Raw genomic sequence first — 106429 nt, 5'->3', positions numbered from 1 at the left:
TCGAGGGTGCGGCTCTGGCGCACCAGAAGCGCGATCACCTCGTTGAGGCTTGCCACGCTCTGATGATCGCGGGCCGCACTGCGGCGCTGCCTCTGGACGGTCAGGTCACTCGTGACCTGGGACAGCCAGCCGCTTGGTTTCGGCATAATGGGCGATCATCGCCGCATCGATGCGGTCGGTCTTTTCCAGAAAGCCCATGGCTTCGGCAAACCGGCGCACATGGCGCGGATTAGCCAAGGCGCAGGCGATCCCCATCTCCCACAACAACAGGAAGGCCGTCCGCTCGTAACCGCCGGAAGCCTCCATGACGACGAGCTCGACATTCTCGGCCCGGCAAAGATCGGCCAGCGCGCCGATGCCGGTGGCGTCATTGCTGAAACGCTCAAACGTCCCGGACGGGCGGATAGACGCATCCAGCCAGTCCTTCGAAACATCCACTCCACATATAACTCTGTTCACGGTAACCTGCCTTGTGCGTGCGATTGGAACCAAGCGACTATTCGGTCGTACGTGACGATGACGAAGATCCCAGGCTCATCCACGGTTGTAACCAGAGGGGGAACGGGCGACTTCGTCACGCCTCTGGCCGGGTGGCCACCCGGCCAGAGGCTCAATCGCTTCCATCGCACAAAATCTCTAACGTGCAGATACAAGGGGGCTTCACAGCACGCCGCTCATTATTGCCCTTCGCTCGCGCTCAGTGCATTCGCTCCTAGCGTCGCTCACCCCCTCATCTGTCCTTCGGACATCTTCTCCCCGCTGGGGAGAAGGGGGAAACCTCAGCAGATTTCCGTCTTGCTGATCTTGATGCCGAAACCTTCCAGGCCGACATAGTGGCGCTCGCGGCTGGTCAGCAGCTTGATCGAGCTGACGCCAAGGTCCTTGAGGATCTGGGCGCCGAGGCCGATTTCCAGCCATTCGCTGTCGCGCGTCTGGGCTTCGGCATGGGCCTCGCGGCCCTGGTTGCGGGCCTTGCGGCCATTGTCGTGGTGGCCGACGCCGACCGAGCCTTCGCGCAGATAGACGATGACGCCGCGGCCTTCCTCGGAAATCTTCTGCATGTAGAAATCGACCGGGCTGTTCTTGCCGAACAGATCCTCGGCGACATTTTCCGGATGCAGGCGCACCGGGATATCGACGCCGTCGCGAATATCGCCGAAGACGACGGCGAGATGCTGCATCGGGTCCCAGGGCAGGGAATAGGTATGGGCCTTGGCCTTGCCGAACGGCGTGTCGACATCGAAACTGGTGCCGAGTTCGATCAGCGTTTCCTTGCGCTGGCGATAGGCGATGAGATCGGCGACGGAGACGAGCTTCAGCCCGTGCTGCTCGGCGAAATCGACCACCTGCGGGCCGCGCGTGACGGTGCCGTCATCGTTGACGAGTTCGGAGATGACGCCGATCGGCGGCAGGCCGGCGAGCTTGCAGAGGTCGACGGCAGCTTCCGTATGGCCGGAGCGCATCAGCACGCCGCCCTCGCGGGAAACCAGCGGGAAGATGTGGCCTGGACGGACGAAATCGGCAGCGCCGACATTCGGGTTGGCAAGGTTGCGCACCGTCAGCGTCCGGTCGTCGGCGGAGATGCCGGTCGTCGTGCCATGCTTGAAATCGACCGAGACGGTGAAGGCCGTCGTATGGGCCGAATCGTTTTCCGCCACCATGGCGTTGAGGTTGAGGCGCCTGGCCTCCTCCTTCGGCATCGGCGCGCAGACGATGCCTGAAGTGTGTCGCACGATGAAGGCCATCTTCTCCGGCGTGGTATGGACGGCGGCAACGATCAGGTCACCTTCGTTCTCGCGGTCATTGTCGTCCATGACGACGACGATCTCGCCGGCCTCGAAGGCCCTGATGGCGTCGACGACGCGCTTCTGGTCATAAGACATGAGCGAGCACTCCTATTTCAGGCGGCCGGTCTGGCCGCGGTCGCGAAGATAATGGTCGGCGACGGCGCAGGCGACCATCGCCTCGCCGATCGGCACGGCCCGGATGCCGACGCAGGGGTCGTGCCGGCCCTTGGTGCGGATATCGACATTGTTGCCGCTGGCATCGATCGACTGGCGTTCTGTCAGGATCGAGGAGGTCGGCTTGACGGCGAAACGCGCCACCACCGGCTGTCCGGTCGAGATGCCGCCCAGAATACCGCCGGCATTGTTGGAAAGAAAGATCGGCACACCGTCATTGCCCATGCGCATTTCGTCGGCATTGTCTTCGCCGCTGGTCTCGGCAGCGGCAAAACCATTGCCGATCTCGACGCCCTTGACGGCGTTGATCGACATCAGCAGCGAAGCGATATCCTGGTCGAGCTTGGCGTAGATCGGCGCGCCGAGACCGGCCGGCACACCTTCGGCGATCACTTCGACGACTGCGCCGATCGACGAGCCGTTCTTGCGGATGCCGTCGAGATATTCCTCCCAGACCGGCACGATGGCCGCATCGGGGGAGAAGAACGGGTTCTGCCCGACCTGGTCCCAATCCCAGTTGCGGCGGTCGATCTTGTGTTTGCCGATCTGCACCAGCGCGCCGCGCACGGTGACGCCAGGCACGACGAGACGGGCGATGCCGCCGGCCGCAACCCGCGCCGCGGTCTCGCGCGCCGAGGAACGGCCGCCGCCGCGATAATCGCGAATGCCGTATTTGAGGTCATAGGTATAATCGGCATGGCCGGGGCGGTATTGCCTGGCGATCTCGCCGTAATCCTTGGAGCGCTGGTCGGTGTTTTCGATCAGCATCGAGATCGGCGTGCCGGTTGATGTCATCGTCTCGCCATCGGCATCGAGCATGACGCCGGACAGTACCTTCACCAGATCGTCCTCGCGCCGCTGCGTGACGAAGCGGGATTGCCCGGGCTTGCGCTTGTCGAGCCAGACCTGCAGATCCGCGAGCGTGAAGCGCAGCCCCGGAGGGCAGCCGTCGACGACGCAGCCGAGCGCCGGACCATGGCTTTCGCCCCAGGTGGTTACGCGGAAGAGGTGACCGAATGTATTGTGCGACATGTGTTCCCACGGTGGCGCGCCAAAGCCGGTCGCGCCATTGCTTGAAAAGGCGCGACACTCATAGGCCAAAAATCCGTCGAGGCAAAAGCCTTTCTTTGCGCCAAACCGGCAGTCGCGGAAATGCTGTTCCGGATGGACGGCCCATCGTTAAGCCACCTCCACTCCGCCAGCCGAAAGAGCCGAGGACGAGGGCGATCAGCGGACGTCGATCACGACGCCAGCCGCCATCCCGTTCCTGTCGCCTCGTTGGTGAAATCGTCGAATGAAAGCGGCCGGGAAAAGGCAAATCCCTGCAGGATATCGCAGCCGAGATCGCGCAGCAGTTCGGCATGCGCCGCCGTCTCCACCCCTTCGGCCACTGTCTCGACGCCGAGCGAGCGGGCGATCTCGATGATCGAGCGGACCAGCGCCCGCTCCTGCGAGGCATTGACGATCGGCTGCACCAGCTGGCGGTCGATCTTCAGCCGCTTCGGCTTCAGCTTCAACAGGCTGACGATCGAGGTATGGCCGGTGCCGAAATCGTCGATCTCGATATCGATGCCGAGCGCCTTGATGCGCTCGAGGTTGTGCGAGACCACATCCTCGCTCTCGTCGAGGAAGATCGATTCCACCAGTTCGAAGGAGATCTCGCCGGGGCGGATCTGCAGATCTGTAAGCGATTCCAGCAGGCTGCCGTCATGCAGCCGCCGCGCCGAGACATTGACCGAGACCTTGGGCACGGCAATCCCCAGCGCCGTCCAGCGCATCTTGTCGCGCAACGCTGTTTCGAGCACGATCCGGTCGAGCATCTGCACCACATTGATCTCGTCGGCGATGCGCAGGAACTTGTCGGGCGCGAGCAGACCTTTGGCCGGATGGTTCCAGCGCACCAGCGCCTCCACACCCGTCAGCTCCATCGTCCGGGCGCAGAATTGCGGCTGATACCAGGCGGTGAATTCGCCATTGTCGATGCCGGCGAGGATCTCGTCGGCGGTGCGCTTGGTATTGATGATATCGGCCTGGAGATTGTGGTTGAAGAATTCGAAGCGGTTGCGGCCCATGCTCTTGGCGCGGTAGAGCGCGATATCGGCATTGATCAGCACCTTGCGCGCGTCGACATGAATGCCGTTGGCGAGCGCCACGCCGATCGACACGCCGCAGCGGCAGGAAAAACCCTGGAAATCGATCGGTTGGCGCATCTCCTCGATGATCCTGGTCGAAAGTTGCGCCATCTCCTTGTCGCCGACCTCAAGCGCGAGGATGACGAATTCGTCGCCGCCGATGCGCGCCACGATGTCGCTGCCGCGGACATTTTTGGCGAGCACCTTCGAGGCGTGCACCAGCATGGCATCGCCGGCGGCATGGCCAAGCGTGTCGTTGATGTCCTTGAAGCGGTCGAGGTCGATGTGCAGGATCGAGAATTTCTGCCGTTGCCGGCGGCCGTCATTGGTCAGTTCTTCAAGCGCGATGTCGAGCTTGCGGCGATTGGCGAGTGCGGTCAGCGGGTCGTGCAGCGAATTGTGCTCGATCCTGTTCTTGGCAAGCTCGAGCTCGATATTCTTGGCGACCGCCTCGTCCTTGGCCGCCTTCAACCGGATGGTCATCAGCACGTCTTCGGTGGCGTCGAAGGCGATGCCCATGATCTTCATCTCGCCGGTCCCCGTCTGGTGGACCTTGCCGACCGAGCGCACGTAGCGCACTGAGCCGTCGTCGACGATCACCCGGCAGACGAGGGTGTGCGTATCGCCGTTCTGCTTGAAGTGGCGTGCGCTTTCGAGCGCCAGAACCCGATCCTCGGGATGGATGCGCGAAAGCCAGGTCTCCTCGGTCATGAAGCCGTTGCGCGGCCCAAGCCCATAGAGTTCGTGCATCCGCTCGTTCCAGATCGAGCCGCCTCGGTGGGGCCGCGCTTCCCATATGCCGCATTGATAGGAATTGAGCGCCAGGTCGAGCCGGCTCGACAGCTCGGCGAGCTGCCCCTCGCGGCTGGAAAGCTCTTCAAGCGCCAGCTCCAGCTCGGCATTCTTGACCTCGCTTGTATCCTTGGCCTTGCGCAGCATGTCGGTGGTCACCGCATCGGCGGTCACGTCCCAGACGATGCCGATCGTCTTGCTGACGCCGCCGGCATCCGTATAGAAGGCCCCGACCGAGCGCAGGTGCCGGATGCCGCCATCGGCAAGCAGGATGCGGTACTGCGCCGTGCAGGCAGTACCGGCGATGCTGCAGCTGAAGAAATGCACTTCGGCGATGTCTCGGTCCTCCGGCAGGATCGCCGCCAGCCATTCGTCGAGCGCCCGGCTTCCTTCCTGCGCCGGCTTGCCGTGCAGTGCTGCGGCGCGCGCATCCCAGAGCAGGCTGCTCGTATGATCCTGCAGCTCCCAGATGCCGATATTCGAGGATTTCAGCGCCAGATTCAGCCGCTGCGACAGTTCCTTGAGTTTCGCCTCGCGCGTCTCCAGCTCGGTGATGTTGCGATTGCGCTCGCCGAGCAGGAGTGTGGCGAAGAAGATCGGGATGATGATAATGCAGCCGGCGGCAGCGACGATCAGGCGCAACTCGGTTCGGTTTTCCGGTATCGCGTCCCAGCCGCTGTTCGGGACGACGGAGAGTTCCCACTTGCCGCCGGCAAAGCCGATCTTCTGGCGCATCGGATCCCTGCTGTCGATATCGGACGACCCGAAGAAGGGCGCGGCTGTCACGGCCCTCGCCGGCGAGCCAATATCCCGGATGGCGATCGAAAGATGGTCGAGATGCGGATAACGTTCCCGGTTCTCGCGGTCGCGCGCCGGCATCAGCCCGGTCGCCTCGTAGAACATCTGCTGGTCGATGATGAGTTCAACCGCTCCCCAGATCCGCCGCTGGCCGTTCTCCTTGATGAAAACCGGGAAGAATATGGCAAAGGCGTCGCGGCCCTCGGCGCTGATCGGGCCATAGAAGCGGGCCGACTGATCGCCGGCTGCAGGCGTCATCGCCTGGCGTGAAAAAAGCGCTTCGCGCACGTCGCGGCCGATTCGCGGATTGCCCGATTGCGGTGGATAGACGTTGCTGACGATGAAATCGGGGGCGACGGCGATATGAATGAAGGATGGGTTCTGAATCAGCAGCCAATTGATCTGCCGCTCCATCTCCTCTCCGTTTGCTGCGCTGACGGAGATCAGATTGGTCAGGTCGCGGACGATGCTGAGGTCCATGTGGATCTCCGCCATGACCCGGGCGCGGATGAGGTTAGCCTCGCTTTCGGTGCGGATATGAAGTTCGCGCTCATAAGATGCCGTATTCGCGCGGTCGAGGCCGAAGCCGACCATGATGACGACAAGGGCGGCAAACGATGAAACCAGGAACGAGACGCGGGTATTCCTCAACACGCGCCGCAACTGCTTGTTGTCGCTCAGCCTGGATAGCAAAATGAAACCCCCATCGTCCGGGCAACTGTAGGGGGCGGGGGTTAATTTACGATTGCCCGCAGGCGATGCCAAAAATCATGGGAAGGGAAAACCGCGGTTAACGCGGCACCTTGATTATATTTAAAATCCTATTCATCAATTAGGCGGGAAAAGACATTCTTACGGGCAATTTTCGCCATATTCAGGAGGCTATGTGTGGCCAGTCATGTTCTCGTGCAGCGTTTGAAAAGGATTGTCGCCATGCGTTTCGTCGTCGCCACGCTTTTGGCAACAGCAAGTTTCCTGTCGCCGATGAGCGGTTTTGCCGAGAGCGCCGATGTCGAGGCGACGATCAAGAAGGTCGACACCGCCAATCTCGTGCTGACGCTCGATGACGGCAAAACCTATCAGGCGCCCGAGGAATTCAATTTCGATGGCCTGGAAGCCGGCGTGAAGGTGATCGTCTTCTATACCGAAGTCGACGGCAAGCGCGTCATCAACGATCTCGATATCGTCAAGTAGGAAGCCTAAACGTCGAGAGCGGCTATAAATTCCTCTTCATTCAGCTACTACATACACTATGACACGCCGGCCAATCCGACCTACTGAGCGCATGGCCGGCTATCTACGTGAACTCAAACAGCTACTGTTGAAAGCCGGCTGCGAATATGTGCGACCGGGAAAGGGTGATCACGAAATCTGGTAAAGCCCGATTTCCAACCGCCATTTCACGGTCGATCATGGGGTAAAATCACGCCATACAGCCAATGAAATGCTGAAACAGGCAGGACCTCCGAAAACATTTTGATTCAGATGCAATGCCTACAGCCAGACGATCGTCCGCTCGGCGGTGTCGATCCTGGCGATCTGGTCCTGCGGGATTGCGCCTTCGGCAGCGCTGCTCTTCGGCAGGTTGGAAATCGCCTGGAACAGCGTGCGGATGACGCCGCCGTGGGTGACGCAGACCGTCGGGCGATCGACGGATTGCAGCCATGAGCCGGTGCGCCAGGAGAGGATCTCGTAGCTCTCCGCGTCATTGCCGGGCGGGATGAAATCCCATTTCGAGGCGTTGCGTTCGGCCACCCGCTCGCGCTGCGTCGCCTTCAGTTCCTTAATCGTCGAGCCCTCCCAGTCGCCGAAGGAAATCTCCACAAGCCTCGGATCGGTGCGATAGGCAAGCGGCGGCAGGCCCATGGCGGTGCGCATGATTTCCATCGTCGCGCGGGTGCGACCGAGCGGGCTCGCGACGAAATCGAAATCATCGACCGTGTCGCCGAGAATCCCGGCAAGCGCGATGCCGTTCTGCCGGGCCTGTTCCAGGCCCGTGGCATTCATCGGAACGTCCTTCTGACCCTGCAGGCGGCGCTCGGCATTCCAGGCAGTCTGGCCGTGTCTGATCACGTAGATAAGCACGGTCTCGGCTCCGGAAATGCTTTAGTCCTTGATGACGGAAATGTCGGGCGCGTCGACCGCCTTCATGCCGATGACATGATAGCCGCTGTCGGCATGGTGCACTTCGCCGGTGACGGAGCGCGACAGGTCCGACAGGAGATAGAGGCCGACATCGCCGACTTCCTCGATGGTGACGGTCCGGCGCAGCGGCGCGTTGTATTCGTTCCACTTCAGAATGTAGCGGAAATCGCCGATGCCGGAGGCGGCAAGCGTCTTGATCGGCCCGGCCGAGACGGCGTTGACGCGAATGTTCTGCGGCCCGAGGTCGACGGCCAGATATTTGACGCTCGCTTCGAGCGCGGCCTTGGCGACGCCCATGACGTTATAATTCGGCATCACCTTTTCGGCGCCGTAATAGGTCAGCGTCAGCATGGCGCCGCCATCCGTCATCAGCTTCTCGGCGCGGCGTGCGACCGAGGTGAAGGAATAGACGGAGATCTGCATCGTCTTGGCGAAATTGTCGGCCGAGGTGTCGACGTAACGGCCGGTCAGCTCGTCCTTGTCGGAGAAGCCGATCGCATGCACGAGGAAATCGATCTTGCCCCAGAGCTTTTCGACGTTTTCGAAAACGGCGTCGATCGTGGCTTCGTCGGCAACGTCACAGTGGCCGACCAGCGTCGCGCCGATTTCGGCGGCGAGCGGCTCGACGCGCTTCTTCAGCGCATCGCCCTGGTAGGTCAGCGCGACTTCTCCGCCCTGCGCATGAATGGCCTTGGCAATACCCCACGCAATCGAACGATTGTTGGCGACACCCATGATGACGCCGCGTTTGCCTGCCATGAGGCCGGATGCTTGAGCCATATTTCGCTCCCTAGGAATTCTGATTGATCCTGCCTATGGCATAGGCCGCTAATCGGTTCAAGCTTGGCCTGGATCATCAACTGTTAGGTATCGTAACAAAGGGTGCGAAAGTCATAAATATTTCACAGGAACAGGCCTTCGCGCATGCTCCGCATCAGATCGGTGACTTTGTCGTCGGGTTTTTCCCACAGGATAATGCGCAATTCGACGACTAGATCGCCTCTGCCGCCCTCTTCGCGGGGCAATCCCTGGCCGGGGATGCTGATCGTCTTGTCCGAGCCCGACCACGCGGGGACCGTGATGTTGAGCGGCCCGCTCGGTCCCTCGATGCGCGCCTCGGTGCCGAGAACGGCATTTTCGATGCTGAGCGGCAGCACGGCGTGCAGGTCGAAGCCGTCGACCGTGAAGCGCGGATCGGGCGCAATGCGGATATTGATGACGGCATCGCCGCGTTGCATGCCCGGCAGCTTGAAGCCCTGTCCCTTGAGCCGCAGTTCGTGGCCATCCCTCGTGCCGGCCGGCAATGCGAAGCCGATCTCGCGACCCTCCGGCAGTGACGCGGTGATCCAGCCGCTCTTCAACACGTCGTCGATCGTCACCGTTGCCGTCGCCACCTCATCCGGTGCTTTTTCCAGGCCGGTATCCTTGGCGCCGGTGAAACGGCGCACCAGGGAGGTCAGGATGCTGAGCGGCAGCGGCAGGTTGGCGCCGGCATTTGGCCCAGCCTCGCCGGCCTCCTCGTCGACCTTGGTGTCGGCCTCCGCGGCGTCGCCGTCCACGCGCCTGCTGGCCTCGCCCGCCTGCTGATTCTGGGCCTGCTGGTTTTGGGCCTGCTGGTATTGCGCCTGTTGCGCGCGGCCCTGCGCCTGGCCGCCGCCGGCAGCGCGTGCCTGGGCGCCGAAAATGCGCTCGACCATCTCGTCGGCGGGCTCAGCCGATCCTGCCTGTTGTCTGGGGCCTTCGGCAGCCGCCTTCTGGGCGGCGCGCGCAAGCTCTTCCATCACCCGCTCGGCATTGGCCTGCGCCGCCTTGGCGCGCACGGCAGCCTCGCGCGCGGCGTGCCGCTGCTGCATGATCGTCTGTTCGTTTTTCTTGGCTTCCGCCATCCGCACGGCATTGTCGAACAGACTGCGTTTGCGCGGGTCCTTCAGCGTTTCATAGGCGCGACCGATCTCGGCGAACCGGGCCGTCGCCGTCGGGTCGCTCTGATTGTGGTCGGGGTGGGCAGATTTGGCCATATTGCGCCAAGCCGCCTTAATCTCGTCTGCCGCCGCGTCGCGCCTGACGCCCAGAATTTTATAAGGATCGCGCATGTCAAACCGCCGGTGTTGCGATGCGGGAGGCCACGTCCTTGCCCGGCATCCCCAAATTTCAATAGTAAAAGCTCAATATCAACTCGGAACGCGCCATCCCGCCGCAAAGGCAGGGACAACCCCTCTCAACGCTGATCGTGCGTCGGAGTTGCTAATCACTTCTTATTTCTGTGGGGAGATGTGCGATGTTTTGCGTCGAATGGTTAGCTTTTTGCTAAGCATGCGGCGGAAAGCCCGCAGGCGTTAACCTGTCGGCGATGCCGGATCAGCTCGTTTGCCCGAATTAACTTTCCGGCTGAAAGCTCAAAAGCTGCCAGTTGCCGCCACCGACGAGGCAGGTCTTGCCGTAAAATTTGGCGATACCGACATAGGAATGCCGCGTGGTGCGGAACTGGCGGCAGATCTGGCCTGATTCGTTGTTCTCGACGATCGTATCGATGACGCCGGCGCTGCCCGTCGATGCATTCGCCCAGGGAAGCGGCTGGCCCTCGAGCCTTTGCACATCGGCCGAGGTTACGGCATTGCGCACGGTCATCTCGTCGGAAAGCGTATCGGTGCTCGGCGGCGTCTGCGGCACGGTGCCGGTTGCCACCGACCGGTCGACCTTGGCTTCACTGAGAAAATCCATGCCGCCTGCAAGGCAGCCGGAAAGCGAAAGCATTGCAACGCCGATGACGAAGAACACGCTGCTGCGTCGCCGCAGGCCCTTTGTATGGCGATATGACTTTGCTATGACTTCCACCCTGCATCCTGTCCAGTTATCGAAAGCTGGGCGAGTTTTGAATAATCCGGGGCATTTGAACCAATATGTCGGCAAACGAGTTAACAAGCGGTGACTTTACCGAAAGTGGCGAACCCTTCAAGCTCTTTGCCGAATGGCTTGGAGAAGCGGAGGCTTCCGAACCCAACGACCCGAACGCCGTGGCACTGGCAACGGTCGATGAGGATGGTCTTCCCAATGTCCGCATGGTTCTCCTGAAGGGATTCGACGAAGACGGTTTCGTCTTCTACACCAATTTCGAGAGCCATAAAGGCCTTGAAATTCTGGGCCAGAAAAAGGCCGCCATGTGCTTTCACTGGAAAAGCCTGCGCCGCCAGGTAAGGCTGCGCGGCCCGGTCGAGATCGTCACCGATGCCGAAGCCGATGCCTATTTCAAGACGCGGGCGCGCGGCAGCCGCATCGGCGCCTGGGCTTCGAAACAATCCCGCCCGCTCGAAAGCCGTTTCGCACTTGAAAAGGCCGTGGCCGAATATACCGCGCGATATGCCATCGGCGATATTCCACGCCCCGCCCACTGGTCGGGCTTCCGCATCCGGCCGACCTCGATCGAATTCTGGAAAGATCAGAAATTCCGCCTGCATGACCGGGTCGAATTCCGCCGGCCCTCGCCGGAAGGCGCATGGGACAAGGTCAGGATGTATCCATAAGCCGCGCTATTTGCCCATCAGCTTCAGCGGAATGCCGGAGGCAAGGGCGGAGACGTAGCGTCGCTTCTGGTAGAAGCCGTTCAGCGAAATGCGTGAGAGATAGGCGGTTTGCTTCGCCGCCGGCAGGCCCGGCTGGGTGGTGACGGCAGCCTGAAAGCCGAGATTGCGGGCAATCGCCGCCTCGCGCGCGGTCACAGCCTCCGGTGTGCCGTAGGGGTAGGCGATCGTCACGGGGCGGATGCCGGTCAGGGCCTCGACGTAATCGGCCGAAACCTGCATCTCGATCCGCGCTTCGGCTTCCGGCAGGCGGGCCAGCGCCCGATGGCTGATCGTATGGGCGCCGAGGGTTGCAAGCGGATGGGTCGCCAGCCATTGCAACTGGCCGGGCTGCATCACCAGTTCGCGGGTGATATCGGTCGGCTCGATGCCGTTTTCCCGGGCCAGCATGTCGATTGCGGCGACCGCCCGCGCCTCGTCGGAGCGGTGGATATAGGCGGCGAAGCGGTCGAAGGCACCCCATTGCTGCTGCGGATTGTTGAGCATCAGTCGTTCGCTGCCGCGGCCGAAATCGAAGCGGAGTTCGCTTTGCCGGCGCAACAGGACGGCGAGCGTCTCCCACCAGATGCTGTGCGAGCCCTCGGCAAAACCCTTGGCGACGAACACCGTGAACGGCGCCCGATGCTGTTCGAACAGCGGCAGCGCATGCTCCAGATTGTTGATGTAGCCGTCGTCGAGCGTGAAGGCCGCGAAAGGCTTTCCGCCCTCGGGCTCGGCCAGCAGCGCCGGCACCTGATCGAGCGGCACGAAGCGATAGCCCTCCCGCCGCAGCCGCCGCAGCGCGGTATCGAGAAAACGCGGGGTGATTTCGAGATGCGCGTTCGGCTCGAAAGCCTCCGGCACGTGCGGGCGGACATGATGCAGCGTGAAGATGACGCCGCGCCCACGGGCTTCGCGCATCAGCCCGGCGGCGGCGAGAAGCCAGGAGAGCTCGAGCCCGGCGCCGATCGCTGCGCGTTTTGCCAGTCGCTTCAAATGTCCCGTCATCAGGCGCCTGTCCCCAACATTTGCGGGAAAATAGCAAGCGCGACTTAAGGCTTGCTGAATCCCGATTTTGCACAGGCCTCTCATTTCCTGTTAACCAAGACGATGAAAAGACTAGAAAAATGATAGGCGTTGCCTCAAAGTCGCGCCAAACTTACGGCTTCTGTCACATTACGGCACAAAGGCCGATCCATTCGAGAGCCGACGCATCAAGGGGAACTGCATGAGAACGCTTTTGGCGGCTGTTTTGACCGTAACGCTTGCCGTTTCGGCGCCTCTTGCAGCCCTTGCCGGCAGCGCCTCGCTGGTCCTCGATGCCCGCACCGGCAAGGTTCTCGTCGCCGAAAACGCCGATACGCTGAACCATCCGGCCTCGCTGACGAAGATGATGACGCTCTATCTCACCTTCGAAGCTCTGAAGCGCGGCAAGATCGCCTGGGATACGCCGATCAAGATGTCGAAATACGCCGCTTCCCGGCCGCCGACCAAGCTTGGCGTCAAGGCTGGTGGTACGATCACCGTGCGCGAGGCGGTCTATGGCATGATCATCAAATCCGCCAATGATGCAGCCTCCGCCATGGGCGAAAAGCTCGGCGGCTCGGAAAGCGGTTTTGCCGGGATGATGACCGCCAAAGCCCGCCAGCTGGGTATGAGCCGCACCGTTTTCGTCAACGCCTCAGGCCTGCCGGACGGTCGTCAGGTCACCACGGCGCGTGACATGTCGACGCTCGCCATCGCGCTGATGAAGAATTATCCGAACGAATACCGGCTGTTTTCGACGGCGAGCTTCAATTTCCGCGGCCGGACCGTGCGCGGCCACAATAATCTCATGTATCGCTACCAGGGCATGGACGGCATCAAGACCGGGTATACCAACGCCTCCGGCTTCAATCTCGTCAGCGCCGTCAGGGACGGCAACCGCCGGGTCGTCGGCGTCGTGCTCGGCGGCCGTACCGCCCGCAGCCGCGACGACAAGATGGCCGGTCTGCTCGATCGTTATCTCGGCCGTGCCTCGTCTTCCGGCGGTGCAAAGCTGGTGGCGAGCGTCGGCGCCAGCGAGCCTGTCGAAGTCGCGTCGGCCGCCGACGATTCCGATGTTCCGGTGCCGCTCAGCGCACCACGCCAGGCCGACGATCTCGCAGCCAAGAGCCTGGCCTATGCCGATGACACCGTCGTGCCGCTGGAGCGTCCGGTCGCGATGGACGAAATCCTGAACGCCGGCAAGGCGCCGAAGATGTCGGCAGAGAAGAGCGATGGCGACTGGCAGATCCAGATCTCGGCCGCTCCGAGCGCCGATGCGGCCCGGGCGCTTCTCGCCCAGGCGAAGTCTGAGGGCGGCGCGCCGCTCGTTTCCGCCTCGCCCTATACCGAGGCGGTCGGGAAGGGCGCCAACAAGATCTACCGCGCCCGCTTCGTCGGCTTCGCCAGCAAGGACGCCGCGGTCTCCGCCTGCGCTGCGCTGAAGCAGCGCTCTTATGACTGCATGCTGCTGCCAGAGCACGGCTGATCGTCAAATCACCCACTCGGGCAATCCCCTCTGGACACACATCGGGAATCAGCGTCTCTTCCATAAACAAAAGGAGAACGCCGATGTTGCGTCGTCTTGCCGACCAGTTCGAAATCTCTTCCTCGGCGCATGTCGCCGCCAACGGCATCGAACGCGACGCCGACTGGTTCCTGCTGAAACTGCAGGAGGAAATGGGCGAGCTGACCCAGGCATGGAACCGGCTGACCGGCCGCGGCCGTGCGAAAGGCCGCTCGCCTGAAGACATGCGGCGCGATCTGGCCGACGAGACGGCCGACCTTCTCGGCCACCTTCTGCTGTTTGCCCGCCGCAACGATATCGACCTTGCCGCGGCGATTGAACGGAAGTGGCTGTTTCAGCCGGCGGAGGTGCTGAAGAGCTGAGGCATGCCGGCCGCTGGAGTCAGTCGACCTTATGTCGATAAAACTTACTGTCCACCGCCATCAACGGAAACGAGCGGGGCAGGGCGCTCTTGGCGATCTCGGTAAAGCCGTTCTTCTCGTAGAAGCGGTGGGCGGCGACGAATTTGTCAGTCGTGCCGAGGAAGATTTCGGTGAGGCGGGCATCCCTGGCGTGGGAAAACATCCGGTCGAGGAGCCGCGCCGCCACCCCGTGTTCGCCACCGCGAACCGCGGCGGCGACGAACATCTTGCGCAGCGCCGCCTGATGATTGCCGATATCCTTGAGCCCGAGCGTGCCGACGATCGCGCCATCCTCGACCGCGACCCAGAACTGCCCCTTGCCGGACTGATAGAAATCCGGGATCACCCGCAGATCCGGCTGCGCATCGGCTGATATATCGATGCCGAACTCCTGGCGCTGGATCGTCAGGATCACCGACAGCACGGCATCGGCGTCGTCTTCCGTGAAACGCCTGATCTCGACCTCCACCATCACAGGCTCCTTTCGCCTCAGGTCTGGGTGCCGCCGACCGTCACCTGATCCATGCGCAGATGCGGCTGGCCGACGCCGACGGGAACCCATTGGCCGCCCTTGCCGCAATTGCCGATGCCGGTATCGAGTTTCATGTCGTTGCCGATCATCGATACCCGCTTCATCGCATCCGGGCCGTTGCCGATCAGCATCGCGCCCTTGATCGGCGCGCCGACCTTGCCGTTTTCGATCAGATAGGCCTCGGTGCAGCCGAAGACGAACTTGCCGGAGGTGATATCCACCTGGCCGCCGCCGAAGGAGACGGCATAGATGCCCTTCTTCACCGAGGCGATGATTTCCTCAGGCGGCTTGTCGCCGCCAAGCATATAGGTGTTGGTCATGCGCGGCATCGGCACATGGGCATAACCCTGGCGGCGGCCGTTGCCGGTCGGCGCCATACCCATCAGCCGAGCATTTTGGCGATCCTGCATATAGCCGACCAGCTTGCCGTTCTCGATCAGCACATTATAGCCGGAGGGAGTGCCCTCATCGTCGATGGTGATCGAGCCGCGGCGGTTGTCGATCGTGCCGTCGTCGACGACGGTGACACCGGGGGCGGCGACCATCTGGCCGAGCAGGCCGGCAAAGGCCGACGTCTTCTTGCGGTTGAAATCGCCTTCTAGCCCGTGACCGACGGCCTCGTGCAGCATCACGCCCGGCCAGCCGGAGCCGAGTACGACATCCATCGTACCCGCCGGCGCATCGATCGCCTCGAGGTTGACGAGCGCCTGGCGCAGCGCCTCGTCGGCGCCATATTGCCAGCTGCCCTCGGCGATGAAGTCGCCGAAGCCGACGCGCCCGCCGCTGCCGTAGGAGCCGCTTTCCTGCCGATCGCCTTCGCCGACCATCACCGAAATGTTGATGCGCGTCATCGGCCGGATGTCGCGCACGCGGTGCCCGTCGGCGCGCAGGATGTCGACCACCTGCCAACTCGCCGCAACCGAGGCCGTCACCTGCCGCACCTTGTCGTTCTTGCCCCTGAGATAGGCGTCGATGTCCTGCAGGACCTTGACCTTTTCCTCGAAGCTCGGCTGGCCGATCGGGTTCTGGTCGCCGTAGAATTTCTTGTTGGTGCGTTGGGGGGCGGCGGCGTAAGTGCCGGAGTAGCCGCGTGTCACTGCGCCGACCGCATCCGCCGCCCGCTTCAGCGCCGCCACCGAGAGATCGCCGGCATGCGCGAAACCGACCGCTTCGCCGGCAACGGCGCGTAGGCCGAACCCCTGCTCGGTGTTGAAGCTGCCGCCCTTCAGCCGGCCATTGTCGAAGGTCAGCGCTTCGGCCTGCGCATGCTCGATAAACAGCTCGCCATCATCGGCGCCGGCGAGCGCCTCGGCGACCAGACCACGCATCGTGGCTTCGTCGGCATCGAATAGCGTCAGGAGATCGGTGGTCATGGTCTGGCTCCAATGGGCATGCGTTCAGAAATGCGCTTACGCACTTAGATAGGGCTCCAATTGATAAGGAGTGAAGCCCTGCCGTCGAATTTTCTTTGTTGAGCAAGTTCATCTCAGGAGTTGGGAGTGCGCGCGAAGGAGATATAAGTGTTTTGTCGCATTGCCCTGCAGGGGCGTTCCCGCCGGATGGCTTTCCCCGCGCCAGCGTCAAGTTTGGCTGGAACGTCACCCTATCCTCCGTCATCCTCGGCCTTGAGCCGAGGATCCATCCCCGCCACCGAGGGTGCCGCGTGGATGCTCGGGTCAAGCCCGAGCATGACGGAGGGTGGGATAAGCCTATGGAGCAAGTACAGCGACGGGGGAGGGGGCGAGCGTAGTTGCGCTACGCTCGCATAGCCCTCAAGGCAGGGCGTCGAAGCCTTCGGCGAAGCCCTTGAGGTCGACCGGGATGCCGATGCCTTCTTCGGGTGTCTGGAAGACGATGAAGGTTGCCTGGGCGCCGCTGCGGAAGGTTTTCAGCAGTTCGTCCTCGAGCACGACCTCGGCATAACAGCCATCGGCGAAGCAGCGGACGAAATAGGCACGGCCGATATCCTTGCCGTCGACATTGAGGCCGAGGCCGTTCGGCAGCAGCACGCCGAGCGGCGCCAGCACGCGGAGAATCTTCGACTTGCGGTCGGCCGTCTTCAGCACGACGACGGAAAGCCCGACCTCCGGCCGATCCTCGGCGATGACGTTCTGCATCAGCGCGCATTGTTCGGTCGAGGCGCCTGCCGGCTTGTCGCAGACGACGGACCATGCGCCGTGATTGGATTTCACCGTGCCCGGCGCCTGCGGCTGGGTCTGGCCGGGTGTCACCTGGATATTCGGACTGGCCGCACTCGGCTGCTGCGGCGTCGTAGCGGGAGCCGGGGCAGGGGCGGCAGCCGGCGGTTTGGCCTGGGCCGGCGTGGGTTGCTGTTGTGCGAAAACGGGCGTCGTCGCTGCGGCCGCGATGCTGGCGGTCACGAGAAGCGACTGCGCGAGGGAACGGAAACCCATGGAAACCTCTGGATATCGAATCATTTGCGGCTATTGTTGAAGCTGCCCACCAAAAATGAAAAGCCCCACCCCGTGAAAACCGGGGGACTGCGGCGGAAATTGGACCTTTCGGAAATAATGTGTGGCGCGCGGGTTGGCCGGAAAGCCGATTTTTCATATGCTGATGAAAAACTTGGGATGTTTTGCCGTTCTGGCCTGCCTGTGCTTTCAGCAAAAATGCCGCATAGACAATTGCTCTGACCTGTTGCGGCAAATGCCAAACTGTGGTTTGAAGCGCTGAAGATGGCAAGGATTCTGCGTCCTATTTTGCAGGTCAAGCGCTCGAGGGAGATAATAAGGTGATGAAGAAGGCTTATGCAGCTCTGACCGCGCTGGTCTGTCTGCTTTTTGCTTCCGGCACATATGCCGACCAGCCAATGCCGTGGCAGGCGACGCTGCAGCCGGCGGCAACGCCGATCATGCGGGAGATCCACTGGTTCGAACAATATACCCTGTGGTTTATCGTTCCGATCACGCTCTTCGTTCTGGTCCTGCTCATCGTCGTCTGCTTCAAGTTCCGCGCCAGCGCGAACCCGGTTCCCTCGAGGACGAGCCACAACACGCTGATCGAGATTGCCTGGACCGTGGGGCCGGTCCTGGTGCTGCTTCTTCTTGCGATTCCCTCGTTCAACCTGCTGACGGCGCAGCTGACGCTGCCCGAAAACCCCGATGTGACGATCAAGGCAACCGCCACCCAGTGGCAGTGGAACTACGAATATGAAGGTTCGGGCGACAGCCCGCTCGCTTTCGACAGCTACCTGCTGAAGGATCAGGACCGCGCCGCGGCCGGCAAGGAAGACAAGTCGGTTTATCCCAGGCTTCTCGCCGTCGATAACGAGTTGGTCCTGCCGGTTAACAAGACGGTCCGCGTTCTCGTGACCTCTGCCCCGACCGACGTCATCCACGCTTTCGCCATGCCGTCCTTCGGCGTCAAGATCGATGCCGTGCCGGGCCGCCTGAACGAGACCTGGTTCAAGGCCGAGCGCGAAGGCCTGTTCTATGGCCAGTGTTCCGAGCTCTGCGGCAAGGACCATGCGTTCATGCCGATCGCCATCCGCGTCGTCTCCGAGGACAAGTACAAGCAGTGGCTGACCGCAGCCGCCAGCGACCTGCCCGGCGCCTACAAGACACTCATGGCCGCAACCGATGGTCCCGCAAAGACCCTCGACGTCGCCGAAGCACAGTAATTAAGGGGACCGGGACAATGGCTGGACCTTCCGCTCACGACGATCATTCTCATGATCACGACCACGCGCATGATGATCACGATCATGGGCACGGTGATCACCATGCGCACAAGCCGAGCTTTGCCAATCGCTGGCTGTTCTCGACGAACCACAAGGACATCGGCACGCTTTATCTGATCTTCGCGATCATTGCCGGCATCATCGGCGGCGCGCTTTCCGTCGCCATGCGCATGGAGCTGCAGGAGCCGGGCATCCAGATCTTCCATGGCCTGGCCTCGATGGTCTACGGCTATGAGGGCGATGCCGCCATCGACGGCGCCAAGCAGATGTTCAACATGTTCACCACGGCCCACGCGCTGATCATGATCTTCTTCATGGTCATGCCGGCGATGATCGGCGGTTTCGCCAATTGGATGGTGCCGATCATGATCGGCGCGCCCGACATGGCCTTCCCGCGTCTGAACAACATCTCCTTCTGGCTGATCGTTCCGGCCTTCGCGCTGCTCTTGCTGTCGATGTTCGTCGAGGGCCCGGCAGGCGCTTACGGTACCGGCGGCGGCTGGACGATGTATCCGCCACTGGCAACAACCGGTACGCCCGGTCCGGCGGTCGACCTTGCGATCTTCGCGCTCCATATTGCCGGCGCCTCGTCGATCCTCGGTGCGATCAACTTCATCACCACGATCCTCAACATGCGCGCTCCCGGCATGACGCTGCACAAGATGCCGCTGTTTGCCTGGTCGGTGCTGATCACCGCCTTCCTGCTGTTGCTGTCGCTGCCGGTCCTGGCAGGCGGTATCACCATGCTGCTCACCGACCGTAACTTCGGCACCTCCTTCTTCTCTCCGGAAGGCGGCGGCGACCCGATCCTCTACCAGCACCTGTTCTGGTTCTTCGGTCACCCCGAGGTCTACATCCTCATCCTGCCGGGCTTCGGCATGGTCAGCCACATCATCTCGACCTTCTCGAAGAAGCCGATCTTCGGCTACCTCGGCATGGCCTACGCCATGGTCGCGATCGGCGCCGTCGGCTTCGTCGTCTGGGCCCACCACATGTATACGGTCGGCCTGTCGCTCGACGCGCAGCGCTACTTCGTCTTCGCGACGATGGTCATCGCCGTTCCCACCGGTGTGAAGATCTTCTCCTGGATCGCGACGATGTGGGGCGGCTCGATCTCGTTCCGCACGCCGATGCTCTGGGCGATCGGCTTCATCTTCCTGTTCACGGTCGGCGGCGTTACCGGCGTCCAGCTCGCCAATGCCGGTCTCGACCGCTCGCTGCATGACACTTATTACGTCGTGGCCCACTTCCACTACGTTCTGTCGCTCGGCGCCGTCTTCGCGATCTTCGCCGGCTGGTACTACTGGTTCCCGAAGATGACCGGCTACATGTACAACGAGTTGGTCGGCAAGCTGCACTTCTGGGTCATGTTCATCGGCGTCAACCTGGTGTTCTTCCCGCAGCATTTCCTCGGCCTTGCCGGCATGCCGCGCCGCTACATCGATTATCCGGATGCCTTTGCCGGCTGGAACTATGTGTCCTCCATCGGCTCCTACATCTCGGCCTTCGGCGTGCTGATCTTCCTCTTCGGCGTCTTCGAAGCCTTCGCCAAGAAGCGCGTCGCCGGCGACAATCCGTGGGGCGAGGGTGCGACGACGCTCGAATGGCAGCTGCCTTCGCCGCCGCCCTATCACCAGTGGGAACAGCTTCCGCGCATCAAGTAATTGCGCGGGTGTCAGGACGCCGCATTCGATACGGCGTCCTGATATTCTGACATTCAGGACGGAATGATGACGGTCATCGACAATCACGGGACGCTTGCAAAGGACGGCGAATTGTCGGAAGCGAGTGCACGCGATTATTTCGAATTGCTGAAGCCGCGGGTGATGTCGCTCGTGGTGTTCACCGCCCTTGCCGGCCTGGTGCTGGCGCCGGGCCACATCCATCCCGTCCTCGGCCTGATCGCCATTCTCTGTATCGCCGTCGGCGCCGGCGCCTCCGGCGCTCTGAACATGTGGTACGATGCCGACATCGATGCCATCATGAGCCGCACCGCCAATCGTCCGATCCCGGCCGGCCGCATCGCCCCCTCGGAAGCGCTGGCCTTCGGCCTGGTGCTTTCGGGCTTTTCGGTGGTGATCCTCGGCCTTGCCGTCAACTGGCTCTCGGCCGGCATCCTTGCCTTCACCATCTTCTTCTACGCCGTCGTCTACACCATGTGGCTGAAGCGCTCGACGCCGCAGAACATCGTCATCGGCGGTGCTGCCGGCGCCTTTCCGCCGATGATAGGCTGGGCCTGCGTGACCGATAGTGTGACGATCGAGAGCACCGTGCTTTTCCTGATCATCTTCCTGTGGACGCCGGCGCATTTCTGGGCGCTGGCGCTGTTCAAGATGCGCGATTACGAGGCCGTCGGCGTGCCGATGCTGCCGAACGTCGCCGGCGAGCGGGTGACCAAACATCAGATCGTCGCCTATGCAGTGCTGACCGCCGTCTGCGCGGTGTTGCCAACCTTCCTCGGCTTCGCCAGCCTCGGCTATGGCCTGGTGGCCGCCGCCCTCGGCGCGATCTTCATCTACTGTTCCATCGCCGTCTGGCGGATGCCCGACGGCGATCTGAAGATGATCCCGGCAAAGAAGCTCTTCGGCTTCTCGATCTTTTATCTTTTCGCTGTGTTCTCCGCCTTGATGATCGACCGGCTGGCGTCGGTGCTGGTCTCGCATACGGGAGGTTGGTTCTGATGGAATTGGTCAAGCTCACGGAAAAGCAACTCAGGTCGCGCCGCAACCGCAACATCGCCCTGGGGCTGGTGCTTGCCGGCCTCGTCGTTCTCTTCTACGTGATGGCAATCGTGAAGATCGGCGGGGGAACGGCGGGATGAGCGACAACGCCGCCGCACCGAAAAAGCCGGGCCGCAACAACGGCGCCGTGGTGATGATGTGCCTGAGCTTCGTTTTCGGCATGGGCGCGATGAGCTACGCTGCCGTGCCGCTCTACCGGATCTTCTGCCAGGTCACCGGTTATAACGGTACGACCCAGCGCGTCGACCAGGTGTCGAGCGTCGTGCTCGACCGCACGATGCGCGTCACCTTCGACGCCAATGTCGCACCCGGCCTGCAATGGGACTTCAAGCCGGTCGAGCGCGAGGTCAATCCGAAGATTGGCGAAACGATAAAGGTCCATTTCACCGCCGAGAATCGTTCGAACGAAACCCAGCGCGGCCAGGCGGTTTTCAACGTCACGCCGGGCGAGGCGGGCGTCTATTTCAACAAGGTGCAATGTTTCTGTTTTACGGAAACGGACCTGAAGCCGGGCGAGAAGCTCGACATGCCGGTGGTGTTCTACATCGATCCGGAAATCGTCAAGGCCGTGGAATCGAAGAACATCCGTACGGTCACGCTGTCATATACGTTCTACCCGAAAGAGGGTCCGAAGCCGCTGGCTTCGAATGAGGGTGGAGCGGTAAAGATTGAAAAGAAACTTTGATCAAGGCTCGTTTCCGGCTAAGCCGGGAGCCGAGTGAAGGAAGACATCCGGGGATAATACATGGCCGATGCTCATCAGAAAAATCACGACTATCACATCATTGATCCGAGCCCGTGGCCGATTATCGCCTCGCTCGGCGCCTTCCTCATGGCGATCGGCGGCGTCTGCTACATGCGTTACCTGAACGGCGGCTCGTTCAAGGTCGCCGGCTTCGAACTCGCCAATCCTTGGCTCTTCTACATCGGCTTCGCGCTGGTTCTCTACGTCATGTACGGCTGGTGGGCCGATACGGTGAAGGAAGCCCATGAGGGCGCCCACACCCGCGTCGTCTCGCTGCACCTGCGCTATGGCATGATCATGTTCATCGCTTCCGAAGTGATGTTCTTCGTTGCCTGGTTCTGGGCCTATTTCGACGCCAGCCTCTATCCGAACGAAGCGATTCAGGCCGCGCGCCTGCTCTATACCGGCGGCACCTGGCCGCCGAAGGGCATCGAGGTCCTCGATCCCTGGCACCTGCCGATCTACAACACCGTCATCCTGCTGCTTTCCGGCACGACGGTCACCTGGGCGCACCATGCGCTGTTGCACAACGACCGCAAGGGCCTGATCCAGGGCCTGACGCTGACGGTGCTGCTCGGCGTGCTGTTCTCCTGCGTGCAGGCCTATGAATATGCCCACGCGCCCTTCGCCTTCAAGAATTCGATCTACGGCGCGACCTTCTTCATGGCGACCGGCTTCCACGGTTTCCACGTCCTCGTCGGCACGATCTTCCTGGCTGTCTGCCTGATCCGCGCGATGCGCGGCGACTTCACCCCGAAACAGCATTTCGGCTTCGAGGCGGCCGCCTGGTACTGGCACTTCGTCGACGTCGTCTGGCTGTTCCTGTTCTTCTGCATCTACGTCTGGGGCGGCTGGGGCGCACCGGTCGCAGCCGGCTGATTGCAGCGATATTCAAATAGAAGGCGGGCCTCGTGCCCGCCTTTTTTATGGCTTGATGCGTGTCGCCCGAAAACGACGAAATGATGATTGCCTGACATTCGAGCGGCGAGGTGCCTCCATGGTTTTCTGGATAACTGGCGTGGTTGGTTTGGCGATCGCTTATCTCATCAGTTCCATGCCGACAGGTTATCTCGCGGGGAGACTGCTCAGGGGCATCGATATCAGGGAGCACGGGTCTCGGTCGATTGGCGCAACCAACGTATTGCGAACGCTGGGGAAGTGGCCTGCGTCGGCCGTTCTCCTGGTGGATGTGCTGAAAGGCGTGGGGGCAATCCTCTTTGCCTGCTGGTTTTATCCCTGGTTCCACAGATTGCTGTACGGCACGCCGCCAGGGCTTGATCTGGAAACCTGGCTGGCCTGGACTGTTTGCCTGGCCGGATTGGCCGTGTTGCTGGGCCATAGCCGGTCGATCTGGCTGAATTTCAAAGGTGGAAAATCCGTTGCGACCGGGCTCGGCGTATTGCTCGCAATATCCTGGCCGGTGGGTTTGGGCGCCGTGGCGGTTTTTGGCGGCGTCCTCGCCGTCTTCAGGATTGTGTCCCTTGCTTCGATGCTGGCGGCTTTGACCGCGATCGCCCTCATCTGCAGTCTGGAGCAGCCGGTGCCCTATCGCTTGCTGGTGATTGCAGGCGGCGTTTATGTGATTGCGCGCCATCGCGCCAACACCCAGCGACTGCTGGCGGGGACGGAGCCGCGCCTGGGGCAAAGCAGCCCGGAATCGAAAACGTCTGCGTGAATTCAGAGCCGCGACCTGGACTGTTGCCCGATCAGGTGCCTCGAACGGATTGAATGTCCTTCACCATGAGCGGACTGCTTCTGTCGGTGTCGACCATGACCCAGCCGAGCTTTTCGTAGAAAGGCACGGCATCCGGCGCGGCATGGACCTCCAGGCGGCAGAGGCCGTGCTTGGCCGATAGTTTCTCGACTTCGGACATCAAAATCCGCCCGAACCCTTGTCTCTGGTGTTCCGGCAGGATGGCGACAAGCCGCACGACACCGGTCACACCATCCGACAGATCGAGGCGGACTGTGCCGAGAGCAACGCCGTCCTTCCTCAGCAGGAGCGGTATATGGCGCGCCTCATGCTCATCCGGATGCTGGTCATCGTAACCGTCGAGGCCGCGCAGTTCGAACAATACATGCCGCCGAATGGCATGATAGGCTTGCCAGCCCGCGGCCTCTTTCACCTGCTGAAGTTCTATAGCCATCAGCGCGCGCCAGCAATCCGCTCGAAAGCCGAAGGCACTGGAATGCCGAGATCCAGCCGCAAGCGGATCGCCTCGGCGCATTCGAGCGCGGTGAGCACCGACGTATCGACCTCCATGTCATAGATGCCCGGCCGGTGCACTTCATCCTGCCAGCGCTGCACCGGCTCGGGGACCGGCACCGCTTCGCTGGCGCGGAGATAGAGTGTCTCGCGGCCTTCCTGCTTGAACTCCCGCCGCTGCATGATCGTCTCGATCGGACAGTGCACGCCGACGAACAGCACGGAAAAGCCTTCCAGGCGCCGGGCGCTGTCGCCGAGAATGCCGAGCGGCTGCGAGTAGCTGTCATGATGGCCGAGATCGGCCACTACGTTGAGCCCCAATCCGGCGTGGATGGCGATCGACTCATAAAGGGCCGCATAGAGGAACGGCACCAGTTCTTCGAGTTCCGGCCGCTCACCGCCGGGCCTCAGGCCGATGCCGGGCAGGAAACGCTTCGGCGTCATGGTATTGTAGCTGTCGACGCCGAGGTTGATCCACGGCCCCTCGAATTCCTCCTGGATTGCGCGCGCAATGCTGGATTTGCCGCTTCTCGGCGCACCGTTCAGGATAATGATCTGTCCGGCATGGTTATCGCTCGTCATCAGTTTTCTTCTTCTGTTTGGCGCGAATCACCAACAGGTGGCCGCGCAGGCATTTCCATTCGGGATGCGAATACTTTATGGGAGAGTTAAGGCAGCATGGACTGCCGAGAAGGAATGGCATGAGCGAAGATAGCGCCCATTATCCCCCCGTCGACCCGGTCAAGACAGGCATCAAGGGCTGCTGCCCGCGCTGCGGCCAGGGCAAGCTGTTCGATGGTCTGCTCGGGCTCAAGCCGCGCTGCGCGTCCTGCGGCCTCGATTATTCCTTCGCCGATTCCGGTGACGGCCCGGCCGTTTTCGTCATCCTCATCGTCGGCTTCATCGTCATAGGCATGGTATTGTGGCTGCAGGTGAATTACGGGCCGCCGATCTGGGTGCACATCCTGCTCTTCGGGCCGCTGACGATTATCCTGTCGCTGCTGACGCTGCGCTGGTTCAAGGGCATCCTGATCGCCATGCAATACCGCCATAATGCCCGCGAAGGACGCCTGAGTGACTGATATAGAGCACGTAATGCCGCGCCGCCGGCTGCCTGTCATCACCGGCATCCTGGTACTGATCGCCCTTGCCATCCTGATTTCGCTCGGCACCTGGCAGGTGGAACGCCTCCACTGGAAGGAAGGCCTGCTTGCCGATATCGCCGCGCGCCAGCTGGCTGCCCCCGTTCCGCTTGCCGATATCGAGGCGATGGCAGCAAGCGGCGGCGACATCGAATATCGCAGGGTCACCGCCACCGGCCGCTATATCAACAACAAGGAGCGGCACTTCTTCGCCACCTGGCGCGGCCAGACCGGCTTCTACGTCTATACGCCCCTCGAGCTTGCCGACGGGCGCACGCTCTTGGTCAATCGCGGCTTCGTTCCCTATGAGAACAAGGAGCCGGAAATGCGCATGCAGGGCCAGCTGACCGACCAGCAGACCGTCACCGGCCTGGCCCGCGAAAAACTTCCCGGCAAACCCTCCTGGGTGGTGCCGGACAACGACGTCGCCAAGAACATCTTCTACTGGAAAGATCTCGACGTCATGGCCGAAAGCGTCGGGCTGGACAAGGCGCGCGTCATTCCGTTTTTCGTCGATGCAGATTCCACCCCCAATCCGGCCGGCCTGCCGATCGGCGGCGTCACCCAAGTGGCTCTGCCGAACGACCACCTGCAATATGCCTTCACCTGGTACGGGCTTGCCGCCGTGCTCGTCACCGTGGTCGGGATCTCCTGGTTCCGCAAACCCGGCAAGCAGCCTGCGCAATAGTATCGCTTCAATTCTCGCTTATATTGGGCTAGAGGTCCCTAAATCTCTCAACCCGGAACAGACATGAATATTGCGGCGAAACCTCCTTTGACGATCAGGCTCTGCGGCCCGCGCGGCTTCTGCGCCGGCGTCGACCGCGCCATCCAGATCGTCGTGCTGGCGCTGAAATCCTATGGCGCGCCGGTCTATGTACGTCATGAGATCGTCCACAATCGTTATGTCGTCGAGGGGCTGGAGGCCAAGGGCGCCGTCTTCGTCGAGGAGTTGGACGAGATCCCGGCCGAGCATCGCGCCCAGCCGGTGGTCTTTTCAGCCCATGGCGTGCCGAAATCCGTGCCGGAGGATGCGGCGAGCCGCAACCTGTTCTATCTCGACGCCACCTGCCCGCTGGTCTCCAAGGTCCACAAGCAGGCGATGCGCCACAATCGCCTCGGCCGCCATGTCGTCCTCATCGGCCATGCCGGCCACCCCGAGGTGATCGGCACGATGGGGCAGCTGCCGGAGGGTTCGGTTTCGCTGATCGAGACGATCGAGGATGCCGACGCCTATGTTCCCGTTGACGCCGACAATCTTGGCTATGTCACCCAGACGACGCTGTCGGTCGACGATACCGCCGGCGTCATCACCCGCCTGCACGAGCGCTTCCCGAATCTGACGGCGCCGGCAGCGGACTCGATCTGTTATGCGACGACCAACCGCCAGGAAGTGGTGAAGCAGGCAGCTCCCGGCTGCGATCTCTTCATCATCGTCGGCGCGCCGAATTCCTCCAATTCCAGGCGCCTCGTCGAAGTGGCGCTGAGGGCAGGGGCGAAGAAATCGATCCTGGTGCAGCGCGCCGCCGAACTCGACTGGAACGAGATCGGCACGATTTCGACGCTCGGCCTTTCCGCCGGCGCCTCCGCTCCCGAGGTCATCGTCAATGAGATCATCGAGGCGTTCCGCGCCCGCTTCGACGCCCGCGTCGAGCTGGCCGAAACGGTGCGGGAGACCGAAAATTTCCTCGTCAATCGCGAATTGCGCAGCATCGAGCTGACGGCGGCCGACATGGCCTTCGTCAACGGCTGATCATTTTAAAACCCTATCGCGACCCCGGATCGTCAGTCCGGTGGATCCAATAACAGCAATGCATGAAGGCGAGACCTCACTTGGCAGTCTATACCGATATCGCCGAAGACGATCTGAAATGGTTCCTGACGGAATATGACGCGGGCACGCTGCTCTCCTACAAGGGGATCGCCGAAGGCGTCGAAAACTCCAATTTCCTGCTGCACACCTCCAAGGACCCGCTGATCCTGACGCTCTATGAGAAGCGGGTGGAAAAGACCGATCTGCCGTTTTTTCTCGGCCTGATGCAGCATCTTGCCGCCCGCGGCTTGTCCTGCCCGCTGCCGCTGCCGCGCCGCGATGGCGCGCTGCTCGGTTCGCTTTCCGGCCGCCCGGCGGCGCTGATTTCCTTCCTCGAAGGCATGTGGCTCAGAAAGCCGGAAGCCAAGCATTGCCGCGAGGTCGGCCGGGCGCTGGCCGAAATGCATGTCGCCGGCGAAGGTTTCGCGCTGAAGCGCCCGAACGCGCTTTCGATCGACGGCTGGCAATCGCTCTGGGAGAAGTCCGAGGCACGCGCCGGCGAGGTCGAGCCCGGCCTGCAGAACGAGATCCGCAGCGAACTCGATTTCCTCTCCGCCGCCTGGCCGAAGGGCCTGCCGGCTGGCGTCATCCACGCCGACCTCTTCCCCGACAATGTCTTCTTCCTCGGCGATCGGCTCTCCGGCCTGATCGATTTCTATTTCGCCTGCAACGACCTGCTCGCCTATGACGTCTCGATCTGCCTGAATGCCTGGTGTTTCGAAAAGGACGGCGCTTACAACATCACCAAGGGCACGGCGATGCTCGAGGGTTACCAGAGCGTGCGCCCGTTGAGCGAAGCCGAAATCGCCGCCTTGCCGGTGCTGTCGCGCGGTTCGGCGCTGCGGTTCTTCCTGACGCGGCTCTATGACTGGCTGACGACGCCTGAGGGCGCCATGGTCACCAAGAAGGACCCGCTTGAATATCTCCGCAAACTGCGCTTCCACCGGCAGATCAAATCGCCGGCCGAATATGGATTGAGCCTATGAAACACGTCGATATCTTCACCGACGGCGCATGCTCCGGCAATCCCGGCCCCGGCGGCTGGGGCGCGGTGCTGCGTTATGGCGACACCGAAAAAGAGCTGTGCGGCGGCGAGGCGGATACCACCAACAACCGCATGGAACTGCTGGCGGCAATCTCGGCGTTGCAGGCATTGAAGAGCCCGTGCGAGGTCGATCTCTATACCGACAGCGCCTATGTCAAGGACGGCATCTCCAAGTGGATTTTCGGCTGGAAGAAAAACGGCTGGAAGACCGCCGACAAGAAGCCGGTGAAGAATGCCGAGCTCTGGCAGGCGCTGGAAGAAGCCCGCAACCGCCACACGGTGACGCTGCACTGGGTCAAGGGCCACGCCGGCCACCCGGAAAACGAACGCGCCGATGAACTTGCACGCAGGGGCATGGAGCCGTTCAAGAAGGGCAAGGCGGTTTCGTTCTAAGTAAGCCGGATAATGGGCAGGATTGTTTCTCCTGCTGCTCGAGGCGCTGCCACGATTCCCCTTCTCCCCAGCGGGGAGAAGATGCCGGCAGGCAGATGAGGGGGTGAGCGGCGAGCGCGAATGCGCTGAGCGCGAGCGAAGGGCAATGATGAAGGGCACGCCGTGCGTGCACCCTCATCAGACCCTTCGGGCCACCGACCGCGGTCGAGCCACAGGTCTCGACCCGTCCTTCGGACCCCCGCTGGGGAGAAGAGGAAGCAAGCAGCAGCTCTCTCGCGCCGCCGCCTGCTACGATGCCGCCGCGCCTTGGATCAGCCGGTGCAGATATTCGAGCTTGGCCACGACAGGTGAGGAGAGCACGAAGGGGTAGGAATCCGGTTGGCCCATGCTGCGCTGGATGGCGTTGATCGCCAGGCTGAGCGGCACCCAGGCGCTGACCAGCTGTTCGGCGCTCCTTGCCCGGTAGGGGAGGAAATCCACCTCGCCGGCGATTTCCTCATGGCCGCGAGGATCGATGGCGATGCCGAAGGCGCGGGCGGTTTCGAGCGTATCGACGATATGGAGGTAGTGGGCGAAACATTCGGCAAAATCCTCCCAGGGGTGGGATGCCGCATAGGCGCTGATGAAATTGTCCTGCCATCCCGAGGGCGCGCCGCCGGCATAGTGGTTTTGCAGCGCGGCTGCATAATCCTGCCGCTCGTCGCCGAAGACGGCGCGGAAATCCGCCTGGCCGTTGCGGTCGCGCACCAGCTTGTTCCAGATGAAATGGCCGGTCTCATGGCGGAAATGGCCAAGCAGGGTGCGATAGGGTTCGTTCATCGAACTGCGCGCCTGCTCGCGCGTCGCATCGTCGGCCTCTGCGGCGCGGATGGTGATCAGCCCTTCCTCGTGGCCGGTCATGGCCGGCACGACGTAGCCGTTGCTCTCGATCGAATCTTCGAGGAAATCGAACACCAGGCCACCTTTCGGATCTTGCGCCCGATCGGGATGCGGCAGCCTCCAGCGCAACAGCGAATAAAACAGATGACGCTGCGCCTGGCTGATGCGCCGCCAGCGATCGATTCCGTTTTGGGTATCGGTGTTCGGAACCAGCCGGTTATGGCGGCAGGCAACGCAGAATTCGCTTTCGCCATCGCCATCCACCAGCCAGTTGCAGATATCGAGGCCGGCATTGGCGCAGAAGCGGACTTCACGGTCGGGGTCCGAAACGAGCTGCCAAAGCGTTTCGTCGCGCGGCTCCAGCGCATGCATGGCGAGATCGCCGGGCAGGAAGCCGAGGCGATGGTTGCAACGGACGCATTGGCGGTTGTCGAAGTGGACGACCTGATCGCAATTGTCGCAGGCGAAAAGCTTCATCGTATATCTCTGCACAGCCTGAGTGTGGTGGATTAAAAATGCCTGCCGCGCGAGGGGCGCAGCAGGCATGGTTCATGACGGATGAGCTTGCGGCTCAGAGCCGGTCGACGGCGCCCTTGAGCTTGTCCTTGACCTTGCCGGTTGCGACCTGTCCCTTGCCTTTGGCTTCCTGAACGGTGCCCTTGGCCTGCATTTCGCGATCATCCGTGGCCTTGCCGACGGCCTGTTTGGTCTTGCCGGCAATTTCGTTTGCCTTGCCGGAAATCTTGTCGCTGGTGCTACCCATAGGTGATGTCTCCTTCGTCAGCACGGGCCTCTTGCCCGTGTTTGCCGAAGTGAAACGTCAATCGCAACTATTCGTTCCCGCCACATTCAGGCCAGTCGGCTCAGGCATGCCCGGCTTCGGCCGAAAGCATGGCAGCGGTAACGCCCATGCCGGCGAGCGCCCGCTCGTATTTGTCGTCGAGGCTGCGGTCGAAGATCAGTTCCTCATTGGCCGCGCAGGTGAGCCAGCCATTGTTGACGACCTCGTTTTCCAGCTGGCCGGCCGACCAGGAGGAATAGCCGAGCAGCATCGTCGCGCGCGTCGGCCCATCGCCCTTGGAGATGGCGCGCACGATGTCGAGCGTCGCCGTCAGGCAGATGTCGTCGCTGACGGGGATCGAGGAGTCGCTGGAGTAATCGTCCGAATGCAGCACGAAGCCGCGGCCGCTTTCCACCGGGCCGCCGGTCTGGATCGGGAAGTCGCGCGCTCGCTTCGGCAGCACGATCGAATCTTCCTGCTTGATCATATCGAGATGCAGCAGCACATCGGTGAAGGTGAGGTTCTGCGGGCGGTTGATGACGAAGCCCATGGCGCCGGCATCCGAATGAGCGCAGATATAGATCACCGTGCGCGCAAAATTGCGGTCTTCGATGCCGGGCATGGCGATGAGGAACTGGCCATCGAAGAAGCCACGTTCCCGTCTGTTCTTCAGCGTCGATAAGGACATCGTTCCTCCTGCTGCCAACCGCACCGAGGCTTGACAAGAGAAACATGGGCCAATGTCACACATCAATCAACCAAAAATGAAGATTTAAATCGCCGCGACTTCTGGCGGCCAAACAGCACTTTCGATAAACCTTTGTTCCATGATGATTATTTCCTCGGTCCCGCGCCGGCTTTTAATTACGGTCGTCTCAATGGGCGCAGCCCTCGCCGCCCATTGTTCGGCCCACGCGGAAATGAGCGCCTGGGCGGAGAACGAAGGCGGCCGCATGCGCCTCGTCGCACTGGCGCCCGATGCCGCCGGCAAAATCCGCGCCGCTCTGCAGATCGAGCCGAAAGCCGGTTGGATCACCTATTGGAAAGAGCCCGGAAACACCGGCATTCCGCCTCAGTTCAGCATGGCGGCGGGCAGCGGCGTGACGCTCGATGCCATCGGCTATCCCGTTCCGAAGCATTTCTTCAACGGCGCGGTCGAGGATATCGGCTATGACGCGCCGGTAACGCTGCCGCTGTCGCTGAAAGCGGCAGGCAAAGGCGAAGTCGAGATCGACGCCTTGGCCTTCATCGGCATCTGCAAAGATATCTGCATTCCCTTCCAGGCGAATTTTCAGCTGAAGCTTGGCCCTGCCATCCAGTCGCACCGCCAAGAGGAGGCGATCCTTGCGGCGGCCGATGCAAGCCTGCCGAAGCCGCCATCGGCCGATTTCGATGTGACGGCGCATGCGATGGCGGCTGACCGGAAGACGCTGTCGCTGACGCTGGCCTTGCCGGCCGAGGGCAAGGGCGCGCCCGATATCATCGTCACCGGGCCGAGCGGCTATGCCTTCACCAAGCAGATCGGCGGCAAACGCGACGGCGCTGCCTTCAAGACCGATGTCGCCATCGGCAAGCTGCCGAAGGATTACGACATATCAGGCAAGCGCTGGGGCGTACTGGTGATCGATGGCGAAAGGGCAATGGAGACGACCGTTCCTTTTGAGTGACGGGCTTGCCTTTGAATGCTCGGCCTTGCCTTTGAAGGAGCGGATCTTATAGTCGCCGACAATCCCTCTGCGGTGCCCGCCGCCGCCAAGCCAGAACCCGCCAAGCCAGAACCCCAACAAGCCGGCCCCCAAAAGCCGGAATTCAAGGAGAAAACCATGACCATCGCGATCGGCGACAAGCTTCCTGCCGCCACCTTCAAGGAAAAGACCGCTGACGGCCCGGTCGAAATCACCACGGACCAGCTCTTTTCCGGTAAGCGCGTCGTGCTGTTTGCCGTGCCGGGCGCCTTCACGCCCACTTGCTCGCTGAACCACCTGCCGGGTTATCTCGAAAACCGCGACACCATCCTTGGCAAAGGCGTCGACGACATCGCCGTTGTCTCTGTCAACGACTGGCATGTGATGGGCGCCTGGGCGCAATCCTCCGGCGGCATGGGCAAGATCCACTTCCTCGCCGATTGGGACGCCGGCTTCACCAAGGCCGTCGGCCTCGACGCCGACCTCTCCGCCGGCGGCCTCGGCCTTCGCTCCAAGCGTTATTCGATGCTGCTGGAAGACGGCGTGGTCAAAGCCCTCAACATCGAGGAAAGCCCCGGCCAGGCCACGGTCTCGGGTGCAGCCGCGATGCTGGAATTGCTCTGAGCTTTCGATGGGTATCTGCCACTTAATACCTGGAAATCGACGCACTGAGTTTGGCCTATTGGCCCCCAACCCTCTGTCATCCCAGGCCTTGAGCCTGGGATCCACGCCCGGCGCTGATCGAGGACAAAGTGGATCCTCGGGTCAAGCCCTGGGTCAAGCCCGAGGACGACGGAGGGTGGGGCGGCTTTTGGAGCAAGGGCAGCGACGTGTGGGGACAAGTTGCATTGTGATCAACCAGAGGAACCGAACGCTCGGTATTGGGTGCGACATCTAAGCTGGAGCGCTGCGCCTGCGCGCATCAACAGATGAAGGCGCGGCCGTTCAGTCGGCCTTTTCCAATTGTTTGGGCAGTCCTGAGGTGTGATGCAGAAAAGTGCGAGCGGGTTTCGGCGGCTCTCAGGGCCATCCCCATTGCCCAGCCAGGCTTCCGATAGTGGCAAACGCGCCAAACAGCAGCATCAGCGGAAAAACCCGCTTTGCATACCAGCCGTGTTCGCCGGGAGTCATTTTCATCGGGTCGCGACGGCTCGTGATGGCTGGAAACATCAGCCAGAGCACAATAACGAACGTCACGCCTGCTGCGGCAAAGAATATGGCGCTTGTCATGGCCAGACACTACAACTTCGTTGAAATTCATCAATGATGTTTCGGCATCCTGAGTGCAGCGCACGCCAACGGCGAGTTTGGCAGAACCACGCTCCCAATCTCCTTCATCCCAGGCCTCCGAGCCTGGGATCCACGCCCGGTGCCGATCGAGAGCAGAGTGGATCCTCGGGTCAAGCCCGAAGAGGACGGAGGGTGGGGTGGCTTTTGGAGCTAGGACCGCGGCGTTTGGCCGGATGCACGCCCATTGTGCTTCTCGTCGGTCGCCCTCGCTAACGTCCGGCAGGCTCGGGCTTGGCCTCGAGCACAATGTCGCTGCTGGCCGACGCTGCTTCGACAGGTTCAGCCTCCACTCCGGCCTGATCATGGAGCAAGTCTGGCCTGACGCACTTGGCTGTCAAATGGCCGCACCTCGCTATCCCGCAATAACAACTTCGCGACGAAGCCGCGCCTCAATCTCGCCGCAATCGTTATAACATAACAGTAATGTTATTACATTTGTAGGATGAGCCATGCCCCCGAGTCCCGACCGCCCCTTCGTTAGCCTGCTGGGACAGTCGGCTCTATCCAGGGTGATCGGCATCTCGCTGGTCGTTGCCGCCCTTTGGCTGGCCATTCATTGGGCGGTTCTGCTGCCATGACGCCGGCGATCCGTCTCGACAATCTGACGGTCGCCTATAACCGGCATCCCGCCATCCACCATGTCTCCGGCGCCTTTGCGCCGGGCAGCCTGACGGCGATTGCCGGGCCGAATGGGGCGGGTAAGTCGACGTTGTTGAAGGCGATTATGGGTGAGCTTCGCCCGGCCGAAGGCAGGGTCGAGCACCGGCTGGGGCGAGCGGAGTTCGGTTATCTCCCGCAGGCGGCCGAGATCGACCGGCGTTTTCCGATCTCGGTCATCGACACCGTCATGCTCGGCGCCTGGAAGACGGCAGGAGCCTTCGGTCGAATTGCTGCGGCCGAGGTGAAGAGGGCAGGCGAGGCGCTATCTGCCGTCGGCCTCGAAGGTTTTGGAAAACGTCATGTCGGATCGTTGTCGGCCGGCCAATTCCAGCGTGTGCTGTTTGCCCGCCTGCTGCTGCAGGATGCCGGCATCATCCTGCTCGACGAGCCGTTTACGGCAATCGATGCCCGCACCACCAGGGACCTGATCGATATCGTCACCCGCTGGCATGGCGAGGGCCGCACGGTGATTGCCGTGCTGCATGATTTCGAGCTCGTGCGCGCGCATTTTCCCGAGACCCTGCTGCTTGCCCGCGAGCTTGTCGGCTGGGGCCCGACCGCCGAGGTCATGTCTTCAGTCAATCTGCTGAAGGCCCGCGCCATGGCCGAGCGCTGGGATGAGGATGCCGAGGCTTGCGGCCCTGAACAGGCGCCGGCGGCATGACGGCTTACGATCTCTTCTTCGCGCCGTTTGCCGATTTCGGTTTCATGCGCCGGGCGCTGGTCGCCTGCCTTTGCCTCGGACTCGGCTCCGGGCCGATCGGCGTCTTCCTGATGCTCAGGCGCATGAGCCTGATGGGCGATGCCATGAGCCATGCCGTGCTGCCGGGGGCGGCGATCGGTTACCTCGTCGCCGGCTCGCTGTCGCTGACGGCGATGGGCCTCGGCGGCCTTGTCGCCGGCCTGTCGGTGGCGCTGCTTTCCGGCGCCGTCAGCCGGATGACCGTGCTGCAGGAGGATGCGAGCTTTGCCAGCTTCTATCTCGCGTCGCTGGCGCTCGGCGTGCTGATCGTCTCGCTGCGCGGTTCGAATATCGATCTGCTGCATGTGCTCTTCGGCACCATTCTGGCGATCGATGCTCCGGCCCTTTATCTGATCGGCGCGATCACCTCGCTGACCCTTGTCATCCTCGCCCTCATCTACCGCCCGCTGGTGGCCGAATGCTTCGATCCCGGTTTCCTGCGCGCCGTCGGCGGGCGCGGGCCGGTCTATCACGTGCTGTTCCTGCTGCTGGTGGTCTTGAACCTCGTCGCCAGCTTCCAGGCGCTCGGCACGCTGATGGCCGTCGGCCTGATGATGCTGCCGGCGGCGGTCGCCCAGCTCTGGTCGCGCAACTTAGCCGTGATGATGGCGATCGCTGCTTCAAGTGCCGCCGCCTCCGGCTATCTCGGCCTGATCGCCTCCTACCATCTCGAACTCGCCTCCGGCCCGACGATCATCATGACGGCGGCGATCCTCTACGCCTTTTCCATCCTTTTCGCGCCCTCCGGCCTCGCCAGGCGCTTCTTTCCCCGCCCGCATCTGAAGGGCTGATCCCAAGGAGACTTCGATGACCCCGCAAAGACTGCTTCTCTCCGCAGCAATCCCCGCTCTGATGGCGCTGTCGGCCATGCCGGCCTCCGCCGAAACGCTGAAGGTGGTTGCCTCCTTCACCGTGCTTGCCGACGTCGTCAAACAAGTCGGCGGCGACCATGTTGACGTGAAGAGCCTGGTTGGGCCGAATGGCGATCCCCATGAATTCGAGCCGTCCCCGGCCGACGCCAAGAATTTGAACGCGGCTCAAGTGACTTTCGTCAGCGGCGAAGGGCTGGAAGGCTGGATGGACCGGCTGATCACCGCCTCGGGCTACAAGGGCAAGCCGGTCACCGTCTCCGAAGGCATCGACACCCGCACCATGGATGAGGACGGCGAAAAGATCACCGATCCGCATGTCTGGAACAGCCCGGTCAACGTCAAGATCTGGGTCGCCAATATCGAAAGGGCGCTGTCATCTGCCGACCCCGCCGATGCCGCGGCGTTCAAGGCCAATGCCGAGACGTATACAAAGAGGCTGGACGAATTGAACACCTACGCCCACGCGAAATTCGACAAGGTAGCCGACGATCGCCGCAAGGTGCTGACCAGCCATGACGCCTTCGGTTATTTCGGCCGCGAGTATAATGTCAGCTTCCTCGCGCCCCTCGGCCTTTCCACCGAAAGCGAGGCATCGGCCGCCGACGTCGCCAAGCTGATCGAGCAGATCAAGGGCGAGCACGTGAAGGCCTATTTCTTCGAGAATTCCAACGATCCCCGCCTCGTCAAGCAGGTCGCCAAGGCAACCAGTGCCGAGCCCGGCGGCGAGCTCTATGTCGAGTCCCTCTCCGACGCCAAGGGTCCGGCGCCGACCTATGAGAAGATGTTCCGCTACAATGTCGACCAGCTCGCCGCCGCCATGGCGAAATCGAGCTGAGCCGGCGCACAGTCAGGGTGCGGCCCGGTGCTCGTCACGGGCCGCAGTCCACACCTCGCGCGCCGCATCGACATTCATGATTGCGATGCCGATCCCGACGATCAGGTCGGGCCACGCCGACGTCCAGAAAAACGCGGTGATCAATCCCGCACCGACGATTGCAATATTCGCGACCGCGTCGTTGCGGGCGGACAGGAAGGCCGCCTTCGTCAGGCTTCCGCCGTGATGACGAAAGCGGGCGAGCAGCAAGGCGCAGCCCAGATTGACGACGAGGGCGCCGAGGCCAGTCAGGGATAACGCAAAGGCCTCGGGCGCAACAGGCACGGTGAACTTCTGCCAAGCGGTCCAGATCGTGGCGATCGCCGGTGCGAGCAGAATTGCGGCGAGTGCCATGCCGACGCGGGCTCGCGACCGCATCGACCAGCCGAGCGCCATCAGGATCAACAGATTGACCGAGGCATCTTCGAGGAAATCGACCGAGTCTGCGAAAAGCGAGACAGACCCGATCGAAAGGGCGACCGTGAACTCGATTCCGAAATAGGCGAGGTTCGCGAGCGCGACGATCGTGACGGCGCGGCGAAGGGCGGAACTTTGCATATCCGTATCAGTCTTTTCCATAAATCAGCCGAGGACGGCGCTGTTTGCTCGCGGCTGCGAGACACTGCTGCAAGCCTAAGTGCAGCATGTCCTTGCAGCACAAGGGGAGGGCCGCTCGGGCCGATCCCGTTTTCGCGTAGACCGCTTGCGGCTCTTAGAGATTGAGGTCGAAGACCAGGATGCCGGCAAGGCCTCCATCCGTCGAAGAGACGATACGCTCGCCAACGGTCGCATGCTCGGGATGGATGAGATAGGCGTCGCGAGCCTCAGCACTCTCAAAGGTCACGGCAAAACCGTCGACGAAGCCGCCGTGCAGCCCCTCGGGCGAAACGTTCGGCCCGTATTTGATATCAAGGATGCCGGGAATAACCTGCTTGAGGGCGGCGATCGCCGCAAACAGCGACTGCTTGTCGTCGCTCGTCACCGCGGTCTTCAGCCGCAGGAATACGCAGTGCAGGATCATCAGTGCTCCTCCCGATTTTCTGTGCCGGCAGAATAGCCGCGAAAGCCGGGAGGGCAATGAGATTATTTCCACGCCGGCGTTGCGGCGTGAAGCTGGCTCTTTTGTTTATGCAGGTCGGTGTCTCAGAACCGCTGCACACGTCCTGATGACATGCATTGATCAGCTCGCCAGCTTCATCGCTGCTGGCGACTGGCCGCCGCGCGAAACTGCGCCGCCGAGGCCGAAGCGGCCGACGACCGCTGCGAGGTTCTCCGTTTCCTGCGCAAGCCCCTGTGCTGCCGCCGTCGTCTCTTCGACCATGGCGGCGTTCTGCTGGGTAACCTTGTCCATCAGATCGGCGGCGGCGGAAACTTCCCGCAGGCTGGTCGCCTGCGACTGCGCGCTGGTGGCAATTTCATTGACCGTATCGCTCATGCCGACGACGCGATCGACGATCTTGGAGAGCGCCACACCGGTTTCCTCGACCAGGTTGACGCCGGTCTGAACCTGCGACGACGACATTGAGATCAGCCCGCTGATTTCCTTTGCCGCCTGGGCGGAGCGTTGCGCCAGTTCCCTGACCTCCTGGGCGACGACGGCAAAGCCCTTGCCGGCTTCACCGGCCCGCGCTGCCTCGACGCCGGCATTGAGCGCCAGCAGGTTGGTCTGGAAGGCGATTTCGTCGATCACCCGGATGATATTGCCGATCTTGCCGGAGGAGCCCTGGATTTCGGTCATCGCCTCGATCGCACGGGCAACGACTTCGCCGCCCTTTTCGGCGTCGGCTCGGGCAAGCTTCATCGTTTGCTGCGCGCTGTTTGCCCCTTCGGACGTGTCGTTGACGCCGCGGGTGACCTCACCGAGCGCCGCGACCGTTTCCTCCAGTGAGGCGGCCTGCTGTTCCGTGCGCCGCGCAAGATCGTTCGACGCCGTCGAAATCTCGCCGAGGCCGGAGCGGATGGTGTAAACGGCGTGGACGACGTTGCGGATGGTGTCTTCTAATGCGGAAACCGACGTATTGAAGTTCGCCCGGATCGTCTCGAATTCCGGCGCCACCTTGTCGTTCATCCTGACGGTCAGATCGCCCGAAGCCAGAAGGCCGAACCGGCTCTGCACGACTTCGACGAAATGGTGCAGATCCTCGGCCTTGGCCTGCTCGAGGTCGCCCTGGCGTTTGCGGTCGGTTTCGACCTGCGCCTGAAGCGTCTCCTGCTCGTCCTTGAGCGCCTCGCCGCGGGCGAGTTGATGGCGGAATTTTTCGAGCGCGCTCTTCAGGCTTCCAAGCTCGTCGGCGCTGCCATTATGGTCGATCTGCTCGCGATAATTCCCGCCCGCCATCTTCTGGACGGCGCTCAGAATCCCCTTCAGCGGCTTGCCGATCAGGGTGCGGCTCGCCGTCAGGATGACGCCGAGCATCACGGCCAGAATAAGAAGTCCGCCAATGACCGTATTGTAGATCTGTTGCCAAACCGGCGCCGAGAAGGTTGCGGCCGGCACATCCAGGACCGCTGCCCAGGTGGTGTTCATTCCGCGGGCGGTAAACGGATAGACCAGGCGGACGGCGCCATCAGGCAAACCAGATATCACCCGCATCTTGCCGTCGGCCAGCGCCTGCTTGACGTCATCTGCGCCGGCATCGGCATAGTCCTTCATCAGATTGTCTTTGTCGGGATGGGCGAGCCACTTGCCGTCATTGGCAAGCAGCATGACCCGCCCGCCATCGAAGGGGTGCATCTGCGTCAAGGCGGCTGTGAGATCATCGAGCTTGATATCGACGCCGGCAAGGCCAACGACAGTCCCGTTCACCTGCATCGGCACCGAAACCGAGGTGACGAGCTTATTCATGTTGGTCAGATAGGGAGAGGTGATGATCGCCTTTCCGCTCTTCAGGGGCGCGCTGTAATATTCGTCCTCAGGCTTGATGCTCCATGTCGAGAATTCCATCTTGCCGTCATCGCCCTTGGTCCAATACGGCGTGAAAATGCCTTCCTTGTTCAAGGCCTCCGTGCCGGTTGTCGGGTGGGGACCGTCGATCAATTCGCACATCCAGGCGCCGAACACGCTCGGATATTGCGGAGCCACGGCCTTGATCATCGCAACGATGTCGGCCCGGCTTTTCGATCCGCCCTCGACGAAACCGGAGAGGCTTGCGGCCAGAGCCGTACCGGCCGAGGTCGCCTCGGTGATATTGGTTGCCACCTGTTGGCTGACCACGGCCGCCTGCTCGGTCGCCAGCGCCATGACCTCCCGCTCGGTATTGGTCTTCACACTCACCGCATTGAAGGCGGTGTAAGCGATCAGGACGCCGGCGATCGCAGTGCCGGTCGCAAGGATGAGTTTCGCTGAAACGGTTCTGATCATCTAAAAAGCCCTTCATGTCGGCTGATGAAATCTGCTTCGGGCGCGAGGTCATCGAGGAAGGCTGGCGGCGCTGAATGAGGGATAGGCGAGCCACGCATGCGTGCGGGTGAGCACGCGTCTCTGTCTTCGAAACCAGGCGAATTGAAAATTTCGGCGGGTTCATCCCGAAGATGCAAGCGGAAACATCACCGCGCGCCGTGCGGATCGTCATCGGGAGCGGCAACATTGCCGGCTGCGATGACGATCATCATTGCGGTCAGTACAAGATCAGCAGGCTGTGAATAAAAGTTTAAGGGCTAGGAAATTCAATCAAAATCGGCGAGATGAAGACTACATCTGATCGGTCGTGACCATCGGGCGCTTATAGATCTTCTGGACCAGATCGCGGGACAAGGCGCGGGCCTGGTCTTTCTCAGCCGGCGTCATCGGCCGGCAGGTGTTCCTGAGGTTGGAACCATCGAGCACTGTCGCGGCACCCGAATTGGCGATGACGAGGTGCCAGCTGCAGGAAGCGACCTTGTCGATGGTGACGGCGCCATGGCATCCGGTGGACAGGCAGAAGGCGACGGTTACCTGTGCGCCGTGATCGCCTTTATGCGCCAGTTCCGTGGCCGTCTTGAAATCCTTGACCCAGCGCTCGCAATGCCCTTGTTTTTCCCCCGACAGGCAGCTTTTGGTGGCGGGAGTGAGTTCGCCGGCCTGAAGCGGCGCGACGCAAAAAACACCCAAGGACAGGGTGAGCAGAAATTTGAGCATGGGATTTTCCTTGTGCAAGCACTGAGAGGCGCACATCGCAGACCGTTGGTCAATGGTCTGTCGGAGGGGGTTGTAGACGCTCTCGTCCATTCCCGCAATGCGATGCATCCGAAAACGGGCGGGAAGGTCTCCGCGCGCACCAGATGTCTTCGCTTTCGAGGCTCGGTGCAGGCCGCGCCCGATCGGATCGGATGTCAGTTTGCGTTTAGGCGCCGACGCACGATGCTCGTGTGGAATTTGGCCCCATGGATCAGTCCATCGTCGTTGAAATCGTAATTCGGATTGTGAAGCGGCGCGGAGTCTTCGCCATTGCCCAGGAAGACGAAGCAGCCGGGGACATGTTCGAGGAATCGTGCGAAGTCTTCCGATCCGGTCATCGGCTCGCGCCGGGCATTGATATTTTCCGTGGGGAAGACACTGCTGGCTGCGGCAAAGGCTTCCTCCACAAGGACGGCATCATTGAGCAGCGGGACGAATTCTCTGGTGTAATTCACCTCGGCCGAAACATTGTGGGCAAGCGCCGTCCCCTCTGCGATCAGGCGCATCTGCTTCTCGACCAGCGCGCTGACCTCGGGGCGGAAGCTGCGGGCATCGCCCAGGATGCGCGCCAGTCCAGGCAGAGCGTTGCGGGTGCCGTCGGTCAGAAGTTCGGTCACCGAGACGACGCCGATATCGGTCGGATCGAGCCGACGGGAAACGATCGTCTGGAGGTTCGTCACCAGTGCGCAGGCGGCGACCAGGACTTCGTTGCCTGAGTGCGGACGCGCGGCGTGTCCGCCGACGCCCTTGAGGACAATCTCGAAATTATCCTCAGCCGACATGATCGCGCCGGCGCGGGTCTCGAAAACGCCGACCGGAAGACCCGGCATGTTGTGCAGGCCGTAGATTTCGTCGAAGGGAAAGCGCGTCATCAGGCCATCGCCGAGCATCGCCAAGGCGCCTTTGCCCCACTCCTCGGCAGGCTGAAAGATGAACCGGACCGTGCCGTCGAAATGGCCTTCCTCCGACAGCATCCTGGCGGCGCCAAGCAGCATTGCCGTATGGCCGTCATGGCCGCAGGCGTGCATCACGCCGGCGGCCTGCGATCGATAGGACCGATCTCCCTGTTCGGTGATCCTGAGGGCATCCATGTCGGCGCGCAGCGCGATGGAACGGTTGCCGCCGCCACGCCTGAGCGTTCCGACAACCCCTGTGCCGCCGACACCTTCGACCACCTCGTCGAGCCCGAATTCCCGCAGTTTTTGGGCGACGAAGGCCGCCGTCCGCTTCTCGTCGAAGCCGAATTCGGGATGGCTGTGAAGGTCGCGCCTCCAGGCGGTCATTTCCCGTTGCAGCAACTGGCTGTCGACGCTCATTTTGGCCGTTCCCCTGTTGCAAGCCCGCAAACGACGTCGAGGAGGATATTCGCGCCCGCGACAAGGTCCGTGTCTGATGTGAACTCCTTCGGATTATGACTGATCCCGCCGCGGCTGGGCACGAAGATCATCGCGCTTGGCGCGATGCGCGCAATCATCTGGGCGTCATGGCCGGCACCCGATGTCATGCGCCTGCACGCCAGGCCGCGATCCCCGGCGGCAACCTCGATCCGTTGAACGATCGCTCGATCGAACTTGACCGGCTCGAATCGTGCCAGCCGCTCGACGGATACGCCAACCTTTTCGTCTGAGGAAAGCAGGTCGAGGAATGCGGCGAGCGCGTTTTCCTCTTCTTTCAGTCGGTCTTCGTCCGGATCACGCAGATCGACCGTGAACGTCGCGCGTGAAGGAATGACATTGATGGCGTTCGGTTCGAAGGCGATGCAGCCGACGGTCGCGACAGTTGGGGTGTTCGATGCCTTTGCGCGGTCCCGCAGAAAGGTGATGATGCGGGCAGCCGCGTATCCGGCGTCCCGGCGCATCGAGATCGGTGTCGTGCCGGCATGATTGGCATCGCCGTCGATGGTCACCCTCTGCCAGGAAATGCCCTGCAGGTCCTGGACCGCGCCGACCGATATGCCCTCCCTCTCGAGAACCGGACCCTGCTCGATATGCAGTTCGACATAGGCATTCGGCATCATGAAGCCGGGCGCATGGGTGCCGGCATAGCCGATCCGCGCGAGTTCATCGCCGAGCACCGTGCCATCCGTGCCCACCGTCTTCAGCGCCGCCGTGACATCGAGGCCGCCGGAATAGACCAACGAACCCATCATGTCGGGTGCATAACGCACCCCTTCCTCATTGGTGAACGCGGCAACAACGATGGGGCGCGACGGTTCAAACCCTTGGCTTTTGAGGGTCTGGATCACCTCGAGGCCGGCCAGCACGCCATAACATCCATCATAGATGCCCGCATTGATCACCGTGTCGATGTGGGAGCCGATCATGATTGGCTTTTCGCCGTCGACGCCCGCGGCATTCCAGACGCCGAAGATGTTGCCGATGTGGTCGACTGTAACCTCCAGCCCGGCCTCATCGAGCCAGGAGACAACCTGATCGCGCCCAAGCTTTTCGCTATCGGACGCCGCCAATCGAACAAGCCTTCCCTCCGCATCGCGGCCGATCGTGCCGAGCGTGGCGATGCGTCCGAGCAGGCGCGCGGGATCGATCGAACGATGGCTCATGCTGAAGCTCCGATCTTGCCTTTAGCGGCGACCACCGCCGGGGATAGGCCGACGATCTCTTCATATTTGCCGGGATCGGTCGCGCCTTCGGTGTTCACCAGGAAGATACGGGAATGGCCGTCGAGAGACAGGGCTTGTTTGATTGCGGGATCGCTGACCGCGCGGATCAGCCCGGCAAGCCCCACCCCGCCACTTTCGCCGGCGACCATCGCGGGATCGTTGCCAGCCGGATCGGCGAGCCGCTTCATCACCGAGATCGCCTCGTCTTCGTCCACGGTCATGAACGCGTCCGCGACCCGAGAGAGAATACGCCAGGCGACGAGCGAAGGTTCGTAACATTCGAGCATCGCCATAACCGTCGGCTCGCCATGGGCAACGGTCACCAAATGTCCCGCCCGCGCCGTTTCGAACAGGCAGGCGGCGCGGGCGGGATCGACGACTGTGAAGGTCGGGCGTTTGTCGCCGAAGGCGATGGCCATGTGGCCGGCGACAGTGGCAGCGATCCCGCCGACGCCTGCCTGAATGAAGACATGGGTGGGCGGCTGCGGCATTGCCCTCAGCGCCTCCCGGACAAGGGCGGTGTAGCCCTGCATCACCAGCCCGGGAATGCGCTCATAGCCGGGCCATGAGGTGTCCGAGACGATGGTCCAGCCTTTTTCCTCGGCAATGCGCGCCGCCTCCCGAACGGAATCGTCATAGGTCCCGTCCACACGGATCATCTGAGCGCCAAAGCGGGCGATGGCGGCGACGCGTTCGTCGCTGACACCGGCGTGCACGAAAATCGCCGCCCGGGCTCCCACCAGCTGTGCACCCTGCGCCACCGACCGGCCGTGATTGCCGTCGGTGGCGCAGGCCACCGTCATCGCCTCGGCGACCTCTCGAACATGAGAAGAATGCAATTCCGAGACATCGACGGCGCGGCCGAGCCTGTTTGCCGCTTCCTCGAGGACGAGCCGGATCACCGCATAAGCGCCGCCAAGCGCCTTGAAACTTCCGAGGCCGAGGCGGTGGCCTTCGTCCTTGATGTGGATCGAGCCGACACCAATCTCGGCCGCCAGTGCCGGCAGAGCAACGAGGGGCGTTTCCGCATGATTTTCCCGGAATGTCAGGTGGCTCTCGACGGCGTTTGCGGCATCCATGCCGAGGGTTTCGGCGTCTCGCGGGTCGAGCGGCTGACGGTAGTCGGAATTGGTGTTCAGCAGAAACATGCGCGCCTCGCTTAATGTGTTCGGCTAAATTATATTGCAGGCGAGGCGAAAAAGGCGCTGTATTTTGGCGTCGGTTTTGCAATTTTGTTTCGTTGGGGCCTGTTTTGAGCCGACCAGTAAATTCCCTCTTGGATGCGTTCGACCACAAGATCCTGGCGATCCTGCAGAGGGACAATACCACGCCGCAACGGACGATCGGTGAAGCCGTCGGCCTGTCTGCGCCTGCCGTCCAGCGCCGGATCAAACGGATGGCGCAGGAGGGGGTCATCCAGGCAAACGTCGCCGTTCTCGACCCCACGGCACTTGGCCAATCGATCACCATCTTCGTGGAGGTGGAGGTTATCAGCGAAACTGCAAAACAGATCGAACAGGCAAAAAGCCAGTTCGCCGCCGCGCCGGAAATCCAGCAGTGTTACTACGTCACCGGCGAGGCAGATTTCATTCTGGTCATCGTCGTCCCCTCAATGGCCGACTACGAGGCGCTGACGCGGCGGCTGTTTTTCGGCAACAACAACGTCAAGCGCTTCCGGACATTCGTCGCGATGGATCGGGTGAAGGTCGGTCTCAGCGTTCCTATTGAGCGGTGAGACCGGCCGTCGTCAGTTAGGCCGACCGGTCTGAAACCATCCTGTTCTAAGATCACGCCCGCTTGGTCAGCGGAAACCGCTCCCGCAGCAGCCGCAGCACCGATTCCGAAGCGATCGGCGGCCCGAACAGATAACTTTGCCCGTAGTTGCAGCCCATCTTGGCGAGCTCGATCGCATCCTCGTTGGATTCGATCCCCTCGGCCACCACCTTCATTTCAAGTTCGCGCGCCATGGCGATCACCGATCTGAGCACGGTCGCCTTCTTGTCGCTGCCGTCGCGCACCAGGGCCTTGTCGAGCTTGATCATGTCGAAGGGAAAACGGGTGAGATAGGCGAGCGAGGAATAGCCGGTGCCGAAATCGTCGAGTGCCAGGCCGATGCCGGCTTCCTTCAGCTTCTGCAGCACGAGCCGGGCCTGTTCCGGATTTTCCATCACCATGGACTCCGTCAGTTCGAGCTTGAGGCGCGAGGGCTGGCAATGCGTCTTGGCAAGAACCGAACGCACGTCGTCATAAAGCTCGTTGTTGAGCAGCTGCACGCTCGACAGATTGATCGACACGAAGATCGGCAATTCGCCGGTCAGTTGCTGCCAGCTCATCAGATCGTTGGTCGCCTGTTCGAGCGCGAACATGCCGAGCGCGCCGATGAGATCGGAGGCCTCGGCGATCGGGATGAATTCGGAGGGCGGGATGTTGCCGCGTTTGGGATGTTCCCAGCGCATCAATGCCTCGAAACCGGCGACCTCGACATCCTCAAGCCGGGCGATCGGCTGGTAGACCATCGACAATTCCTTGCGCTCGATGGCGCGGCGCAGATCCGTTTCCAGCTGCAGCCGGTCGGTGCCGAAGTCGCGGAAGGCCGGCTGGAATGGCTCGACACGGTTGCCGCCGGCCCGTTTTGCCCGGTACATGGCAAGCTCTGCGTCGCTGAGCAGGCCGGTGGCGCTCTCCTGACGGTCTACCCAGGAGGTCAGTCCGATCGAGGCCGTCAGGATGATCTCGCGGTTGGCGAAGTTGATCGGCACCATGATCGCCTTGCTGATCGCATCGGCGAAATCGGCGACCTTGGTCGGATTGTGCTCGGAAACCAGGATCAGGCCGAACTGGTCGCCGGCCAGCCGCGCCAGCGTGTCCTGCGGTTTCAACAGCCGGCGCAGGCGCCGCGTCAGCGCGATGAGGATATTGTCGCCGGCAGCGACCCCGAGCGAATCATTGACCAGCTTGTAGCGGTCGATGTCGATCACCATCACCGTGGGCTTGAGCGTATCGCCGCCCGGCGCCAGCGCCAGGACCGACTGCAGCCGGTCGAGGAACACCTGCCGGTTCGGCAGCCCGGTCAGATTGTCGTGCAGCGCATCGTGCAGCAGCCGTTCGACGGAGTTCTTCTGCTCGGTCACGTCGACGATCGTGCCGACGCAACGGATGATTTCGCCGTTGGAGCCGAGCACCGGCCGGGCGCGGATCAACAGCCAGTGGAAATGCCCGTCCTCGGCGCGGATGCGGAACTCGTGGTTCAGCCGGCCGCGCCGGTGTTCGAGCAGCACGTCGAGCGTGGCGCGGAAGCGGTCGCGGTCATCGGGATGCAGCCGCGGCAGCCAGTTGCGCGCTGCGCCATGCATGGTGCCGGGGGAAAGGCCGAGCTTGGTCGAGACGTCGGGAATGGTGACGACGCGGTCGCGCGCCACGTCCCAATCCCACACCATGTCGCCGGATCCGGTCAGCGCCAGCGATTGCCGCTCAAGATCGGAAAACAGCCCCTGCTGGAAGGCGCCGCCGGCAAAAGCATGCTGCATGACGGTGAAGCCGATCAGAAGCACGATGAGCACCAGGCCGCCGCCGAGTGCCGGCTGGATGATGTCGTTGTCGAGCCGCCCGGTGACCGTCATCCATGCCCCGAACAGCCAGACGAGCGTCAGCGCCCAGGCCGGCACCAGGAGGATGGCGCGGTCGTAGCGATTGAAGCCGAGATAGATGATCAGCAGCAGCCCGGTCGCCGCCGTCAGCGCGAAGGAAAGCCTGGCGATGCCGGCGGCAATCGACGGATCGTAGATCGCCACGCCGAAGAGCAGGGCAAGGCCGAGCACCCAGGCAAGCGTCGCGTAGCCGAGATGCGCATGCCAGCGGTTGAGGTTGAGATAGGTAAATAGGAAGATGACGAAACTGGAGGCGAGCGCCACTTCCGCGCAGGCGCGCCATATTCGCTGGTCGGCGGAGGCGACGCTGATCAGTTTGCCGAGAAAACCGAAGTCGACGCAGATATAGCCGAGCACCGCCCAGGCGAGTGCGGCGGTCGCCGGCAGCATCGAAGTGCCCTTGACGACGAAGAGGATGGTCAGGAACACCGCCAGCAGGCCGGCAATGCCGAGCACGATGCCGCGATAGAGCGTGAAGGCGTTGATCGTGTCCTTGTAGGCGTTCGGTTCCCAGAGATAGATCTGCGGCAGCTCCGGCGTCGACAGCTCGGCAACGAAGGTGATGACGGCGCCGGGGTTCAGCGTAATGCGGAAGACGTCGGCCTCGTCGCTCGGCTGCCGATCGAGCGCAAAACCTTCGCTCGGCGTGATGGCGCTGATGCGCTGCGAGCCGAGATCCGGCCAGAACAGCTTGGAATTGACCAGACGGAAATGCGGCGCGACGATGACGCGTTCGAGCTGTTCCTCCGAAACATTGGCAAGCGCAAACACCGCCCAGTCACCTTGGTGGTTCTCCGAGCTTGCCCTGACCTCGATGCGGCGGCGGATACCGTCGGCGCCGGCAGCCGTCGAAACCTGAAAGGCCTCGCCCTGATTGACGTAGATTTCGGTCGTCGCGGTCAGGTCGAGCGCGGTGTCGTCACGGGAAATCTTCACCGGTTCGGCCGCCTGGGCAGCGCCCGCCACCAAGGCGAAGACTGCCAGGAAAAGGGCTGCGATCACCGCGATCATTCGTCCGGACGGTGACTTGGGCAGCATGCGGTCTCTGGTCATCGGCTGTCGGGTTTCCTGCCGTTATCCGTATCGGTGGCGAGACGTGAAAACATCACATGGTCATGCCACTGACCGTTGATCTTCAAATATCCGCGCAAATAACCCTCCTGCTGAAACCCGGCCTTTTCAAGCAGGCGGATGCTGCGCGCGTTATCTGGAATACAGGCTGCTTCGATACGGTGCAACTCAAGCCCGGCGAAGATGTAAGGAATAACCAATTGCAGGGCGGCGAACATATGCCCCTGGCCGGCATGGCGTTCGCCCATCCAGTAGCCGATCATGCAGCTTTGTGCCGCACCCCGCCTGATATAGCCGATGGTGACGCCTCCGACGAGGGTGTGGTTCTCCTTGAGGAAAATGAACAGCGGCACCGCTTGGCCCGAGGCATATTCCTGCTTGCCGCGGATGACGCGGGCGCGGTAGGCGCCCTCCGTCAGCTCGTCGCGCCGCCAGGTCGGCTCCCAGGGTTCCAGGAACTTGCGGCTTTCGGCGCGCAGCCGGTGCCATTGGTTGAAATCCTGATAGCGCGGCAGGCGCAGCAGATATCTGTCGTTCTCCAGCTCCACCGCTTCCGGTTGCCGCGACAGAAACCGAAACACCGATTTTGGCATCGATCACTCCCGGCAGGACGAACGGCTCAGCGGCCGGCCTGCATCGTCTTCGGTGCCGGGACCGAAAGCGAAGCGGTGATGTCTTCCATCGGTGCGAGCTGGTCCAGCGGTCCGATCGCCGAAAGCGTCGGCACCGTGTCGTAGAACAGCCGGCCGGCGAGATCCGTCAGCCGCTCGATGGTGATGCCCTCAAGCCGTTCCATCATCTCCGGATTGGAGATCGGCCGGCCGTAAAGCATCATCTGCCTGGCGATCTGGCCGGCGCGCGACGCCGGGCTTTCCTGGCCCATCAGCAATTGGGCGCGGATCTGGGCGCGGGCGCGCTCGATTTCCTTCTGGTGGATCTGATCGGCGGATTTGTGCAGCTCGTCGATGATGACGGGCACCAACTGCGGCAGGTTTTCGCCGCCGGTCGCGGCATGAATGCCGAAGATGCCGGTGTCGGAAAAGCCCCAGTGGAAGGCATAGACCGAATAACAGAGGCCGCGGAACTCGCGCACTTCCTGGAACAGCCTGGAGGACATGCCGCCGCCGAGGATATTGGCAAGGATCTGGGAGCAGTAGAAATCGCGGGCGTGGTAGGGTTTGCCCTCGAAGCCGAGCAGGATCTGGGCGTCCATCAGGTCGCGCGGTTCGCGCACGCTGCCGCCGATATAACGCGCCGCTTCCATGACCGGCGGCGCCGAAGGCTCGCTCGGCAGGCTGGCGAAACGATCCTCGACCATCCGCAGGAATTCGTCGTGTTCGACGGCGCCGGTGGCGACGATGAACATGCGATCGGTCGTGTAGTTGCGGCCGAGATAGCCGCGGATCTGCTGCGGCGTGAAGGAGACGACGGTCTCCGGCGTGCCGAGGATAGCCCGGCCGAGCGTCTGGTCGCGATAGGCGACTTCGGAGAACCGGTCGAACACCACGTCGTCGGGCGTGTCGTTGGCGGCATTGATCTCCTGCAGGATTACCTGCTTCTCACGCTCCAGCTCCTCCTCCTCGAAGGCCGATTCCGTCAGGATGTCGGCAAGGATATCGACGGCGAGCGGCACGTGGTCCTTGAGGACGCGGGCGTAATAAGAGGTCGTCTCGGTCGACGTCGCGGCGTTGACCTCGCCGCCGACATCCTCGATTTCCTCCGCGATCTGGCGGGCCGTGCGGCGCCCCGTGCCTTTGAAGGCCATGTGTTCGAGCAGGTGGGCGATGCCGTGCTCGTCTGCCGTCTCGTTACGCGATCCCGATTTGATCCAGACTCCGAGCGCAACGCTTTCAAGGTGCGGCATGGTTTCTGTCACTACTGTCAGCCCGGATTTCAGCCGGGTGCACTCAACTGTCATTGGCTATCTTTCTGCGCCTGCCGTCGTCTTGTCGCGGGCATGTCTGCCGATAAAGCTTTCTACGGCTTTGAGCTCCGGTTCGATGATCTGGAAGCGCTCCTCCCTGTGCATCAGATCAGCAAGCCACGTCGGAAGCGCCGGGTCAATACCGCAGGCCGATTTTACGGCGGCGGGGAATTTCGCCGGATGCGCGGTCGAAAGCGTCACCATCGGCGTATTCGGCTTTTCCTTCTTCTTGGCAACGAAGACGCCGATCGCCGAATGCGGATCAAGCAGATAACCGGTCTCGGCATGGATCGTACGGATCGTCTCGGCCACCTGCTTCTCGCTGGCGCGGCCGGCGCGGAAGTCGCGGCGGATCGCCTTCAGCGCTTGCGCGCCGATCTCGAAACCGTTGGATTGCTTGAGGCTTTCCATTGCCGCGCGCACCTTCGAGGCGTCGCGGTCATAGGCTTCGAACAGCAGCCGTTCGAAGTTCGACGAGATCTGGATGTCCATCGACGGCGAGCTCGTCGCCTTGACCGCCTTCATGTCGTAGCGGCCGGTCTTCAGCATCCGTTCCAGGATGTCGTTTTCGTTGGTGGCGATCACCAGCCGGTCGATCGGCAGGCCCATGCGCTTGGCGCAGTAGCCGGCGAAGATATCGCCGAAATTGCCGGTGGGCACCGTGAACGAGATCTTCCGGTCCGGCCCGCCGAGTGCGACCGCCGCCGTGAAATAATAGACGATCTGGGCCATGATGCGCGCCCAGTTGATCGAGTTGACACCGGAGAGGCCGACCTTGTCGCGGAACGCCGCGTCGTTGAACATCGCCTTCACCAGGTTTTGGCAATCGTCGAAATTGCCCTCGACGGCAAGCGCATGCACATTTGCTGAAGACGAGGTGGTCATCTGCCGCTGCTGCACCGGCGAGACCTTGCCATGCGGGAAGAGGATGAAGATGTCGGTGCGCTCGCGGCCGGCAAAAGCGTCGATCGCCGCACCGCCGGTATCGCCCGAGGTGGCGCCGACGATCGTCGCCCGTTCGCCGCGCTTTTCCAGCGCATAATCCATCAGCCGGGCCAGCAGCTGCATCGCCACGTCCTTGAAGGCGAGCGTCGTGCCGTGGAACAGCTCCATGACGAAGCTGTTCGGTCCGGTCTGGACGAGCGGCGCGATCGCCGGATGGCGGAAGGTGCCGTAGGCCTCGTCGATCATCGCCCGGAAGGTCGCCTCGGGGATCTCGCCATTGGTGAAGGGCGACAGGATGGTGAAGGCGATCTCCTGGTAGCTCTTGCCGCGCAGCGCCCGGATCTGTTTTTTGGAGAAGCTCGGAAATTCACGGGGAACATAGAGCCCGCCGTCGCGCGCCAGCCCGGTCAGCAGGGCGTCGCAAAAGCCGAGGGCAGGGGCCTCGCCGCGGGTCGAGATATAGTCCACGTTCGTCATCCTTGATCTATCGCTGGAGGAAATCCGGTCGGGCTGAGCGGTGGCCCGCACTGCCGGAAACCGGGCCCGGAAATCGAGAAGGGGCTGCCTTCAGGCCATACCATCGCCGTTATCTTGTTGAAGTTGCCCGCATCCGGCGGCGAAAAGTGCATCAAAACGGCGCGTACCCAATCGATTTTTGTTTTCGCCGCTGATATAGACCATCGCAAACCGTCGTGAAAGGCCTCACGGAAAAGACCTGGGGCCTCCAAGAAACGCTTGTACAAAGGGTGGAACATAGTGCTCGGCAAGGTCTCGCGTCTCATTATCTCAGCTTCCCTCCTTGCCCTGCTCGCCGGCTGCGATACGCTCGGCACCGGTGGTGACAGCAAGTCGGCGCCGACGCAGCCGAACGGCACCGCCCAGATCATGCCGCTGGCACCGGCCAACCCATCCTCGAACAATCCTTCGATCGGCACGGCCACGACGGCACAGGGCGCTGTCGCCCCCGTCGTCCAGGGCGCCTGCCCGCAGATCTTCATGCGCGACCAGGATGCGATCTTCCGCACTTATGCCAAGGGCAAGAAGGATGATCCGCAGCAGATCGTTTTCCAGGCCTCGTTCGGCGATTACACTCGCCAGTGCTCGCTGAGCGACACGAACCTGACGATGACCGTCGTTGCCCAGCTGCGCCTGATCACCGGCCCGGCCGGCGCCCCCGGCCCGGTGACGCTGCCGATCCGCGTCACCGTCGTCGACGGCGAGACGGTGCTCTATTCCGAAGTCACCAAATTCCCGACCGAGATTCCGGCGGGCGCACCGGGCACCCAGGTGATCTTCCGCAAGGACGGCATCAAGATGCCGGTCGGCTCCGGCGCGCTGGTGCGTGTCAACATCGGCTTCGACACCCAGCCGGCCAAGACCAAGAAGAACAGCTAAAGCGATATCGGCGACCGGGGCCGGATGCCCCACTTTGCCTCATTCCTGTGCTTGTCACAGGAATCCAGCCACGGCGCGTCGGCGCCGTGAATGACTCTGATGCGATGAAGCCGTTCTCCCGCGCCCAAGCACTTGGGCGCACTGGATTCCTGTGACCAGCACAGCAATGAGGGGGAGAGGCTCAGCGCCCAGACTTTAGAGAACGTTGTCCCAGGCGGCCAGGGCGGCGACGACGCCCGGCAGGTCGTTCATGCGGGAGATCGCCGTTTCGGCGCCGGCATCCGTCAGTTTGTCGGCATGGGCGGGATAGCTGTGCGAGGCACCGGTGAAGCCGATGACCCGCATGCCGGCGGCGCGCGCCGCATGCACGCCATGCACGGAATCCTCGACGACGACCACCTTGTCCGGCGACACGCCCATCTGGCTTGCGCCGTGCAGGAAGACGTCGGGTTTCGGCTTGGCGCGGTCGGGGCCGAGATCCTTGGCGGAGAAGATATTGGGCGCAAACAGCGGCTTCAGCCCCACCTTGCCCAGCATCATGTCGAGCCGCTTGCTGCTCGAATTCGAGCAGATGCAGCGCTTCATCGGCAGCCTGGAGACGGCGAATTCGACGCCTGGAATGGCCTTGACGTCGGCGGCCAGCCTGAGGTCGAGCATCTGCTCGGACTTTTCGAGCAGCGAGGCCGAAAACGGAATGCTCGCCTCACGCTCGATCTGCAGCAGGATGTTGCGCCATGTCATGCCGGCGAAGCGTTCGCCCATTTCCTCGACGCTGATCGGATATCCGGCCTCCGTCAGAAGCGCGGATTCAACCTCCGCGGCGATGATTTCCGAATCGACGAGAACGCCGTCGCAGTCGAAGATGATGAGGTCGAAGCCGTCCATATGTTCACGCCTTGCTGGAAGTCTGGGCTGGAAGTCCGGATCCTGTCTGGGAATGCTGCGGCTCTACACGAAGCCCGGCCAAAGCTCAACCGGATCCCAAGCATGGCTGCGATGCGGCAAGCGACCGGCTCCGTGGTCGCTGCCGAATCGCCTCGTCAGGCCGTCAGGCCGCCAGCTGCCCAGCCCGTCGTCCGGACTGCGTCGAAGCGGTCGCACGCAGCTTGAACCGGGAAACGAGTTCACGCAGCCTGGCGGCTTCCTGAGCCAGATGACCGGACGCGGCCGTCGATTGCTCGACCATCGCGGCGTTCTGCTGGGTCACCTGGTCCATCGAGTTGACGGCGGTATTGACCTCGGCAAGGCCGGTCGACTGTTCTCTTGCCGATACGGCAATGGCATCCATGTGCTGGTTGATGCGGGCGATCTGCTCGCTGATGGCGCTCAGGACCTGGCTGGTGTCGAGAACCAGTTTGACGCCGCTTTCGACTTCCACCGACGATTTCTGGATGTGGCCTTTGATTTCCTTTGCCGCCTGAGCCGAGCGCTGGGCGAGTTCGCGGACTTCCTGGGCCACCACTGCAAAGCCCTTGCCGGCATCGCCGGCGCGCGCAGCTTCGACGCCGGCGTTCAGCGCCAGCAGGTTGGTCTGGAATGCGATCTCGTCGATTACGCCGATAATGCTGGAGATCTGCTGCGACGAGGCCTCGATGCGGCGCATGGCTTCTTCGGCATGGGACACGACCTCGGAAGATTTGGCGGCATTGCGGTTTGCATCGGTCGCCTCGGTGCGCGCCTCGTCGGTCCGCTTGCTGGAGTTCGAGACATTGGCGGTGATCTGGTCGAGCGCTGCTGCGGTTTCTTCGAGAGAGGCTGCCTGCTGTTCGGTGCGTTTCGACAGATCACCGGCTCCGGACGCGATTTCCCTGGTGCCTTCGTCGATCGCCGCAATGGCAGCGGCGATGGCGCCGAGGGTTTGATCGAGCTGCCGGATCGACATGTTGAAATCATGCCGGAGGCCCTCGAAATCAGGTGCGAACGGTTCTTCGATCTGGAAGGCGAGATCGCCTGAGGCAAGCCGCTTCAGACCTGCGGCAAGGCCCGATGTCGCCGCCCGCAGCCGCTCGGCAGCATCCTCCTCAGCCTGCTTGCGGGCCGTGACCCTTTCGGTTTCGCCCTGCAATCGAGCCGCCGCGGCGTCCTGCTCCAATTGCTTGTTGGCAATCGCTGCCTGGCGGAAGATTTCGACAGCCGATGCCATCGTGCCGATTTCATCGGAGCGGCCAATGCCGGTGCAGGCAATGGCCGTGTCACCATCGGCGAGCTTCTGCATATCGCTGGAAAGCGCCAGGATCGGCTTGGAAACAGTCTTGCGGGTCAGGAAATAGAGGCCAATGGCGAACAACGCGGCCGCGGCCAGAAGCGCCTTCAGAACGATATCGACCGAGGCTTTGATGTCGGCGCTGCGCTTGGAAATGTCATCCGATACAGCGGTGATCTGGTCCCCGGCCTGTTCCATCGCCGTTTCCAATGTCGAGAACTGCTGCATGAAGTCCGGCAATGCCTTCAACGCGGCCGACGGATCCTTGCCGGCAAGGTCGACCATCTTCGTGGCGCTGTCGACATAGACGAGAAGGGGACGTTCGATGCCGGAAAGGACCGTTTTCGTTTGTCCATCGGAGACAAGAGCCTTGTTGGCGTCAATCATCTCCCGGAACGATGCCTCGTGCTCCACCAGATCCGCCTTTACCGCGGCTGGGTCGATGCCGGCTGCCGGGTTCGACGCCAGCAAGGCGGCGAGCACGTCGGCGCGCAACGCGTCATGCATCATATCGGCTTGCATGTGATTGCGCAGGATTTGCGCCGACTGGGCGACATCGGTGCTGTTTGCCGAGAGGGTGGAGGCAGACCAGATGCCGACCTCGGTGGCGCCGCCCGCCAGGGCGAATATCGCAACGCTTGCCATGATGATCTTGTTTTGGATCGACGCCATATCCGGGCTCTCACGTTAATGTAGAACCTGAGAATATCGGAACATGCTTAATGATTTCTCAGCGAGACGCCGTTAAGCCGCGTAAAAACAACGGGTTGTATTCTTTGCTTCATTCGATGAGCAGTTGAATGCTCTGGCCGATCGTGCAGGGGAGGAGCGCTTCAAGCACCGGGCGCCATTCGTGCCGAGGCAAAGGGCCCGCCCTTGTTCGGGTGAGCGAGCCCATCTAACCTACTGTTGCGGCAGGACGATCTTCTGATTGGTGGTATTTTTGACCGGTTTCTCGCCGGGCACATGCGACATCGTACGGGTTGTGCTTTCCAAGGCGCTGCCGTCGGTGCTGGTCTTTGTGCGGGACTTGCTGAAAGTTCCCTTGTCGACGGCCTGGGCCTTGGTCTGCGCCTTGAGCTTGTCGCCGTTGTCGTTGACATGCGTCTTGCTTTGCGCCTTTCCGTCGACGGTGGCCGCACTTCCTCCCGATCCGATTGAAGAGGTCGTGCCGCCGTCGGTCTGGCAGGTGCCTGCGGTGCCGAGCGAGCTTGCCGACGTGCCGCCGGCTGAAGCGCTTCCGCCCGTGCCGACCGTCCCGGCCGCTTTGCAATCCTGCGCAAGGCCGGCAGAGGTCGATGCCAGCAAGACGATCGACGCTGCTGCGATAAGGTTGATGTGTTTCATGGCCGTCTCCTATTTCGCCGGTTTCGTCAATGAGCAGGTTCCGTCGGACCGTTTGGTGATGACGGTGCCGTCAGGCCTGGTGATGCTTGCCGTCGAAAAGCTGTCGACGCTTCCCGATCCCGCCGAGGATCCGGCGGAGGCCGAGGACGAAGAAGAGCCGGCCGAGCCGCCGCCGGTCGTCGTCGATGACGACACGTGCCCGTTGCCCGCCGTCACCGTGGTGGACATGTCCCCCGCCTGCGACTGGACGATGGTGCATGTCGTTCCGTCGTCGAGCTTGATCTCCTCGGACAGGGTCTGCCCGGCGATCAAGGTGAGCGAAGCGGTCAGTGCGATCGTGGAAAATTGGGTCATTGGTTTTCTCCAAGGGATTGGCCGACGCCGCCAGGGCGCCGGCCGACATCATCAGCAGCCATGGCTGCCGGTGGCGTCCTTCTTGACCTGGCCGGGTGCACAGCCCTTCTTGCCCTTGCTGTCGTGCGAGGTTCCGGCTGCACTGCCGCCGGTGCCGACGGTGCTGCCGGTCTTGTCACCGTCCGCAGACGACGCGCCGGTTCCGACACTCGAGGCTGAGTTCGCATCGCCGGAGCCCGCGGCGGAACCGCCGGTGCCGACCGAGCTGCTGGATGTGCCGCCGCCGGCCGACGACCCGCCGGTTCCGAGCGTTGAAGCAGAGCCGGAGCCGGAGCCTGAGCCGGAAGCCGAACCGCCGGTGCCGACGGTGCTGCTCGAGGTGCCGCCGCCAGCCGACGAGGCGCCGGTGCCGACCGTCGAGGACGAGCCGGAATTGCAGTTGGTTGCGCCGGCAGGGCAGGTGCCTCCGGCAGAGCTGCCACCAGTACCGATCGTGCTGCTCGCAGTTCCGCCGCCGGCCGACGAACCGCCGGTGCCGACAGTGCTTGACGATTGAGCAAAGCCGGAAACGGCCGTACCGGCCAGAAAGGCCGCTGCCAAGGCGAGATGTGTTACCTTCATCATTGTGTATTCCTCCGTTTGATTTTCAGCTCTGTCACATCCGGAGCGGAAGGAGAGCTGCCTGACAAACTTCGGTCACACCCCACTGTTCCGGCCTTAGGCCCTCAGTCGGAGGGGCGCCAGACCTTGGTCCGAGCTCAACGGCACGGGTTTCGATCGCGCGTCATGGGACACTTTCCCGTCCGTCCGGCTGGTCGGAACACCAGTATTTCCAGGCTGGCGCGACACGACCCTCATTGCCGGCTCGCGGCCCTGAGCGTACCATGCAGGGCAATAGGAGAGGAACCATGAGGCTGTCAGCTCTTGTTCGATCGGCGGCAGCCGTCGCGCTGCTATTTGCCTTCACATCCACCGACGTCACCGCTAAGGGCGGGAAGCACCACAGAAGCTGTGCAGAGCTGCAGGCGATGATGGATCATGGCCTGACCGGCGGAAAACATGCAGGGGATGGGCCCGAAAAGAGGGCCAAGGTCGAAAGGAAGATGAGGAAGAAAGGCTGTTAGAGCCTTTCCTGGTTAGATTGAAGCATGGTGCTGAGTAGCCTACGAGCCGGCGACCAATGCCGACTGCCAGCCAACCTCTATTGCCGAAGCCAAGACAATTCGACCAGGACGTGCGCGACAGGCTGTTACCTCAAGCGAGGCGGGTGCGAGATCGATGAAATCCGCGTGATCACCGGCTCGACACAGCCCCGGGACTACCTTTGGCATTCTCCTGCACTAGATGGCGCTCGGGGAAGAGGACGCCACCGCCGCTATGGGAAGAGGAGAGGCGGCATGCCAAGGAACGGACCAAGAGGAAGACTGCATGACGATCGAGGATATCATCGAAACCCTGGAAAAGACCGATATGCCCGACGGCCGGATCGACGCCTTCATCACCTGCGCCTTTTTGTTGAAGCAATTCCGGCCGGCCGAGCCGAACGATTTCGACGGTCCCTACGACTACATGCCGAGCAGCATCAGGTCGCAGCACGGCTTCCTGATGGCGCGGCCCTTCACTCACGACGTCAATCACGCCATCGATCTCTGCCGGGAAGTCCGGCCGGATGCGGTCTGGCACCTGGCCCGCGGCCGCCAGACATCTGACGATTGGCTTTACGGCGCGCAGCTGCGCGAGATCGAGGAAGGCGAAAACGTGCTGGGTGAAGCCGAAAGCAATCACGCCGCACTGGCGCTCACTCTCGCGGCGCTGCGGGCGCATGTGCGCCAGCAGGATCGGGTCCGGTGAGAGGATGTCGGGAAACATATGCTAAGCGTCCCGACCATCGACTGATGCCATATTAAGCGGTTTCGGCGAATGACTCGTCAACCTCAAACATTGGGCAAAGTGGTCGAGATTCGTCGCTGCTTATGGAATGTGGACGATAGATTTTACCGAGACTTGTCACCTGCAAGAACACCCGCATGAGCACGCAGTCTCTCTGATATGTACTCCGTGAACAAGCGGACACGCTTGGTCTTTCGCGTCTCGCCCTGTGTCAGCACCCAGAGCGTTCCATGGGGACCGAGACCTGTGCCAGGAACTCTGACGAGCAGCGGCTCAGCATCTCCAACGAAGCTGGGAAGCGCCGAAATCCCTAGGCCAAGGCGCAACGCTTCGAGATGCGCTGCATCTTCTGGAACTCGGAACGGGGCTCCGGTAATTTCGACGGCATCGCCATAGGCCCACTCGGGCACGCCCTCTACGTTTTTCGTTATCCACCTGATGTGGCCCGAATTGCCGGCCGTCCAAGCCGCGAGCAGGTCGCGAGACATATAGACACCTACGGAGAGGTCTGGGCCTTTCACGCCGTGAAGGTTCTGTGGCAGCGAATTGCGGTCAAAAACGACTCTCAAGGCCACGTCGGCTTCGCGATTTGTCAGGTTCACATTTTCTAAAGAGGACTGGATCTCCATTTCGATTTCGGGGTGCTGTCGCATAAAAGCGGCAAAGTCAGGCATTAACAAATGTGTCGCTAGCGTGGGCGCCATTGTGACTCGCAGGGGACCACGCACGCCTTGATCACGGCCGGACACGCGGCTCACCAACAGATGAGAAGAAGCCTCCATCTGTTCCGCAAACTCTTGCACCTGTTTGCCAGCTTCAGTGAGGCGATAGCCCGCCGGCAGTTTTTCGAACATCTGCGAGCGGAGCCGGGCTTCAAGCTGGGCGATGCGCCTTAGCACCGTCGTGTGATTGACTTCGAGGTGGTCGGCGGCGGCGCGGACAGAACCGTGTCGTGCCACAGCGAGAAAATATCGAATGTCGTCCCAATCGATCGTCATGGTGTTCCTGGCCAACTCGTAATGCTGATGTCGTGAGGCGGTGCAATTAGCGTCATTCATATAAAGCAGTCGGTGTAATTATGCACCACGCTTGTGCATCTTTCTACACTGACAGCGCTGCTCTCAGCATCCTACCTGCATGGCGTACAAGGCGGGTCGGTGCGCTGCCCCCTCAAGCCTTTCTCCGGCTTCCGACCAGTTCCAACAAAGGATGCACAACATGACTAGACTGAATGGAAAGACCGCCGTCATCACCGGAGGCGCTACCGGCATCGGCCTCGCCGCCGCAAAGCGCTTCATCGAGGAAGGCGCGTTCGTCTTCATCTTCGGCCGCCGTCAGGAAGCGCTCGACGCCGCTGTGGCAAACCTCGGGCCTAATGCCCGCGCGGTGATGGGTTCGGTTTCCGATACGGCTGACCTCGACCGACTTTACGCAGCGGTGAAGGCTGAGCGCGGGACCCTCGACATCGTCTTCGCCAATGCCGGGGCGGGAAGCCAGCTTGCGCTTGGCAAGATCACCGCCGAGCACATTGAGGAAACCTTCGACACCAATGTGAAGGGTACGATCTTCACGGTCCAGAAGGCGCTGCCGCTGATGGGCGAGGGCGGTTCGATCATCCTGACCGGATCGAGCGCCGGCACCACGGGCGCCGCGGGGATGACAGCCTACAGCGCGAGCAAGGCGGCGGTGCGCAACCTGGCACGGACCTGGGCGGAGGACCTGAAAGGCACCGGCATCCGGGTCAACGTGCTGTCGCCCGGGGCGACGGCGACCGAACTCGCAAAGGAAGCGTTAGGCGAGGAGGGCCAGAAGGTTTTCGCCTCGATGACGCCGCTCCAGCGTATGGCCGATCCGGCGGAGATCGGAGCGGTGGCCGCCTTTCTCGCGTCATCGGACAGCAGCTTCATGACCGCCAGCGAAGTTGCCGTCGACGGCGGCCTAGCACAACTCTGACGCACTACGCCCGGCCGGGCGCTCCATTCGATCGTTCGGAGCGCCGGAGGCGCGTGATAACCCAAGGAGAATATATATGAGCTACGCAATTATCGGCTTCGGCAATGTCGGCCAGGCTCTGGCCAAGGCGTTTGCCCGTAGAGGTATCGAAGTATCCGTTGCAGCCACGCGCGACCCGGAAAGCTTTGCTTCCGCTGCGGCCGCGATCGGACCCACCATCATTCCCACAAAACTGGCGGAAGCGGTCAAGGCGGACATCATCTTTTTGGCTGTCCGTTTCGAGTCGCACCCGGATGTCGCAAAGGCACTCCCCACCTGGCAGGGGAAGACGATCGTCGATCTAACAAATGCCTACGGCGTGCCTCCTGAGGAACTGGGAGGACAGCCTTCTTCCAAGTTCGTCGCGCAGGCCTTCACTGGTGGACGACTGGTCAAGGGCTTCAACCATTTGGCCGCTGCCGTCCTTGACCAAGATCCGGCCGTACATGGTGGCAGGAGAGTTGTGTTCCTGGCGAGCGACGATGACGACGCCGCAATGGAGATTGGTGCGCTTGCGGAAAGTCTCGGTTTTGCGCCGATCAAACTTGGCGGGCTTTCGGAAGGTGGACTGCTCGTGCAGGCGCGCGGAAAGAGCTGGGGTCAACTGATCTTTAAGGACCTGGTCAAGTTCGACTGACCAATCAGGATCGCAAATTTTGATGCGATCCTGCCTCGTGGGTCACAACGTGTCCGCCTGGCTCGGACACAATTCCACGTAAGGAAAACGGAGAGATACGATGGGCATCGACGGCAGGCTAGTCCTTGCCGCCGATTGCGGGGAGTTGGCCTTCGATGCGGTCTATAGGCGGCGATTTAACAAGTCGCCTTCCTGATACCGTTGCTCGCCGGGTTTGTCAGGATGGCGCTCGCGATGATGTGAACGAGATGATCTGCCCTTGGCGCGAATGAGGGTAAGTCGACGAGCCAGCCGAGCGCCGACATCAGGCCGAACAGGTCGTCCCCATTCATATCAGCGCGCGCCGTACCTTCGGTCTGGGCACGGAGCAGCAGTCGCGCGCTCGCTGAGTGCACAGCTGCGCATGAAGCATAAAGAGCGGAGTCCGGGTTCGTGTGGGCGGCCGCCATCAGGGCGACAACGCCCTGATGGCTTTCGGCGAATGCTACCCATTCGCGGAACCAGGACAAGAGCGCTTCGTCAGCGGCGTCAGACGTTTCGAGTTCACCTGCCCTCTGTGTCAGGGCGTCCAGGTTCGTACGCAACAAGGCTTCGAACAAGGCTTCTCGCGTCGGGAAATGACGAAGCAGCGTCGCCAACCCGACGCCGGCCCGGCGGGCAATATCTCGCATCGACGCATCGACGCCATGCTCGGTGACGACGTCACGCGCGACCGAGAGGAGATGGCTGTAATTCTTTTGAGCGTCGGCTCGCATGTCTTGCCTTGATAATCGGATCGGTGATCCGTATATATGGATCACTGATCCAATTATGGCACCTGGATCAGTGATCCATCAGATAGAGTGGATCTGTGAAAATCGCAACAGAGCCGCTGCCCGACACGAAATGATGGCGAACGCCCGAGGAACACGAACATGAGCACGATCAGTATCATCGGATCAGGCAGCATGGCTGCAGCGATCGGCGGGCTTGCTGCCAAGGCCGGACACAGCGTCGAGGTGACGAGTCGCGACGCCGCGAAGGCGCGGGCGCTGGCCGCGCAGATCGGAGCCGGCGCGACGACAGGGACGTTTGGCGCTGCCCCGGCTGGAGACATCGTTATCCTTGCGGTTCCCTACGCCGCCGTACTCGACGTGGTGAAGCAGTACGGCGAAGGGCTGGCAGGCAAGCTCCTCGTCGACATCACCAACCCCGTTGCCTCCGACTACACGAGCTTCGTGACCCCTGAGGACAGTTTCGGCGCACGGGAAATCACCAAGGCCGCCCCTGCCGATGCGGTAGTCGTCAAGGCGTTCAACACCCTGTTCTCGCATGTCCTGGCTGCCGGTCCAGTCGAGGACCGCCCGTTGGACGTGCTCCTCGCCGGCGACGACGCACAGGCGAAGGCACGCGTGTCGGCGTTCATCGAGAGCCTCGGACTGCGCCCCATGGATACCGGGGAGCTGCTTATGGCGCGGACGCTGGAGCACGCCTGCCTGCTGTCGCTGGGCCTCATGACCCGCTCCTTCAAACACGGCAACTTTTCAATCGGTGTCCGCCTTCCCGCCTGAGCCCACTGGCAGCACCACTTCTCACATCACCTCACTCCACAAGGAGCATTTACATGCACGTTTTCGTCACTGGTGGGACCGGCCATTCCGGTCCGTATATCATTTCCGACCTTATCGCAGCCGGTCACGAGGTCACTGCGCTTGCCCGGTCGGACAAGTCTGCGGAAGCGGTGTCCGCGCTTGGCGCCAAGGTGCGTCGCGGCGACCTCGATGATCTCGATGGGTTAAAAGCGGCGGCCGCAGACTTCGACGGCGTCATCCACGTCGCGCACCGGCAAGACCTGCTTCCCACCGGTGGCCTCGACGCGGTGGCTGCCGCGGAGCAAAAGATCATGCTCGCATACGGTGAGGCTCTGAAGGGGACCGGAAAGCCGCTGGTCACGTCGGGGAGCATTGGCTCGCCGGGTTGGGAACATCTCGGCCGCCCAGCCACCGAGGAGGACGCCACCCTCTCTGGCGGCGAGAAGTTCAAGGGCACCTTGCGAGTTCGCAACATTGTCGAAACGACCGTGCTCGGTCTCGCCGAGCAAGGCGTGCGCTCTTCGGTCGTACGGATTCCGACGATCATGCACAGCACGAGCGACAATGCCGGTTTCCTCCCGATACTGATCGGGCTTGCGAAGGAGAAGGGCGTTGTCGGCTATCCCGGCGACGGCAAGAACAATTGGTCGGCCGTGCACGCCCGCGACCTCGCCGCCGTGTTCCGTCTGGCGCTGGAGAAGAGCCCCGCCGGGAGGAATTGGCATGCGGTTGCCGATGAGGCTATTGCGTTCCGCGAGATCGCCGAAGCCATCGGCAGCCGCTTGAACCTGCCGGCCGTGCCGATTCCCGCGGATGAGCTGATGCTGCCAGGCTTTTTCGGGTTCCTCGCGAATCTGGTGAAGCTGGACGTCGCCGCGTCCAATGCCATCACCCGCCGGGCCCTCGGCTGGGAACCCACTCAGCCCGGCCTGCTCAAGGACCTGGACAACGGCCATTATTTCCCCGCCGGCTGACCAGCTTGGACACGACGAGCATAACTCAACTCTTTAGGAGACTGCACATGAGCATTATCAGCATCATCGGCTCAGGAACCATGGCCGCAGCGATCGCTGGCCGTACAGCCAAGGTCGGACACACTGTCGAGGTTGTCAGCCGAGACCCCGCCAAGGCGCGGGCGCTCGCCGACCAACTCGCAGCCGGAGCGACCACAGGGGCGTACGGGACAGCGCCGGCGGGCGACATCGTCATCCTCGCCGTGCCATACCAGAATGCGGCTTCGGTGGTGGCCGACTTTGGGGACGCGCTCGACGGCAAGGTGATCATCGACATCGCCAACCCGGTTGCCCCTGACCTCTCGGGCCTCGTCACCCCTCACGACAGTTCTGGCGCGCAGGAGACCGCCAAGGGCCTTCCCGCCGGCGCGCACATCGTCAAGGCGTTCAACACGATCTTCGGTCACGTACTTGCCAGGGGTGGACGCCTCGACGCGTTCATCGCAGCCGACGATGCGGAGGCGAAGGCGCGCGTTTCGACCTTCCTCGAAAGTCTCGGGCTGCGTCCGTTCGACGTCGGCGGCCTGCACATGGCCCAGACGCTTGAGGCGCTCGGCCTGATGATGATCGGCCTGGCCAAAAACGGCGCCGGCACCTGGGACTTCGCCATAAACGTCGATCTTGGCTGAATCCACCGACACCACGTCCATACCGGCAGGTCCGCAACAACACTGGGAGCAAGTCGTTTCTCACGTCGTTCTCATCAACCAACCCAGTGGAGTTGTCTGGCGACGGCGGCTTTCCGGCTAGCCGGAACGGCGGTTGAAATTTTTTGCAGATCGCAGCAAACCTATGCATCGATCGGGAACAGCATCAGAAACTGCCGGTCGCCTTCCGGGGTAAAGAGGATCGAGCGGCTTTCAGCCGTGCGTCGCGCCCAGCTCTTGTCGAGGAAGTTTGACAGCAGCGCCTTGCCGAGGCTGCCGGCAAGATGGGCGCGTCTTTCGCTCCAGTCGAGGCAGGAGCGGCAGAGCGGCCGGCGCGACGATTTCAGGTCGCCGACATCGATGCCGATGCATTTGAGATCGTTTTCGCCCTTTTCGGTCAGCGCCAGCCCGTCGCCGACCGCGTCGATCGAGCCTGAAGCAATCAGGCTGTCGAGCATGCGCACGCCGTAATCGCCGGCCAGATGATCGAAGCAGATGCGCGCCTTGCGCAGCGCCGGCTCTTTCGGCCCCGGCTGGTGGCGCAGATGCCCGCGTCCGGCGGCAAAGCCCATCATGCTTTCGATCAGCCGGGCGACGGCCTCGTCGGCCAATGTGAAATAGCGGTGACGCCCCTGCTTGCGCTGGGCAAGCAGCCCGCCGGCTTCGAGCTTGGCAAGATGCGTGCTCGCCGTCTGCACTGTGATGCCGCCGACGCCGGCAAGCTCGGTCGCCGTCAATGCGCGGCCGCCCGTCAGTGCCGCCAGCATGTTGGCGCGGGCGGGATCGCCGATGAGCGCGCCGATCTGGGCAATATCAGGACCTTCCTTCATACTTCGATCGTAACCGAAGCATCGCCGTCAAGCAATGTGCGAAAAGGATGGAGAGCAAAAGGAGAAACCGATGATTACCTGCTTCATCCGCTACGAGATCGATCCTTTCAAGAAAGAGGCGTTTGCCGAATATGCCCGCAACTGGGGTCAGGCCATCCCCAGGAATGGCGCCGATCTGATCGGTTATTTCGGTCCGCACGAGGGGTCGGCGACCACGGCCTATGGCGTCTACAATATCGAAAGCCTCACCGCCTACGAGGCCTATCGCGCCAGGCTGGCCGCCGACCCGCTCGGCCGCGAAAATTACGAATTCGCCAGGCGCGAAGGTTTTATCCGCAAGGAGGATCGAATCTTCCTCAAAAACGTCTCCGCCCCTCACGCCAAGCTGGTGCTGTCATGATCGCCGTCATCTTCGAAGTCGTGCCCTATATGGGCGAGCGCCATAAATATCTGGATCTAGCCGGCGAATTGCGCGGCGAACTCGAAAAGATCGACGGCTTCATCTCGATCGAGCGTTTCGAGAGCCTGACCAACCGCGGCAAACTGCTGTCGCTTTCCTTCTTCCGCGACGAGGAGGCCGTCCGAAAATGGCGCAACCTCGAAGCCCACCGCGCCGCCCAGCAGGCCGGCCGCGGCGGCATCTTCGCCGATTACCGCCTGCGGATCGCCAGTGTCGTGCGCGATTACGGCATGTTCGAACGCGACGAGGCGCCGGCCGACAGCCGCAACGTGCACGATGCGGCGTGAGGACGGGGAGGGGCGATGTCATCAGCAATAAATTCCCGAAATCGGCCGCCGCTTCAGGCTTTGGTAACGAAGTTGGGTAACCATAACGGAGAGTTAAGCGTCAAGCGTATGAGTGAGTATCAGAATGGCATCAGTTTTTCCGCTTGCCGGCCTCAAGGCTTCCGTCCGGTCGGGTTCCCGGCCGGATTCTCGGTCGGGGTCTTGGGTCGACACGATCATCAAGGGTGATTGCGTCAGCGCCCTTGAGGCTCTGCCCAGCCACTCCGTCGATATCATCTTTGCCGATCCCCCGTATAATCTCCAGCTCGGCGGAACGCTGCATCGTCCCGACCAGTCGCTGGTCGATGCCGTCGATGACGAATGGGATCAGTTCGCTTCGTTCGAGGCCTATGATGCCTTTACCCGCGCCTGGCTGCTGGCCTGCCGGCGTGTGCTGAAGCCGACTGGCTCGATCTGGGTGATCGGCTCCTACCACAATATCTTCCGCGTCGGCGCCACGCTGCAGGATCTGAATTTCTGGATCTTGAACGACATCATCTGGCGCAAGACCAACCCGATGCCGAATTTCAAGGGCCGCCGCTTCCAGAACGCCCATGAGACGATGATCTGGGCAAGCCCCAATGCCAAGGCCAAGGGCTATACCTTCAATTACGATGCGATGAAGGCCGCCAATGACGACGTGCAGATGCGCTCCGACTGGCTGTTCCCGATCTGCAATGGCAATGAGCGGCTGAAGGGCGAGGACGGCAAGAAGGTGCATCCGACCCAGAAGCCGGAAGCGTTGCTTGCCCGCGTCATCATGGCCTCGACCAAACCAGGCGATATCGTGCTCGATCCCTTTTTCGGCTCGGGAACAACGGGTGCCGTCGCCAAGCGCCTCGGCCGCCACTTCGTCGGCATCGAGCGCGAGCAGGATTATATCGATGCGGCCTCGGCCCGCATCGCCGCCGTCGAGCCGCTCGGCAAGGCGGAACTGACCGTCATGACCGGCAAGAAGGCCGAAGTTCGCGTCGCCTTCAACGTGCTGGTCGAAAGCGGCCTGATCAAGCCCGGCCAGGTGCTGACCGATGCCAAACGCCGTTACAGCGCCATCGTGCGCGCCGACGGCACCGTGGCGTCAGGCGGCGACGCCGGCTCCATTCATCGCCTCGGCGCCAAGGTGCAGGGTCTCGATGCATGCAACGGATGGACCTTCTGGCATTTCGAAGACGGGCAGTCCCTGCGCCCGATCGACGATCTCAGGTCCGTCATCCGCAGTGATCTGGCAAAGGTGGGTTGAGCAGCACCCAAATCAGAAAACTGCAGCATGATGTCGTCCGAAAACCGCTTACACTTTTCGGCATCATGCTCCGGCGGATCGAAATATCTTCTTCCGGTTTCCCTCCAGTTGCGGAAGAAGGCTAAGACGCCCGGGGTTCGAACCCCGGGCGTCTTCAATTCAAAAAGTCCCAATCATCAGAAATCCTTGTAATCGGTGACGTCGACGCGGGTGATGCGGCCTTCCGAATTGAAGGTGATCGTCTCCTCACCGTCGCGGATCAGCGGCTTGCCCGTTTTGCTATGGGTGGCGCGAAGCGACCAGACCGCCCGGCCGGACAGCGGGGTCAGTGTCTCCACCAGCGAATTTTCCGCCGTCTGATCGGGATAGTCTTCGAAATATTTCCGGAAGGCCGCCATGATCTCAGCCCGGCCGGCAAGGCTGCCGACGCCGTTTGAGACATAGGTGGCGTCATCGGCGAAATAGGCCTCGATCGCCGGGAAATCCAGCGCGTTGATGGCGGCGTGAAAGCGGTCGATTTCCTCTGCCGGGTCGAAAGCCATGGGGTCAGACCTTCAATCCGTACGCGGCGAGATCGCTGCGCAGTTTCTCGGCACCCGAAAACAGCACCGCATTCCAGCCGAAGGCCTTGGCGCCTTCGACATTGACCGGCGCGTCGTCGATGAAAATCGTTGCCTTGGGATCGAGGCCGAAGCTCTTCGTATGGCTCTCGTAGATCGCGAGATCCGGCTTGATCAGGCCGACATCGCCGGAAACGGTGACGCCGCGTGGCAGGGTGAGGAAGGGGAAACGCGCCTGCGCCTCGCGAAACGTGTCGGAGGCGAAGTTGGTCAGCATCGTCACGTCGCGCCCTTCGGCGATCAGCCCCTCCATGATCGCGACGCTGTCCTCATAGGCGTGCGGCACCATCTCGTGCCAATATTTGCGGAAGGCGCGGATATGTTCTTCGCGGGCAGGGTGCTCTTTAATCAGCAGCGCTTCGGCCTCCGCCCATGTGCGGCCGCGGTCCTGCTCGATGTTCCAGTCATGAGTGCAGATATTGGCGAAGAACCAGTTGCGCTCGGTCTCATCGGGAATGAGCCGGCTGAAGGCAAGATGCGGATCGTAATGAATAAGGACTTTGCCGATATCGAAAACAATATGCTTTATCTCGGTGGTCATGGTCATCCCTTGGATGTTTTGAACGCGAGAGGAATAGCCGCCGCGATCGCTTTTTTCATGATTGTGGGTAAGGCCTGCGCTTCAAGATTTGTAACCGGCTCCCACCATTCGTCATTCGGGCTGACATTCGTTTTTGGCTTGCCGGCGATCGCCGCCCGCCAGATCGACAGCCGGAGCTCGAAATGGGTGAAGACATGGATGACGGTGCCGCATGCCTGCCAGGCCGCCTCGAAGGGCGCGGCTGAGGCCGAGGTTTCGCCGTCGAGGCGCGCCGTCCAGGCCGTTGTCGGCACCTCGGTCATGCCGCCGAGCAGGCCGCTGTCGATGCGCCGCCGCAGCAGGATCTCGCCATCGTCAGTCACCGCGATGAAGGCCGCGCCCTGCCGCACCGGCTTTTCCTTCTTTGCCGCCTTAACCGGAAAGAGCTCGGGATCGGAAAGTTTCAGCGCCTCGCAGGCGCCGCGGAACGGACAGAGCGAACAGGCCGGCCGTTTCGGCGTGCAGATCGTCGCCCCGAGATCCATCATCGCCTGGGCAAAATCGCCTGGCCGCAGAGCCGGCGTCAGCGCCGCCACCTTCTGCTTCATCAGTGGCTTTCCCGCCGGAAGCGGCGTGTCGATCGCATAGAGCCTGGAGATCACCCGCTCGACATTGCCGTCCATCACCGCCGCCTGCCGGTTGAAGGCAATGGCCGCGACGGCCGCTGCCGTATAGTCGCCGATCCCGGGCAGGGATTTGAGCCCTTCTTCGGTATCGGGAAAGACGCCGCCATGCTCTTTCGCCACTGCTTCGGCGCATTTCTTCAGGTTGCGGGCCCGCGCGTAATAGCCAAGCCCCGCCCAGGCGGCCATCACCGCGTCGCTTTCGGCCGCGGCAAGATCGGTCACCGCAGGCCAGCGTTCGAGAAACCTGGAGAAATAGGGTTTGACCGCCTGCACCGTCGTCTGTTGCAGCATCACCTCGGAAAGCCAGACGCGATAGGGATCGGGTTTGACGCCGCCGGCCGCCATGCCGGGCGAGACCCGCCAGGGCAGGTCGCGGTGGTGGCGGTCGTACCAGTCGAGCAGGGGCTTTGCGGAGGGAGTGTCGGGTTTCGTGAGCGTCATGATTTGCCGGGATCGGGGGAAGTGCCTATACTTGGCGAAGCAGTGCCGCGCGATCAAGCCGGTGATGCGAATTGCCTGTGCGATTGGCAGGGGCATCCAAGGGTTTCGATGAGTTATCCACGCAAAGGTGCAAAGCAGATTTCCGAGCTGGCGAACGGGCTGATCGATCCCGTCCTGGCGCGCCGCGCCGGCATCAACACGGCCCTGCTCGGCTCATGGAGCGAAATCGCCGGCGAGGATTTTGCCGATTGCACCCGCCCGGAAAAGATCGCCTGGGCCCGCGGCGGCAATGAGGTCGGCGGCTTCCGCCCCGGTGTGCTGACGATTGCCTGCGAAGGCGCGCGCGCGCTTTTTCTCACCCATGCCCAGGGTGAACTCATCCAGCGCATCAACAGCTTCTTCGGCTTTGCCGCCGTCCACCAGATCCGCATCGTCCAGAAGCCGGTCTCAAACCCCGCCCGCCGCTCCCGCACCCCGCCGCCGCTGAAGGGCGAAGCCGCCCGCAAGCTCGAAGGCATGATGGAAGGCATAGAGGGCGACAAACTGCGCCAGGCGATCCAGCGCTTAGGGACCGCGGTGATGGGCAAGCGGGGGAGTGGGCGCTAGCGCGTTTTCGTCCTCAGTGGGGCCATGGATCCCAGGCTCAAGGCCTGGGATGACGGAGATGGAGGACCGCGAGAGGCTGGACGCGCGCCAATAGCGCCTATCTCCGCACCGTCGCTGTATTCGCAGAAGCCTACCCCGCCCTCCGTCGTGCTCGGGCTTGACCCGAGCATCCATGCACAAGCACTCTGCTCCCATTACTTAGAGCCCCTCGGAAATACGCATGCGTATCCGAGGGACCACTGGCGATCGAGCGCCTCGGATGCCATACTTGCATAGCAGACAGGAGAAAGATCATGCTGGCCTTGCGGTTGCCGCCTGATATCGAAGCGCGCCTTGAGGATCTCGCCAAGCGCACGGGCCGCAGCAAAAGCTTCTATGCACGTCAAGCCATCATCGAACATCTTAACGATCTCGAGGATATCTATCTCGCCGAAAAGCGCCTCGAAGAGTTCCGTCGGGGTGACAGCGATAGCGTGCCGCTGGCCGAGCTGGTGGCGCGTCATGGCATGGAGAATTGAGTTTCACCGAGCCGCCGAGCAATAAGCTTTGAAAGCTTGGGCATGTGCGGATTGGCAACCGCCGCGATGTCTATCGATGAATCCGCATACGCATCGATCGCAATTTTGGCTCGCGGTCCCATCACGGTCACAATTCTTTGAAGGAAGTTGGTGAACCGTGGCTTGTGAGCGGCCGCCAGCCGTTATATCGCACAGTCACGCCGTCACTCTCATTGCTTATGGGGAACCCATGCAGATGTCTGAAATGCAACTGACGAAACGCCGCCTCCTGGGTGGGATCGCCATCGCCGCAGCTGCCGCAGCGCTTGTCGCCTGCAACGACAGCAAGGACGCTGCCGATGCTTCGTCCTCCGGCAAGACCCTGGCCGACGGCACCAATGTCGACACCATCCAGACGGCGGCGACATCGCCGGCCGAAACGCCGCAATCCGATGGCGATGTCGACATGGCCGCAGTGCTGAAGCCCGGCCCGCTGCCTGAGATGGCGCTCGGCAAGGCTGACGCCCCGGTCAAGATCGTCGAATACATGTCGATGACCTGCCCGCATTGCGCCCATTTCCACAACACCACCTTCGATGCGATCAAGCAGAAATATGTCGACGCCGGCAAGGTGCAGTTCATCATTCGCGAATTCCCCTTCGACCCGCGTGCCGCCGCCGCCTTCATGCTCGCCCGCTGCAGCCCCGCCAATCCGGAGCAGCTGAGCGCGCCGGAGCAATATTTCCCGATGGTTTCGATGCTGTTCAAGCAGCAGCAGGTCTGGGCCGCCGCCGATGACGGCCGCAGCGCACTGCTGCAGATGTCGAAGCTCGCCGGATTTACTGAGGATAGCTTCACGAAATGCTTGACGAACCAGAAGCTTCTGGATGAAGTGAACGCCGTGCGGGAAAGAGGTTCCAAGGATTTCGGCGTCAATGCCACGCCGACTTTCCTCATCAATGGCAAGCGCTACTCTGGAGACATGCCGGTTGAAACCTTGTCGGGGCTCATCGACAGTCTGCTCTGAACCGATCCGTTTGACGATAACGGGCGACGGTGAAAGCCGTGCGCCCGTTTTTTTGTGGCTGCGGTGCGGCTCCTTGCCCACCCCGCGCCGCGGAGCTTCTGCATGAAGTTCAACAAGCTGCGCCTGGTCGGCTTCAAATCCTTCGTCGAGCCGACGGAATTCATCATCGAGCGGGGGCTGACCGGCGTCGTCGGCCCGAACGGCTGCGGCAAGTCCAACCTCGTCGAGGCGCTGCGCTGGGTGATGGGCGAGAATTCCTACAAGAACATGCGCGCCTCCGGCATGGACGACGTGATCTTTTCGGGCTCGGGAAACCGCCCGGCCCGCAACACCGCCGAAGTGGCGCTCTATCTCGACAATGCAACGCGCACCGCGCCTGCCGCCTTCAACGACAGCGACGAGATCCAGGTCACCCGCCGCATCGAGCGTGAACAGGGTTCGCTCTACCGCATCAACGGCAAGGAAAGCCGCGCCAAGGACGTGCAACTGCTGTTTGCCGACGCCTCCACCGGCGCCCGTTCGCCCTCGATGGTCGGGCAGGGGCGGATCGGCGAGCTGATCCAGGCAAAGCCGCAGGCCCGCCGCCAGCTGCTGGAAGAGGCGGCCGGCATCTCGGGCCTGCATTCCCGCCGCCACGAGGCCGAATTGCGGCTGCGGGCCGCCGAGGGCAATCTCGAGCGTCTCGACGACGTCACCTCGCAGCTCGAAAGCCAGATCGAGAGCCTGAAGCGGCAGGCCCGCCAGGCAAACCGCTTCAAGACGCTGTCCGCCGATATCCGCGCCCGCGAGGCGATGCTCTTGCATATTCGCTGGGTGCAGGCCAAGGAAGCTGAGGCCGAGGCGGACAGCGCGCTGAACCAGGCGACATCAGTCGTCGCCGAAAAGGCGCAAGCCCAGATGGAGGCGGCGAAGAACCAGGCCATCGCCAGCTTGAAGCTACCGGAACTGCGCGAGGGTGAGGCGCGCGCCGCCGCCGCTCTGCAGCGGTTGCAGATCGCCCGAAGCCAGCTGGAGGAGGATGTCGGCCGCATTCTGCGCCGCCGCGACGAGCTGACACGCCGTCTCGCCCAGCTTGGCGAGGATATCCGCCGCGAGGAGCGGCTGGTCGCCGACAATGCCGGTATCCTGGCAAGGCTCGATGCCGAAGAGGCCGAGATTTCCGAAGTGCTGGCCGATTCCGGCCGTTATGCCGAGGAAACCCGCGAGGCCTTCGAGGGAGCGGCGGCAAAACTTGCCGACAGCGAACGCATCTTCACCCAGCTGACCGCCGAGCGCGCCGAGGCCGCTGCCGGCCGCAACCAGCTGGAGCGCGCCATCCGCGATCTCGCTGACCGCAGGATGCGCCTCGAACGCCAGATGAATGAGGCCAACCACGAACTCGCAACCATCGGCGACAAGATCGCCGGCCTGCCTGACCCGGATGAAAAACGCGCCATCGTCGAGGCCGGTGAAATCGCGCTCGCCGACGCCGAAGCCGCCGTCCAGCTCGTCGAGCAGGCGCTTGCCGCCGCCCGCCAGACCGAGGCGCTGGCGCGCGCACCGGTCGAACAGGCCCGCTCGAGCCTCAATGCGCTGGAAACCGAAGCCCGCACCATTTCCCGCATGCTTGCCGCTGGTGCCGCTGCCGGCAAATTTCCGCCGGTTGCCGATGAGCTGAAGGTCGATCGCGGCTTCGAAACAGCACTGGGTGCTGCCCTCGGCGACGATCTGGAATCGCCGCTCGCTGCCGAGGCCCCGGCTCATTGGTCTGACAATGGTGATGGCGCCGGCGACCCGGCACTGCCAACCGGCGTCACGCCGCTGCTTGCCCATATCAGCGCGCCCGCCGCACTCACCCGCCGCCTGCGCCAGATCGGCCTGGTCGGGGCGGGGGATGCCGAGCGCCTGATGGCGGCGCTGCAGCCCGGCCAGCGGCTGGTGACGAAAGACGGCGCCGTCTACCGCTGGGACGGCCACGTGACAGGTGCCGACGCCCCGAGCGCTGCAGCCCTGCGGCTTGCCCAGAAGAACCGCCTGGCCGAACTCGAAGGCGAGGCGGCCCTTGCCCGCGACGTGCTTGCCGAAGCCGAGGAGCGGCAGGCCGCCGCCGCTGATGCGATCCGCGGCGAAGAACGACGGCTTGCCGAGGCCCGCGACATGAGCCGGCTGTCCTCCCGTCATCTCGCCGAGGCGCGCGATGCGCTTGGAGCCGCCGAGCGGGCCTCTGGCGATCTGATCCGCCGCCGCGATGTCGTCAGCGAGGCGGTCAGCCAGCTGGGCGCGCAGCTGGAGGAGGTCGCCATCCAGGAAGAGAATGCCCGCATCGAGCTGGAGGACGCGCCCGATCTCACCGCGATCGACGAGCGGCTGCGCTACCAGCAGGCGGAGGTGGCGACCGATCGCGGCGCGCTGGCCGAAAGCCGCGCTCGCCACGAAAGCCTTGCCCGGGAAAATGAAGCCCGGCAGCGCCGCATCCTGGCGATCGGCCAGGAGCGCGAGACCTGGCGCCAGCGGGCGGCAAGTGCTGAAGAGCACGTCGCCACGCTGCGCGAACGCGAGGAAGAGGCGCGCGAAGAGGCAGCCGAGCTCGAATTGGCGCCGGACGAATTCGACGACAAGCGCCGCGCTTTGATGAGCGAATTGCAGAAGGCCGAGGAGGCGCGCCGCAACGCCGGCGATCTTCTGGCCGAGGCCGAACGCATCCAGCGCGAGGCCGACCACAAGGCGACCACCGCACTGTCGGAACTTGCCGAATGCCGTGAACGCCGCGGCCGCGCCGAGGAGCGCCTGGTTTCCGCCCGCGAGAAGCGCCAGGAAGGCGAAAGCCGCATCCGCGAGGTCCTGAATGTCGCCCCGCACGAAGCGCTGCAGCTGACCGGGCGTCCGGCCATGCAGGCGCTTCCCGACCCGCGCGAGGTCGAGCGCGAGCTGGAGCGCCTCAGGATCGAGCGCGAGCGGCTCGGCGCCGTCAACCTGCGCGCCGACGAGGAACAGAAGGAGCTGAGTGACAAGCTCGAAGCGCTGATCAGGGAACGCGACGACGTCATCGACGCGATCCGCAAGCTGCGCGGCGCCATCCAGAGCCTCAACCGCGAGGGCCGCGAACGGCTGATCGCCGCCTTCGACATCGTCAATGCCCAGTTCAAGCGGCTGTTCACCCATCTTTTCGGCGGCGGCACCGCCGAGCTGCAGCTGATCGAATCCGACGACCCGCTGGAAGCCGGCCTCGAAATCCTGGCCCGGCCGCCGGGCAAGAAGCCGCAGACCATGACGCTGCTCTCAGGCGGCGAACAGGCGCTGACGGCGATGGCGCTGATCTTTGCCGTCTTCCTCACCAATCCGGCGCCGATCTGCGTGCTCGACGAAGTCGACGCGCCGCTCGACGACCACAATGTCGAGCGCTACTGCAACCTGATGGATGAAATGGCGGCGTCGACCGAAACCCGCTTCGTCATCATCACCCACAATCCGATCACCATGGCCCGCATGAACCGCCTCTTCGGCGTCACCATGGCCGAGCAGGGCGTCTCCACCCTCGTCTCCGTCGACCTGCAGACCGCCGAGCGCCTGCGCGAGATCGCCTGAGCAATTCCAGCCTGGATCAGCGCAATTTCAGCAAAGCCGTGACGCGGTTTTGCGCCCAGAAATTGCGTGAAATCAGAAAACTGGGAATAAACACCAAAAAAGGTCGGCTCTCTTGCCGCCTGTACCCCATTTGGGTGATGCTCTTTTCGCTGACTTGCATTAGAAGTTGTTTCGACGCAACCTAATTACCCAGCTGAAAAGCTGGCAATCAAGCGTTGCGCATTGTCGAATTTGCGTGCGGTTTTCCGGGCGAGGGCAAGAACCGGAAGCCGTTAGAGTAATTCCAGGGAAGGACAGATCTGTTTTCCCCGGAGTTGCGTAAGATGATGGTCAGAGCGGTTCCTTTTTCAAAAAGCTGAACCGTTCCTGGGTTGTGGGACCCCCCGTCCGGTTTTCCTGGCCGGACGGAAACAAGGCTTTGCGGGACATTGTTGCAGTCCCGCAAAGCTTTTTTTGTACCTTTTTCTTGTTCCCACCGGCTTTCAATCGTTTCGACCGCGGCCGTGCCGAAGATTTATTGTGCAACGCAACATTTTGCCGCATTTGTCGATTTTCATCTCAACACCAACGGATTAAGCTAATCCCGGTTTGGTGTTGGGGGGAAGATGACCAAGTGGGTCTATACGTTCGGCGACGGGCAGGCTGAGGGCCGGGCGCGCGATCACGAGATTCTCGGCGGCAAGGGCGCCAATCTCGCGGAAATGTGCGCCCTGGGGCTTCCCGTTCCGCCGGGGCTGACGATCGTCGGCGATGCCTGCAACACCTATTACAAGAACGGCCGCCATATCGAGAACGCTGTGAAGGTCGAGGTGCGCGCCGGCATTGCTGGCATCGAGGCAATCACCGGCCGCCGCTTTGGCGCCGGCAGCCAGCCGCTGCTGCTTTCGGTGCGCTCCGGCGCCCGTGTTTCGATGCCGGGAATGATGGACACCGTGCTCAATCTCGGCCTCAACGACGAGACCGTGCAGGCGCTCGGCCATGATGCCGGCGACGCGCGGTTTGCCTGGGACAGCTACCGCCGCTTCATCCAGATGTATGCCGATGTCGTCATGGGTCTCGGCAACGACGCCTTCGAGGAAATCCTCGAAGACGAGAAGGCCAAGCTCGGTCACGAATTCGATACCGAACTCAGCGCCTCCGAGTGGCAGCATATCGTTTCTCTCTACAAGCGGCTGATCGAGGAGGAGCTGGAGCAGGAATTCCCGCAGGATCCTGAGGTGCAGCTCTGGGGCGCCGTCGGCGCGGTCTTTTCCAGCTGGATGAATGCACGCGCCGTCACCTACCGCCAGCTTCACAATATTCCGGGAGCCTGGGGCACGGCGGTCAACATCCAGGCGATGGTCTTCGGCAATCTCGGCAATGCGTCCGCCACCGGTGTTGCCTTCACCCGCAACCCGTCGACCGGCGAGAAGGCGCTGTACGGCGAATTCCTCGTCAATGCGCAAGGGGAGGATGTCGTTGCAGGCATCCGCACGCCTCAAAGCATCACCGAGGAGGGCCGGATTTCCTCGGGCTCGGAAAAACCGTCGATGGAAAAGCTGATGCCGGAGGCTTTTCGCGAGCTTTGCGGCATTTGCACCGAACTCGAGATCCATTACCGCGACATGCAGGATATCGAATTCACCATCGAGCGCGGCAAGCTGTGGATGCTGCAGACCCGCTCCGGCAAGCGCTCGACCCGGGCGGCAATGAAGATCGCCGTCGATATGGTCGACGAGAAGGTGATTACCGAGGAGCAGGCGGTGCTGCGCATCGAACCATCAAGCCTCGACCAGCTGCTGCATCCGACGATCGATCCGCGTGTCACCCGCCAGGTGATCGGCACCGGGCTTCCGGCTTCGCCGGGCGCTGCCACCGGCGCCATCGTCTTCACCGCCGAGGAGGCCGTCGAGGCCGAGGCCGAAGGCCGCAAGGTCATTCTGCTCCGGGTCGAGACCAGCCCGGAGGATATTCACGGCATGCATGCCGCCGAAGGCATCCTGACCACCCGCGGCGGCATGACCAGCCATGCGGCGGTCGTTGCCCGCGGCATGGGCATCCCCTGCGTCGTCGGCGCCGGCACCATGCGCATCGACATGCGCAACGAGCGGCTGCTCGGCATCGGCGTCACCCTGAAGAAGGGCGATATCATCACCATCGACGGCTCGGCCGGCCAGGTGCTGAAGGGCGAGGTGCCGATGATCCAGCCGGAACTGTCGGGCGATTTCGGCCGCATCATGGGCTGGGCCGACCGCGCCCGCCGCATGACGGTGCGCACCAATGCCGATACGCCGGCCGATGCGCGCGCCGCCCGTTCCTTCGGCGCCGAGGGCATCGGCCTTTGCCGCACCGAGCACATGTTCTTCGAGGGCGAGCGCATCCATGCCATGCGCGAGATGATCCTCGCCGTCGACGAGAAGGGCAGGCGGCTGGCGCTCGACAAGCTGCTGCCGATGCAGCGGCTGGATTTCACCGGCCTCTTCACCGTCATGCACGGCCTGCCGGTGACGATCCGCCTGCTCGACCCGCCGCTGCACGAATTCCTGCCGAAGACCGACGACGAGGTGGCCGAAGTCGCCTTCGCCATGGGCATGGAGGCGGCAGCGCTTCGCCAGCGCGTCGATGCGCTGCACGAGTTCAATCCGATGCTCGGCCATCGCGGTTGCCGGCTGGCGATCTCCTATCCCGAAATCGTCGAGATGCAGGCCCGCGCCATCTTCGAGGCGGCGGTTGCCGCAGCGAAGGAGACCGGGGCGGCCGTCGTGCCGGAGATCATGGTGCCGCTGGTCGGCCTGCGCTCCGAGCTCGATTACGTCAAGGCGCGCATCGATGAGGTCGCCGGCAAGGTCATGAACGAGGCCGGCATGAAGATCGATTATCTCGTCGGCACGATGATCGAGCTGCCGCGGGCCGCCCTTCGCGCCCATGTGATTGCCGAAGCCGCCGAATTCTTCTCCTTCGGCACCAACGACCTGACGCAGACCACCTTCGGCATCTCGCGCGACGACGCCTCCGCCTTCATCCCCACCTATCAGCGCAAGGGCATCATCGAGCACGATCCGTTCATCTCGCTCGATTTCGACGGAGTCGGCGAATTGATCAGCATCGCCGCCGAACGCGGCCGGCGCACCCGCAACGACATGAAACTCGGCATCTGCGGCGAACATGGCGGCGACCCGGCCTCGATCCGCTTCTGCGAGACGATCGGGCTGGACTATGTCTCCTGCTCGCCGTTCCGCGTGCCGATCGCCAGATTGGCGGCGGCGCAGGCGGTCATCTCAGGAGGTCTTTCAGACTTCCGGTCGGGAGGTCTGAAAGACCTCGGGGGGAAATAGTCAGATACCGGCAAGTGCCCGCGGACGCCCTTAGGGCGCCCGGCTTAATGATGATGGTGCCAGTGATCGTGGTAGACATAGGGCCCGTTGAGATCCCAGGCCATGCTCTGCATCATCTCGGCACTTTGCGCCCGCGATTCGGCCCGCCGGTCGAGATCGATGCGCTGCAGGCAGGTGGCAAACCCATCCGTGCCGCGCCGGAAACCATAGCTCAGGCACCGCCCTTCATCCGCTGCCCGCCGCTCCTCCGGCGTCATCGTCTGGCAGGCGGAAAGCGCGGCGGCAAGGGTGGCAATGGTGATGAGGAGGGAAAGGCGCATCGGGGTATTCCTTGCTTTTCCCTGAGGAAATGCCATTCGGGTCCGGGCGTCAAGCTGCGGCGGGGAGGCGTGTAGTGGATGTGAACGGTTTCTCCCGCCTATCCCACCCTCCGTCATGCTCGGCCTTGAGCCGAGCATCCACGCCGCATCCATCAGCAGCAGCCGTATGGATCCCAGGCTCAAGGCCTGGGATGACGGAGAGTGTGGTTGGCGTTTCCGTCAAACTCGTCGCCAGAGAACAGGGACACACTACACCGGGTGCTCAATTGGCCCAGCGTTTACTAAGTTCCAGTGCCTGTCACAGTGCGCCCAAATCCTTCGGTAGGGGACACTCCGCACAGGAGCGAGCGGGCGTGAAGATGACGCTCACGCCGCCCCAGCCGGATCCCCAATCGGCAGCAGGGCCGGATCGAGCGGTGGGTCCTGTGGGTTCTTCGTGTCCGACGGGTCCTGCACCGGCGTCAGCGGAGGTTTTTGCTGGGTGGGGTCGGGAATGCCCGGCGTCGGCGTCGGGCCGCGTGGGGTGTCGGCATTCGGGATCGGCATCGGGTCTCTATTGGGCATGATCGCCTCCTTTTCAAAAAAAGGAACGGCATCCCCCGCATATGGTTCCACTTTCGCCATCGGAGATTCCTCTGTATGAGGGGCTTGCAAACACTGGAACGAGCATGGCCATCCGCGATCGATTTTCGAAAAAACTGAACTGCCCGCAATGCGGCAATGAGGGCTTTGCCGAAGCCTCGGAAGTTGACGATCCGAAGCGCAAACACCCGGATTTCAAGGTCGATCGGCTGCCGCGCGGCTTTGGCGTGCAGCGTCCATCCAACCACCAGGAAAATTTCGTCATCAAATGCGAATGCGGCCGCAAGTTTCCCTTCCGCAGCGTTGCGGAAGCGGCGGCCGAGCGGCGCTAGCCCATCTCTCGGCATCACGCTCCGAAGCTCTAAATCCGCTCCAGCACTTCGATAAAGGCTTCGGCGAAACGCACCAGATGCGCAGTTTGCTCATCGGGCGCCTGCATGCGGATTTCGGTGCCGGCATAATCGAGCAGCGCCAGCACGACGCGCATCTCACTGCCGTCATCGGGAATGCGCAGCACCGCGATGCGGCGGCAATCCTCGATAAGACCCCCGGCCGGCAGGTCGAACAGCAGCTCGCCACCCGACCGCTGCGCTGCCTGGCGCACCGCCTCGCAGAAGCCGGCATCGCCGCCGGCATACCCTTCGAGCGAAAGTTCGAGCTCGACGAGCTCCATCGGCAGCATCGGCTCGCTGTGGTCGATCCCGCCAAGCGCAGACGCCTGCGGCCTTGCGGCTATCTCGGTTGAAATCATCCCGTCGCTCCTTGCCTTTAAAATCGGAGATGAAACCGCGGCAGAATGGCTCTTTTTTACCATATCAGCAAGAGCTTATGGAATCGCCCCGTCTTCGCCCCGGTCTTCATCATGGTCTCGTCATGGTCTTCGCTCGCGAATTCCATCTGATATTCCGAGACAACAGTTTCAATTCAGCCGAATCTTGCCCAGATCCGGATGATTTTAGGCCGGGCTGGCCTAAAATCTGAATCCGGATCTAAATCAAAGAAATAGAGCATGATGTCGTCCGAAAACCGCTTCACACTTTTCGGCATCATGCTCTAAACAGGGATATGGCGATTTGCGTGGTTGAAGGCGCGGCGCTGACGAGCAACCGGTAAGTTTGATGGCCATCCGTTTCGACCGTCCCGTTTCCAACGCCGCCCGCTTTTCGCGGCTGCTCGGGGCGTTTTCCCTGGTGCTGGCGCTGGCGGTGCTGGTCGCCCATCGTTTCGGCGGCCTCGCCACCCCCTATCTGGTGCTGCTGTTGATCGCCGCCGCCGGCGGCGCGCTGCTCGCCGCCCTGCTGGCCGCCGTCGGGCTGCGCAGCCTCTGGATGACTGGCGCCGAAGGCGGGCTGGCCGCACTCGCCGCGCTGATCTACGCCGCCTTTCCCTTAGCGCTCGGCGCCTTTGCCACCGAGCATTATCTGACCTTGCCGGATATCTACGACGTCTCCACCGATCCGGTCTCGGTGCCGGATTGGCTGTCGCCGCCGAAAGCCGACCAGATCTGGCTGAAGCGCAATCCGGTGATGCCGGAGGATCGTGAAAAGCAGATGACCGCCTATCCCGAGCTGACCGGCCGGCGTTATGAGGGCGCACTCGACCGCGTGCTGGAGGCGGTGCGCAAGGTCGCCAAGCTGCGCGGCTTCACCATCATCCGGACCACCGGCGATACCGAGCCCGACCGCGACCCCGAGGACCGGCCGGCCAAGCCTGAGCCGAGCGATGATGCTGCCGTCGCCGATGCGCCCGATATCGTGCCCGTGCCGACGCCGCGCCCCTATGACGACGATGTCGCCAAGCTGATCCGCGGCGCCAACGGCGTGACGCTGCAGGCAACCAACCGCACGCTGATCCTCGGCCTGCGCTTCGATATCCTCATCCGGCTGCGCGAAGAGGCCGAAACCACCTTCGTCGACATCCGCGTCGCCTCCCGCTACGGCCAACACGACCTCGGCTTCAGCGCCGACATCGCCGGCGATTATCTGAAGGCGCTGGATTCCGAATTGCTGGGGATTGCGGGTGGGTGAGCCGCGGTGCCGCCAGAGGCGGCAGCAATCGATCCAGCGAATCGATTGCAGCGGCGAACGCCCTGAGCCCAAAGCGAAGGGCCGGGATAGGGTGCGGCAGATTCAGGTCCGTTACGGTGCCACAAACTCGACGTCGCGCCGTATCACACAACCGCGCCGGCCCGCACAACGATCAGCCCTCATCCTGAGGTGCCCCGCCGGGGCCTCGAAGGACGAGGGCGGGTGGTTCCCTCAGCCGCATCCGCATGTGGCAAGACAGGTGGCCAGCCCCGTCCTTCGAGGCTTCGCCCTGTGGGCTACGCACCTCAGGATGAGGCTGGAGAGAAGTCGCGCCAGCATCTCCGCCTTCGCTCAGCGCATTCGCGGCTTTGATAGGGCAGCGCCTCTGTCTTTCGATCCAGGCGGCCCGCACAACGATCAGCCCTCATCCTGAGGTGCCCCGCCGGGGCCCCGAAGGACGAGGGCGGGTGGATGAATTCCCTCAGCCGCATCCGCATGTGGCAGGACCGGTGGCCCGCCCCGTCCTTCGAGGCTTCGCCCGGTGGGCTACGCACCTCAGGATGAGGCTGGAGAGAAGTCGCGCCAGCATCTCCGCCTTCGCTTACGCTCCGCGCATTTTGGTCTCGCCCCGTCTTTCGGACCCACGGGGGAGTGGGGAGGTGTCGCGTCCTCCCCTCACTCCACCACCAACCACCCCGTATACCGCACCACCAGCCCGGTCAGCCGCCCGCCGATCTCCACATGGAAACAGAACCGCCCATCCCGCTCCTCCTCGTAAGTATCGCCGCAGGGCGCCAGGAACAATGGCAGCGGGATGCCGCAAAAGCGCCAGCCGCGCACGATGAGCCGCAGCCTCTCGCCCTCCGGCACCAGCGCCAGCAGCACCCGGAAAGGCCCGAAGACCTCGGCGAGCAGGTGGCGGTCGCGGCCGGTGCCGGCGGCCTGCCAGCTGCGGAAGGTCTTGCTCCCGAAACTGCGCGTCCAGATCTCCCTCTCACCATCGGCAGCAAAGCGCACCGCCACTGGCACATCTTCGCCAGCGGCGGGAAAGCCGATGATGCCGGCGATCAGCCGGGCGAGGAGCCCGCTGCCGCGCTCGATCCGCGCCCGGCCGGAGGCGAGGCGCGTGCCGCCCGCATGGATCGCCGCCAGCGCCGGCGGCAGGCTCTGCCAGGCGTCGCCGAGGATGCGCCGATAGAGCGGCTGCGGCTCTTCCGCATGGTCCAGCCGGATGCCCGAGGTGATCCGAAAACGCCGGAAGGCCGTTTCGAAATCGGCAAGCTGCAATTCGCCGGCCGCCGGCCGCGCGCCACTCACCGGCCGGATGCCGGCAAGCAGCCGGCGCACCAGCGCCTCGACGCCGATGACCGGAATGAACGGCCCGTCATCGCCTTCGGCAATCAGATGCCAGTCCGATGTCAGCCGCCGCCCCGCATGATCGATGCCGCCCAAGCGCACGAACATGCCGCCGCGATGTTTGCCGATCGCCAAGCGGTGGCTGGCGCGCTGCATCAGCCGCGACAATGGCAGCAGCGACCGCAGCAGCCGGAGGCTGACGAGCCGCGCCGTAAGCCCGAGCAGCCGCTGCAGGCCCTGCGGCTCGGTGCCGACCCCGGTGAAGCTTGATTGCAGGCCGGGAAAACGCTGCGGCAGCAGCGCCAGGTCAGGTGCATCCACCAGCAGGAAATTCCGGCTGCGAAGCGGCGCCACGTCAGGCGGAGCGATCGTCACCCGCATGGCATCGATCAGCCCGCGCCCGGTGGCCGGCTGCCCCTCGCGCAGCACCGCCACCGGCTTGCCGGCATAGGTCGATATCGCCCTGACGACATTGAGGCCGATCTTCACATGCGCCGACGGGGCGATGCCGGCCGCCACAGTTTCGATGCGGGAAAACTGCGGCGCCATCGCCTCGAGCGCGGCAAAGGAGAGGGCGGGCAGGCTGCTGAGCCCGGAGAGCGCGAAAGTGCCCTTGGCGCGCGCCGCGGCATCGAGCCCGCTGATGCCGGCGACGAAGCCGGTGCTGTCGGCGATATCGGCATAATCGATGCCGAGGCCAATGCAGGCGCGCACCACCTTATAGGGGTCGTCCCCGAAGCTCTGAAACGGCCCGGAGGCATCGATGACGAGATCCGGCCTCAGCCGCGTCAGCTGTTCCGCCAGATTGCCATCACGATCGAAGCGCACGGCCTGTAGCGTCGCCCCCAGATTGCTGCTTCCCAAGCCCTCGGATCCATCTTTCGGGGCTCTGAGATCCGCAACGAAATCGTCTGCCTTTTCAAGCGACCGCCCGGCGATCAGCAGTCTGAGCCGCGGTTCATCGCCAAGCAGCCGCGCCAGCCGGCCGCCAAACGTGCCGTAGCCGCCGATGATCAGCAGCGAAAGCCTGTCGCCGCTCATGCGATGAAGCGGCTGCGCTGCTCCGGCGTCGGCACCATGCAGCTCTGCCGGCCGGCGATCTTCAGCCGGTTGCGGGCGATGAATTCATAAAGCGTGTCGGCCACCCGCCGCGGCAGCAGCCGGAAAAGCCTGATCAGCGAATAGGGAAAACCGAGGCCGGCGACCATGCGGATCGAGCCGTCGGATTTGAAGAAGGCGCGGCCCTCTTCGATGAGGATATTGGTCTTGTAGTCGCGCCCATCCAGCCCATAATGCCGGTAGAGCGCGGCGCCGAGCGGCGTCTGCGCAGCGAGGAAGCGGTATCGCCGCTGCTTGTCGTGCTTCAGTGCGAACTTCACCCAGCCGGAGCAGAACACGCATTCGCCATCAAAGACGATCAGCGGCCGGTCATCGGCAAAATCGGGCACATCGGCATCGTCGCGATAGCTGTAAGCGGCGCCCATCTGCTGGCTCATCTCCCTGGTGCCGGCCGGTAGAGGGCGGAAAGCGAAGGCGGCCCATCCGCGGCAATCTCGCCGCGCTCGAAGAGATCCTCGATATGGGCGAGCACGGAAAGCGCGGCCGCCCCATGCAGCTTCGGATCGGTATCGCTGTAGATCGCCTTGACCATCTCGGTGATCCCCTGGTCGCCCGCCCGGATGCGCGTCAGGATCGCCTGCTCGCGCCCCAGCCGGTGCGCCTTCAACGCGCGGAGGAAGCTGGCCGGCTCCGTCACCGGCCCGCCATGGCCGGGCAGCAACAGGGCGTCGTCGCGCGCAATCAGCCGGTCGAGCGAGGCCATGTAATCGGCCATCGACCCATCCGGCGGCGCGACGATCGAGGTCGACCAGGCCATGACATGATCGCCTGTGAACAGCAGATCGCCGCCGTCCAGCGCGAAGGCGGCATGATTGGCCGTGTGCCCCGGCGTCGGCACGCCTGAAAGCACCCAGCCGTCGCCCTTGATGGTCTTGCCGTTGCCGATCGAAATATCGGGCACGAAGGCCATGTCGGAGCTTTCGGAAAACGGATTGATCTCGCCGGCGCGCAACGGCCTTGCCGGCCGGTGCGGCCCCTGACCGACGGTCACCGCCCCGGTTGCCGCGCGCAGCCGGCGGGCGAGCGGCGAGTGGTCGCGATGGGTGTGGCTGACGAAGATATGCGTCACCTCACGGCCGGCCAGCGCCGCCATCAGCGCCTGGAAATGCGCCTCGTCCTCCGGCCCGGGATCGATGACCGCGACCGACGAGCCGCCGATTATATAGCTGTTGGTGCCGTAAAAGGTGAAAGGCCCGGGATTGTTCACTGTAACCCGCTCGACCCCCGGCGCCACCGGCACGGCCCGCCCATAGGCCGGCTCGAAGGCAAGGTCGAATGCGGGACTGTCCATGAAGGCAATGATCTCGAGGCCGATGACACCGCCAATTCCTAGCACGGCCCACCGCCCCGCGCGCGCATAAATCTGCTTGAGGCGCAACTTAGTCATTGTGACGGACGGAGAGCTTTGCTAATCAGGCGTCGATTTGAGCAGGCGGTTTCCGCCGAAAGCTCTGGTGGGGCGTCGCCAAGCGGTAAGGCAACGGTTTTTGGTACCGTCATCCCTGGTTCGAATCCAGGCGCCCCAGCCAAGAGCTCCCGTTTCAAGCCGCGATCCAGGTTTCCGGCGCTTTTCCTTTTATTCGGCCTATCCCTGCGCCTTCTCCCCATTGCGGCGGTTGTGAAGGAATCGCATTCGCATGCCCACGGCGCGAAGCCTTTCGGGCCGGTCTCGCTTCGGATTGACCTTGAGAAGCCGGGCTCACGATGACAGAAAGGGTTAGCAGAAACATGAAACTGCTGATCGTGGTCAGCAAGCTGCTCACTGGTTTCGACGCACCGAGTTGCACCTACGTCTACCTCGATAACGAGTTACGTGATCATAATCTGTTTCAGGCGATCTGCCGTACGAACCGGCTTGATGGCGACGACAAGGACTACGGTTACATCGTCGATTTCAGGGAGCTGTTCGGCGATGTCCAGAATGCGATCGCCGTATATAGTTCGGACGAATTGGACATCGATCAAGGCACTGCTGGCGACAACAATGTTGAGATCAAGAATTGGCTAAAGGAAGGCAAGAAGCACCTCGATGAGATCCGCGAGGCATTGCGATATCTGTGCGAGCCAGTGTTGCCGCCGCGTGAGATCGAGCAGTTTCTGCACTATTTCTGTGGAAATGCAGCCGACCCTGAAGCTCTCACTGAAACCGAGGCACTGCGGGTTTCCTTCTACAAGGCTGTCGCAGCATTCGTGAGGGCCTTCGCTGCCATTGCCCAGCACCTAGACGAAGCCGGCTATTCGGATCCTGAGGCCGCGATAATCCAGCAAGAGGTGGAATTCTACGCGGATGTGCGAAGCGCCGTAAAAAGACATTCGGGGGAAGAGTTGGATATCAAGCCGTACGAGGCCGATATGCGCCATCTCCTCAACACCTATGTTCAGGCTGATCCGTCGACGATCCTTGGTTACCTCGCCAGCCTTACACTGACGCAGGCGATCATTGAAACGGGCATCCATGATGCAATTGCCAAGAAATTGAACGAGAAGGGCAAGCTGTCGAAGAACGCGATCTCCGAGGGGATCATCAACAATATCCGCAAGACAATCATTCGCGATCAGCTCACCGATCCGCGGTTCTACGACCAGATGTCGATATTGCTTGGGGATTTGATTAGGCAGAGCCGGGACGATGCTGCGGCCTACGAGGAGTTTCTTCGGCGCGCGGAGGACCTGGTGCGGCAACTCGCGCAAAAAGGACCGACTGCTGGCATTCCTGCCGCATTGCACGGAAACCGAGAGGCTACAGTCATTTTCAACAATCTTCCGACCTTGCCGGCAACATTGTTTGCATGCCCGAATGATGAAGACCAGATGGCTGCCCTTGCACTCCAGATAGATTTGGCGATCAGGCAGGGGGCACCAGCCGGGTGGAAGGGCGATGAAACACGTGAACGGCAGGTCAAGAATGTGCTCTTTCCAATCTTGAACCGGGATAGCGACGCCACGCGCGCGTTGTTTGAGATTGTCAAAAGTCAGCCGGGGTATTGATGCGCGAGATCATCGAAATCGGCGACATGGTGATCGATGTGACGAGAAAGAGTGTGAAGCACGTCCATCTATCCGTTCATCCGCCAAACGGTCGGGTGACCTTGGTCGCGCCTTCGGCAACTAGGCTGGAAGTGGCGCGCGCCTATGCGATCTCCAAGCTGGGCTGGATACGCGATCAGCAAACGAGACTGATGAACCAAGTGCGAGAGTCACCTCGCCAATTCATTGGTAGGGAGAGTCATTTCCTCTGGGGTCGTCGATATCTGATGTCAGTGATCGAAAAAGATGAAAGGCCGTCGGTCAAACTTGACCATCGGACGATTCACCTGACAGTTCGCCCGGAAAGCTCGCCGGCAAAGAGGGCGGAGGTCATTCACGAATGGCACAAGACGCTGCTTCACGGGGTAGTGCCCGGCATCATTCGGAAATGGGAGGCTCGTCTTGGCGTAAAGACATCGCGGTATTTTCTGCAGAGGATGAAGACGAAATGGGGCGGCTGCAACCCAACCGCTGCAACCATTAGGCTGAACACGGAGCTCGTGAAGAAGCCGAAGGATTTGCTGGAGTATGTGATTGTCCACGAACTGACACACCTTCTCGAGCCACGGCATAGCGAGCGCTTCTTCGAGCTGATGAGTCATCACTATCCAGCTTGGCCTGAAGCGAGGAAGGAGCTGAACGAACTGCCGCTTGGGGCAGAAGACTGGCCGCAGCGCTAGCGAACCTCCCCGCGCCGCCGACATTTTATGCACTGTACTGCTGGTCAACACAGCGGGTTGACGGCCCTTTAGCGGGAATGTTGTCCGTCACATCCATGATCCCAATGGAGATAATCGTTCCCGCGCAACGCTAGGCCTCTGCCAAGACTATGACGCGGGCATTCGCTTCAAGCCATTCCTCTAATTCTTTGCGGAACGCCGCGACGAATGCTGTCGCCATTGCCGCGAACTCCTTATCCGGACTGCAGTGCAACTGCATATCTTCCACGCTACGCAGAACCATCTGCAGTGCCGGCACCTGCGCCGCTTCCGGTAGTTCTAGGGTGGCTTCCAGGCTGTCCATGATGCGGACCCTTTGCCCTCGCAGAATGTTTAGCTGCTTAGTCCGTGCTTCCACGAGGCCGACGCGGTTCAGCGCTAAACAACGAATTGTCTCGTCGCCCTCAATCGACGGCTGCCCCGCAACTGAGCGGGGCGTGATGATGCTGAAATCGGAAGCATGGCTCCAACGGAGATAGTTGTTTGGTTCACAGCGTGTAGGATCCAGCAGTCTCGGCTGCTCAATAGTATGGTCATCCGACTTGGCAGTTAGGCGAGTCGTTCCGACAGGGAAGTTGTTGGCCTTACCAGCAAGTTTCGCTGCGGGCTTCGCCTGAAGCGCTTCGACGTCTTCGATGGTCATGTCCACAGTGACGAGGTGCTGCTTAAGCCCCTTATTACAAGGTCCACACGTAGGCAGGAGATTGGTCCAGCTGTGAGCCAACCACCAGTAACCGGGATGATCGGGTTCACCTACCCCACCCTTCGGCCGATAATGTTCGACCTCTCGTGTCCCTTTCTCGATGGCGCGCTCGCAGTAGGCGCACTTGCCGTGGAATAGCTTGCGTAGCGCATCGATGACGTCGTTTCCGGCATAGGCCTTGAACTTGCCGTACGCGGCCATCCCAGGCCGCCAAGCATTATAATAGATCTCTGCCGCGTTCTGCTCCGCCTTTGCCGCGGCCGCGCCGAGCGAAGTAGGCGCGGCCTCTGGTCGTTTCGCGCGGATCACGCTGGATCCCCCTCCCGTATCCCCGTCGCGTCGAGGCGCGGTGGGGCGGCCAGCGCTTTGTAAACCGCCTCGACCGCCTCCGCCCGAACGTCTGGCCGAAGGCCACCTGCAGGCTTCTCACGCGCCTCAAGGAACCGTTGAAGCGCCGCCTGAATCACCTGCTCGCCCGCGCTGTCGCCGAGCGTCAAGCGCGATACGATCTCGCTCGTCACGTGCTCGTCGGGTCGCTCGGCGACCGCCGCAGCAAAGCGCACCATCTCGAGTTCTGTTTCCGGATCGATGGTACTCGAGAGTCCGAAGTAGTCCGACGTGAGCAGTTGTTCCGCCCGCATTCCTTGAAGGCTCGGCAGGTTCTCCAAAAGCGTGATTTCCCCGGCGTCATCGCGTTGCAAGACCACGACCTCACCATCCTCCATACCACGAAGGCAGAGCGGGTCGTGGGTCGTAACAATGAACTGAACGTTGGGCAGTGCGCGCCGGAGAGCACGCATAACCTGCATCTTCCAGCGCGGATGGAGATGGGTTTCAACCTCGTCGATTAGGACGACGCCATGTGCGCGCTCCAGATCATCAAAGTGCCTCAGCATCTCCCGGAAAATGTCGGCAGCGAGCGCGAAGATCGAGCGATAGCCCTCGCTCAGCCGTTCTATGGGAACGGGACGGTCCTCGACTTGGACGCAAATACGACCATCGGCGTCTAACACCAACTTGTCATTCTCGCTGAGCGCCAAAATCGGACGCAGCGCCCGCGCAACAGCATCGAACTGATGATCGGGAAGGCTGTTCAGCCAGACACCGGGGTATGGGATGGTAGCCAACGGGTCAAAGAGCGTGCGCACGCAGGCGTAAGGCTGCGACGCAGCGGTCGAGTGGCGACGATCAAAAAACCGGCGCGGCCCGTAGCCCAGGACGAGCGTGGCAGGCAGATCTGAACCCACGATGCGCCGTTGTCTGTTGTCGAATAAGAAGTCGGCGCGTCCCTCGCCAAACAAAAACTGCACGTTCACCGAAGCCGCCTCCGGAGTAAGCTGATCCCAACGGTCGGTACCTTTGCTACGCAGGAAATCGTCCGCCTTGAGCCTAAGGCGCCGGGCCTGCGGGCCGCCTAGCAACGCCAGTGCGATTCCCTGCAGCAGGGTAGACTTGCCGGTGCCATTCTCCCCGAGAAGCATCAGACACGGCGCGCCCCTACGAGTGCGGCTCTCGGGGCTCCCCTCTATCTTCAACCCGGTGATCCCTTTGAGGTTGCTGATCGCGATGTGCCCCACGTGACGCGGCTTCGAGGACGGGTGAAATAAAGCGCGCTGATTTTCCGATTGCAACTTCCCTGCCGCTAACCGGGATGGGTAGAAATCCCGCTCGACTCGTCGCGCTTCGTCGGAATTCCGTAGCTCGTCCAATTGCTCGAGCAACCGAGGCCGTTCTTCTGGGCGGTGCGCGAAGAGCCCTTCCAAGCGTTCTGGATGGTGCCGCCTGGAGCCGCGGACCTCCCTCCCCAAGAATGTAATTTCATCGACCGCCCGTTTCAAAAAATTCAAGCGCGCGCCTACAAATGGACGTCGACGGTCGAAGATGTCCCGCAGCCGCATCGATCTGTCGTCGTCAGCCCAGGAGGTCAGTTCGTGCTCCAGTTGCTTAAGATCATCTCGTCGCAGGTTGCACAGGCGTTCGCTGTCGAGCTCGAGCACTGCTATTGTTGTTTGGCCTCGCTCAGTTCGTGCCGCACATCGCCCGTCTAGGAGCAAGTCGAAATGCCGCTCCGGCGCGTCAAAGTATGGATCAATGAGCAGCGGTTGCTCCAGCCGCCGTACCTCTTCCAAGCTGGCCAAATAGGGTGCGCGGGTGCCGCCCGTCGGAAACTGGTCTTCTTTTGCGCGCGCACAGTAACTGCAGACGTAGATCAAATTGTCCCACTCATACGCTAGCCAAGCGTAGTGGTCCCAAGCAGGGGAGCCGTCGATCGCGCGGGCACGCAGAGGCCGGAAATGCTCCACACGCTCCCCGGCGTCGCGGGACTCGCAGAAGACGCACTTGTGATAGCAGCGCTCGGCGACCGAATCCCTTAGCTCCCCCGCGTAAAACAGTTCGTCGGCGATTGGTAGTCGGCGCTGTAGTCTGTCAGATTCGGGTCGGCGCAGGTAAGTATACAACTGCTGCCTGCGCTCACGCATAAGCGACGAAGCGAGCAAGATGGGCGCCGGTCGGCTGGGGATCCTGATCATGCGGCTGCTCCGAGGGGGCAAATGAACCGACCGAAGGGAGCTTTGGTAGAAAGGCTAAAATTCCTCGCCGGTAATTTAAGATACAATGTTCACTTCCCTTCTGAGCCTCGACTTAAGATGCATAATTAGTCGCTGCAGCTGGGTCTAACTTTATTGTGGCACCCTTGGAGGCACCGCGCAATCAGCCGATCTTGCACCTTACCCCGGCTCCGCGAACAGACAAACACCGGTCACTTCGGCAAGCTTTTCCACCAGCGCATCTTGAAACAGGGAATCGCTGACCTCCGGCAAGGCCTCCCGCCGCTGCCGATGGTACCAATAACCGCCGCTGACTTTCGCGGCTCCCGCATCGCTTGCCGCAAGCCATGTCTGGGTGAGGTGCCCCATTTCGAGGTCATCGGGCGCGCCGGTGCCGCCCATCTTGGTCGGCACCCAGCCGGGATCCACCGCGTTGCTGAAAACATCCGGCCAATGGCGGGCGATGGCGGCGGCGAGGGTGGCGATGTAGAGCTTGCTTTCCGAATAGGCCTGGCTGGCGTTCCACGGCCGTCTCTTCCAGTCGATATCGTCAAGGGTGCTGCCGCCGCTGCGGTGCATGCCGCTCGTGAGATAGACCAGGCGATCGGGGCGGGTGATCCAGGCGGTGAGGAGGTAGGGGGCAAGGGTGTTGACCGCCAGCGTCTTGGCGTGGCCTTCCGGGGTGTCGCCGCGGCTGCGCTCGAGGTAGATGCCGGCATTGTGGATGACGGCGTCCATGCGGCCGATGGCGTTGACCTGCTCGGCGATCGATTGTGTCTCGGCGGCGCTGGCGAGATCGCCGATGACGAGGCCGAGGGCGGCAGCGGAGATGTCTGCGAGGGCGGCGGCGCGCTCGCGGGAGCGGGCGTGCAGCACGACGTCGTGGCCTTCGTTCATCAGGGTGCGGGCGGCGGCGAGGCCGAGGCCATCGGTGGAACCGGTGATGAAGATGCGGCTCATGGGGGTTCCTTTCGCGTGCGGCGTGGGTGGGCCCAGAGTGCTTGGCCATGGGTCCTCGGGTCAAGCCCGAGGGCGACGGAGATTGAGGTCAGCGATCGGCAAGAGGCGCGACGTTGGGAGCAATTCCTCGTTTTCCTCAATCTTTCGAGGTCAGCCTGGCTGCCTCGGCCCGGCTCTTTATCAAGCCGGCGATTTCATCGATTGGGTCTCGATCAGGCAATATGTCTGCGAGCTCGTCAGCGACCTTATCGGCCGCTGCTATCACCTTGTCGCAGAGCTCGTTTACCCGGCGGCGCAGCAGCGGAGTGCCAACGCCGGCTTCTCGCGCAAAGACATGCCAGCCCTCCGCATCCATCTCGGCGAGCGTGGCACGTTTGCCGATTCTCATTGCCAGCTTTGGCGACAGCTCCGGATAAATCACGGTGGAGAGGAGGTCGTAGAGTTTTGCCAGCCGCGGGCCTTGGCTATCGTAAAGGATGGAGAAGTTCTTGCCGTGGGCATCGGCATTTCCGGCGATCAGGTTGAAGATGGCAGCGTCCAGCAGCTTCAGAACATCGATGGCCGGTCTTGCCGAAATCCGTCTCAGCAATTCGAAACAATCCTTGAAGGTCGGCCCGCCTTCGCTCGCATATTTCGTTTCCGGCGGTACGCCGAGCGCCTGGCAGAAATCCTCCTGATGGATGCGGCGAACCAGGCCGCCGGCGTCGCGGACGCGGTCATATCGTTCGACCAGAAGAAACGGGCGTTCCCGCACATGTCGCGGTTCGACCGCTGCGACATCCAGCTCGATGGCGGCTGCGAGCCTCATCACGAAAGCTTCGTTTTCGGTCGTCGCCTTGAAGCGCGCTATTGGTGGCTTCAGAATATGAGTGGTCGCCTGGCCAGGCAGGGGAAGGCCGATCCGGCCGTCGATCAGAACAACCGGCACCTTGGATTGCGCGCCGGCGAGCGACAGTCTCAAGCCTTCCTCGCCGGCCAGCAAAGGGCGCACGGGAAGCGCCTCCAGCACCCGAACGATGCCGGCTTCGTCCAAAGGCGCGGATTGGCGATCTGCAGTCGTCGCGGTTTCCGCGGGCTCCTGGCCCTCGGCAAGCAGTTGCAATGCACCGGCGACATCGCCGCCAAGGTGATCGAGAAGCGCAAAGTCATTGGCCGGAGAAACGCCCAGGGCCTGCGCGGCAGCTATCCGCTGGCTTTCCTCGGGCAACAGGCCGCCGAAAAACGGCCGGCATTCCCGGCGGGAAAATCGCTCCGGTCGTTTCGGGAGAGAGGCCGAGAGCGGCAGCGCATCATCATCGCCGAGCCAGCCTTCAGCATAGGCAAAGCCGATATCACCGTGTCGGTCCTGCGTGAATTGACCGACAATGCGGCCGTTCCACCAGACGTTGAGGATCCTGTCCGTCATCGTCTGCGCTCGCCGGGCGCCAGAATGTCGATGGAGCAGCCGAGCGTTTGCAGAACCTGCAGGACTTTGCCGATCTGCGCCGTGGGCTTGCCGGCTTCAAGGTCGACGATAAACCGAAGCCCGACGCCGGCGACGCCGGCAAGCTCGTCCTGCCGCAGGTTTTGCTCCTTGCGCGTGCTTCGAACAAGGGCGCCAATATCGGCTGGAGTTTTAATCTGTTTCGACATGTGATTTTCCCGATCGGGAAAATATAGTGAAATTTCGGCGGGCGTCTAGGGGAATTTACCGATCGGGATATTTTGACGATATGGAATGGGTTGAGGCCGCGAAATTCCCCGCTCGGTAAGATGGGTAGTGGTTTTGGCAGGCGCTACATCCGGCGCGGAAGATTGGCGAGGCCCAGCCCCTCATCCGGCTGCCGCCACCTTCTCCCCGCTCGCGGGGCGAAGGGGATATGCCGCGGCCTTTCCGTTTCTCTCCAACGTCTCGCGTAACACGTCCCCTCGCCCCGTTTACGGGGAGAGGGTTAGGGTGAGGGGCATTTTTGGGGAGGAGTTTCCGCTCCGGGCATGGGTCCTCGGGTCAAGCCCGAGGACGACGGAGGGGAGGAGGGCTCTTGCCAAACCCACCCCGGCCGCACTCACCCGCCATCACCGCCGCCGCTCCGCCCCCGCCGCAATCGTCTGCACCAGCTCATCCACCTCCCGTGCCAGCCGTTCCAGCGGCAAGCCGACGAAGCGGCCCTCCAGGCTGATGCTCACCACCCCATGCACGGCGCCAAACAGCGTGCGGGCGCGGATGGCGCGGTCTTCGGCCGGCATGTCGGGCTGCAGTTCGGCCAGCGGTTCGGCGATCACGTCCATCAGGAACAGGTGTTCGTCGAGATGCCATTGCGGCGTCGGGCTGGTGTCGGGGGGGAAGTGGTCGAACAGCGCTTTCCAGAGGTTGCGGTGCTCGACGGCGAAGGCGAGGTAGCCCTGGGCGAGGTTGCGCAGCCGGTCGGTCGGGCTTTTGTCCTTGGTCTCGGGCAGAGTCAGCCTGGCCTCCAAGGCCTTCAGCGTTGCGGAGTTGACGTGGATGACCAGCTCGCCGAGGTCTGCAAACACCGTGTAGAGGCCGCCGAGCGCGCAGCCGGCGTCCTGGGTGATGTCGCGGGCGCGCAGATTACCAAGCCCGTCGCGGGCGATGCGGTCGCGCGCCGCCTCGATCAGCCGCGCCTTCAGGTCCTCGCGTTTTTCTTCTCGTCTGCCGGCCATTCACCATTCCACTTCGATTTTTGAACGTCGTTCAAAATTTATCTTGAACGACGTTCACGATTCTGCCATAACACCACTCGTGAACAACGTTCATAAACCGGAGGAAGGAAATGTTCAAACTGATTTCGATTCTGTTGCGGGGCAGGGCGCATGATGCCGAACAGGCGTTTGCCGATCGCCACGCCGTGCCGCTGCTGTCCCAGCAGATCCGTGATGCCGCCCAACAGATCCAGTCGGCGCGCCGCAGCGTTGCCGTCGCCATCGCCCAGAACGAGCAGGAGAAGGCACAGCACGCAACGATCGTCGCCCGCATCGCCGACCTCGAGATCCGTGCCTGTGCGGCGCTCACCAAGGGCAATGACGGGCTGGCCCGCGAAGCGGCCGAGGCGATCGCTTTTCTCGAAGCCGAGCGTGATGCCTCGGAACAGGCGCAGGCCCAGTTCACCACATCAATCGACAAATTGAAGGCGATCGTCCGGGCCTCCGAGGCGCGGCTGCAGGCGCTGCAGCGCGGCGAGCGCCTGGCCCGGGCGACGCAGGAGGCGCAGAAGCTCGATGTCGTCGTCGCCGGTCCGGGCCTTGCGACGCTCGACGACGCCGAGGAGACGCTGGCCCGCCTGCGCATCCGCCAGAGCCAGAACGAGCTGACGGCGGCCGCGCTGAAGGAGATGGAAGGCTCGATCCGCCCGGCCGGTATCATCGAAAAGCTGGCCAATGCCGGCTGCGGCCCAGCCCTCCACTCCACAGCCGATGACGTGCTCGCCCGGCTGAAGAGCCGCATCACGCCGGCCGCCTGAAATCGCCTTCATCCAACCATCCAATCCATAGAACCTTGAGGGTTACGATCATGAACGACAGTTTCCAGAAACACTCTTCCAGCTGGGTCAGCTTCTCCTACATCTCCTTCGGCTCGGCCGCCTTCATGTTGGCGCTCGGCCTGTACATGATGCCGCTCGATCTCTGGGGCAAAGGTTATCTCGCCATGGGCATATTGATGCTGGTGCAGACCACGGTGAACATCACCAAGACGCTGCGCGACAATGCCGAATCCGAAAAGTTGATCCGCAAGGTCGAGGATGCCCGCACCGAAAAACTGCTCGTCAAATTCAATCGTAGCGACGAAGATTGACCTTCGTTAACCACAGCGCAGAGTTGTTTTCGCACTCAACCATTGCGTAACAACTCTGTGGCCTTCTCTGCCAGCCGATAGAGGAAAGCGCCCGTGCAAAACAAGCTGATGACATCCAGGAAATTCGCGCCGCTGTTCTGGACCCAGTTCCTGACCGCGTTCAACGACAATTTTCTGAAGAACACTTTGGTGTTCCTCATTCTTTTCAAGATGTCGGCGAGCGAGGGTGCCGCCCTGGTGACGCTTGCCGGCGTCATCCTCATCGTGCCCTTCCTGCTGCTCTCGGCGCTCGGCGGCGAACTGGCCGACAAACACGACAAGGCCAAAATCGCCGAACTGCTGAAACGCTGCGAGATCGGCATTGCCGCCTTGGCCGTCGTCGGCCTCGGCTTTTCCTCGATCTTTGTGCTGATGGCCGCACTCTTCGGCTTCGGCGTCATCTCGGCGCTGTTCGGGCCGATCAAATACGGCATCCTGCCCGATCACCTCGAACGCCGCGATCTTCCGAAGGCCAATGCCTGGATCGAGGGCGGCACCTTCATCGCCATCCTCGCCGGCACGATCATCGCCGCCCTCGCCTTCTCGAGCGGCGACAATGTCTTCCTGTTCGGCTCGATGATGATGGGGCTGTCGGTGCTCTGCTGGCTGGCCAGCCGGATGATCCCTCCCACCGGCTCCAAGGCGCCGGATCTTCAGATCGACCGCAATGTCATCCGCTCCAGCTACACGCTGGTGATGGAAATCCGCCAGGACAAACGCCTGTGGCGGTCGGCGCTGATGAACTGCTGGTTTTGGCTGGTCGGCGCCTTCGTGCTGTCGATCCTGCCGACTATGGTGACCGAGCTGCTCGGCGGCTCCGAGCTGGTCGTGCCCGCCTATCTCACCGTTTTCGCCATCGCCGTCGCCGTCGGCTCGGCCATTGCCGCCTGGATGTCATCAGGCCGCATCGTGCTGCTGCCGGCCCCTGTGGGAACGGCGCTGCTCGGCCTCTTCAGCCTCGATCTCGCCTGGAACCTCTGGGGCCTGGCTTCAGTCGCCCACGCAACGACGATTTCCGATTTCTTCGCCGGCCAGAATACCATCCGCGTTGCCATCGATCTCGCCGGCATGGCAATCTCGGGCGCCTTCATCGCCGTGCCCACCTTCGCCGCGCTGCAGACCTGGGCGCATGAGGACCGCCGCGCCCGCGTCATCGGCGCCGCCAATGTGCTGTCGGCTCTGTTCATCACCGTCGGCCTTGGCCTTGTCGCCGCCATCCAGGCGCTCGGCGCTTCCATTCCTCAGATCCTGATCGGGCTTGGGATCATCAACTTCGGCGTCGCCTGGCTGATGCTGAAGACGCTGCCGACCAATCCCTTCCGCGATTTCATCTCGATCCTGTTCCGCGCCTTCATGCGGCTTGAGGTCGAGGGGCTGGAGAATATCAAGAAGGCCGGCCGCGCGCCGATCATCGCCCTCAATCACGTCAGCCTGCTCGATGGCGCCCTGGCGCTCGCCATCACCGAGGAAGAGCCGACCTTCGCCGTCGATTACAAGATCGCCCAGGCCTGGTGGGTGCGCCCCTTCCTGAAAATGTGCAAATTCCTGCCGCTCGACCCGACCAAGCCGATGGCGACGCGTTCGCTGATCAAGGTGGTGCAGGACGGCAACCCGATCGGCATCTTCCCCGAGGGCCGGCTGACGGTGACCGGCACCTTGATGAAGGTCTATGATGGCGCCGCCATGGTCGCCGACAAGACCGGCTCGATGGTCGTGCCGGTCAGGATCGACGGGCTGGAGAAGAGTTATCTCTCCTATCTCGACAACGGCAAGATCCGCCGCCGGTTGTTTCCCAAGGTCAAGGTCACCATTCTCGAGCCGGTGAAGCTCGAAGTGCCGCCGGAGCTGAAGGGCCGCAAGCGCCGCACCGCGGCGGGGGCTGCCCTCTATCAGGTGATGTCGAACCTGATGTTCCAGACTGCCGACACCTCATCGACCGTTCTTGGCCGCGTCATCGAGGCCGGCCACGAATTCGGCATGAAAAAGCCAGCCGTCGAGGATCCGGTCACCGGCAGGCTGACCTATGGCAAGCTCCTGACCGGCGCTGCCGTGCTCGGCGCCAAATTCCGCGCCAAATTCCCGGAGACGAACCTCGGCGTCATGCTGCCGAATGCCAATGGCGCCGCCGCCACGCTGCTCGGCGTGATGAGCGCGGGCAAGGTGCCGGCGATGCTGAATTTTACTGCCGGTGCGGCCAATATTCTCTCCGCCTGCAAGGCCGCCGAGATCAAGCACGTGCTGACCTCGCGCGCCTTCGTCACCCAGGCCAAGCTCGGCGCGGTGATCGAAGAGATGGAAAAGCAGGTGACGATCGTCTGGCTCGATGATCTCAGGGCCGAGATCGGCCTGATGGACAAGATCCGCGGGCTTCTGCGCAAGGGGCGGCCGCTGGTGAAACGCCAGCCGGACGATCCGGCGGTGATCCTCTTCACCTCGGGCTCCGAGGGCACGCCGAAGGGCGTGGTGCTGACCCACCGGAACATCCTGTCGAACGCCGCCCAGGCCGCCGCCCGCATCGATTTCCACAGCGGCGACAAGGTGTTCAACATCCTGCCGGTGTTCCATTCCTTCGGGCTGACGGCCGGCACCGTGCTGCCGCTGATCTCCGGCGTGCCGGTCTATTTCTATCCGTCGCCGCTGCATTACCGCATCGTGCCGGAGCTGATCTATGTCTCCAACGCCACGATCATCTTCGGCACCGACACCTTCCTCAACGGTTATGCCCGGACGGCGCATCCGTATGATTTCCGCTCGATCCGCTATATCTTTTCCGGCGCCGAGCCGGTGAAGGCCTCGACCCGCCAGACCTATATGGAAAAATTCGGCCTGCGCATTCTCGAAGGTTACGGCGTCACCGAGACCGCGCCGGTGATTTCGATCAACACGCCGATGTACAACAAATCCGGCACCGTCGGCAAAATCCTGCCGGGCATGGAATGGAAGCTCGAACCGGTGCCCGGCATCGAAGAGGGCGGCAGGCTGCATGTGCGCGGCGCCAATGTCATGGCCGGTTATCTGCGTGCCGAAAAGCCCGGCGTGCTCGAGCCGCTGGTCGATGGCTGGCACGACACCGGCGACATCGTCACCATCGACGAGGACGGCTTCGTCAAGATCCGCGGCCGCGCCAAACGCTTCGCCAAGATCGCCGGCGAAATGATCTCGCTCGCCGCCGTCGAAACCCTCGCCGCCGAACTCTGGCCCGGCGCCCTGTCGGTGGTCTCCTCGCTGCCCGACGCCAAGAAGGGCGAGCGCCTGGTGCTGCTGACCGACGCCCCCAATGCCACCCGCACAGAATTCCTCGCCTTCGCCAAGTCGAAGGGCGCCATGGACATGATGGTCCCGGCCGAGGTCACCATCGGCAAGGTCCCGGTGCTGGGCTCCGGCAAGGTCGATTTCGTCGCGGCGCGCAAGCTGGCCGAGGGTGCGGTGCAGGCGGGGGAGGCGGCGTAGGCGGGGCTTGGCCGGCGTCAGGCGCCGAACAAATTCAAGCGAAATGCTTGCGGCATGGATACTCGGGTCAAGCCCGATACTCGGGTCAAGCCCGATACTCGGGTCAAGCCCGATACTCGGGTCAAGCCCGATACTCGGGTCAAGCCCGAGTATGACGGAGGGTGGGGCACGCGGGGCAAGAGGCGAGACGTCTGGAGGGAATTCCAGCAAAATGGGAATTGCGTAAACAACGACGGCACGACGGCAATTCTAACAAAACATCACGCGTTTGCGGCCCTTGCCCCATAGGCTCCACCACCCTCCGTCATACTCGGGCTTGACCCGAGTATCGGGCTTGACCCGAGGACCCATGCTGCAAGCGCTGCGTTGCGCTCACACTGACAATAGCGATCGCCGAACAAATTCAAGCGGAGTGCTTGCGGCGTGGATACTCGGGTCAAGCCCGAGTATGACGGAGAGCGGGGACAACGAGCGGCAAGAGGGGAGACGTCCGGAGGAATTCTAGTAAAATGCGCGAGCGGTTTTGCGCGGCAATCGCGTAAAATAATAGGCGGCAATTCCAATAGAACGCCGCACGCTTCGATATTTGTCGCGTAGGCTCCCCCACCCTCCGTCGTCCTCGGGCTTGACCCGAGGACCCATGGCCGCAAGCACCGCGTTCGCGTTACCACAGCGTAAGATAGAGGTCGCTCCACTCAGGATTCATCGCCTCGACCAGATCGATCTTCCATTGCCGGTACCAGCGTTTCAACGACTTCTCACGCTGGATCGCGCTGCCGATATCCCAATGTTCCTCGTACCAGACGAGGCGTGTGCACCCATATTTCCAGGCAAAGCCCTTCGTCAGCCCTTCGCGATGTTCATAGATGCGGCGCTCCAGATCGGATGTCACGCCGATATAGAGCGTGCCGTTTTTCTGGTTGGTGATGATGTAGACATATCCCGCCATGCCCGCAGAGTGCTTGGTTGTGGATACTGGGGTCAAGCCGGATCCTCGGGTCAGGCCCGATACTCGGGTCAAGCCCGATACTCGGGTCAAGCCCGAGTATGACGGAGAGCGGGGACAACGAGCGGCAAGAGGGGAGACGTCCGGAGGAATTCCAGTAAAATGCGCGAGCGGTTTTGCGCGGCAATCGCGTAAATGATAGGCGGCAATTCCAATAGACCGCCGCACACGTTGATATTTCTCGCATGCGTTCCCCCACCCTCCGTCGTCCTCGGGCTTGACCCGAGGACCCATGGCCGCAAGCACCGCGTTCATGTCACCAAACCGCCGCCCGCTCCGCCGTCTTCAGCCGCAAGCCGAGAACCAGCGGCACGGTGAGCGCGTAGACGATGACGACCGATAGCCAGATGGCGCCTGGCCATTCCTCCCGGGTGAGGAAATAGAGGCTGGAGAAGGCGAGCGGCGCGACGATCGAGGCGAGGCTGACGGCCGAGGCGAGCACGCCCTGGAACTGGCCCTGGCTGTTCTCGTCGACCTGCCGGGTGGCCAGCGACTGCAGCGCCGGCACGCCGATGCCGCCGAGCGCGAAGATCGGCATGATCGCGAAGATCATCCAGCCGCTTCCGGCAAAGGCCATGACGGTGAGCGCGATTGAGACGCCGGCGACACCCGTCAGGATCGCCGCGCGTTCGCCGAAAAGCTTGACGGCCGGTCCGGGCAGCAAGGCCTGGGCAAGCGTCTGGCAGATGCCGAAGGCGCCGAGGGAAAGGCCGATCGAAAGCCCGTTCCACTGGAAGGCATCCTGTCCCCACAGCGCCCAGCAGGTGCCGTAGGCCTCGCCGGTGGCGCTGAAGATGAAGAACAGGATGACGAGCGGCAGCAGGCTTTTGACCTCCAGCACCGAGCGCAGCGGTTTCAGCGGATTGAGCGAGGAAAGGTCGATTGTCTCGCGGCTGCCCGGGCGCGATTCCGGCAGGATGAACAGGGCGAGCAGCAGGTTTGCGCCATTGAGCACCGCCGCCGCAATGAACGGCAGCCGCAGCCAATGGTCGCCGAGCACGCCGCCGGCGACCGGGCCGATGATGAAGCCGAGGCCGAACATCGCGTTGAAAAGCCCGAAGCGGCGGGCGCGTTTCTCCTCCGGCGAAATGTCGGTGATATAGGCTGATGCCACCGAGATATTGGCGCTGGTCAGCCCGGCAATCGCCCGGCCGACGAACAGCAGTGCGAGATTGGGCGCAAAAGCCAGGAACAGGGAGTTGACGGCGGCACCGGCGAGCGAAATCAGCAGCACCGGCCGGCGGCCGAGCCGGTCGCTGAGGGCGCCGAGCACCGGCGCGAAGATGAACTGCATCACCGCATAGAGCGCGGTCATCGTGCCGATCATGGGCGCGACGTTTTCGGCATGGGTGATATCGCGCAGCAGCGACGGCAGGATCGGGAAAATCAGCCCGATGCCGACGGCATCGAGGACAATGGCGGTGAAGATGACGATAAGGGATCTGGTCATGGTGCGTTCCGGGTCGACGCGAGCCTGCAGCACCGCCGGAGCGGTTCCCGCCTTCATCAAGGCGAAAAACGGGTCCAGCCTTGGTCGCCGGGCAATACCTGGACAAACCAGTGGAATTGCTCGGGGACGCCGATGGCTCACGATGAAGTCTGACGCTGTGTCAGGCGTTTGGTTTCTGGGAAATGCTGGCCGAACCATGCGCTGGCGCATGGATGGCGTGTGCTCGACCGCCTGGACGACAATTCGTCCACCTGTTTACTCCGCCACTGAGCGGATCAAGGGAAGCAGCCGCTTTTCGCGACGGCCAATAGATACGCCGGACGGTTGAGTGCGGCAAGCCCCTTTTTGAGACGGGGTTTGGTCGCAGGTGTGCCGTTGGATCAACAAATCTGTCGACCTGCCCGCGCGCTGCTTGGCGGGCGCACCGATTTGAGGCGCACTTCTCTTTAGCCGTGATGTCGCAGAACGTGCTGTTCATTGAGCTCGGCAAGCGAGGTAATGCCGAGCAGCGCCATGTTCTGCTGAATTTCCGTCTGAAGGATCTCGATTGCGCGCTCGGCGCCCGCCTGTCCGGCAACTGCGGCCGCGTAAAGAAACGGTCTTCCAACGAATGTGAACTTCGCGCCCAACGCCAGCGCCTTGAGAATATCGGTTCCCCGCCTTATGCCGCCATCGATCATGATGGTCGCGGACTGTCCGGTCTTTTCGACGATTCCCGGCAGCGCTTGCAATGGCGACATTGCGCCATCCAGTTGCCGGCCGCCATGGTTCGAGACGATGATGCCGTTGGCGCCGGCCTCCACCGCCTTGACGGCATCGTCTTCGTGCAGAATGCCCTTGACGACCAGGTTCCCGCTCCATCTGCTGCGGATGCGCTGCAAGTGCGACCAGTTCAGATGATCCCGCTTGGCGAAGTCACGCATCACCTTGGAGGAGATGATCGGCGCACCCCGCTCGGCGTAGGAATTCTCGAAATGCGGCATGCCGTGGTTTGCGAGTGTGGGAAGAAATGTGCCGAGGCTCCAGCGCGGGTGTGACAGGCCTTCCCAGAGCAGCCGAAGACTGGGACGCAGCGGCGTCGAAAACCCCGCCCTGATGTTGTTCTCACGGTTTGCCAGCGTTGCGGTATCGACCGTCAGCAGGATGGTTTTAAAACCGGCAGCCGCAACACGGTCTACCAGGGCGTCAATTCGATCCGGCGCGCCAGGCAGATAGGCCTGGAACCAGGCATCGGGATTGACTTCTGCCACCTCCTCCATCCGGATCAGCGACGAGCCGCTCATGATCATCGGAATGCCTGCCTGCGCCGCTGCCGATGCCAGAACCAGGTCGCCGCGATAGGCCATCAAGGCGCTGATCCCCATCGGCGCGATGCCGAAAGGCCCCGCATATCTGGTTCCGAAGATCGATGTTTCGCTGCTGCGCGCCGAAACGTCGATGAGCACTCTCGGCTTGAAAGCGTATGTCTGAAACGCATCCCTGTTCATCCGCAGGGATGCGTTGGTCTCACTCGCGCCGGCAATGTAGCCGAACAGCGGGCGCGGCAGATGGCGCCGCGCTTTGGCCTCGAAATCGTCCAGCGCCAGGACGCCTCGCAACGGATGGCTCGCCGGCTTCGTTCGAGCGACTGTCATCACTTAGTCCAGTCCTCGCTCGCATCGAATGCCGCTTTGCGGCCCTTTCGGATCGCCGGCAGAATGAGTGTCAGCAACATCAAGGCGGAGCCTTGCGCAAAATGTAGCCGAGAGCACCGAAGAGCACAACCAGGGCCACATCCTTCGACGCCCACAGTGAACCGACGATCACCCGCAGGTCTTCGTTTTTTCAGCCAATACAAAACAGGCGGCACATCGGCCGCCTGTTTGCTCGTCTCTTAAGGTCGACCGTTACTTCTGTTCGGGCGCCAGGAACTCGGCGCAATAGGACGGGCCGTTGACGCCGGGAATGTCGGCGACGGTGCGGACGTCGCGGATCGTGTAGTCCGAGCTGGTGGTGATTTCGGTCTGGCAGCGCAGATAGGAGGTGCGGGCCGACGCGATCTGCTTGCCGCGCTTGCCGTCGGCGCCTTCGGCATATTTAGCCGGAATGCGCACGGTCTTGTAGCCGCCGCGCCAGGTATAGACGGTGGTCGACCCTTCCTCGCGGTCGCTGAGCGGCGGCCCGTAGGCGGCAAAGAAGATGCCGGCCGATTTGCCGACCCAGCGGGCCTCGATCGGATTGCCGGCGGAAGGTATGGTGGTGCATCCGGCAAGCCCAATTGCAAGCCCGGCCGCGGTGATGGTGCGGAGTTTCATCGTGTCGTCCCTGATCTCTAGCGCAGTGGCTGCGAATCCGCTCTTTACGCGCGCTTTCGCCTGTCCCGTCGAGCCCTTTAGCGCGGAACCCGGCAAAAGAAAATTGCCCCTGTGGCACTTCCCGACGATTTGCTCCGAGTGTGTCTTTTTGCAGCAGCGGCGCACCGCCCGCCCTGTCATCAACCCGTCAAAAAATCCACCGGCTTTTTGGAATTTGGTGCTTGTGCAACCAGATAGGCTGTTCTATAGAAGCGCCGCTGGTCACGGAGTGTAGCGCAGTCTGGTAGCGCACCACGTTCGGGACGTGGGGGTCGGAGGTTCGAATCCTCTCACTCCGACCAGATAGAACCCCCGCTCCGGCGGGGTTTTTCGTTTCTCGCTGATGTCTGCAAAAATCCCCAGCATGTTTGCTGCGATCTCAGCCGCCGACTGTGATCTCACCATCGGCAACACGTTTCACAAATATCTTCAAACCTTCATGCCTGAGTTTCTTCCAACTGCCGTCGGAAACCATTGATTTAGCCAGATCGGCAAACCCCGTGGTGAGGTAGGGAACCTGCGATGCCGGTCGTTTGCCGAGCGCTTGAATCAAGCAGTCAGTTCTTGGCGGGGACGAGAACGTGTTTCCGGAACGTTGCATGCCGATCTCCACATGATCTGAGCCGTCCGGAAATTTGATCGTCCCATAGCCGCACTTGGCCGCCGCATTCACTTCGGCCTTGGAGAGCTTGTCTTGCAGAAGAAATGACAGCTGGCTGAACGTGTTGTCAGCGTAGTCGAACTGACCCAGTATAATGAAGTCCAGCTCGTTCTGCCCCTTCTTGGCGCCTTTGATCTTGCCAAAGAAGTCGGAATTCACCTTGGTGTCTTTGCCGGTCGTCATGGCAAGCATTTCGCCCAGCTTGATATAGATCCTCGGCTTTGACGAAACGTTTTCGGAAGCCGCCGCGGCGTTGCCTGAAGGCAGACTTGCGGTCTCAGGCTTGGCATAGGCGTCAGCGAAGGCTTGCAGCGTCGTGAGGTTGAGCGCCTCGGGAAGCGAACCGCTCTTGAACTTGCGGCAAGAGAGCGCGGCTTGCCGTGTTGTCTTGTCAGGCTTGCCCTCAACATTCCCTGGCTTGCAACCCAAATGAGCCAGTTGCTGCTGCAACCTCTTGAGCAAGCCTGCTTGTTCGGCGGAATAGTCGCTGACACCGCGGGTCACACTGATATTGCGGACATCGATGCCGATACCATCGCGCTGCACCACGTCAAACTGGGACGTATGATTGTCATAGGTCTTCCAGTCATGACCCCAACCCATCATCACCGGGCCGAGAATGAAGTTGAATGATTTCGGGTCGCGGTGTGATTGCGGCTCGCACTCGTTCGATTCCCAGCAATTCGGAGCCTGGTTGGTTGCTTCGCCTTCGGCGGCGTAGATCACCTTGTTGTCGCAGCTTGCCGTAACCCATCCGCTCTCATCGCTTGCCCATCGGATTTTCAGCGAGAATGTCGCCCATTTGCCGAAATCTCCCGGTTTTTGGCACTGGTGGGCGAGAAAGTTCACGCCGTTGCGCGTGTCGGCTTTCAGCATGTAGATGAAATTGTGGACTGCCGGCCCTTCCCAGGAGGCGAAACGCAAATGGCTGTCCCGGCCATCGGGATAAAAGCCATTTGCGGAGTTGTTGTGCCAGCCTTCGTAGGCAAAAGTCGGATCGAGCCGGAAATCAAACGTGTATTCGACGCTTTCGCCAGCCTTCATGTCTCGCGTATAGCGAATCGTCGAGCGGACGTTGCCATTGCGACAATCATTTTCGCCGCGTCCATCTCCATAGTCGACATTGGAACATTGACGGTCGAATATCTGAAACCGGGTCACGCCGTCCTTGGCCTCCGGTCTGACAGATCCGTTGAACTTGTGGCGTTCAAAACCTTTGGGGAGCGGATCGGCGGTCGCGACTGCGTCGGTCAAAAAAACCGCAAGCGCGCCAACCGCCAGTCCAACTATATGATTTTTCAACATAGTTGTTTCTCCAAATTGGACTCCGAGCATATCACGATCTCGTTTGGAAGGTAGGGTTTAGATCGGTCCCTTGCCGCAGAAGGCCTTCACCAGCTCGCTCTTCTCTCCAGTTATAATTTTTCTGCAGGAAAATTATAACGACGCGATTGAACAGCAGCGCGCGGCATCGGCATTGCCCGAATCAGCTTTGATGCGCCGGTTTTCGAATCAACCGGAACGAGTCCCAAAGTGATTCGTTGAGTCGAGTTCCGTGTGAGATACTGCGCCATGAGCAAGCGACGAAGCTTCAAACCGGTGAAGATCACCATCAATGGCAAGGTGAGGACGGTCTATAATGTCGTCCAGGCCGGCAACACTTTGCTGAATGACTGGCCCGACCAGACGGCGGCGGCCAAGGTTGCTGAGCGGCTTGTGCTTGACGTCTTCAACGATGCCGCCGAGCCCGAGCAGGTGCGGCGGGCCTTCATCACTGCGGCCAAGGCGAGCGACATCAAGTACAGCTCGTGATCGGTGATATCGGGCAAAGTCCTGGCTCACTTCCATGAGACCTGTTCCTGATCGGTGCGATCCTGGTGCTTGAACTGCGTCTCCATCCAGGCGGCCGTGATGATCGCGGCGAGGAAGCCGAAGGTAAGGCAGGCGATGGCCTGCTTGCGCCGGGAGATGAAGGTTACCGGCGCCGGGGTGAGGGGCTTTTCCACGCATTCACGGCTCAAGCAGGAGCAGCCGGAAAACGCCTTGATGATGCAATCGGCAGGCATCTCCGTTCTCCTCAGGCGTAAAGCTGATCGTGATCGGTCATGCCCATGATCTCGCGGGCATAGCGGTAATGCTCCTCGACCGAGGCCGCAGCGCCGCGCAGCCAGGAGGGGCCGCGGATCGAATGTTCGGGAAGGCGCAGGAAGGCAAAGCCGAGGGCGCCCATGCGCTGCGCCTCGATCGCCATATAGGCGCTGCAGTCGTTCATCCCCCACGCGCCATTCCAGCGGGCGTCACGTTTGCTCTCCTCGGTCTCGATATTGCGGATGTGCTGCATCGCCTGTCCCCTCACGC

At 62.2% G+C, this 106429-nt stretch carries 106 protein-coding genes, 2 tRNA genes and 1 pseudogene; 50 read left to right on the top strand and 59 right to left on the bottom strand.

The window, feature by feature from the left end; genetic code table 11:
• Positions 1 to 105: 105 nt before the first annotated feature.
• From HJB83_RS15380 to HJB83_RS15365, 4 genes are all read right to left on the bottom strand, one after another.
• Positions 106 to 438 (bottom strand): transposase, encoded by a 333-nt coding sequence (locus tag HJB83_RS15380; RefSeq protein ID WP_311044487.1) that lies wholly within the window; start codon positions 436 to 438, stop codon positions 106 to 108.
• Between the two features lie 341 nt (positions 439 to 779).
• A complete protein-coding gene (ribB, locus tag HJB83_RS15375) occupies positions 780 to 1883 on the bottom strand; it encodes a 3,4-dihydroxy-2-butanone-4-phosphate synthase (protein ID WP_207583196.1) in 1104 nt (367 codons plus the stop codon).
• 12 nt (positions 1884 to 1895) lie between these two features.
• Positions 1896 to 2993, bottom strand: coding sequence for a chorismate synthase (gene aroC, locus HJB83_RS15370; protein ID WP_207583197.1), 1098 nt, complete (start codon positions 2991 to 2993; stop codon positions 1896 to 1898).
• A gap of 209 nt (positions 2994 to 3202) precedes the next feature.
• Complete coding sequence (locus tag HJB83_RS15365; RefSeq protein ID WP_221132256.1) at positions 3203 to 6376, bottom strand: EAL domain-containing protein; 3174 nt, start codon at positions 6374 to 6376, stop codon at positions 3203 to 3205.
• A 240-nt stretch (positions 6377 to 6616) separates the two neighbouring features.
• On the opposite strand from HJB83_RS15365, the gene HJB83_RS15360 reads away from it, so the two are divergent.
• The gene (locus tag HJB83_RS15360; protein WP_003569889.1) at positions 6617 to 6877 is read left to right on the top strand and encodes a DUF1344 domain-containing protein; all 261 of its coding nucleotides are present in this window, start codon (positions 6617 to 6619) and stop codon (positions 6875 to 6877) included.
• Positions 6878 to 6968: 91 nt separating this feature from the next.
• Positions 6969 to 7163: pseudogene (locus HJB83_RS34130) on the top strand (type II toxin-antitoxin system HicA family toxin).
• A 14-nt stretch (positions 7164 to 7177) separates the two neighbouring features.
• Here the strand turns inward: HJB83_RS34130 and HJB83_RS15355 are convergent.
• From HJB83_RS15355 to HJB83_RS15340, 4 genes are all read right to left on the bottom strand, one after another.
• Entirely contained in the window at positions 7178 to 7768 is a 591-nt protein-coding gene (locus tag HJB83_RS15355) for a histidine phosphatase family protein (protein ID WP_221132255.1), read from the bottom strand.
• Positions 7769 to 7789: 21 nt separating this feature from the next.
• A complete protein-coding gene (fabI, locus tag HJB83_RS15350) occupies positions 7790 to 8608 on the bottom strand; it encodes an enoyl-ACP reductase FabI (RefSeq protein WP_207583200.1) in 819 nt (272 codons plus the stop codon).
• A gap of 122 nt (positions 8609 to 8730) precedes the next feature.
• Complete coding sequence (locus HJB83_RS15345) at positions 8731 to 9921, bottom strand: DnaJ C-terminal domain-containing protein (RefSeq protein ID WP_207583201.1); 1191 nt, start codon at positions 9919 to 9921, stop codon at positions 8731 to 8733.
• Between the two features lie 283 nt (positions 9922 to 10204).
• A complete protein-coding gene (locus HJB83_RS15340; protein WP_207583202.1) occupies positions 10205 to 10663 on the bottom strand; it encodes an RT0821/Lpp0805 family surface protein in 459 nt (152 codons plus the stop codon).
• A gap of 65 nt (positions 10664 to 10728) precedes the next feature.
• Between HJB83_RS15340 and pdxH the strand changes: the two genes are divergently transcribed.
• The gene (gene pdxH, locus HJB83_RS15335; RefSeq protein ID WP_207583203.1) at positions 10729 to 11349 is read left to right on the top strand and encodes a pyridoxamine 5'-phosphate oxidase; all 621 of its coding nucleotides are present in this window, start codon (positions 10729 to 10731) and stop codon (positions 11347 to 11349) included.
• Positions 11350 to 11355: 6 nt separating this feature from the next.
• Here pdxH and HJB83_RS15330 read toward each other — a convergent pair whose 3' ends face one another.
• Entirely contained in the window at positions 11356 to 12393 is a 1038-nt protein-coding gene (locus HJB83_RS15330) for a polysaccharide deacetylase family protein (protein ID WP_221116888.1), read from the bottom strand.
• Positions 12394 to 12613: 220 nt separating this feature from the next.
• Here HJB83_RS15330 and HJB83_RS15325 point away from each other — a divergent pair, with 220 nt between their 5' ends.
• Both HJB83_RS15325 and HJB83_RS15320 read left to right on the top strand, forming a co-directional pair.
• Complete coding sequence (locus tag HJB83_RS15325; RefSeq protein ID WP_207583205.1) at positions 12614 to 13897, top strand: D-alanyl-D-alanine carboxypeptidase family protein; 1284 nt, start codon at positions 12614 to 12616, stop codon at positions 13895 to 13897.
• An 83-nt stretch (positions 13898 to 13980) separates the two neighbouring features.
• Positions 13981 to 14298 carry a pyrophosphatase gene (locus HJB83_RS15320; RefSeq protein WP_221132251.1) on the top strand — a complete coding sequence of 106 codons (318 nt, stop codon included), beginning with the start codon at positions 13981 to 13983 and terminating at the stop codon, positions 14296 to 14298.
• 19 nt (positions 14299 to 14317) lie between these two features.
• Here HJB83_RS15320 and HJB83_RS15315 read toward each other — a convergent pair whose 3' ends face one another.
• The 3 genes from HJB83_RS15315 to HJB83_RS15305 form a co-directional block, all read right to left on the bottom strand.
• The gene (locus tag HJB83_RS15315) at positions 14318 to 14809 is read right to left on the bottom strand and encodes a GNAT family N-acetyltransferase (protein ID WP_207583207.1); all 492 of its coding nucleotides are present in this window, start codon (positions 14807 to 14809) and stop codon (positions 14318 to 14320) included.
• Positions 14810 to 14826: 17 nt separating this feature from the next.
• Positions 14827 to 16242, bottom strand: coding sequence for a metalloprotease TldD (gene tldD, locus HJB83_RS15310; RefSeq protein WP_221116890.1), 1416 nt, complete (start codon positions 16240 to 16242; stop codon positions 14827 to 14829).
• Between the two features lie 399 nt (positions 16243 to 16641).
• Positions 16642 to 17307: an invasion associated locus B family protein gene (locus HJB83_RS15305; RefSeq protein WP_207583209.1), complete on the bottom strand. Its 666-nt coding sequence runs from the start codon at positions 17305 to 17307 to the stop codon at positions 16642 to 16644.
• Positions 17308 to 17624: 317 nt separating this feature from the next.
• On the opposite strand from HJB83_RS15305, the gene coxB reads away from it, so the two are divergent.
• From coxB to plsY, 7 genes are all read left to right on the top strand, one after another.
• Positions 17625 to 18509 (top strand): cytochrome c oxidase subunit II, encoded by an 885-nt coding sequence (coxB, locus tag HJB83_RS15300; RefSeq protein ID WP_207583210.1) that lies wholly within the window; start codon positions 17625 to 17627, stop codon positions 18507 to 18509.
• 17 nt (positions 18510 to 18526) lie between these two features.
• Positions 18527 to 20233: a cytochrome c oxidase subunit I gene (gene ctaD, locus HJB83_RS15295; protein WP_207583211.1), complete on the top strand. Its 1707-nt coding sequence runs from the start codon at positions 18527 to 18529 to the stop codon at positions 20231 to 20233.
• Positions 20234 to 20299: 66 nt separating this feature from the next.
• Positions 20300 to 21250: a heme o synthase gene (locus HJB83_RS15290; protein WP_207583212.1), complete on the top strand. Its 951-nt coding sequence runs from the start codon at positions 20300 to 20302 to the stop codon at positions 21248 to 21250.
• The gene (locus tag HJB83_RS15285; RefSeq protein ID WP_207583213.1) at positions 21250 to 21390 is read left to right on the top strand and encodes a hypothetical protein; all 141 of its coding nucleotides are present in this window, start codon (positions 21250 to 21252) and stop codon (positions 21388 to 21390) included. The genes HJB83_RS15290 and HJB83_RS15285 overlap by 1 nt, the downstream gene beginning before the upstream one ends.
• Positions 21387 to 21995, top strand: coding sequence for a cytochrome c oxidase assembly protein (locus tag HJB83_RS15280; RefSeq protein WP_207583214.1), 609 nt, complete (start codon positions 21387 to 21389; stop codon positions 21993 to 21995). Before HJB83_RS15285 ends, HJB83_RS15280 begins: the two co-directional genes overlap by 4 nt.
• A gap of 60 nt (positions 21996 to 22055) precedes the next feature.
• Positions 22056 to 22934, top strand: a complete 879-nt coding sequence (locus HJB83_RS15275) for a cytochrome c oxidase subunit 3 (RefSeq protein ID WP_207583215.1) — start codon at positions 22056 to 22058, stop codon at positions 22932 to 22934.
• 118 nt (positions 22935 to 23052) lie between these two features.
• Positions 23053 to 23730 carry a glycerol-3-phosphate 1-O-acyltransferase PlsY gene (gene plsY, locus HJB83_RS15270; RefSeq protein WP_221132250.1) on the top strand — a complete coding sequence of 226 codons (678 nt, stop codon included), beginning with the start codon at positions 23053 to 23055 and terminating at the stop codon, positions 23728 to 23730.
• A 31-nt stretch (positions 23731 to 23761) separates the two neighbouring features.
• Here plsY and HJB83_RS15265 read toward each other — a convergent pair whose 3' ends face one another.
• Positions 23762 to 24202, bottom strand: a complete 441-nt coding sequence (locus HJB83_RS15265) for a GNAT family N-acetyltransferase (RefSeq protein WP_221116893.1) — start codon at positions 24200 to 24202, stop codon at positions 23762 to 23764.
• Positions 24202 to 24843, bottom strand: coding sequence for a chloramphenicol phosphotransferase CPT family protein (locus tag HJB83_RS15260; RefSeq protein WP_221132249.1), 642 nt, complete (start codon positions 24841 to 24843; stop codon positions 24202 to 24204). Before HJB83_RS15260 ends, HJB83_RS15265 begins: the two co-directional genes overlap by 1 nt.
• A 119-nt stretch (positions 24844 to 24962) precedes the next feature.
• On the opposite strand from HJB83_RS15260, the gene HJB83_RS15255 reads away from it, so the two are divergent.
• From HJB83_RS15255 to rnhA, 5 genes are all read left to right on the top strand, one after another.
• Entirely contained in the window at positions 24963 to 25343 is a 381-nt protein-coding gene (locus HJB83_RS15255) for a DUF983 domain-containing protein (protein WP_207583219.1), read from the top strand.
• Positions 25336 to 26091, top strand: coding sequence for an SURF1 family protein (locus HJB83_RS15250; RefSeq protein WP_207583220.1), 756 nt, complete (start codon positions 25336 to 25338; stop codon positions 26089 to 26091). The genes HJB83_RS15255 and HJB83_RS15250 overlap by 8 nt, the downstream gene beginning before the upstream one ends.
• Positions 26092 to 26154: 63 nt before the next feature.
• The gene (gene ispH / locus HJB83_RS15245) at positions 26155 to 27156 is read left to right on the top strand and encodes a 4-hydroxy-3-methylbut-2-enyl diphosphate reductase (RefSeq protein WP_207583221.1); all 1002 of its coding nucleotides are present in this window, start codon (positions 26155 to 26157) and stop codon (positions 27154 to 27156) included.
• Between the two features lie 80 nt (positions 27157 to 27236).
• Entirely contained in the window at positions 27237 to 28202 is a 966-nt protein-coding gene (locus HJB83_RS15240) for a homoserine kinase (protein ID WP_207583222.1), read from the top strand.
• On the top strand, positions 28199 to 28654 hold the full coding sequence (gene rnhA / locus HJB83_RS15235) for a ribonuclease HI (RefSeq protein WP_207583223.1): 456 nt from the start codon (positions 28199 to 28201) through the stop codon (positions 28652 to 28654). The genes HJB83_RS15240 and rnhA overlap by 4 nt, the downstream gene beginning before the upstream one ends.
• Positions 28655 to 28942: 288 nt before the next feature.
• Here rnhA and HJB83_RS15230 read toward each other — a convergent pair whose 3' ends face one another.
• From HJB83_RS15230 to HJB83_RS15220, 3 genes are all read right to left on the bottom strand, one after another.
• The gene (locus tag HJB83_RS15230) at positions 28943 to 30010 is read right to left on the bottom strand and encodes a putative zinc-binding metallopeptidase (protein ID WP_221116895.1); all 1068 of its coding nucleotides are present in this window, start codon (positions 30008 to 30010) and stop codon (positions 28943 to 28945) included.
• A gap of 94 nt (positions 30011 to 30104) precedes the next feature.
• Positions 30105 to 30296, bottom strand: a complete 192-nt coding sequence (locus tag HJB83_RS15225; protein ID WP_007632797.1) for a CsbD family protein — start codon at positions 30294 to 30296, stop codon at positions 30105 to 30107.
• Between the two features lie 100 nt (positions 30297 to 30396).
• Positions 30397 to 31002, bottom strand: a complete 606-nt coding sequence (locus HJB83_RS15220) for a YqgE/AlgH family protein (RefSeq protein ID WP_207583225.1) — start codon at positions 31000 to 31002, stop codon at positions 30397 to 30399.
• 139 nt (positions 31003 to 31141) lie between these two features.
• On the opposite strand from HJB83_RS15220, the gene HJB83_RS15215 reads away from it, so the two are divergent.
• On the top strand, positions 31142 to 31981 hold the full coding sequence (locus HJB83_RS15215) for a protein-disulfide reductase DsbD domain-containing protein (protein ID WP_221132248.1): 840 nt from the start codon (positions 31142 to 31144) through the stop codon (positions 31979 to 31981).
• Between the two features lie 156 nt (positions 31982 to 32137).
• Entirely contained in the window at positions 32138 to 32623 is a 486-nt protein-coding gene (locus HJB83_RS15210) for a peroxiredoxin (protein WP_221132247.1), read from the top strand.
• Between the two features lie 396 nt (positions 32624 to 33019).
• On the opposite strand, the gene HJB83_RS15205 is transcribed toward HJB83_RS15210, so the two are convergent.
• Complete coding sequence (locus HJB83_RS15205; protein ID WP_221132246.1) at positions 33020 to 33229, bottom strand: hypothetical protein; 210 nt, start codon at positions 33227 to 33229, stop codon at positions 33020 to 33022.
• A 509-nt stretch (positions 33230 to 33738) separates the two neighbouring features.
• On the opposite strand from HJB83_RS15205, the gene HJB83_RS34125 reads away from it, so the two are divergent.
• Genes HJB83_RS34125 through HJB83_RS15190 form a run of 4 tightly spaced genes read left to right on the top strand, consistent with a single transcriptional unit; the run spans position 33739 to position 36398 of the window.
• Entirely contained in the window at positions 33739 to 33867 is a 129-nt protein-coding gene (locus HJB83_RS34125; protein ID WP_259669774.1) for a hypothetical protein, read from the top strand.
• Entirely contained in the window at positions 33864 to 34613 is a 750-nt protein-coding gene (locus HJB83_RS15200) for a metal ABC transporter ATP-binding protein (protein ID WP_221116897.1), read from the top strand. The genes HJB83_RS34125 and HJB83_RS15200 overlap by 4 nt, the downstream gene beginning before the upstream one ends.
• Complete coding sequence (locus tag HJB83_RS15195; RefSeq protein ID WP_221116898.1) at positions 34610 to 35482, top strand: metal ABC transporter permease; 873 nt, start codon at positions 34610 to 34612, stop codon at positions 35480 to 35482. The genes HJB83_RS15200 and HJB83_RS15195 overlap by 4 nt, the downstream gene beginning before the upstream one ends.
• A 16-nt stretch (positions 35483 to 35498) precedes the next feature.
• On the top strand, positions 35499 to 36398 hold the full coding sequence (locus HJB83_RS15190) for a metal ABC transporter solute-binding protein, Zn/Mn family (protein ID WP_221132245.1): 900 nt from the start codon (positions 35499 to 35501) through the stop codon (positions 36396 to 36398).
• Positions 36399 to 36410: 12 nt separating this feature from the next.
• Here HJB83_RS15190 and HJB83_RS15185 read toward each other — a convergent pair whose 3' ends face one another.
• From HJB83_RS15185 to HJB83_RS15155, 7 genes are all read right to left on the bottom strand, one after another.
• Positions 36411 to 36995 carry a cation transporter gene (locus tag HJB83_RS15185; protein WP_221116900.1) on the bottom strand — a complete coding sequence of 195 codons (585 nt, stop codon included), beginning with the start codon at positions 36993 to 36995 and terminating at the stop codon, positions 36411 to 36413.
• A 154-nt stretch (positions 36996 to 37149) separates the two neighbouring features.
• Positions 37150 to 37458 carry a Dabb family protein gene (locus HJB83_RS15180; protein ID WP_207583232.1) on the bottom strand — a complete coding sequence of 103 codons (309 nt, stop codon included), beginning with the start codon at positions 37456 to 37458 and terminating at the stop codon, positions 37150 to 37152.
• 159 nt (positions 37459 to 37617) lie between these two features.
• On the bottom strand, positions 37618 to 39798 hold the full coding sequence (locus tag HJB83_RS15175; protein ID WP_221132244.1) for a methyl-accepting chemotaxis protein: 2181 nt from the start codon (positions 39796 to 39798) through the stop codon (positions 37618 to 37620).
• Between the two features lie 330 nt (positions 39799 to 40128).
• Positions 40129 to 40554: a hypothetical protein gene (locus HJB83_RS15170; protein ID WP_207583234.1), complete on the bottom strand. Its 426-nt coding sequence runs from the start codon at positions 40552 to 40554 to the stop codon at positions 40129 to 40131.
• Positions 40555 to 40748: 194 nt separating this feature from the next.
• The gene (locus HJB83_RS15165; RefSeq protein WP_221132243.1) at positions 40749 to 41909 is read right to left on the bottom strand and encodes a M20 aminoacylase family protein; all 1161 of its coding nucleotides are present in this window, start codon (positions 41907 to 41909) and stop codon (positions 40749 to 40751) included.
• Positions 41906 to 43153 carry a Zn-dependent hydrolase gene (locus HJB83_RS15160; protein WP_221116903.1) on the bottom strand — a complete coding sequence of 416 codons (1248 nt, stop codon included), beginning with the start codon at positions 43151 to 43153 and terminating at the stop codon, positions 41906 to 41908. Before HJB83_RS15160 ends, HJB83_RS15165 begins: the two co-directional genes overlap by 4 nt.
• Complete coding sequence (locus tag HJB83_RS15155) at positions 43150 to 44361, bottom strand: diaminopropionate ammonia-lyase (protein ID WP_221132241.1); 1212 nt, start codon at positions 44359 to 44361, stop codon at positions 43150 to 43152. The genes HJB83_RS15160 and HJB83_RS15155 overlap by 4 nt, the downstream gene beginning before the upstream one ends.
• 104 nt (positions 44362 to 44465) lie before the next feature.
• On the opposite strand from HJB83_RS15155, the gene HJB83_RS15150 reads away from it, so the two are divergent.
• The gene (locus HJB83_RS15150) at positions 44466 to 44948 is read left to right on the top strand and encodes an Lrp/AsnC family transcriptional regulator (protein ID WP_221116905.1); all 483 of its coding nucleotides are present in this window, start codon (positions 44466 to 44468) and stop codon (positions 44946 to 44948) included.
• A 52-nt stretch (positions 44949 to 45000) separates the two neighbouring features.
• Here HJB83_RS15150 and HJB83_RS15145 read toward each other — a convergent pair whose 3' ends face one another.
• The 4 genes from HJB83_RS15145 to thrC are packed head-to-tail and all read right to left on the bottom strand — an operon-like array spanning position 45001 to position 51277.
• Positions 45001 to 47913, bottom strand: coding sequence for a sensor domain-containing phosphodiesterase (locus HJB83_RS15145; RefSeq protein WP_207583238.1), 2913 nt, complete (start codon positions 47911 to 47913; stop codon positions 45001 to 45003).
• Positions 47910 to 48524, bottom strand: coding sequence for a GNAT family N-acetyltransferase (locus tag HJB83_RS15140; RefSeq protein ID WP_207583239.1), 615 nt, complete (start codon positions 48522 to 48524; stop codon positions 47910 to 47912). Before HJB83_RS15140 ends, HJB83_RS15145 begins: the two co-directional genes overlap by 4 nt.
• Before the next feature lie 26 nt (positions 48525 to 48550).
• Positions 48551 to 49849 carry a pitrilysin family protein gene (locus HJB83_RS15135; RefSeq protein ID WP_207583240.1) on the bottom strand — a complete coding sequence of 433 codons (1299 nt, stop codon included), beginning with the start codon at positions 49847 to 49849 and terminating at the stop codon, positions 48551 to 48553.
• Positions 49850 to 49852: 3 nt separating this feature from the next.
• On the bottom strand, positions 49853 to 51277 hold the full coding sequence (thrC, locus tag HJB83_RS15130) for a threonine synthase (RefSeq protein WP_207583241.1): 1425 nt from the start codon (positions 51275 to 51277) through the stop codon (positions 49853 to 49855).
• 276 nt (positions 51278 to 51553) lie between these two features.
• Here thrC and HJB83_RS15125 point away from each other — a divergent pair, with 276 nt between their 5' ends.
• Positions 51554 to 52195 (top strand): hypothetical protein, encoded by a 642-nt coding sequence (locus HJB83_RS15125; protein WP_221116988.1) that lies wholly within the window; start codon positions 51554 to 51556, stop codon positions 52193 to 52195.
• 195 nt (positions 52196 to 52390) lie between these two features.
• On the opposite strand, the gene HJB83_RS15120 is transcribed toward HJB83_RS15125, so the two are convergent.
• From HJB83_RS15120 to HJB83_RS34115, 5 genes are all read right to left on the bottom strand, one after another.
• Complete coding sequence (locus tag HJB83_RS15120) at positions 52391 to 53080, bottom strand: HAD family hydrolase (RefSeq protein WP_221116906.1); 690 nt, start codon at positions 53078 to 53080, stop codon at positions 52391 to 52393.
• A 163-nt stretch (positions 53081 to 53243) separates the two neighbouring features.
• Positions 53244 to 55070: a methyl-accepting chemotaxis protein gene (locus HJB83_RS15115; RefSeq protein ID WP_221116907.1), complete on the bottom strand. Its 1827-nt coding sequence runs from the start codon at positions 55068 to 55070 to the stop codon at positions 53244 to 53246.
• Between the two features lie 231 nt (positions 55071 to 55301).
• The gene (locus tag HJB83_RS15110) at positions 55302 to 55745 is read right to left on the bottom strand and encodes a hypothetical protein (RefSeq protein ID WP_221116908.1); all 444 of its coding nucleotides are present in this window, start codon (positions 55743 to 55745) and stop codon (positions 55302 to 55304) included.
• A 9-nt stretch (positions 55746 to 55754) separates the two neighbouring features.
• Entirely contained in the window at positions 55755 to 56099 is a 345-nt protein-coding gene (locus HJB83_RS34120; RefSeq protein WP_246762719.1) for a hypothetical protein, read from the bottom strand.
• Between the two features lie 51 nt (positions 56100 to 56150).
• A complete protein-coding gene (locus HJB83_RS34115; RefSeq protein ID WP_259671147.1) occupies positions 56151 to 56723 on the bottom strand; it encodes a hypothetical protein in 573 nt (190 codons plus the stop codon).
• A gap of 284 nt (positions 56724 to 57007) precedes the next feature.
• Between HJB83_RS34115 and HJB83_RS34110 the strand changes: the two genes are divergently transcribed.
• Both HJB83_RS34110 and HJB83_RS15100 read left to right on the top strand, forming a co-directional pair.
• On the top strand, positions 57008 to 57223 hold the full coding sequence (locus HJB83_RS34110) for a hypothetical protein (protein WP_246762721.1): 216 nt from the start codon (positions 57008 to 57010) through the stop codon (positions 57221 to 57223).
• A 304-nt stretch (positions 57224 to 57527) separates the two neighbouring features.
• Complete coding sequence (locus HJB83_RS15100) at positions 57528 to 57950, top strand: hypothetical protein (RefSeq protein ID WP_221116910.1); 423 nt, start codon at positions 57528 to 57530, stop codon at positions 57948 to 57950.
• Between the two features lie 143 nt (positions 57951 to 58093).
• On the opposite strand, the gene HJB83_RS15095 is transcribed toward HJB83_RS15100, so the two are convergent.
• Entirely contained in the window at positions 58094 to 58987 is an 894-nt protein-coding gene (locus tag HJB83_RS15095) for a LysR family transcriptional regulator (protein WP_221116911.1), read from the bottom strand.
• A 220-nt stretch (positions 58988 to 59207) separates the two neighbouring features.
• On the opposite strand from HJB83_RS15095, the gene HJB83_RS15090 reads away from it, so the two are divergent.
• Together HJB83_RS15090 and HJB83_RS15085 are read left to right on the top strand one after the other, a co-directional pair.
• On the top strand, positions 59208 to 59942 hold the full coding sequence (locus HJB83_RS15090) for an SDR family NAD(P)-dependent oxidoreductase (RefSeq protein WP_221116912.1): 735 nt from the start codon (positions 59208 to 59210) through the stop codon (positions 59940 to 59942).
• 76 nt (positions 59943 to 60018) lie between these two features.
• Positions 60019 to 60618 (top strand): NADPH-dependent F420 reductase, encoded by a 600-nt coding sequence (locus tag HJB83_RS15085; protein ID WP_221116913.1) that lies wholly within the window; start codon positions 60019 to 60021, stop codon positions 60616 to 60618.
• Positions 60619 to 60794: 176 nt separating this feature from the next.
• Here HJB83_RS15085 and HJB83_RS15080 read toward each other — a convergent pair whose 3' ends face one another.
• Positions 60795 to 61373: a TetR/AcrR family transcriptional regulator gene (locus tag HJB83_RS15080; protein WP_221116914.1), complete on the bottom strand. Its 579-nt coding sequence runs from the start codon at positions 61371 to 61373 to the stop codon at positions 60795 to 60797.
• Positions 61374 to 61532: 159 nt separating this feature from the next.
• On the opposite strand from HJB83_RS15080, the gene HJB83_RS15075 reads away from it, so the two are divergent.
• The 3 genes from HJB83_RS15075 to HJB83_RS15065 are packed head-to-tail and all read left to right on the top strand — an operon-like array spanning position 61533 to position 63831.
• A complete protein-coding gene (locus tag HJB83_RS15075; protein ID WP_221116915.1) occupies positions 61533 to 62168 on the top strand; it encodes an NADPH-dependent F420 reductase in 636 nt (211 codons plus the stop codon).
• A 53-nt stretch (positions 62169 to 62221) separates the two neighbouring features.
• On the top strand, positions 62222 to 63163 hold the full coding sequence (locus tag HJB83_RS15070; RefSeq protein ID WP_221116916.1) for an SDR family oxidoreductase: 942 nt from the start codon (positions 62222 to 62224) through the stop codon (positions 63161 to 63163).
• Positions 63164 to 63168: 5 nt separating this feature from the next.
• Positions 63169 to 63831 carry an NADPH-dependent F420 reductase gene (locus tag HJB83_RS15065; protein WP_259671148.1) on the top strand — a complete coding sequence of 221 codons (663 nt, stop codon included), beginning with the start codon at positions 63169 to 63171 and terminating at the stop codon, positions 63829 to 63831.
• 161 nt (positions 63832 to 63992) lie between these two features.
• Here HJB83_RS15065 and HJB83_RS15060 read toward each other — a convergent pair whose 3' ends face one another.
• On the bottom strand, positions 63993 to 64679 hold the full coding sequence (locus tag HJB83_RS15060; protein WP_221132240.1) for a helix-turn-helix transcriptional regulator: 687 nt from the start codon (positions 64677 to 64679) through the stop codon (positions 63993 to 63995).
• A 70-nt stretch (positions 64680 to 64749) separates the two neighbouring features.
• Here HJB83_RS15060 and HJB83_RS15055 point away from each other — a divergent pair, with 70 nt between their 5' ends.
• From HJB83_RS15055 to HJB83_RS15045, 3 genes are all read left to right on the top strand, one after another.
• Entirely contained in the window at positions 64750 to 65079 is a 330-nt protein-coding gene (locus tag HJB83_RS15055; protein ID WP_221132239.1) for an NIPSNAP family protein, read from the top strand.
• Positions 65076 to 65426: an antibiotic biosynthesis monooxygenase gene (locus tag HJB83_RS15050; RefSeq protein WP_221132238.1), complete on the top strand. Its 351-nt coding sequence runs from the start codon at positions 65076 to 65078 to the stop codon at positions 65424 to 65426. Before HJB83_RS15055 ends, HJB83_RS15050 begins: the two co-directional genes overlap by 4 nt.
• A 124-nt stretch (positions 65427 to 65550) precedes the next feature.
• Positions 65551 to 66705 carry a site-specific DNA-methyltransferase gene (locus HJB83_RS15045; RefSeq protein WP_221132236.1) on the top strand — a complete coding sequence of 385 codons (1155 nt, stop codon included), beginning with the start codon at positions 65551 to 65553 and terminating at the stop codon, positions 66703 to 66705.
• 176 nt (positions 66706 to 66881) lie between these two features.
• On the opposite strand, the gene HJB83_RS15040 is transcribed toward HJB83_RS15045, so the two are convergent.
• The 3 genes from HJB83_RS15040 to mutY are packed head-to-tail and all read right to left on the bottom strand — an operon-like array spanning position 66882 to position 68972.
• Positions 66882 to 67247 carry a nuclear transport factor 2 family protein gene (locus tag HJB83_RS15040; protein ID WP_221132235.1) on the bottom strand — a complete coding sequence of 122 codons (366 nt, stop codon included), beginning with the start codon at positions 67245 to 67247 and terminating at the stop codon, positions 66882 to 66884.
• A gap of 4 nt (positions 67248 to 67251) precedes the next feature.
• Positions 67252 to 67866, bottom strand: a complete 615-nt coding sequence (locus HJB83_RS15035) for an HAD family phosphatase (protein WP_221132234.1) — start codon at positions 67864 to 67866, stop codon at positions 67252 to 67254.
• Positions 67867 to 67868: 2 nt separating this feature from the next.
• Positions 67869 to 68972, bottom strand: coding sequence for an A/G-specific adenine glycosylase (gene mutY / locus HJB83_RS15030; RefSeq protein WP_207583261.1), 1104 nt, complete (start codon positions 68970 to 68972; stop codon positions 67869 to 67871).
• A 108-nt stretch (positions 68973 to 69080) separates the two neighbouring features.
• On the opposite strand from mutY, the gene HJB83_RS15025 reads away from it, so the two are divergent.
• From HJB83_RS15025 to ppdK, 5 genes are all read left to right on the top strand, one after another.
• Entirely contained in the window at positions 69081 to 69578 is a 498-nt protein-coding gene (locus tag HJB83_RS15025; protein WP_221116925.1) for a DUF721 domain-containing protein, read from the top strand.
• Between the two features lie 293 nt (positions 69579 to 69871).
• The gene (locus HJB83_RS15020) at positions 69872 to 70096 is read left to right on the top strand and encodes a TraY domain-containing protein (protein WP_221116926.1); all 225 of its coding nucleotides are present in this window, start codon (positions 69872 to 69874) and stop codon (positions 70094 to 70096) included.
• Positions 70097 to 70331: 235 nt separating this feature from the next.
• Positions 70332 to 71102, top strand: a complete 771-nt coding sequence (locus tag HJB83_RS15015; RefSeq protein WP_405049172.1) for a DsbA family protein — start codon at positions 70332 to 70334, stop codon at positions 71100 to 71102.
• A 102-nt stretch (positions 71103 to 71204) separates the two neighbouring features.
• Positions 71205 to 74666, top strand: a complete 3462-nt coding sequence (locus tag HJB83_RS15010; RefSeq protein ID WP_221132232.1) for a chromosome segregation SMC family protein — start codon at positions 71205 to 71207, stop codon at positions 74664 to 74666.
• A gap of 605 nt (positions 74667 to 75271) precedes the next feature.
• The gene (gene ppdK, locus HJB83_RS15005; protein WP_221132231.1) at positions 75272 to 77980 is read left to right on the top strand and encodes a pyruvate, phosphate dikinase; all 2709 of its coding nucleotides are present in this window, start codon (positions 75272 to 75274) and stop codon (positions 77978 to 77980) included.
• 44 nt (positions 77981 to 78024) lie between these two features.
• Here ppdK and HJB83_RS15000 read toward each other — a convergent pair whose 3' ends face one another.
• Together HJB83_RS15000 and HJB83_RS14995 are read right to left on the bottom strand one after the other, a co-directional pair.
• The gene (locus HJB83_RS15000) at positions 78025 to 78300 is read right to left on the bottom strand and encodes a hypothetical protein (RefSeq protein ID WP_221132230.1); all 276 of its coding nucleotides are present in this window, start codon (positions 78298 to 78300) and stop codon (positions 78025 to 78027) included.
• A 366-nt stretch (positions 78301 to 78666) separates the two neighbouring features.
• The gene (locus HJB83_RS14995; RefSeq protein WP_207583268.1) at positions 78667 to 78864 is read right to left on the bottom strand and encodes a hypothetical protein; all 198 of its coding nucleotides are present in this window, start codon (positions 78862 to 78864) and stop codon (positions 78667 to 78669) included.
• Positions 78865 to 78968: 104 nt separating this feature from the next.
• Here HJB83_RS14995 and HJB83_RS14990 point away from each other — a divergent pair, with 104 nt between their 5' ends.
• Positions 78969 to 79214 (top strand): hypothetical protein, encoded by a 246-nt coding sequence (locus HJB83_RS14990; protein WP_207583269.1) that lies wholly within the window; start codon positions 78969 to 78971, stop codon positions 79212 to 79214.
• 29 nt (positions 79215 to 79243) lie between these two features.
• On the opposite strand, the gene HJB83_RS14985 is transcribed toward HJB83_RS14990, so the two are convergent.
• The gene (locus HJB83_RS14985; protein ID WP_207583270.1) at positions 79244 to 79633 is read right to left on the bottom strand and encodes a hypothetical protein; all 390 of its coding nucleotides are present in this window, start codon (positions 79631 to 79633) and stop codon (positions 79244 to 79246) included.
• A gap of 367 nt (positions 79634 to 80000) precedes the next feature.
• Between HJB83_RS14985 and HJB83_RS14980 the strand changes: the two genes are divergently transcribed.
• Entirely contained in the window at positions 80001 to 80909 is a 909-nt protein-coding gene (locus HJB83_RS14980) for a DUF1499 domain-containing protein (protein ID WP_221132229.1), read from the top strand.
• A gap of 675 nt (positions 80910 to 81584) precedes the next feature.
• On the opposite strand, the gene HJB83_RS14975 is transcribed toward HJB83_RS14980, so the two are convergent.
• Genes HJB83_RS14975 through HJB83_RS14965 form a run of 3 tightly spaced genes read right to left on the bottom strand, consistent with a single transcriptional unit; the run spans position 81585 to position 84675 of the window.
• A complete protein-coding gene (locus HJB83_RS14975) occupies positions 81585 to 83306 on the bottom strand; it encodes an SDR family oxidoreductase (protein ID WP_221132227.1) in 1722 nt (573 codons plus the stop codon).
• Positions 83303 to 83761, bottom strand: a complete 459-nt coding sequence (locus HJB83_RS14970; protein ID WP_221132226.1) for a thiol-disulfide oxidoreductase DCC family protein — start codon at positions 83759 to 83761, stop codon at positions 83303 to 83305. The genes HJB83_RS14975 and HJB83_RS14970 overlap by 4 nt, the downstream gene beginning before the upstream one ends.
• A complete protein-coding gene (locus tag HJB83_RS14965) occupies positions 83758 to 84675 on the bottom strand; it encodes an MBL fold metallo-hydrolase (protein ID WP_221132261.1) in 918 nt (305 codons plus the stop codon). Before HJB83_RS14965 ends, HJB83_RS14970 begins: the two co-directional genes overlap by 4 nt.
• Positions 84676 to 84839: 164 nt before the next feature.
• Here HJB83_RS14965 and HJB83_RS14960 point away from each other — a divergent pair.
• From HJB83_RS14960 to HJB83_RS14950, 3 genes are all read left to right on the top strand, one after another.
• Positions 84840 to 84913, top strand: a tRNA-Gln gene (locus HJB83_RS14960).
• 199 nt (positions 84914 to 85112) lie between these two features.
• Positions 85113 to 86372 (top strand): UvrB domain 3-containing protein, encoded by a 1260-nt coding sequence (locus HJB83_RS14955; RefSeq protein ID WP_221132225.1) that lies wholly within the window; start codon positions 85113 to 85115, stop codon positions 86370 to 86372.
• Positions 86372 to 87091: a M48 family metallopeptidase gene (locus tag HJB83_RS14950; RefSeq protein WP_221132224.1), complete on the top strand. Its 720-nt coding sequence runs from the start codon at positions 86372 to 86374 to the stop codon at positions 87089 to 87091. Before HJB83_RS14955 ends, HJB83_RS14950 begins: the two co-directional genes overlap by 1 nt.
• A gap of 130 nt (positions 87092 to 87221) precedes the next feature.
• Here the strand turns inward: HJB83_RS14950 and HJB83_RS14945 are convergent, their stop codons facing one another.
• The 6 genes from HJB83_RS14945 to HJB83_RS14920 all read right to left on the bottom strand — a co-directional run bounded on the left by HJB83_RS14945 (position 87222) and on the right by HJB83_RS14920 (position 94003).
• A complete protein-coding gene (locus HJB83_RS14945; protein ID WP_221132223.1) occupies positions 87222 to 88142 on the bottom strand; it encodes a hypothetical protein in 921 nt (306 codons plus the stop codon).
• Entirely contained in the window at positions 88139 to 90364 is a 2226-nt protein-coding gene (locus HJB83_RS14940) for an AAA family ATPase (RefSeq protein ID WP_221132222.1), read from the bottom strand. Before HJB83_RS14940 ends, HJB83_RS14945 begins: the two co-directional genes overlap by 4 nt.
• A 198-nt stretch (positions 90365 to 90562) precedes the next feature.
• Entirely contained in the window at positions 90563 to 91342 is a 780-nt protein-coding gene (locus HJB83_RS14935; RefSeq protein ID WP_221132221.1) for an SDR family NAD(P)-dependent oxidoreductase, read from the bottom strand.
• 136 nt (positions 91343 to 91478) lie between these two features.
• Entirely contained in the window at positions 91479 to 92747 is a 1269-nt protein-coding gene (locus tag HJB83_RS14930) for a type II toxin-antitoxin system HipA family toxin (protein ID WP_221132220.1), read from the bottom strand.
• Positions 92744 to 92974: a helix-turn-helix transcriptional regulator gene (locus tag HJB83_RS14925; protein WP_207583279.1), complete on the bottom strand. Its 231-nt coding sequence runs from the start codon at positions 92972 to 92974 to the stop codon at positions 92744 to 92746. The genes HJB83_RS14930 and HJB83_RS14925 overlap by 4 nt, the downstream gene beginning before the upstream one ends.
• Positions 92975 to 93397: 423 nt before the next feature.
• Complete coding sequence (locus HJB83_RS14920; RefSeq protein ID WP_221132219.1) at positions 93398 to 94003, bottom strand: TetR/AcrR family transcriptional regulator; 606 nt, start codon at positions 94001 to 94003, stop codon at positions 93398 to 93400.
• 110 nt (positions 94004 to 94113) lie between these two features.
• On the opposite strand from HJB83_RS14920, the gene HJB83_RS14915 reads away from it, so the two are divergent.
• From HJB83_RS14915 to HJB83_RS14905, 3 genes are all read left to right on the top strand, one after another.
• Complete coding sequence (locus tag HJB83_RS14915; protein WP_221132218.1) at positions 94114 to 94800, top strand: PspA/IM30 family protein; 687 nt, start codon at positions 94114 to 94116, stop codon at positions 94798 to 94800.
• 50 nt (positions 94801 to 94850) lie between these two features.
• Positions 94851 to 95132: a YiaA/YiaB family inner membrane protein gene (locus HJB83_RS14910; RefSeq protein ID WP_003588051.1), complete on the top strand. Its 282-nt coding sequence runs from the start codon at positions 94851 to 94853 to the stop codon at positions 95130 to 95132.
• A gap of 93 nt (positions 95133 to 95225) precedes the next feature.
• Positions 95226 to 98621: an acyl-[ACP]--phospholipid O-acyltransferase gene (locus HJB83_RS14905; RefSeq protein WP_221132216.1), complete on the top strand. Its 3396-nt coding sequence runs from the start codon at positions 95226 to 95228 to the stop codon at positions 98619 to 98621.
• 664 nt (positions 98622 to 99285) lie between these two features.
• Here the strand turns inward: HJB83_RS14905 and HJB83_RS14900 are convergent.
• The 4 genes from HJB83_RS14900 to HJB83_RS14885 all read right to left on the bottom strand — a co-directional run bounded on the left by HJB83_RS14900 (position 99286) and on the right by HJB83_RS14885 (position 103371).
• Entirely contained in the window at positions 99286 to 99570 is a 285-nt protein-coding gene (locus HJB83_RS14900; RefSeq protein ID WP_221132260.1) for a GIY-YIG nuclease family protein, read from the bottom strand.
• 313 nt (positions 99571 to 99883) lie between these two features.
• On the bottom strand, positions 99884 to 101077 hold the full coding sequence (locus HJB83_RS14895; protein ID WP_221132215.1) for a TCR/Tet family MFS transporter: 1194 nt from the start codon (positions 101075 to 101077) through the stop codon (positions 99884 to 99886).
• 446 nt (positions 101078 to 101523) lie between these two features.
• Positions 101524 to 102711, bottom strand: a complete 1188-nt coding sequence (locus HJB83_RS14890) for an alpha-hydroxy acid oxidase (RefSeq protein ID WP_207583284.1) — start codon at positions 102709 to 102711, stop codon at positions 101524 to 101526.
• 252 nt (positions 102712 to 102963) lie between these two features.
• Positions 102964 to 103371, bottom strand: a complete 408-nt coding sequence (locus tag HJB83_RS14885) for a hypothetical protein (RefSeq protein ID WP_221116950.1) — start codon at positions 103369 to 103371, stop codon at positions 102964 to 102966.
• A gap of 264 nt (positions 103372 to 103635) precedes the next feature.
• Here HJB83_RS14885 and HJB83_RS14880 point away from each other — a divergent pair.
• A tRNA-Pro gene (locus HJB83_RS14880) sits at positions 103636 to 103712 on the top strand.
• A gap of 77 nt (positions 103713 to 103789) precedes the next feature.
• Here the strand turns inward: HJB83_RS14880 and HJB83_RS14875 are convergent.
• The gene (locus HJB83_RS14875) at positions 103790 to 105376 is read right to left on the bottom strand and encodes a hypothetical protein (protein ID WP_221132213.1); all 1587 of its coding nucleotides are present in this window, start codon (positions 105374 to 105376) and stop codon (positions 103790 to 103792) included.
• 267 nt (positions 105377 to 105643) lie between these two features.
• Here HJB83_RS14875 and HJB83_RS14870 point away from each other — a divergent pair, with 267 nt between their 5' ends.
• On the top strand, positions 105644 to 105883 hold the full coding sequence (locus HJB83_RS14870) for a DUF982 domain-containing protein (protein ID WP_207583287.1): 240 nt from the start codon (positions 105644 to 105646) through the stop codon (positions 105881 to 105883).
• Between the two features lie 26 nt (positions 105884 to 105909).
• On the opposite strand, the gene HJB83_RS14865 is transcribed toward HJB83_RS14870, so the two are convergent.
• Together HJB83_RS14865 and HJB83_RS14860 are read right to left on the bottom strand one after the other, a co-directional pair.
• Positions 105910 to 106137: a hypothetical protein gene (locus tag HJB83_RS14865; RefSeq protein ID WP_221132212.1), complete on the bottom strand. Its 228-nt coding sequence runs from the start codon at positions 106135 to 106137 to the stop codon at positions 105910 to 105912.
• Positions 106138 to 106148: 11 nt separating this feature from the next.
• On the bottom strand, positions 106149 to 106412 hold the full coding sequence (locus HJB83_RS14860) for a hypothetical protein (RefSeq protein ID WP_221132211.1): 264 nt from the start codon (positions 106410 to 106412) through the stop codon (positions 106149 to 106151).
• Positions 106413 to 106429: the final 17 nt, after the last annotated feature.

Source organism: Rhizobium sp. NZLR11 (genome assembly GCF_019685115.1).
GTDB lineage: Bacteria > Pseudomonadota > Alphaproteobacteria > Rhizobiales > Rhizobiaceae > Rhizobium.
The sequence above is the reverse complement of the archived record's forward strand: the minus strand, read 5'-3'. Positions and strand labels throughout refer to the sequence as shown.

Excerpts from the sequence above, each read along its gene's own strand:
- HJB83_RS15020 (WP_221116926.1), top strand. The coding sequence starts at position 69,872 with ATGCTGGCCTTGCGGTTGCCGCCTGATATCGAAGCGCGCCTTGAGGAT.
- HJB83_RS15140 (WP_207583239.1), bottom strand. The coding sequence starts at position 48,524 with ATGCCAAAATCGGTGTTTCGGTTTCTGTCGCGGCAACCGGAAGCGGTG.
- HJB83_RS15195 (WP_221116898.1), top strand. The coding sequence starts at position 34,610 with ATGACGGCTTACGATCTCTTCTTCGCGCCGTTTGCCGATTTCGGTTTC.
- HJB83_RS15225 (WP_007632797.1), bottom strand. The coding sequence starts at position 30,296 with ATGGGTAGCACCAGCGACAAGATTTCCGGCAAGGCAAACGAAATTGCC.
- HJB83_RS34110 (WP_246762721.1), top strand. The coding sequence starts at position 57,008 with ATGAGGCTGTCAGCTCTTGTTCGATCGGCGGCAGCCGTCGCGCTGCTA.
- HJB83_RS15280 (WP_207583214.1), top strand. The coding sequence starts at position 21,387 with ATGAGCGACAACGCCGCCGCACCGAAAAAGCCGGGCCGCAACAACGGC.
- HJB83_RS15080 (WP_221116914.1), bottom strand. The coding sequence starts at position 61,373 with ATGCGAGCCGACGCTCAAAAGAATTACAGCCATCTCCTCTCGGTCGCG.
- HJB83_RS14970 (WP_221132226.1), bottom strand. The coding sequence starts at position 83,761 with ATGAGCCAGCAGATGGGCGCCGCTTACAGCTATCGCGACGATGCCGAT.
- HJB83_RS15045 (WP_221132236.1), top strand. The coding sequence starts at position 65,551 with ATGGCATCAGTTTTTCCGCTTGCCGGCCTCAAGGCTTCCGTCCGGTCG.
- HJB83_RS14885 (WP_221116950.1), bottom strand. The coding sequence starts at position 103,371 with ATGAAACTCCGCACCATCACCGCGGCCGGGCTTGCAATTGGGCTTGCC.
- HJB83_RS15305 (WP_207583209.1), bottom strand. The coding sequence starts at position 17,307 with ATGATTCGATATCCAGAGGTTTCCATGGGTTTCCGTTCCCTCGCGCAG.
- HJB83_RS15325 (WP_207583205.1), top strand. The coding sequence starts at position 12,614 with ATGAGAACGCTTTTGGCGGCTGTTTTGACCGTAACGCTTGCCGTTTCG.
- HJB83_RS15170 (WP_207583234.1), bottom strand. The coding sequence starts at position 40,554 with ATGCTCAAATTTCTGCTCACCCTGTCCTTGGGTGTTTTTTGCGTCGCG.
- HJB83_RS15135 (WP_207583240.1), bottom strand. The coding sequence starts at position 49,849 with ATGACAGTTGAGTGCACCCGGCTGAAATCCGGGCTGACAGTAGTGACA.
- HJB83_RS15205 (WP_221132246.1), bottom strand. The coding sequence starts at position 33,229 with ATGACAAGCGCCATATTCTTTGCCGCAGCAGGCGTGACGTTCGTTATT.
- HJB83_RS14875 (WP_221132213.1), bottom strand. The coding sequence starts at position 105,376 with ATGTTGAAAAATCATATAGTTGGACTGGCGGTTGGCGCGCTTGCGGTT.
- HJB83_RS15200 (WP_221116897.1), top strand. The coding sequence starts at position 33,864 with ATGACGCCGGCGATCCGTCTCGACAATCTGACGGTCGCCTATAACCGG.
- HJB83_RS14980 (WP_221132229.1), top strand. The coding sequence starts at position 80,001 with ATGGCCATCCGTTTCGACCGTCCCGTTTCCAACGCCGCCCGCTTTTCG.
- HJB83_RS14920 (WP_221132219.1), bottom strand. The coding sequence starts at position 94,003 with ATGGCCGGCAGACGAGAAGAAAAACGCGAGGACCTGAAGGCGCGGCTG.
- HJB83_RS15120 (WP_221116906.1), bottom strand. The coding sequence starts at position 53,080 with ATGGACGGCTTCGACCTCATCATCTTCGACTGCGACGGCGTTCTCGTC.
- HJB83_RS15155 (WP_221132241.1), bottom strand. The coding sequence starts at position 44,361 with ATGTTTCTGCTGAACACCAATTCCGACTACCGTCAGCCGCTCGACCCG.
- tldD (WP_221116890.1), bottom strand. The coding sequence starts at position 16,242 with ATGACCACCGATCTCCTGACGCTATTCGATGCCGACGAAGCCACGATG.
- HJB83_RS15165 (WP_221132243.1), bottom strand. The coding sequence starts at position 41,909 with ATGAGCGTCGACAGCCAGTTGCTGCAACGGGAAATGACCGCCTGGAGG.
- ctaD (WP_207583211.1), top strand. The coding sequence starts at position 18,527 with ATGGCTGGACCTTCCGCTCACGACGATCATTCTCATGATCACGACCAC.
- fabI (WP_207583200.1), bottom strand. The coding sequence starts at position 8,608 with ATGGCTCAAGCATCCGGCCTCATGGCAGGCAAACGCGGCGTCATCATG.
- HJB83_RS14985 (WP_207583270.1), bottom strand. The coding sequence starts at position 79,633 with ATGATTTCAACCGAGATAGCCGCAAGGCCGCAGGCGTCTGCGCTTGGC.
- HJB83_RS14930 (WP_221132220.1), bottom strand. The coding sequence starts at position 92,747 with ATGACGGACAGGATCCTCAACGTCTGGTGGAACGGCCGCATTGTCGGT.
- HJB83_RS15330 (WP_221116888.1), bottom strand. The coding sequence starts at position 12,393 with ATGACGGGACATTTGAAGCGACTGGCAAAACGCGCAGCGATCGGCGCC.
- HJB83_RS14925 (WP_207583279.1), bottom strand. The coding sequence starts at position 92,974 with ATGTCGAAACAGATTAAAACTCCAGCCGATATTGGCGCCCTTGTTCGA.
- HJB83_RS34115 (WP_259671147.1), bottom strand. The coding sequence starts at position 56,723 with ATGATGAAGGTAACACATCTCGCCTTGGCAGCGGCCTTTCTGGCCGGT.
- HJB83_RS15175 (WP_221132244.1), bottom strand. The coding sequence starts at position 39,798 with ATGATCAGAACCGTTTCAGCGAAACTCATCCTTGCGACCGGCACTGCG.
- aroC (WP_207583197.1), bottom strand. The coding sequence starts at position 2,993 with ATGTCGCACAATACATTCGGTCACCTCTTCCGCGTAACCACCTGGGGC.
- HJB83_RS15360 (WP_003569889.1), top strand. The coding sequence starts at position 6,617 with ATGCGTTTCGTCGTCGCCACGCTTTTGGCAACAGCAAGTTTCCTGTCG.
- HJB83_RS15060 (WP_221132240.1), bottom strand. The coding sequence starts at position 64,679 with ATGAAGGAAGGTCCTGATATTGCCCAGATCGGCGCGCTCATCGGCGAT.
- HJB83_RS14900 (WP_221132260.1), bottom strand. The coding sequence starts at position 99,570 with ATGGCGGGATATGTCTACATCATCACCAACCAGAAAAACGGCACGCTC.
- HJB83_RS15255 (WP_207583219.1), top strand. The coding sequence starts at position 24,963 with ATGAGCGAAGATAGCGCCCATTATCCCCCCGTCGACCCGGTCAAGACA.
- ribB (WP_207583196.1), bottom strand. The coding sequence starts at position 1,883 with ATGTCTTATGACCAGAAGCGCGTCGTCGACGCCATCAGGGCCTTCGAG.
- HJB83_RS15210 (WP_221132247.1), top strand. The coding sequence starts at position 32,138 with ATGACCATCGCGATCGGCGACAAGCTTCCTGCCGCCACCTTCAAGGAA.
- HJB83_RS15285 (WP_207583213.1), top strand. The coding sequence starts at position 21,250 with ATGGAATTGGTCAAGCTCACGGAAAAGCAACTCAGGTCGCGCCGCAAC.
- HJB83_RS15035 (WP_221132234.1), bottom strand. The coding sequence starts at position 67,866 with ATGACCACCGAGATAAAGCATATTGTTTTCGATATCGGCAAAGTCCTT.
- plsY (WP_221132250.1), top strand. The coding sequence starts at position 23,053 with ATGGTTTTCTGGATAACTGGCGTGGTTGGTTTGGCGATCGCTTATCTC.
- coxB (WP_207583210.1), top strand. The coding sequence starts at position 17,625 with ATGAAGAAGGCTTATGCAGCTCTGACCGCGCTGGTCTGTCTGCTTTTT.
- HJB83_RS34125 (WP_259669774.1), top strand. The coding sequence starts at position 33,739 with ATGCCCCCGAGTCCCGACCGCCCCTTCGTTAGCCTGCTGGGACAGTCG.
- HJB83_RS15190 (WP_221132245.1), top strand. The coding sequence starts at position 35,499 with ATGACCCCGCAAAGACTGCTTCTCTCCGCAGCAATCCCCGCTCTGATG.
- HJB83_RS14915 (WP_221132218.1), top strand. The coding sequence starts at position 94,114 with ATGTTCAAACTGATTTCGATTCTGTTGCGGGGCAGGGCGCATGATGCC.
- ppdK (WP_221132231.1), top strand. The coding sequence starts at position 75,272 with ATGACCAAGTGGGTCTATACGTTCGGCGACGGGCAGGCTGAGGGCCGG.
- HJB83_RS15160 (WP_221116903.1), bottom strand. The coding sequence starts at position 43,153 with ATGAGCCATCGTTCGATCGATCCCGCGCGCCTGCTCGGACGCATCGCC.
- HJB83_RS14955 (WP_221132225.1), top strand. The coding sequence starts at position 85,113 with ATGAAACTGCTGATCGTGGTCAGCAAGCTGCTCACTGGTTTCGACGCA.
- HJB83_RS14895 (WP_221132215.1), bottom strand. The coding sequence starts at position 101,077 with ATGACCAGATCCCTTATCGTCATCTTCACCGCCATTGTCCTCGATGCC.
- HJB83_RS15090 (WP_221116912.1), top strand. The coding sequence starts at position 59,208 with ATGACTAGACTGAATGGAAAGACCGCCGTCATCACCGGAGGCGCTACC.
- HJB83_RS15220 (WP_207583225.1), bottom strand. The coding sequence starts at position 31,002 with ATGTCCTTATCGACGCTGAAGAACAGACGGGAACGTGGCTTCTTCGAT.
- HJB83_RS15070 (WP_221116916.1), top strand. The coding sequence starts at position 62,222 with ATGCACGTTTTCGTCACTGGTGGGACCGGCCATTCCGGTCCGTATATC.
- HJB83_RS15265 (WP_221116893.1), bottom strand. The coding sequence starts at position 24,202 with ATGGCTATAGAACTTCAGCAGGTGAAAGAGGCCGCGGGCTGGCAAGCC.
- HJB83_RS14890 (WP_207583284.1), bottom strand. The coding sequence starts at position 102,711 with ATGACAGTCGCTCGAACGAAGCCGGCGAGCCATCCGTTGCGAGGCGTC.
- HJB83_RS15180 (WP_207583232.1), bottom strand. The coding sequence starts at position 37,458 with ATGATCCTGCACTGCGTATTCCTGCGGCTGAAGACCGCGGTGACGAGC.
- HJB83_RS14950 (WP_221132224.1), top strand. The coding sequence starts at position 86,372 with ATGCGCGAGATCATCGAAATCGGCGACATGGTGATCGATGTGACGAGA.
- rnhA (WP_207583223.1), top strand. The coding sequence starts at position 28,199 with ATGAAACACGTCGATATCTTCACCGACGGCGCATGCTCCGGCAATCCC.
- HJB83_RS15010 (WP_221132232.1), top strand. The coding sequence starts at position 71,205 with ATGAAGTTCAACAAGCTGCGCCTGGTCGGCTTCAAATCCTTCGTCGAG.
- HJB83_RS15085 (WP_221116913.1), top strand. The coding sequence starts at position 60,019 with ATGAGCTACGCAATTATCGGCTTCGGCAATGTCGGCCAGGCTCTGGCC.
- HJB83_RS15095 (WP_221116911.1), bottom strand. The coding sequence starts at position 58,987 with ATGACGATCGATTGGGACGACATTCGATATTTTCTCGCTGTGGCACGA.
- HJB83_RS15260 (WP_221132249.1), bottom strand. The coding sequence starts at position 24,843 with ATGACGAGCGATAACCATGCCGGACAGATCATTATCCTGAACGGTGCG.
- HJB83_RS15275 (WP_207583215.1), top strand. The coding sequence starts at position 22,056 with ATGGCCGATGCTCATCAGAAAAATCACGACTATCACATCATTGATCCG.
- thrC (WP_207583241.1), bottom strand. The coding sequence starts at position 51,277 with ATGACGAACGTGGACTATATCTCGACCCGCGGCGAGGCCCCTGCCCTC.
- HJB83_RS15015 (WP_405049172.1), top strand. The coding sequence starts at position 70,332 with ATGTCTGAAATGCAACTGACGAAACGCCGCCTCCTGGGTGGGATCGCC.
- HJB83_RS14910 (WP_003588051.1), top strand. The coding sequence starts at position 94,851 with ATGAACGACAGTTTCCAGAAACACTCTTCCAGCTGGGTCAGCTTCTCC.
- HJB83_RS14965 (WP_221132261.1), bottom strand. The coding sequence starts at position 84,675 with ATGGACAGTCCCGCATTCGACCTTGCCTTCGAGCCGGCCTATGGGCGG.
- pdxH (WP_207583203.1), top strand. The coding sequence starts at position 10,729 with ATGTCGGCAAACGAGTTAACAAGCGGTGACTTTACCGAAAGTGGCGAA.
- HJB83_RS15185 (WP_221116900.1), bottom strand. The coding sequence starts at position 36,995 with ATGCAAAGTTCCGCCCTTCGCCGCGCCGTCACGATCGTCGCGCTCGCG.
- HJB83_RS15345 (WP_207583201.1), bottom strand. The coding sequence starts at position 9,921 with ATGCGCGATCCTTATAAAATTCTGGGCGTCAGGCGCGACGCGGCGGCA.
- HJB83_RS15145 (WP_207583238.1), bottom strand. The coding sequence starts at position 47,913 with ATGACCAGAGACCGCATGCTGCCCAAGTCACCGTCCGGACGAATGATC.
- HJB83_RS15040 (WP_221132235.1), bottom strand. The coding sequence starts at position 67,247 with ATGGCTTTCGACCCGGCAGAGGAAATCGACCGCTTTCACGCCGCCATC.
- ispH (WP_207583221.1), top strand. The coding sequence starts at position 26,155 with ATGAATATTGCGGCGAAACCTCCTTTGACGATCAGGCTCTGCGGCCCG.
- HJB83_RS15055 (WP_221132239.1), top strand. The coding sequence starts at position 64,750 with ATGATTACCTGCTTCATCCGCTACGAGATCGATCCTTTCAAGAAAGAG.
- HJB83_RS14860 (WP_221132211.1), bottom strand. The coding sequence starts at position 106,412 with ATGCAGCACATCCGCAATATCGAGACCGAGGAGAGCAAACGTGACGCC.
- HJB83_RS15025 (WP_221116925.1), top strand. The coding sequence starts at position 69,081 with ATGAGTTATCCACGCAAAGGTGCAAAGCAGATTTCCGAGCTGGCGAAC.
- HJB83_RS15320 (WP_221132251.1), top strand. The coding sequence starts at position 13,981 with ATGTTGCGTCGTCTTGCCGACCAGTTCGAAATCTCTTCCTCGGCGCAT.
- HJB83_RS14975 (WP_221132227.1), bottom strand. The coding sequence starts at position 83,306 with ATGAGCGGCGACAGGCTTTCGCTGCTGATCATCGGCGGCTACGGCACG.
- HJB83_RS15075 (WP_221116915.1), top strand. The coding sequence starts at position 61,533 with ATGAGCACGATCAGTATCATCGGATCAGGCAGCATGGCTGCAGCGATC.
- HJB83_RS14940 (WP_221132222.1), bottom strand. The coding sequence starts at position 90,364 with ATGATCAGGATCCCCAGCCGACCGGCGCCCATCTTGCTCGCTTCGTCG.
- HJB83_RS15115 (WP_221116907.1), bottom strand. The coding sequence starts at position 55,070 with ATGGCGTCGATCCAAAACAAGATCATCATGGCAAGCGTTGCGATATTC.
- HJB83_RS14865 (WP_221132212.1), bottom strand. The coding sequence starts at position 106,137 with ATGCCTGCCGATTGCATCATCAAGGCGTTTTCCGGCTGCTCCTGCTTG.
- HJB83_RS15315 (WP_207583207.1), bottom strand. The coding sequence starts at position 14,809 with ATGGTGGAGGTCGAGATCAGGCGTTTCACGGAAGACGACGCCGATGCC.
- mutY (WP_207583261.1), bottom strand. The coding sequence starts at position 68,972 with ATGACGCTCACGAAACCCGACACTCCCTCCGCAAAGCCCCTGCTCGAC.
- HJB83_RS15100 (WP_221116910.1), top strand. The coding sequence starts at position 57,528 with ATGACGATCGAGGATATCATCGAAACCCTGGAAAAGACCGATATGCCC.
- HJB83_RS14935 (WP_221132221.1), bottom strand. The coding sequence starts at position 91,342 with ATGAGCCGCATCTTCATCACCGGTTCCACCGATGGCCTCGGCCTCGCC.
- HJB83_RS14990 (WP_207583269.1), top strand. The coding sequence starts at position 78,969 with ATGGCCATCCGCGATCGATTTTCGAAAAAACTGAACTGCCCGCAATGC.
- HJB83_RS15000 (WP_221132230.1), bottom strand. The coding sequence starts at position 78,300 with ATGCGCCTTTCCCTCCTCATCACCATTGCCACCCTTGCCGCCGCGCTT.
- HJB83_RS15290 (WP_207583212.1), top strand. The coding sequence starts at position 20,300 with ATGACGGTCATCGACAATCACGGGACGCTTGCAAAGGACGGCGAATTG.
- HJB83_RS15230 (WP_221116895.1), bottom strand. The coding sequence starts at position 30,010 with ATGAAGCTTTTCGCCTGCGACAATTGCGATCAGGTCGTCCACTTCGAC.
- HJB83_RS15215 (WP_221132248.1), top strand. The coding sequence starts at position 31,142 with ATGATGATTATTTCCTCGGTCCCGCGCCGGCTTTTAATTACGGTCGTC.
- HJB83_RS15110 (WP_221116908.1), bottom strand. The coding sequence starts at position 55,745 with ATGAAACACATCAACCTTATCGCAGCAGCGTCGATCGTCTTGCTGGCA.
- HJB83_RS14995 (WP_207583268.1), bottom strand. The coding sequence starts at position 78,864 with ATGCCCAATAGAGACCCGATGCCGATCCCGAATGCCGACACCCCACGC.
- HJB83_RS15050 (WP_221132238.1), top strand. The coding sequence starts at position 65,076 with ATGATCGCCGTCATCTTCGAAGTCGTGCCCTATATGGGCGAGCGCCAT.
- HJB83_RS14870 (WP_207583287.1), top strand. The coding sequence starts at position 105,644 with ATGAGCAAGCGACGAAGCTTCAAACCGGTGAAGATCACCATCAATGGC.
- HJB83_RS34120 (WP_246762719.1), bottom strand. The coding sequence starts at position 56,099 with ATGACCCAATTTTCCACGATCGCACTGACCGCTTCGCTCACCTTGATC.